General features: G+C 65.8%; 115 protein-coding genes, 3 tRNA genes and 1 pseudogene (2 of these 119 running past the window's edge). 51 read left to right on the top strand and 68 right to left on the bottom strand.

Annotated features, from left to right (window positions below; translation table 11 throughout):
• On the top strand, window positions 1-1,471 hold the 3' portion of the coding sequence (locus tag HTY51_RS02050) for a bifunctional (p)ppGpp synthetase/guanosine-3',5'-bis(diphosphate) 3'-pyrophosphohydrolase (protein WP_174251170.1). It extends 794 nt beyond the left edge of the window; 1,471 of the gene's 2,265 nt are visible here — the last part of the coding sequence; its start codon lies beyond the left edge, outside the window; the stop codon is at window positions 1,469-1,471.
• Here the strand turns inward: HTY51_RS02050 and greB are convergent, their stop codons facing one another.
• Both greB and HTY51_RS02040 read right to left on the bottom strand, forming a co-directional pair.
• A complete protein-coding gene (gene greB, locus HTY51_RS02045; protein WP_174251169.1) occupies window positions 1,472-2,035 on the bottom strand; it encodes a transcription elongation factor GreB in 564 nt (187 codons plus the stop codon).
• Window positions 2,036-2,113: 78 nt separating this feature from the next.
• Window positions 2,114-2,190 (bottom strand) — tRNA-Arg (locus HTY51_RS02040).
• A 154-nt stretch (window positions 2,191-2,344) separates the two neighbouring features.
• Here HTY51_RS02040 and HTY51_RS02035 point away from each other — a divergent pair.
• The 3 genes from HTY51_RS02035 (at window position 2,345) to HTY51_RS02025 (ending at window position 5,718) form a co-directional block, all read left to right on the top strand.
• Window positions 2,345-3,553, top strand: coding sequence for an ABC transporter substrate-binding protein (locus HTY51_RS02035; RefSeq protein WP_254606955.1), 1,209 nt, complete (start codon window positions 2,345-2,347; stop codon window positions 3,551-3,553).
• Window positions 3,554-3,599: 46 nt separating this feature from the next.
• Complete coding sequence (locus HTY51_RS02030) at window positions 3,600-4,637, top strand: alpha/beta hydrolase (protein ID WP_174251168.1); 1,038 nt, start codon at window positions 3,600-3,602, stop codon at window positions 4,635-4,637.
• 76 nt (window positions 4,638-4,713) lie between these two features.
• Window positions 4,714-5,718, top strand: a complete 1,005-nt coding sequence (locus HTY51_RS02025) for a hypothetical protein (protein ID WP_174251167.1) — start codon at window positions 4,714-4,716, stop codon at window positions 5,716-5,718.
• 56 nt (window positions 5,719-5,774) lie between these two features.
• On the opposite strand, the gene HTY51_RS02020 is transcribed toward HTY51_RS02025, so the two are convergent.
• Window positions 5,775-5,851: transfer RNA gene (locus HTY51_RS02020), tRNA-Ile, on the bottom strand.
• 24 nt (window positions 5,852-5,875) lie between these two features.
• Window positions 5,876-6,880, bottom strand: coding sequence for a heat-inducible transcriptional repressor HrcA (gene hrcA, locus HTY51_RS02015; protein WP_174251166.1), 1,005 nt, complete (start codon window positions 6,878-6,880; stop codon window positions 5,876-5,878).
• Window positions 6,881-6,908: 28 nt separating this feature from the next.
• Here hrcA and HTY51_RS02010 point away from each other — a divergent pair, with 28 nt between their 5' ends.
• From HTY51_RS02010 to rapZ, 3 genes are read left to right on the top strand one after another with little or no spacing between them, the layout of a single operon-like run.
• Complete coding sequence (locus tag HTY51_RS02010; RefSeq protein WP_174251165.1) at window positions 6,909-7,811, top strand: NAD kinase; 903 nt, start codon at window positions 6,909-6,911, stop codon at window positions 7,809-7,811.
• Window positions 7,808-9,469, top strand: coding sequence for a DNA repair protein RecN (recN, locus tag HTY51_RS02005; protein ID WP_174251164.1), 1,662 nt, complete (start codon window positions 7,808-7,810; stop codon window positions 9,467-9,469). The genes HTY51_RS02010 and recN overlap by 4 nt, the downstream gene beginning before the upstream one ends.
• Before the next feature lie 19 nt (window positions 9,470-9,488).
• Window positions 9,489-10,355 carry an RNase adapter RapZ gene (rapZ, locus tag HTY51_RS02000; protein WP_174251163.1) on the top strand — a complete coding sequence of 289 codons (867 nt, stop codon included), beginning with the start codon at window positions 9,489-9,491 and terminating at the stop codon, window positions 10,353-10,355.
• 12 nt (window positions 10,356-10,367) lie between these two features.
• On the opposite strand, the gene mutY is transcribed toward rapZ, so the two are convergent.
• The 3 genes from mutY to mutM all read right to left on the bottom strand — a co-directional run bounded on the left by mutY (window position 10,368) and on the right by mutM (window position 14,299).
• The gene (gene mutY, locus HTY51_RS01995) at window positions 10,368-11,447 is read right to left on the bottom strand and encodes an A/G-specific adenine glycosylase (RefSeq protein WP_254606954.1); all 1,080 of its coding nucleotides are present in this window, start codon (window positions 11,445-11,447) and stop codon (window positions 10,368-10,370) included.
• The gene (locus tag HTY51_RS01990; protein ID WP_254606953.1) at window positions 11,444-13,414 is read right to left on the bottom strand and encodes a dynamin family protein; all 1,971 of its coding nucleotides are present in this window, start codon (window positions 13,412-13,414) and stop codon (window positions 11,444-11,446) included. Before HTY51_RS01990 ends, mutY begins: the two co-directional genes overlap by 4 nt.
• Window positions 13,415-13,483: 69 nt before the next feature.
• The gene (mutM, locus tag HTY51_RS01985) at window positions 13,484-14,299 is read right to left on the bottom strand and encodes a bifunctional DNA-formamidopyrimidine glycosylase/DNA-(apurinic or apyrimidinic site) lyase (protein WP_174251162.1); all 816 of its coding nucleotides are present in this window, start codon (window positions 14,297-14,299) and stop codon (window positions 13,484-13,486) included.
• A 47-nt stretch (window positions 14,300-14,346) separates the two neighbouring features.
• On the opposite strand from mutM, the gene HTY51_RS01980 reads away from it, so the two are divergent.
• The 8 genes from HTY51_RS01980 to HTY51_RS01945 all read left to right on the top strand — a co-directional run bounded on the left by HTY51_RS01980 (window position 14,347) and on the right by HTY51_RS01945 (window position 20,476).
• Window positions 14,347-16,086, top strand: a complete 1,740-nt coding sequence (locus tag HTY51_RS01980) for a tetratricopeptide repeat protein (RefSeq protein WP_174251161.1) — start codon at window positions 14,347-14,349, stop codon at window positions 16,084-16,086.
• On the top strand, window positions 16,083-16,583 hold the full coding sequence (locus HTY51_RS01975) for an outer membrane lipoprotein LolB (protein ID WP_174251160.1): 501 nt from the start codon (window positions 16,083-16,085) through the stop codon (window positions 16,581-16,583). The genes HTY51_RS01980 and HTY51_RS01975 overlap by 4 nt, the downstream gene beginning before the upstream one ends.
• Before the next feature lie 16 nt (window positions 16,584-16,599).
• A complete protein-coding gene (ispE, locus tag HTY51_RS01970; RefSeq protein ID WP_174251159.1) occupies window positions 16,600-17,454 on the top strand; it encodes a 4-(cytidine 5'-diphospho)-2-C-methyl-D-erythritol kinase in 855 nt (284 codons plus the stop codon).
• A 35-nt stretch (window positions 17,455-17,489) separates the two neighbouring features.
• Window positions 17,490-17,566: transfer RNA gene (locus HTY51_RS01965), tRNA-Gln, on the top strand.
• Window positions 17,567-17,607: 41 nt separating this feature from the next.
• Window positions 17,608-18,585 (top strand): ribose-phosphate pyrophosphokinase, encoded by a 978-nt coding sequence (locus tag HTY51_RS01960; protein ID WP_174251158.1) that lies wholly within the window; start codon window positions 17,608-17,610, stop codon window positions 18,583-18,585.
• 97 nt (window positions 18,586-18,682) lie between these two features.
• Entirely contained in the window at window positions 18,683-19,366 is a 684-nt protein-coding gene (locus HTY51_RS01955; RefSeq protein ID WP_174251157.1) for a 50S ribosomal protein L25/general stress protein Ctc, read from the top strand.
• Window positions 19,367-19,463: 97 nt separating this feature from the next.
• Window positions 19,464-20,093: an aminoacyl-tRNA hydrolase gene (pth, locus tag HTY51_RS01950; RefSeq protein WP_174251156.1), complete on the top strand. Its 630-nt coding sequence runs from the start codon at window positions 19,464-19,466 to the stop codon at window positions 20,091-20,093.
• Window positions 20,090-20,476: a hypothetical protein gene (locus HTY51_RS01945; RefSeq protein WP_174251155.1), complete on the top strand. Its 387-nt coding sequence runs from the start codon at window positions 20,090-20,092 to the stop codon at window positions 20,474-20,476. Before pth ends, HTY51_RS01945 begins: the two co-directional genes overlap by 4 nt.
• A gap of 10 nt (window positions 20,477-20,486) precedes the next feature.
• Here the strand turns inward: HTY51_RS01945 and HTY51_RS01940 are convergent, their stop codons facing one another.
• The 8 genes from HTY51_RS01940 to HTY51_RS01905 form a co-directional block, all read right to left on the bottom strand.
• Complete coding sequence (locus tag HTY51_RS01940; protein WP_174251154.1) at window positions 20,487-20,777, bottom strand: YfhL family 4Fe-4S dicluster ferredoxin; 291 nt, start codon at window positions 20,775-20,777, stop codon at window positions 20,487-20,489.
• Window positions 20,778-20,818: 41 nt separating this feature from the next.
• Window positions 20,819-21,523, bottom strand: coding sequence for a histidine phosphatase family protein (locus HTY51_RS01935; protein WP_174251153.1), 705 nt, complete (start codon window positions 21,521-21,523; stop codon window positions 20,819-20,821).
• 87 nt (window positions 21,524-21,610) lie between these two features.
• Complete coding sequence (locus HTY51_RS01930) at window positions 21,611-22,222, bottom strand: hypothetical protein (protein ID WP_174251152.1); 612 nt, start codon at window positions 22,220-22,222, stop codon at window positions 21,611-21,613.
• A gap of 63 nt (window positions 22,223-22,285) precedes the next feature.
• Window positions 22,286-22,786 (bottom strand): pantetheine-phosphate adenylyltransferase, encoded by a 501-nt coding sequence (coaD, locus tag HTY51_RS01925; protein ID WP_174251151.1) that lies wholly within the window; start codon window positions 22,784-22,786, stop codon window positions 22,286-22,288.
• 35 nt (window positions 22,787-22,821) lie between these two features.
• Window positions 22,822-23,952: a quinolinate synthase NadA gene (gene nadA / locus HTY51_RS01920; RefSeq protein WP_174251150.1), complete on the bottom strand. Its 1,131-nt coding sequence runs from the start codon at window positions 23,950-23,952 to the stop codon at window positions 22,822-22,824.
• Window positions 23,952-24,824 (bottom strand): carboxylating nicotinate-nucleotide diphosphorylase, encoded by an 873-nt coding sequence (gene nadC / locus HTY51_RS01915; RefSeq protein WP_174251149.1) that lies wholly within the window; start codon window positions 24,822-24,824, stop codon window positions 23,952-23,954. Before nadC ends, nadA begins: the two co-directional genes overlap by 1 nt.
• Before the next feature lie 24 nt (window positions 24,825-24,848).
• Window positions 24,849-25,343 carry a DUF1854 domain-containing protein gene (locus HTY51_RS01910; protein ID WP_174251148.1) on the bottom strand — a complete coding sequence of 165 codons (495 nt, stop codon included), beginning with the start codon at window positions 25,341-25,343 and terminating at the stop codon, window positions 24,849-24,851.
• Window positions 25,340-27,643 (bottom strand): ABC transporter ATP-binding protein, encoded by a 2,304-nt coding sequence (locus tag HTY51_RS01905; RefSeq protein WP_174251147.1) that lies wholly within the window; start codon window positions 27,641-27,643, stop codon window positions 25,340-25,342. The genes HTY51_RS01910 and HTY51_RS01905 overlap by 4 nt, the downstream gene beginning before the upstream one ends.
• A gap of 148 nt (window positions 27,644-27,791) precedes the next feature.
• On the opposite strand from HTY51_RS01905, the gene cphA (HTY51_RS01900) reads away from it, so the two are divergent.
• Window positions 27,792-29,957 carry a cyanophycin synthetase gene (gene cphA, locus HTY51_RS01900; protein ID WP_174251146.1) on the top strand — a complete coding sequence of 722 codons (2,166 nt, stop codon included), beginning with the start codon at window positions 27,792-27,794 and terminating at the stop codon, window positions 29,955-29,957.
• Between the two features lies 1 nt (window position 29,958).
• Window positions 29,959-32,538 (top strand): cyanophycin synthetase, encoded by a 2,580-nt coding sequence (gene cphA / locus HTY51_RS01895; RefSeq protein WP_174251145.1) that lies wholly within the window; start codon window positions 29,959-29,961, stop codon window positions 32,536-32,538.
• Window positions 32,539-32,566: 28 nt separating this feature from the next.
• On the opposite strand, the gene HTY51_RS01890 is transcribed toward cphA (HTY51_RS01895), so the two are convergent.
• The 4 genes from HTY51_RS01890 to HTY51_RS01875 form a co-directional block, all read right to left on the bottom strand.
• Window positions 32,567-33,574, bottom strand: a complete 1,008-nt coding sequence (locus tag HTY51_RS01890; protein ID WP_174251144.1) for an NAD(P)H-dependent glycerol-3-phosphate dehydrogenase — start codon at window positions 33,572-33,574, stop codon at window positions 32,567-32,569.
• Window positions 33,575-33,613: 39 nt separating this feature from the next.
• Entirely contained in the window at window positions 33,614-34,063 is a 450-nt protein-coding gene (gene secB / locus HTY51_RS01885) for a protein-export chaperone SecB (protein WP_174251143.1), read from the bottom strand.
• A gap of 107 nt (window positions 34,064-34,170) precedes the next feature.
• Window positions 34,171-34,431, bottom strand: a complete 261-nt coding sequence (grxC, locus tag HTY51_RS01880) for a glutaredoxin 3 (protein ID WP_174251142.1) — start codon at window positions 34,429-34,431, stop codon at window positions 34,171-34,173.
• Between the two features lie 4 nt (window positions 34,432-34,435).
• On the bottom strand, window positions 34,436-34,843 hold the full coding sequence (locus HTY51_RS01875) for a rhodanese-like domain-containing protein (protein WP_174251141.1): 408 nt from the start codon (window positions 34,841-34,843) through the stop codon (window positions 34,436-34,438).
• A gap of 124 nt (window positions 34,844-34,967) precedes the next feature.
• Here HTY51_RS01875 and gpmA point away from each other — a divergent pair, with 124 nt between their 5' ends.
• From gpmA to HTY51_RS01860, 3 genes are all read left to right on the top strand, one after another.
• Window positions 34,968-35,711 (top strand): 2,3-diphosphoglycerate-dependent phosphoglycerate mutase, encoded by a 744-nt coding sequence (gene gpmA / locus HTY51_RS01870; RefSeq protein ID WP_174251140.1) that lies wholly within the window; start codon window positions 34,968-34,970, stop codon window positions 35,709-35,711.
• A 141-nt stretch (window positions 35,712-35,852) separates the two neighbouring features.
• The gene (locus tag HTY51_RS01865; protein WP_174251139.1) at window positions 35,853-37,289 is read left to right on the top strand and encodes a S41 family peptidase; all 1,437 of its coding nucleotides are present in this window, start codon (window positions 35,853-35,855) and stop codon (window positions 37,287-37,289) included.
• A 106-nt stretch (window positions 37,290-37,395) separates the two neighbouring features.
• Complete coding sequence (locus HTY51_RS01860; RefSeq protein WP_174251138.1) at window positions 37,396-38,151, top strand: HesA/MoeB/ThiF family protein; 756 nt, start codon at window positions 37,396-37,398, stop codon at window positions 38,149-38,151.
• A 15-nt stretch (window positions 38,152-38,166) separates the two neighbouring features.
• On the opposite strand, the gene HTY51_RS01855 is transcribed toward HTY51_RS01860, so the two are convergent.
• The gene (locus tag HTY51_RS01855) at window positions 38,167-38,679 is read right to left on the bottom strand and encodes a thermonuclease family protein (RefSeq protein ID WP_254606952.1); all 513 of its coding nucleotides are present in this window, start codon (window positions 38,677-38,679) and stop codon (window positions 38,167-38,169) included.
• Between the two features lie 126 nt (window positions 38,680-38,805).
• Between HTY51_RS01855 and HTY51_RS01850 the strand changes: the two genes are divergently transcribed.
• Window positions 38,806-39,567, top strand: coding sequence for a GGDEF domain-containing protein (locus HTY51_RS01850; RefSeq protein WP_254606951.1), 762 nt, complete (start codon window positions 38,806-38,808; stop codon window positions 39,565-39,567).
• Complete coding sequence (locus HTY51_RS01845; RefSeq protein ID WP_174251137.1) at window positions 39,567-40,400, top strand: MinD/ParA family protein; 834 nt, start codon at window positions 39,567-39,569, stop codon at window positions 40,398-40,400. Before HTY51_RS01850 ends, HTY51_RS01845 begins: the two co-directional genes overlap by 1 nt.
• A 42-nt stretch (window positions 40,401-40,442) precedes the next feature.
• Here HTY51_RS01845 and HTY51_RS01840 read toward each other — a convergent pair whose 3' ends face one another.
• From HTY51_RS01840 to HTY51_RS01770, 15 genes and pseudogenes are all read right to left on the bottom strand, one after another.
• Window positions 40,443-40,865 carry a BLUF domain-containing protein gene (locus HTY51_RS01840; RefSeq protein WP_174251136.1) on the bottom strand — a complete coding sequence of 141 codons (423 nt, stop codon included), beginning with the start codon at window positions 40,863-40,865 and terminating at the stop codon, window positions 40,443-40,445.
• Window positions 40,866-40,867: 2 nt separating this feature from the next.
• Complete coding sequence (gene folE / locus HTY51_RS01835) at window positions 40,868-41,572, bottom strand: GTP cyclohydrolase I (RefSeq protein WP_371733846.1); 705 nt, start codon at window positions 41,570-41,572, stop codon at window positions 40,868-40,870.
• Window positions 41,573-41,674: 102 nt separating this feature from the next.
• A complete protein-coding gene (gene clsB / locus HTY51_RS01830; protein WP_174251134.1) occupies window positions 41,675-42,907 on the bottom strand; it encodes a cardiolipin synthase ClsB in 1,233 nt (410 codons plus the stop codon).
• On the bottom strand, window positions 42,904-43,638 hold the full coding sequence (locus tag HTY51_RS01825) for an endonuclease/exonuclease/phosphatase family protein (protein WP_174251133.1): 735 nt from the start codon (window positions 43,636-43,638) through the stop codon (window positions 42,904-42,906). Before HTY51_RS01825 ends, clsB begins: the two co-directional genes overlap by 4 nt.
• A gap of 4 nt (window positions 43,639-43,642) precedes the next feature.
• Window positions 43,643-44,119, bottom strand: coding sequence for a dihydroneopterin triphosphate diphosphatase (nudB, locus tag HTY51_RS01820; RefSeq protein ID WP_174251132.1), 477 nt, complete (start codon window positions 44,117-44,119; stop codon window positions 43,643-43,645).
• A 62-nt stretch (window positions 44,120-44,181) separates the two neighbouring features.
• A complete protein-coding gene (gene aspS, locus HTY51_RS01815) occupies window positions 44,182-45,996 on the bottom strand; it encodes an aspartate--tRNA ligase (protein ID WP_174251131.1) in 1,815 nt (604 codons plus the stop codon).
• Between the two features lie 21 nt (window positions 45,997-46,017).
• The gene (locus HTY51_RS01810) at window positions 46,018-46,665 is read right to left on the bottom strand and encodes a DUF502 domain-containing protein (RefSeq protein WP_174254125.1); all 648 of its coding nucleotides are present in this window, start codon (window positions 46,663-46,665) and stop codon (window positions 46,018-46,020) included.
• A 5-nt stretch (window positions 46,666-46,670) separates the two neighbouring features.
• A complete protein-coding gene (locus tag HTY51_RS01805; protein WP_174251130.1) occupies window positions 46,671-46,961 on the bottom strand; it encodes an FmdB family zinc ribbon protein in 291 nt (96 codons plus the stop codon).
• A gap of 150 nt (window positions 46,962-47,111) precedes the next feature.
• A pseudogene (locus HTY51_RS01800) lies at window positions 47,112-48,558 on the bottom strand (sodium:solute symporter family protein).
• 50 nt (window positions 48,559-48,608) lie between these two features.
• Window positions 48,609-50,174, bottom strand: coding sequence for a ubiquinone biosynthesis regulatory protein kinase UbiB (gene ubiB / locus HTY51_RS01795; RefSeq protein ID WP_174251129.1), 1,566 nt, complete (start codon window positions 50,172-50,174; stop codon window positions 48,609-48,611).
• Entirely contained in the window at window positions 50,171-50,704 is a 534-nt protein-coding gene (locus tag HTY51_RS01790) for a hypothetical protein (RefSeq protein ID WP_174251128.1), read from the bottom strand. Before HTY51_RS01790 ends, ubiB begins: the two co-directional genes overlap by 4 nt.
• A 34-nt stretch (window positions 50,705-50,738) precedes the next feature.
• Complete coding sequence (locus HTY51_RS01785) at window positions 50,739-51,695, bottom strand: Tim44 domain-containing protein (protein WP_174251127.1); 957 nt, start codon at window positions 51,693-51,695, stop codon at window positions 50,739-50,741.
• Between the two features lie 61 nt (window positions 51,696-51,756).
• The gene (gene ubiE / locus HTY51_RS01780; RefSeq protein WP_174251126.1) at window positions 51,757-52,488 is read right to left on the bottom strand and encodes a bifunctional demethylmenaquinone methyltransferase/2-methoxy-6-polyprenyl-1,4-benzoquinol methylase UbiE; all 732 of its coding nucleotides are present in this window, start codon (window positions 52,486-52,488) and stop codon (window positions 51,757-51,759) included.
• A 2-nt stretch (window positions 52,489-52,490) separates the two neighbouring features.
• Window positions 52,491-52,904 (bottom strand): gamma-butyrobetaine hydroxylase-like domain-containing protein, encoded by a 414-nt coding sequence (locus HTY51_RS01775; protein WP_174251125.1) that lies wholly within the window; start codon window positions 52,902-52,904, stop codon window positions 52,491-52,493.
• A gap of 63 nt (window positions 52,905-52,967) precedes the next feature.
• Complete coding sequence (locus HTY51_RS01770; protein ID WP_174251124.1) at window positions 52,968-56,876, bottom strand: DUF3683 domain-containing protein; 3,909 nt, start codon at window positions 56,874-56,876, stop codon at window positions 52,968-52,970.
• A gap of 201 nt (window positions 56,877-57,077) precedes the next feature.
• On the opposite strand from HTY51_RS01770, the gene ugpB reads away from it, so the two are divergent.
• From ugpB to HTY51_RS01735, 7 genes are all read left to right on the top strand, one after another.
• Window positions 57,078-58,388 (top strand): sn-glycerol-3-phosphate ABC transporter substrate-binding protein UgpB, encoded by a 1,311-nt coding sequence (ugpB, locus tag HTY51_RS01765; protein WP_174251123.1) that lies wholly within the window; start codon window positions 57,078-57,080, stop codon window positions 58,386-58,388.
• Window positions 58,389-58,489: 101 nt separating this feature from the next.
• The gene (gene ugpA, locus HTY51_RS01760; protein ID WP_174251122.1) at window positions 58,490-59,371 is read left to right on the top strand and encodes a sn-glycerol-3-phosphate ABC transporter permease UgpA; all 882 of its coding nucleotides are present in this window, start codon (window positions 58,490-58,492) and stop codon (window positions 59,369-59,371) included.
• A gap of 9 nt (window positions 59,372-59,380) precedes the next feature.
• A complete protein-coding gene (gene ugpE / locus HTY51_RS01755) occupies window positions 59,381-60,232 on the top strand; it encodes a sn-glycerol-3-phosphate ABC transporter permease UgpE (protein ID WP_174251121.1) in 852 nt (283 codons plus the stop codon).
• Window positions 60,233-60,243: 11 nt separating this feature from the next.
• The gene (locus HTY51_RS01750) at window positions 60,244-61,263 is read left to right on the top strand and encodes a sn-glycerol-3-phosphate import ATP-binding protein UgpC (RefSeq protein WP_174251120.1); all 1,020 of its coding nucleotides are present in this window, start codon (window positions 60,244-60,246) and stop codon (window positions 61,261-61,263) included.
• On the top strand, window positions 61,260-62,012 hold the full coding sequence (gene ugpQ / locus HTY51_RS01745) for a glycerophosphodiester phosphodiesterase (protein ID WP_254606950.1): 753 nt from the start codon (window positions 61,260-61,262) through the stop codon (window positions 62,010-62,012). The genes HTY51_RS01750 and ugpQ overlap by 4 nt, the downstream gene beginning before the upstream one ends.
• Before the next feature lie 110 nt (window positions 62,013-62,122).
• The gene (locus tag HTY51_RS01740; RefSeq protein ID WP_174251119.1) at window positions 62,123-62,665 is read left to right on the top strand and encodes a porin family protein; all 543 of its coding nucleotides are present in this window, start codon (window positions 62,123-62,125) and stop codon (window positions 62,663-62,665) included.
• A gap of 178 nt (window positions 62,666-62,843) precedes the next feature.
• Window positions 62,844-63,362 carry a porin family protein gene (locus tag HTY51_RS01735; RefSeq protein WP_174251118.1) on the top strand — a complete coding sequence of 173 codons (519 nt, stop codon included), beginning with the start codon at window positions 62,844-62,846 and terminating at the stop codon, window positions 63,360-63,362.
• Between the two features lie 23 nt (window positions 63,363-63,385).
• On the opposite strand, the gene HTY51_RS01730 is transcribed toward HTY51_RS01735, so the two are convergent.
• Window positions 63,386-63,664 (bottom strand): hypothetical protein, encoded by a 279-nt coding sequence (locus HTY51_RS01730; RefSeq protein WP_174251117.1) that lies wholly within the window; start codon window positions 63,662-63,664, stop codon window positions 63,386-63,388.
• A 67-nt stretch (window positions 63,665-63,731) separates the two neighbouring features.
• Between HTY51_RS01730 and hemA the strand changes: the two genes are divergently transcribed.
• The 3 genes from hemA to prmC all read left to right on the top strand — a co-directional run bounded on the left by hemA (window position 63,732) and on the right by prmC (window position 67,106).
• Window positions 63,732-64,991: a glutamyl-tRNA reductase gene (hemA, locus tag HTY51_RS01725; protein WP_174251116.1), complete on the top strand. Its 1,260-nt coding sequence runs from the start codon at window positions 63,732-63,734 to the stop codon at window positions 64,989-64,991.
• A 99-nt stretch (window positions 64,992-65,090) separates the two neighbouring features.
• Window positions 65,091-66,176 carry a peptide chain release factor 1 gene (gene prfA / locus HTY51_RS01720; protein WP_174251115.1) on the top strand — a complete coding sequence of 362 codons (1,086 nt, stop codon included), beginning with the start codon at window positions 65,091-65,093 and terminating at the stop codon, window positions 66,174-66,176.
• Between the two features lie 102 nt (window positions 66,177-66,278).
• Window positions 66,279-67,106: a peptide chain release factor N(5)-glutamine methyltransferase gene (gene prmC / locus HTY51_RS01715; protein WP_174251114.1), complete on the top strand. Its 828-nt coding sequence runs from the start codon at window positions 66,279-66,281 to the stop codon at window positions 67,104-67,106.
• Between the two features lie 23 nt (window positions 67,107-67,129).
• On the opposite strand, the gene HTY51_RS01710 is transcribed toward prmC, so the two are convergent.
• Window positions 67,130-68,425 (bottom strand): Y-family DNA polymerase, encoded by a 1,296-nt coding sequence (locus HTY51_RS01710; protein WP_174251113.1) that lies wholly within the window; start codon window positions 68,423-68,425, stop codon window positions 67,130-67,132.
• Between the two features lie 17 nt (window positions 68,426-68,442).
• Window positions 68,443-68,862: a LexA family transcriptional regulator gene (locus tag HTY51_RS01705; protein WP_174251112.1), complete on the bottom strand. Its 420-nt coding sequence runs from the start codon at window positions 68,860-68,862 to the stop codon at window positions 68,443-68,445.
• A gap of 152 nt (window positions 68,863-69,014) precedes the next feature.
• Between HTY51_RS01705 and bfr the strand changes: the two genes are divergently transcribed.
• Window positions 69,015-69,491, top strand: coding sequence for a bacterioferritin (gene bfr, locus HTY51_RS01700; RefSeq protein WP_174251111.1), 477 nt, complete (start codon window positions 69,015-69,017; stop codon window positions 69,489-69,491).
• Between the two features lie 74 nt (window positions 69,492-69,565).
• Here the strand turns inward: bfr and HTY51_RS01695 are convergent, their stop codons facing one another.
• Window positions 69,566-69,793: a bacterioferritin-associated ferredoxin gene (locus HTY51_RS01695; protein ID WP_174251110.1), complete on the bottom strand. Its 228-nt coding sequence runs from the start codon at window positions 69,791-69,793 to the stop codon at window positions 69,566-69,568.
• Between the two features lie 163 nt (window positions 69,794-69,956).
• Here HTY51_RS01695 and HTY51_RS01690 point away from each other — a divergent pair, with 163 nt between their 5' ends.
• The 3 genes from HTY51_RS01690 (at window position 69,957) to HTY51_RS01680 (ending at window position 72,761) form a co-directional block, all read left to right on the top strand.
• The gene (locus tag HTY51_RS01690; RefSeq protein ID WP_174251109.1) at window positions 69,957-70,664 is read left to right on the top strand and encodes a phosphatase PAP2 family protein; all 708 of its coding nucleotides are present in this window, start codon (window positions 69,957-69,959) and stop codon (window positions 70,662-70,664) included.
• Between the two features lie 101 nt (window positions 70,665-70,765).
• A complete protein-coding gene (gene rpoH, locus HTY51_RS01685; RefSeq protein WP_174251108.1) occupies window positions 70,766-71,707 on the top strand; it encodes an RNA polymerase sigma factor RpoH in 942 nt (313 codons plus the stop codon).
• A 73-nt stretch (window positions 71,708-71,780) separates the two neighbouring features.
• Window positions 71,781-72,761, top strand: a complete 981-nt coding sequence (locus HTY51_RS01680; protein WP_254607039.1) for a tripartite tricarboxylate transporter substrate binding protein — start codon at window positions 71,781-71,783, stop codon at window positions 72,759-72,761.
• Between the two features lie 75 nt (window positions 72,762-72,836).
• On the opposite strand, the gene HTY51_RS01675 is transcribed toward HTY51_RS01680, so the two are convergent.
• From HTY51_RS01675 to HTY51_RS01655, 5 genes are read right to left on the bottom strand one after another with little or no spacing between them, the layout of a single operon-like run.
• Window positions 72,837-73,448 (bottom strand): SCO family protein, encoded by a 612-nt coding sequence (locus tag HTY51_RS01675; RefSeq protein ID WP_174251106.1) that lies wholly within the window; start codon window positions 73,446-73,448, stop codon window positions 72,837-72,839.
• A gap of 7 nt (window positions 73,449-73,455) precedes the next feature.
• Window positions 73,456-74,352 (bottom strand): heme o synthase, encoded by an 897-nt coding sequence (cyoE, locus tag HTY51_RS01670; RefSeq protein WP_174251105.1) that lies wholly within the window; start codon window positions 74,350-74,352, stop codon window positions 73,456-73,458.
• The gene (locus HTY51_RS01665; RefSeq protein ID WP_174251104.1) at window positions 74,349-75,518 is read right to left on the bottom strand and encodes a heme A synthase; all 1,170 of its coding nucleotides are present in this window, start codon (window positions 75,516-75,518) and stop codon (window positions 74,349-74,351) included. Before HTY51_RS01665 ends, cyoE begins: the two co-directional genes overlap by 4 nt.
• A 4-nt stretch (window positions 75,519-75,522) precedes the next feature.
• Window positions 75,523-76,242, bottom strand: a complete 720-nt coding sequence (locus tag HTY51_RS01660; RefSeq protein WP_174251103.1) for a hypothetical protein — start codon at window positions 76,240-76,242, stop codon at window positions 75,523-75,525.
• Window positions 76,196-76,915 (bottom strand): SURF1 family protein, encoded by a 720-nt coding sequence (locus HTY51_RS01655; RefSeq protein ID WP_254606949.1) that lies wholly within the window; start codon window positions 76,913-76,915, stop codon window positions 76,196-76,198. The genes HTY51_RS01660 and HTY51_RS01655 overlap by 47 nt, the downstream gene beginning before the upstream one ends.
• A 15-nt stretch (window positions 76,916-76,930) precedes the next feature.
• Between HTY51_RS01655 and HTY51_RS01650 the strand changes: the two genes are divergently transcribed.
• Window positions 76,931-77,152, top strand: a complete 222-nt coding sequence (locus HTY51_RS01650) for a twin transmembrane helix small protein (protein ID WP_174251102.1) — start codon at window positions 76,931-76,933, stop codon at window positions 77,150-77,152.
• Window positions 77,153-77,339: 187 nt separating this feature from the next.
• Here HTY51_RS01650 and HTY51_RS01645 read toward each other — a convergent pair whose 3' ends face one another.
• The 7 genes from HTY51_RS01645 to HTY51_RS01620 form a co-directional block, all read right to left on the bottom strand.
• Window positions 77,340-78,221, bottom strand: coding sequence for a cytochrome c oxidase subunit 3 (locus tag HTY51_RS01645; RefSeq protein WP_174251101.1), 882 nt, complete (start codon window positions 78,219-78,221; stop codon window positions 77,340-77,342).
• 63 nt (window positions 78,222-78,284) lie between these two features.
• Window positions 78,285-78,491 carry a DUF2970 domain-containing protein gene (locus HTY51_RS01640; protein ID WP_174251100.1) on the bottom strand — a complete coding sequence of 69 codons (207 nt, stop codon included), beginning with the start codon at window positions 78,489-78,491 and terminating at the stop codon, window positions 78,285-78,287.
• Window positions 78,488-79,078, bottom strand: a complete 591-nt coding sequence (locus tag HTY51_RS01635; RefSeq protein ID WP_174251099.1) for a cytochrome c oxidase assembly protein — start codon at window positions 79,076-79,078, stop codon at window positions 78,488-78,490. Before HTY51_RS01635 ends, HTY51_RS01640 begins: the two co-directional genes overlap by 4 nt.
• Before the next feature lie 10 nt (window positions 79,079-79,088).
• Window positions 79,089-79,202, bottom strand: a complete 114-nt coding sequence (locus HTY51_RS18495; RefSeq protein WP_217448229.1) for a cytochrome oxidase small assembly protein — start codon at window positions 79,200-79,202, stop codon at window positions 79,089-79,091.
• Between the two features lie 24 nt (window positions 79,203-79,226).
• Window positions 79,227-80,843, bottom strand: coding sequence for a cytochrome c oxidase subunit I (ctaD, locus tag HTY51_RS01630; protein ID WP_174251098.1), 1,617 nt, complete (start codon window positions 80,841-80,843; stop codon window positions 79,227-79,229).
• 40 nt (window positions 80,844-80,883) lie between these two features.
• Window positions 80,884-82,053, bottom strand: a complete 1,170-nt coding sequence (gene coxB, locus HTY51_RS01625; protein WP_174254122.1) for a cytochrome c oxidase subunit II — start codon at window positions 82,051-82,053, stop codon at window positions 80,884-80,886.
• A gap of 208 nt (window positions 82,054-82,261) precedes the next feature.
• Window positions 82,262-83,149 (bottom strand): biotin synthase, encoded by an 888-nt coding sequence (locus HTY51_RS01620; protein ID WP_174251097.1) that lies wholly within the window; start codon window positions 83,147-83,149, stop codon window positions 82,262-82,264.
• A gap of 71 nt (window positions 83,150-83,220) precedes the next feature.
• Here HTY51_RS01620 and HTY51_RS01615 point away from each other — a divergent pair, with 71 nt between their 5' ends.
• Window positions 83,221-83,922 carry a ComF family protein gene (locus HTY51_RS01615; protein WP_174251096.1) on the top strand — a complete coding sequence of 234 codons (702 nt, stop codon included), beginning with the start codon at window positions 83,221-83,223 and terminating at the stop codon, window positions 83,920-83,922.
• Between the two features lie 11 nt (window positions 83,923-83,933).
• On the top strand, window positions 83,934-84,401 hold the full coding sequence (gene trmL, locus HTY51_RS01610; RefSeq protein WP_174251095.1) for a tRNA (uridine(34)/cytosine(34)/5-carboxymethylaminomethyluridine(34)-2'-O)-methyltransferase TrmL: 468 nt from the start codon (window positions 83,934-83,936) through the stop codon (window positions 84,399-84,401).
• A gap of 6 nt (window positions 84,402-84,407) precedes the next feature.
• Here trmL and HTY51_RS01605 read toward each other — a convergent pair whose 3' ends face one another.
• Together HTY51_RS01605 and HTY51_RS01600 are read right to left on the bottom strand one after the other, a co-directional pair.
• Window positions 84,408-84,863 (bottom strand): MaoC family dehydratase, encoded by a 456-nt coding sequence (locus tag HTY51_RS01605; RefSeq protein WP_174251094.1) that lies wholly within the window; start codon window positions 84,861-84,863, stop codon window positions 84,408-84,410.
• Window positions 84,864-84,920: 57 nt separating this feature from the next.
• Entirely contained in the window at window positions 84,921-85,535 is a 615-nt protein-coding gene (locus HTY51_RS01600; protein ID WP_174251093.1) for a ParA family protein, read from the bottom strand.
• A 189-nt stretch (window positions 85,536-85,724) separates the two neighbouring features.
• Between HTY51_RS01600 and HTY51_RS01595 the strand changes: the two genes are divergently transcribed.
• Both HTY51_RS01595 and HTY51_RS01590 read left to right on the top strand, forming a co-directional pair.
• Complete coding sequence (locus HTY51_RS01595; protein ID WP_174251092.1) at window positions 85,725-86,702, top strand: tripartite tricarboxylate transporter substrate binding protein; 978 nt, start codon at window positions 85,725-85,727, stop codon at window positions 86,700-86,702.
• Between the two features lie 49 nt (window positions 86,703-86,751).
• Window positions 86,752-87,624, top strand: coding sequence for a fumarylacetoacetate hydrolase family protein (locus HTY51_RS01590; protein WP_174251091.1), 873 nt, complete (start codon window positions 86,752-86,754; stop codon window positions 87,622-87,624).
• A 13-nt stretch (window positions 87,625-87,637) separates the two neighbouring features.
• On the opposite strand, the gene HTY51_RS01585 is transcribed toward HTY51_RS01590, so the two are convergent.
• Window positions 87,638-88,492: a dioxygenase gene (locus HTY51_RS01585; RefSeq protein ID WP_174251090.1), complete on the bottom strand. Its 855-nt coding sequence runs from the start codon at window positions 88,490-88,492 to the stop codon at window positions 87,638-87,640.
• Window positions 88,493-88,593: 101 nt separating this feature from the next.
• Between HTY51_RS01585 and kefC the strand changes: the two genes are divergently transcribed.
• The gene (kefC, locus tag HTY51_RS01580) at window positions 88,594-90,432 is read left to right on the top strand and encodes a glutathione-regulated potassium-efflux system protein KefC (protein WP_174251089.1); all 1,839 of its coding nucleotides are present in this window, start codon (window positions 88,594-88,596) and stop codon (window positions 90,430-90,432) included.
• A 3-nt stretch (window positions 90,433-90,435) separates the two neighbouring features.
• On the opposite strand, the gene HTY51_RS01575 is transcribed toward kefC, so the two are convergent.
• From HTY51_RS01575 to HTY51_RS01530, 10 genes are all read right to left on the bottom strand, one after another.
• Window positions 90,436-91,191 carry a sulfite exporter TauE/SafE family protein gene (locus HTY51_RS01575; protein ID WP_174251088.1) on the bottom strand — a complete coding sequence of 252 codons (756 nt, stop codon included), beginning with the start codon at window positions 91,189-91,191 and terminating at the stop codon, window positions 90,436-90,438.
• 94 nt (window positions 91,192-91,285) lie between these two features.
• Entirely contained in the window at window positions 91,286-91,870 is a 585-nt protein-coding gene (locus tag HTY51_RS01570) for a malonic semialdehyde reductase (RefSeq protein WP_174251087.1), read from the bottom strand.
• Between the two features lie 73 nt (window positions 91,871-91,943).
• A complete protein-coding gene (locus HTY51_RS01565; protein WP_174251086.1) occupies window positions 91,944-92,948 on the bottom strand; it encodes a tripartite tricarboxylate transporter substrate binding protein in 1,005 nt (334 codons plus the stop codon).
• 41 nt (window positions 92,949-92,989) lie between these two features.
• On the bottom strand, window positions 92,990-93,607 hold the full coding sequence (locus HTY51_RS01560) for a nuclear transport factor 2 family protein (RefSeq protein WP_174251085.1): 618 nt from the start codon (window positions 93,605-93,607) through the stop codon (window positions 92,990-92,992).
• 30 nt (window positions 93,608-93,637) lie between these two features.
• A complete protein-coding gene (locus tag HTY51_RS01555; RefSeq protein WP_254606948.1) occupies window positions 93,638-93,940 on the bottom strand; it encodes a Dabb family protein in 303 nt (100 codons plus the stop codon).
• A 13-nt stretch (window positions 93,941-93,953) separates the two neighbouring features.
• A complete protein-coding gene (locus HTY51_RS01550; RefSeq protein ID WP_174251084.1) occupies window positions 93,954-94,259 on the bottom strand; it encodes a YciI family protein in 306 nt (101 codons plus the stop codon).
• Window positions 94,260-94,272: 13 nt separating this feature from the next.
• Complete coding sequence (locus HTY51_RS01545; RefSeq protein WP_174251083.1) at window positions 94,273-95,592, bottom strand: TRAP transporter large permease; 1,320 nt, start codon at window positions 95,590-95,592, stop codon at window positions 94,273-94,275.
• Entirely contained in the window at window positions 95,585-96,133 is a 549-nt protein-coding gene (locus tag HTY51_RS01540; RefSeq protein ID WP_174251082.1) for a TRAP transporter small permease subunit, read from the bottom strand. Before HTY51_RS01540 ends, HTY51_RS01545 begins: the two co-directional genes overlap by 8 nt.
• A gap of 145 nt (window positions 96,134-96,278) precedes the next feature.
• Entirely contained in the window at window positions 96,279-97,370 is a 1,092-nt protein-coding gene (locus HTY51_RS01535) for a C4-dicarboxylate TRAP transporter substrate-binding protein (protein WP_174251081.1), read from the bottom strand.
• A 50-nt stretch (window positions 97,371-97,420) separates the two neighbouring features.
• Complete coding sequence (locus HTY51_RS01530) at window positions 97,421-98,251, bottom strand: intradiol ring-cleavage dioxygenase (RefSeq protein WP_174251080.1); 831 nt, start codon at window positions 98,249-98,251, stop codon at window positions 97,421-97,423.
• A gap of 115 nt (window positions 98,252-98,366) precedes the next feature.
• Between HTY51_RS01530 and HTY51_RS01525 the strand changes: the two genes are divergently transcribed.
• The 6 genes from HTY51_RS01525 to HTY51_RS01500 all read left to right on the top strand — a co-directional run bounded on the left by HTY51_RS01525 (window position 98,367) and on the right by HTY51_RS01500 (window position 104,488).
• Window positions 98,367-99,296 carry a LysR family transcriptional regulator gene (locus tag HTY51_RS01525; protein WP_174251079.1) on the top strand — a complete coding sequence of 310 codons (930 nt, stop codon included), beginning with the start codon at window positions 98,367-98,369 and terminating at the stop codon, window positions 99,294-99,296.
• 4 nt (window positions 99,297-99,300) lie between these two features.
• Window positions 99,301-100,956 (top strand): FAD-dependent oxidoreductase, encoded by a 1,656-nt coding sequence (locus HTY51_RS01520; RefSeq protein ID WP_174251078.1) that lies wholly within the window; start codon window positions 99,301-99,303, stop codon window positions 100,954-100,956.
• 439 nt (window positions 100,957-101,395) lie between these two features.
• Complete coding sequence (locus HTY51_RS01515; RefSeq protein WP_174251077.1) at window positions 101,396-101,956, top strand: hypothetical protein; 561 nt, start codon at window positions 101,396-101,398, stop codon at window positions 101,954-101,956.
• A gap of 113 nt (window positions 101,957-102,069) precedes the next feature.
• Window positions 102,070-102,720, top strand: a complete 651-nt coding sequence (locus tag HTY51_RS01510; RefSeq protein ID WP_174251076.1) for a hypothetical protein — start codon at window positions 102,070-102,072, stop codon at window positions 102,718-102,720.
• Window positions 102,721-102,798: 78 nt separating this feature from the next.
• Complete coding sequence (locus HTY51_RS01505; RefSeq protein ID WP_174251075.1) at window positions 102,799-103,530, top strand: nuclease-related domain-containing protein; 732 nt, start codon at window positions 102,799-102,801, stop codon at window positions 103,528-103,530.
• 148 nt (window positions 103,531-103,678) lie between these two features.
• A complete protein-coding gene (locus HTY51_RS01500) occupies window positions 103,679-104,488 on the top strand; it encodes an alpha/beta fold hydrolase (RefSeq protein ID WP_174251074.1) in 810 nt (269 codons plus the stop codon).
• A 1-nt stretch (window position 104,489) separates the two neighbouring features.
• Here the strand turns inward: HTY51_RS01500 and HTY51_RS01495 are convergent, their stop codons facing one another.
• On the bottom strand, window positions 104,490-104,966 hold the full coding sequence (locus HTY51_RS01495; protein ID WP_174251073.1) for a c-type cytochrome: 477 nt from the start codon (window positions 104,964-104,966) through the stop codon (window positions 104,490-104,492).
• 219 nt (window positions 104,967-105,185) lie between these two features.
• Here HTY51_RS01495 and HTY51_RS01490 point away from each other — a divergent pair, with 219 nt between their 5' ends.
• A complete protein-coding gene (locus tag HTY51_RS01490; protein WP_174251072.1) occupies window positions 105,186-106,181 on the top strand; it encodes a tripartite tricarboxylate transporter substrate binding protein in 996 nt (331 codons plus the stop codon).
• Window positions 106,182-106,245: 64 nt separating this feature from the next.
• Here the strand turns inward: HTY51_RS01490 and HTY51_RS01485 are convergent, their stop codons facing one another.
• Window positions 106,246-106,674 carry an organic hydroperoxide resistance protein gene (locus HTY51_RS01485; protein ID WP_174251071.1) on the bottom strand — a complete coding sequence of 143 codons (429 nt, stop codon included), beginning with the start codon at window positions 106,672-106,674 and terminating at the stop codon, window positions 106,246-106,248.
• Between the two features lie 28 nt (window positions 106,675-106,702).
• On the bottom strand, window positions 106,703-107,152 hold the full coding sequence (locus HTY51_RS01480; RefSeq protein ID WP_174251070.1) for a MarR family winged helix-turn-helix transcriptional regulator: 450 nt from the start codon (window positions 107,150-107,152) through the stop codon (window positions 106,703-106,705).
• Between the two features lie 86 nt (window positions 107,153-107,238).
• On the opposite strand from HTY51_RS01480, the gene HTY51_RS01475 reads away from it, so the two are divergent.
• A complete protein-coding gene (locus HTY51_RS01475; RefSeq protein ID WP_254606947.1) occupies window positions 107,239-108,168 on the top strand; it encodes a prenyltransferase in 930 nt (309 codons plus the stop codon).
• Between the two features lie 92 nt (window positions 108,169-108,260).
• A complete protein-coding gene (locus HTY51_RS01470) occupies window positions 108,261-108,386 on the top strand; it encodes a DUF3149 domain-containing protein (protein ID WP_174251068.1) in 126 nt (41 codons plus the stop codon).
• A gap of 28 nt (window positions 108,387-108,414) precedes the next feature.
• Here HTY51_RS01470 and HTY51_RS01465 read toward each other — a convergent pair whose 3' ends face one another.
• Window positions 108,415-108,874, bottom strand: the final stretch of a protein-coding gene (locus HTY51_RS01465; RefSeq protein WP_174251067.1) for a maleylacetate reductase. Its footprint extends 602 nt past the window's final position; 460 of the gene's 1,062 nt are visible here — the last part of the coding sequence; its start codon lies off the right edge, out of view; the stop codon is at window positions 108,415-108,417.

Here is a 108,874-nt window from a genome sequence, read left to right as displayed (position 1 = left end):
GAAGACGCTTTATTCCATCTACCGCAAGATGGACGAGAAGCACCTGAGCTTCGCGCAGATCACCGACATGTACGGCTTTCGCCTGCTCGTGCCCGGCCAGATCGACTGCTACACGGCCCTGGGCACCCTGCACCAGCTCTACAAGCCGGTGCCCGGCAAGTTCAAGGACCACATCGCCATCCCCAAGCTCAACGGCTACCAGTCGCTGCACACCACCCTGGTCGGCCCCTCGGGCGTGAACATCGAGTTCCAGATCCGCACCGAGGCCATGCACGTGGTGGCCGAATCGGGCGTGGCCGCGCACTGGCTCTACAAGGCCAACGATCCCGACAGCCCCATGACCGCCCGCCTGGGGGCTCAGTGGCTGCAGTCCCTGCTGGACATCCAGAACGAGACCCGCGACGCCGCCGAGTTCTGGGACCATGTCAAGGTGGACCTGTTCCCCGACGCGGTCTACGTCTTCACGCCCAAGAGCAAGATCATGGCGCTGCCGCGCGGCGCCACCGTGGTGGACTTCGCCTACGCCATCCACAGCGACATCGGCGACCGCACCATGGCCGCACGCATCAACGGCGAGCAGGTGCCGCTGCGCACCGAACTCAAGAACGGCGACGTGGTCGAGGTCGTGACGGCGCCGGTGTCGGCTCCCAACCCGGCCTGGCTGAGTTTCGTGCGCACGGGACGGGCGCGCTCCAAGATCCGCCATCACCTCAAGACCCTGGCCCAGACGGAGTCCGAGGGACTGGGCGAAAAACTGCTGCTGCAGGCGCTGCGTGCCGAGGGCATCGAGCGCTTCCCGACCGACGACGACGGTGCCAGCGCCGGCATCTGGGACAAGCTGCTGCGCTTCACCGGCAACCGCAACCGCTCCGAACTGCTGATGGACATCGGCCTGGGCAAGCGTATCGCCAGCATCGTCGCCAAGCGCATGGCCACCCTGCTGGCCGAAAGCGGTGAGAAGCCCAATGCCGTGCTCATGACCCGTGAGCGCTTCAATGCCGAGTCGTCCGGCCACAGCACCGTGGTCGTCGATGGCAGCGAGAATGCCTCGGTGCAGTACGCTGCCTGCTGCCACCCCATTCCGGGCGACGCCATCGTCGGCTACCTCGGTCGCGGTGAAGGCCTGGTGGTGCATACCGAAGACTGTGCCGTGGCACGCAAGCTGCACAACAAGGACAGCGAACGTTTCATCGGCGTGGAGTGGTCGGACGAACCGGCCCGCGCCTTCGAAACCGGCATCGTGGTCACGGTCAACAACGGCAAGGGTGTGCTGGCACGCGTGGCGTCGGCACTGGCGGCCTCGGAGGCCGACATCATCCACATCGACATGGGGAAGGAAGCGGCCCAGGAAACCACCGACCTGCGCTTCATCATCGCAGTGCGTGACCGAATCCACCTGGCCACCGTGCTGCGCAACCTCAAACGCACGTCCTCGGTGCTGCGCGCCCGGCGCGGCACCGGCAACGCCTGATCAGAGCGGCGCACCCGGTGCCGGGTACTGCACCGCCAGCACCTCGATCTCCTCCACCCCGACCGGCGTCACCAGCTTCAGGACATCGCCCACGCGCGACTTGAGCAGGGTGCGCGCCACCGGCGCCACCCAGCTGACCTGCCCCTGCAGGCTGTCGGCTTCGTCGATGCCCAGGATGGTGATGGTGCGCTCCAGGCCCGCCTCGTCCGCATAGGTGACGGTGGCGCCAAAGAACACCTGGTCGCTACCGTGGTGCACGCTGGGATCGGTGACCTCGGCAATCTCCAGGCGCTTGGTCAGGAAGCGAATCCGGCGGTCGATCTCGCGCAGGCGTTTCTTGCCGTAAAGATAGTCGCCGTTCTCCGAACGATCGCCGTTGCTGGCCGCCCAATGCACGATCTCCACCACCTTGGGCCGCTCGTTGTCGATCAGCTCCATCCACTCGGCGCGCAGGCGCGCATAACCGGCGGGCGTGATGTAGTTCTTGCCGCCGGCCGGCAAGGCGGGCAGTTGCACATCGTCATCCTCGTCGCTGTCGGTTTCGCGGGTAAAGGCCTTGCTCATGCAGTCTTCCTGGGAAGCAGGAAATTGTGTCGGGAAAGAAAAAAGCCTGCAACTTTGCAGTTGCAGGCTTTTTCGTTTTGGTGCGGCTGGCAGGAATTGAACCCACGACCCCTTGGTTCGTAGCCAAGTACTCTATCCAACTGAGCTACAGCCGCGAAGAGCGAAATTGTAGCATGACTTGCGGCCCTGCTGCCCAAAGAGGAAAAAATCACATTCAGCCGGCCCTCGTGATCGGGATGAGGGGAATCCTGTCCCCGGCGGCGGCAAGATCGACTAACCTCGTAGCAAAGCAACAATCACGGAGACACCATGCAAGCGATCCGCCTGGCGGGCCTGCTGGCAGCCATCAGCCTGGGGCTGGTAACTGCCCCGCTGCAAGCCCAGCCCAACACGACCGGCCCCATCCGCCTCGGCCTCATCTTTCCGCTCACCGGCGGCTCTTCCGACATGGGCAACAGCGCCCTGGTCGGCGCACAGGTGGCGGTCAACGAGATCAACCAGGTGGGCGGCTACCTGGGCCGGCCGCTCGAACTGGTGGTGCGCGACGACATGGCCGACAACGACACCGGGCTCAAGCACGCCCAGGACCTGGTGCTCAAGGAAAAGGTGGTGGCCACCATCGGCTTCTGCAACAGCGGCGTGGCCATGAAGGCGCTGGACGTGTTCCAGAACAACCAGCACACGCTGATCGTTCCCTGCGCCACCGGCACGGCCATCACGGCCAAGTACCCGGCCGCGCAGAGTTTCATCTTTCGCACCGCGGCCCCGGACCAGCACCAGACCCAGTTCCTGGTGGACGAAATCGTCAAACGCGGCCTCACCAAGGTAGCCCTGCTGGTGGACAGCACCGGCTACGGCGACGCCGGCCTCAAGGACCTGGAAGCAGCCCTGGGCCGCGCCGGGCTCAAGCCCCAGGCCGTTGTGCGTTTCAAGGTCGGCGTGAAAACGCTGGAAGACGAGATCAAGGAGTTGAGGAACTCCGGCGCCGACGCGCTGATCGGCTGGACCGTCGGCCCCGAGCAGGGCGTGATTTCCGCCAGCCGCGTTGCCGTGGGCTGGAAGGTGCCCCAGTTCGGCCCCTGGGGCCTGTCACACGCCTCGGCCTTCAACACCTCGGGCGGCAAGGTCGAAGGTGCCCTGGTGGTGCAGACCGTGCTGCCCAACATCTTCCTGGAACGCAACAGCACTTTCCTGCGCAACTACAACAAGGTCCGCAAGGAACAGCCCATCGGCTCCATGATGTCGGCGGCCCAGACCTACGACGCCGTCAACCTGCTGGTGCGCGCCATGTTCGATTCGCGCGGCGACTTCTCCGGCCCGGCCATGAAAAAAGCCCTGGAGAACCCGAGCGGCATCTACCGCGGGGTGGTGACCACCTACGACCGCCCCTTCTCCGACAAGGACCACGACGCCATCTCGCTCAATATGCTGTGGCTGGGCACCTGGCGCAACCAGGAGCGCGCTTATCACTACAAGGAAGACGAGAAGCGCGCCACGGTGATCCGGCGCAAGCAATGACGCGCGGGACAAGCATCATCAACCGGCATCACACGGACCGTTCGCCATGACCCTCCGATGGCGGCGCCCCGCCTGCGCCCTACGCTGGGCCATTGGCCTGCTCTCGGCCTGTCTGCTCAGCGCCTGCGCCCCCCAGTTCGGGGTGCAGCGCACCGAGGTTCGGACCCCGGCACTGAACTCCAGCTATTTCGAGGCATCGGACGGCACCCGCCTGCCGCTGCGCACCTATGCCAGCGGCCCGCATCCGAAAGCAATCGTGATCGCCCTGCACGGCTTCAACGATCACAGCGGCTTCATCGATGAAGCCGCACGCCACTATGCAAGCCAGGGCATCCACACCGTGGCCTACGACCAGCGCGGTTTTGGCGCGGCTCCCGGGCGCGGCGAGTGGGCCGGCGAGGCGGCCCTGGTCGATGACCTGCTGACCATGGCGGCCCTGACCCGGCAGCAGTACCCCGATGTGCCGCTGTATGTGCTCGGCGAGAGCATGGGCGCCGCCGTGGCTGCGGTGGCCCTGGCGGACGCGCCAGCGGCCCGGGTCGATGGCGTCATCCTCAGCGCACCGGCCGTCTGGTCACGCGACTTCATGCCCTGGTACCAGCGCCTGGCACTGGCCGTGGCCGCCCGCATCGCCCCGACAATGACACTGAGCGGCAAGGGGGTGCGGATCACCCCTTCGGACAACCTCGAGATGCGGATCGCCCTGGCCCGGGATCCCCTGGTCATCAAGGAAACGCGTATCGACGGGCTGTACGGTTTGACCGATCTCATGGACCGGGCCCGCAGTGCCGTCACCCGGCTGCGGCATCGGACCTTGATTCTCTACGGCATCCGGGATGAGGTCATCCCCAAGAAACCGCTGATCGGCCTGCTCGAAGCCATGCCCGCGCAGGACATGCATCATTTTCGTTTTGCCCTCTACCCCAACGGCTATCACATGCTGCAGCGTGACCTGCAGCGGGCTGTCGTCTGGGACGATGTCGTGACATGGGCCCTCTATACTGACCGGCCCTTGCCCTCACGGGTGGAGCGCAGCAGGGACGACGCACTCACCGAGCTGCGACAGCTTGCCACCAAACTTTAACCAACCACGGGAGACTGTCTTGAATTCTGGAAAAACCTGGATTGAATTGCTGGGCTTGGGACGGGTTTTAAGCGCCGTGCTGCTGCTGGCCGCGCTGGCCGGCTGCGCGACGACACCGCAGACGACCACCTACATGATCCAGTCGAACGTGCCCGACATCGATGTCTACAAGGGACCGTCACCCGACAAAATGGCCTTCTACATCAAGGCGCCGTTTTATGAAGTGGCCTACGCCTCGAAATACTGGTCCAACCAGTATTTCATGGCCAGGAAGCCGGGTTATCACGACTCTGAAATCATCCAGCAACCCACTTCGGCCTGGGGCACCCCGGTGAACCTCCACTTCTTCATGCGCCCGAAGCCGGTCGGCACCGCCGCGGAGTTCGCGCCCTATGCAGCGCGCGGCACCGTCGAAGCCGGCGATGAGTTCCTGAAAGCCTACCCGGAGACACCGATCCGTAGCGAGGTGTATGCCCACATGGCCTCGCAGCTTCCCAAGGACAACCAGGCGCGCGATGCAGCGCTGGAGCGACTGCTGGGGATGTATCCCGGCTTCTCCGACAACCTGACCGTATCGGAGCGTCTGTCATGGACCGGTCCGCAAGGTCTGCGCGTCAGGGACATCCAGCAACAGGCCAAAAGCCCCGCCAGCATCACGACGGTCGAGAAACGGATACTGGCCAGCAGCGCCATGTACAAGGACTTCAGCTCGGAAGAACTCAAGATCCTGAAGCAGATGCGGGTTCATGATCGCCTGGTCGCCGCGATGCAACGCAGCACCCAGGCCTCCCGGGAAGCGACCGCCAAGGCCGAGGCGAGCGCCAGGGCTGCGCAAGCAGCCGCACAAGCCGAGGCCGAGGCGAGCAGGCAGCGTGCCGCTGCTGCCGCAGCCGCTGCGGCAGCAGCGCAACCGGTGGCCGCCACGGCACCCAGCGCAGACAACATGCCGACCGAATGCGTCCAGCTGGTGGCCGCCTACAAGGCCTGCGACCGGACCGGGGGCTTCTTCGCCATGGCTTGCCGCATGACTGCCGACAGCCAATTCAAGTGCCCCATTCCTGCAACGCAACTGCTACGCTAGGGCCGGATACAGTGGACGTGGACCGGACGTTTGACCGCCGTTCTCCTCTGTACAAATGGTAGGGCGTGCTGGGCTCGAACCAGCGACCAAGGGATTATGAGTCCCCTGCTCTAACCAACTGAGCTAACGCCCCGACCGAAGGCGTGATTGTAAGGGCCTACTTGTGGTGGCTCAGGGCATTGCCCAGCAGCTTGGACGTGATGTCCACGATCTGGATCATGCGCTCGTAGGGCATGCGCGTGGGGCCGATCACGCCCAGCGTGCCCACCACCTGGCCATCCACCTCGTAGGGGGCGCTGACCACGGAGAGTTCCTCGAAGGGCACCACCTGGCTTTCGCCGCCGATGAAGATGCGCACCCCCTCGGCCTGGCCGGCGATGTCCAGCAGGCGCATCAACTGCGCCTTCTGCTCGAACAGGTCGAACGCCCGGCGCAGGTGGCCCATGTCGCTGGAAAAATCGGAGACGGCCAGCAGGTTGCGCTCACCGGAGATCACCACCTCGTCCTGCGGCTGCGTCATGGCCTCGGTGCCCACGGTCACGGCGGCCTGCATCAACTTGGCGATCTCCCCGCGCAGTGTGTCCACCTCGCCCTGCAGGCGCTCGCGCACCTGCTCCAGCGTCAGGCCCATGTAGTGGGCGTTGAGGTAGTTGGAGGCCTCGACCAGCTGCGAAGGCGAATAATCGGTCTCGGTGAAGATGACGCGGTTCTGCACGTCGCCCTCGGGCGAAACCAGGATGACCAGGATACGGCGTTCGCCCAGGCGCAGGAACTCGATGTGGCGAAACACCGAGGAGCGACGCGGCGACATGACCACACCGACGAACTGCGAGAGCGAGGACAGCAGGTTGGCGGCGCTGGAGATGACCTTCTGCGGCTGGTCCGGCACCAGGCTGGGTGCGGTGATCTGCTCGCGCTGGGCGGTGAGCATGGTGTCGACGAAAAGGCGATAACCACGCGCCGTGGGCACGCGCCCGGCCGAGGTGTGCGGGCTGGCAATCAGGCCCAGCTCCTCCAGGTCGGACATCACGTTGCGGATGGTCGCCGGGGACAGCTCCAGACCGGAGGCACGCGAGAGCGTACGCGAGCCGACGGGTTGCCCTTCGGCAATGTAGCGTTCCACCAGCGTTTTGAGCAACAACTTGGCGCGGTCATCGAGCATGGGATCATTTTAATGATGTAATTTGCGAATGAACTCCAGATTCCGCCAGGTGGCCCTGATTGGCAAGTACCAGACCGTCGCCGGCGGTAGCCAGGGCAGCCGCGCGCGCCCGGCGCTGGCCGACATTGCCGCCTTCCTGCAAACGCAGGGTTGCGCCGTGGTGGTGGAAGAGCAGACCGCGACCAATGCCGGCCTGGAGGGCTACCCGGTGCTGGATCTGGCCGCCATAGCCCAGCAGTGCGACCTGGGCCTGGTGGTGGGCGGCGACGGCACCATGCTGGGCATCAGCCGCAAGCTGGCCAGTTCCGGCGTGCCGCTGATCGGCATCAACCACGGCCGCCTGGGTTTCATGACCGACATCCCCTTCGGCAGCTTCGAGACCGTGCTGCCGCCCATGCTGCAGGGCGAATACGAAGAGGAGCAGCGCCAGCTCATGCACGCCCGCGTGCTGCGCCAGGGCAACTGCGTGTTCGATACCCTGGCCATGAACGACGTGGTGGTGCACCGGGGCAACTCCTCGGGCATGGTGGAGCTGCGCGTCGAGGTGGACGGCCACTTCGTGGCCAACCAGCGCGCCGATGGCCTCATCATCGCCACCCCGACCGGCTCCACGGCCTACTCGCTGTCAGCCGGCGGCCCCATCCTGCATCCGGCGATCGCCGGCTGGGTGCTGGCGCCGATCGCGCCGCATACCCTGTCCAACCGCCCCATCGTGCTGTCCAGCCAGTCCGAGGTGGCCATCGAGATCGCTTCGGATCGCGAAGCCATTGCCAACTTCGACATGCAGTCCCTGTCTGCGCTGCACCACGGCGACCGTATCATCGTGCGCCGCTCGGAGCACAGCGTGCGTTTCCTGCACCCGCGCGGCTGGAGTTATTTCGACACCCTGCGGCAAAAGCTGCACTGGAATGAGGGAGTGGCCGGCTTGTGAGCCTCAAACGCATCGTCCTGCGGGACTTCGTCATCATCAGCGAGCTCGAGCTCGAACTCGAGAGCGGTTTCAGCGTGCTGACCGGCGAGACCGGCGCCGGCAAGTCCATCCTGATCGATGCCTTGCAGCTCGTCACCGGGGCCCGCTCCGACACCGGACTGATCCGCGAAGGCGCAGGCCGCACGGACGTGAGTGCCGAGTTCGGCGAATGCACCGCCCTGCTGGGCTGGCTGCAGGAGGCCGGCTTCGACCCGGGATTCGACCCCGGTTTCACCCTGCTGCTGCGCCGCACCGTGGACACGCAGGGCAAGAGCCGCGCCTGGATCAACGGCAGCCCGGCTACCGCGACCCAGTTGCGCGAACTGGGCGAGCGCCTCTTCGACATCCATGGCCAGCATGCCTGGCAGAGCCTGACGCGTGCCGAGGCCGTGCGCGGCCTGCTCGACGCCTATGCCCAGCTCGACACCAGCGCCCTCACCCGGAGCTGGCTGCACTGGCGGGAAACCCAGACCACACTGGATGAAGCCCGCAAGGCCCAAGACAGCCTGCAGCGCGAGCGCGAGCGCCTGGGCTGGCAGATCGGTGAAATCGAAAAACTCGCGCCCCAGGCCGGCGAATGGGAAACCCTCAACACCGACCACAGCCGTCTGGCCCATGCCCAGGCCCTGCTCGATGCCGCCCAGGGCGCGCTGGACGCGCTGGAGGGCGAGGACGGCGGCGCCTCTCACGCCCTGGGCAGTGCCCGCCAGTTGCTACAAAATCAGGAGCATCTGGAGCCTGAATTCAAATCGCTGGCGGAGGTCTTGAACTCCAGCCTGGCGCAGGTGGAGGACAGCGTGCACAGCCTGCGCGCCTACCTGCGCCGCACCGACCTGGACCCGGAGCGTCTGGCCGAGCTGGACACCCGGATGACCTCCTGGATGTCGCTGGCGCGTCGTTACAAGCGTCCGCCGGAAGAACTGGCCGCCACGCTGGCCGGCTGGCGGGAAGAACTGGCCAAACTCGATGCCGCCGCCGATCTGGCCGCGCTGGAAGGCGCCGAACAGCAGGCCCAGGCCGCCTATATGAAGCAGGCGCAGGCCGTCTCCAAGGCCCGCGCCGTGGCCGCGCCCAAGCTGGCCCAGGCCATCACCCAGGCCATGCAGGGCCTGGGCATGCAGGGCGGGCGTTTCGAAGTGACGCTGCAGAAAGCCGAACACCCCATGCAAAGCGGCCTGGAAGAGGTCAACTTCCTGGTGGCCGGGCACGCCGGCAGCACACCACGCCCGGTGGGCAAGGTGGCTTCGGGAGGTGAACTCTCGCGCATCGCCCTGGCCATCGCCGTCACCACCAGCCAGCTGGGCACGGCCCAGACCCTGATCTTCGACGAGGTGGATGCCGGCGTGGGCGGTGCCGTGGCCGAGACCGTAGGCCGCCTCATGAAACAGCTGGGCCGCGACCGCCAGGTCATGGCCGTGACCCACCTGCCTCAGGTCGCCGCCTGTGCCGACCACCACCTGGTGGTGGCCAAGCAGCGTCAGGGCCAGGTCACGCTGAGCACGGTGACGCCGGTACAGGGCGAGGCCCGTGTGGCCGAGATCGCGCGCATGCTGGGGGGTGAACGGCTGTCGAGCACCACGCTGGCCCACGCCAAGGAAATGCTGCAGTCCGGCAGCTGAACGAAACGGACGCAAGGCCATGGCCATGGAAATCGTCCTCATCACCGGCATGTCCGGCTCCGGCAAGTCGGTGGCGCTCAACGCGCTGGAAGACGCCGGTTATTACTGCGTGGACAACCTGCCACCCGAACTGCTGCTGCCTTTCGTGACACTGGAGCAGCAACATCAGGCCAGCCGCGTCGCGATTGCCATGGACGTGCGCAGCGCCACCTCGCTGCCCCAGGTGCCGGCGCTGCTGACCACGCTGCGCCAGCAGGGCATCGCGATCAAGCCGCTCTTCCTCGACGCCTCCACCGACACCCTGGTACGCCGTTACTCCGAGACCCGGCGCAAGCACCCGCTGTCGCAGGCCATGCGCGAGGATGTCGATCTCAACCGTGTGCTGGTGGAAGCCATCGAGCTCGAACGCGAACTGCTGGGGGCCCTGCGCGAACAGGCCCACGTGATCGACACCAGCCTGATCCGTCCTTCGCAGTTGCAGGCTTACATCAAGGAAGTGATCCAGTTGCCCGGCAGCCAGCTCACGCTGGTGTTCGAGTCCTTTGCCTACAAGCGTGGCATCCCGGTCGATGCCGACTACGTGTTCGACGTGCGCATGCTGCCCAACCCGCACTATGAACCCGAGTTGCGCCCGCTGACCGGCCGCGACGAGCCGGTGGCAACCTTCCTGCGCGCCCAGCCCGAGGCGGGGCGCATGCTGGAACACATCGAGGCTTTTCTCATGCACTGGCTCGACGCCATGTCGCAGAACCACCGCAGCTACGTGACGGTAGCCATCGGCTGCACCGGTGGCCAGCACCGCTCGGTCTATCTGGTGGAAGAACTGGCGCGACGTTTTGCCACGCGCTGGGCCACGCTGCGCCGCCACCGCGAAATCGGCGACTGAACCCCGCCGGGTTCAGCCCTGTTGCAGCAGCTTGCGCACCGGCGCGGGCAGCCCCAGACCCGGCCAGGCATCGGCCGCTTGCCAGCCCCCCTCTTGCGATGGCTTCGTGCGCGCCGACAACAACACGCGCACCGGGTGCAGGTGCAGATCCTTGTGCGTCAGCACATGGGTAAAAGCCGGCAGCTCCTGCAGTCGGTCGTGATAGGTCTCAGGCACGGCTGCAGACAAGGCTTCGTAGCTGTCGAACAACTCCAAGCAGTACAGGCCGGCCCAGACACCGGGCGTGGGCCGCTGCCGCAGCCAGACCGCCCCGTCGCGCGTCTGCGCCCACAGAAGCCAGAGCGACTGCGCACTGCGCTTGAGCTTGCGTGTCTTGACCGGGTAGCTCTCGGGCCGGCCTTCGCGCAAGGCGACGCAACTCTGCGCCAGCGGGCAGGTGGTGCACAGGGGTTTGCGGGCCAGGCAGACGGTGGCGCCCAGGTCCATCACGGCCTGGGTGTAGCGCGGCATGGTCCGCGCCAGGTCACGCTGCGGCAGCAAATCGGTGGCCTGGCTCCAGAGGGAACGCTCGTTGGCACCCACGGACAGATCGGCGCCAAAGCCCAGGGCGCGCGTCAACACACGCTTCACGTTGCCGTCCAGGATGGCCACACGCTCGCCGAAGCAGATCGAGGCGATGGCCGCGGCAGTGGACGGGCCGATGCCGGGCAGGGTCTGCAGCGCCAGGGCCGTGTGCGGGAATTCACCCCCATGGACCTGCATCACCTGGATGGCACACCCATGCAGGTTGCGCGCACGGCTGTAGTAACCCAGGCCGCTCCACAAGGCCAGCACGTCGTCGAGGCTTGCGGCCGCCAGGGCTCGCACATCGGGGAAACGCTGCAGGAAACGCGCGTAGTAGTCGCGCACCGTGACCACCTGGGTCTGCTGCAGCATGATTTCGGAGAGCCAGACGCGATAGGGATCCTGCGTACCCTGCCAGGGCAGATCCTTGCGGCCGTGCCGGGCCTGCCAGCGCAGCACACGACGGGACCAGTCGGCCACCGGCAGGGCAGGAGGCGAGGAAGCGGGCTGGCGCAGTGGCCGGCTCACGAAGCCAGCAGTTCGGCCGCTACCGTGTCCTTGGGCTTGGTGACGTCCTGCGCCCGGATCAGGTAGGCCGTGAGTTCAAGCAGCTTGGAATCGAGCTGGGCCAGCGCACGGAACTGCTCATTGATTTCAGCGATGCGCTCGTCCAGACCGCCTGCGGCCTGCTGAATGCGGTCGATGGCCTCGAGCCGGCGGCTGAAATTGCGACGCCGCTCGCGCAACTGGGCATCGAGCTGGGCCGCGGCGGACTTGCTCCACAACTCCACGTCACCCAGGGCGGCCTGGTAGACACCGCGCAGGCGCGTGGCCAGGGCACGCACCAGGCGATCGGCGAACTCGGGCTGGGCGAGGCGGAAGGCATTGCCCAGGCCCAGGTACTGCAGATGGCCGCGCTCGACCTGGTCGAGGTTGTCGATATAGGCTTGCAGCGAAGGCTCGGCCGGCGGCTGCAGCGAGAACCCCTGTTCGGCATTGAGCTGCTTGAAGGAGGTGGCCAACATAATCTGGATCTCGCCCATCAGCGACTGGACCCGGCGCAGGTTCTCGCGCAGGCGATCGAAGGTTTCACCGTAGGATTTCTTGACGCCCAGCTTGAGGCCGGTCTGCAGCAGCGACTGCATCAGCTGGTTCATCTCGGCGCGCAGGCTCTTGGTGCTCAGCAGGGCAAACACGTCGCGCAGCAGCTTGAGATGCACCGAACGCACGGCATGGATCTTTGCGCCGGCACGGTCGAACTCGGCCTGCTCCTGCGAAATGCGCAGGCGCATGTGCTTGATAACGGCGGCGTTCTTGCCCTGCAGGCCCTTGAGCTCCAGCATCTGCTCGTTGAGGTCGCGGCGGCGGATGTTGAGCACCCGGCCCACTTCGAGCTGCAGGTCGGAGATGCCGACGGCCACGGCCGCGCCCAGGATGCGCTGGCGCTGGCCCATGATGCGCTGGGCCAGCGCTTCTTCCAGGGCGGGCAGGCAGCTCGCCTGCAGCAGCTTGGCGTCTTCGGTGACCTTGGCGACCAGGCCCTTCTGGGCCGAAACCGGCAACACCTGCTCGCGCGACAGACCGAGGATTTCGGCCGTGGTGGCACGCTGGCGGTCGATCTGCATCTGGATCTGGGCCGGCGAGCTCAGCGCGTCCCACAGCGAGTCGATCTTGTTGAGCACCACCAGGCGGGTGTCGGTCCCGGCGGCGGATTCTGTGATCAGGTGTTCGCGCCAGATCTCGAGGTCGGACTTGGTGACACCGGTGTCGGCCCCCAGGATGAAGACCACGGCGTGCGCCTGCGGCACCAGGCTGACCGTCAGCTCGGGTTCGGCACCGATGGCGTTGAGGCCCGGGGTGTCCAGGATGACCAGGCCCTGCTTGAGCAGGGGGTGGGCGATGTTGATGAGGGCGTGACGCCACTTGGGCACCTCGACCTTGCCCTGGGCATCCATGAGCGGGCTGTCATTCGGTGACTGGCTGTTCCAGAAACCCAGGGCGCGCGCTTCTTCCAGCGTCACGCGACGTGTCTCGGAGACCTTCTCCAGCGCCATGGCCAGCTGCTGCGGGTCGTTGACGTCGAGGTCGACGCGGGTCCACTTTTCGGGGACCATGCGCCATTCCATCAGGGACTGGGGCTGCAGGCGGGTCTCGATGGGCAGCAGGCGCAGGCAGGGCGGGACCTCGGCGTCGTAGCCCATCTCGGTCGGGCACATGGTGGTGCGCCCGGCGCTGGCCGGCATGATGCGCCGGCCGTAGCCGGCGAAGAAGATGGCGTTGATCAGCTCGGACTTGCCGCGCGAGAACTCGGCAACGAAGGCCACCATGACCTTGTCGGCGCGGACCTGCATTTCCAGACGGTGCAGGCGCTCCTCGACAGCAGCGTCGAGCAGGTCATGGTCTTTCATCCATTCGCCCAGCAGCTTCAGGCGCAGGGCGAACTCACGCCGCCACGTGCCGTGCTGATCGAATTGTTCGTTGAAAGACGTCGCCAAGGTATCCCCCTCGCCTTGTAAGTGTTCAGGCCAGATTTTCCAATATAACACCGAGTTAGCGACGTTTTTTCATGTTTTCTGGCAACTCGGGCAGAAAAATGTCGCGCGTTGTCCCTGTCGTATGCCCTTGACGGGCGTGCCACAGACCCGGCAGGGCTGGCCCTCGCGGCCATAGACCATGGCCTCGAACTGGAAATTGCCGCGTTCGCCCACGGCATTGGAGTAGTTCCGCAAGGTGGTGCCGCCCGCGGCCAGGGCCCGCCCCAGAACCTGGCGGATGGCCGCGTGCAGCTTTTCTGCTCGGGGCCGGCTCAGGCGGGCGGCGCTCAGCGTCGGGCGGATGCCGGCCAGGAACAGCGCCTCGGACGCATAGATATTGCCCACGCCCACAACCACGTCACCGGCCAGCAGCACCTGCTTGATCGCCGCCTTGCGTGTCTTGAGGGCGGCATGGAAAGACGCGGCATCGAAATCATCCGACAAGGGCTCCACGCCCAGCCCCCCCAGCAGCTTGCGCGCCTGGGGCGCATCCTGGTCCGGCGCCCAGACCACGGCACCGAAGCGGCGCGGGTCGTTCAGGCGCAGGGTTCCGCGGCTGGTGGCCAGCTCGAAATGGTCGTGCACACCTCGCGGCGGCAGGCTGGTGCCAAAACTCAGGCTGCCCGACATGCCCAGGTGCAGCAGCAGCAGACCGGCGTCCAGATCGAGCAGCAGGTACTTGCCACGCCGGCGCACCCCCAACACGCGGTGCCCGGCAAGCCGGGCCACGGGCAGCCCCAGCGGCCAGCGCAGGGGCTTGCCACACCAGGCCGAGAGGATGCCGGCCCCGCTGATGCGATCGGCAAAACTCAGGCGCGTGGCTTCGACTTCGGGCAATTCAGGCATGGCAGCGGTCAGGCAGGGGAATAGCTGGCTTGGATTATTATGGTTTGATGTTCCCACGCTTACGTCTACTCCCCCTGCTGTTGACGGCCGCCCTGACGGTCCATGCGCAACAGCCGGACCCGGCCCCCACCACCCCGCCGCCCAGTTCGGCACTGGATGGCGAACTCTTTTATCAGCTGCTGGTGGGCGAGTTCAGCACGCAACGGGGTGAAGCCGGCGTCGGTTATTCCCTGATCCTCGATGCTGCACGCAAGACCAACGATGTGCGGCTGTACCAGCGCGCCATCGACATCGCCTTGCAGGCCCGTGCCGGGGACTCGGCGCTGGAGGCCGCACGCGCCTGGAAGCAGGCCCAGCCCAACTCGCGCGACGCCAACCGTTATGTGCTGCAGATCCTGATCGGTCTGAACCGGCTGGACGAAACGGTGGAGCCGCTCAAGCGCGAGATCACGCTGGCCGAGCCCAGGGACCGTGCCCTCACCATCACCCTGCTGCCGCGTTACTTTGCCCGCAGCAGCGACAAGAAGCTCGCCGCCGAGAAGCTGGAACAGGCCCTGGCCGAGCACCTTGGCAGCAGCAACGGCACAGGTGCCGCGGCCTGGAGCGCCGTGGGGCGCATGCGCCTGGAAAGCGGCGACAGCGCAGGCGCGCTGGAGGCTGCACGGCGTGGCCAGGCCCAGGATGCACGTGCCGAAGGCCCGGTGCTGCTGGCCCTGGCCCTGATGTCGCCCCAGCAGCCCGGGGCCGAAGCCATTGTGCGCAAATACCTGGAAGGCCGGCCCCTGGTGGAAGTGCGCCTGGCCTATGCACGCGCGCTGCTCGACGCCCAGCGTTACGCCGAAGCCGGCAGCCAGGTACAGGCCGTCACCAGCGAGAAGCCCGACTACGCCGAAGCCTGGCTGATCCGCGGCACGCTGGAACTGCAGGACAACCGGCTCGACCACGCCGAGCGTTCGCTCAGGCAGTTCCTGGAACTGATGCCAGCGCGCCGCAACGGCAACGGGGTGGAGGAAACCAACCGTGCCCTGGCCCAGGCCTATCTGGCCCTGGCCCAGATCGCCGAAAAGCGCCAGGACTACAAAGAGGCGGAGAGCTGGCTGGGCAAGATCAGCAGCCCCGAAGACCTGGTGCGCACGCAAAGCCGTCGCGCCGGCATCCTGGCACGCCAGGGCCGGATCGACGAAGCACGCGAGCTGATCCGCAATCTGCCCGAACGCTCGCCCGCGGACGCGCGCGTCAAGCTCTCCAGCGAAGTCCAGCTGCTGCGCGACAACAGGCTCTATGCGCAGGCCTATGAGCTGCTGGCGCAGGCCACCCAAAACGACCCGAAAGACTACGACCTGGTCTACGACCAGGCCACGCTGGCCGAGAAACTGGGGCGCCCCGAGGAAATGGAGCGCCTGCTGCGGCGGATCATTGCCGAGAAACCGCAGTACCACCACGCCTACAACGCGCTGGGCTATTCCTTCGCCGATCGCAGTGTGCGTCTGGGCGAGGCACGCCAGCTCATCCTCAAGGCCCTCGAATTCGCCCCCGATGACCCCTTCATCACGGACAGCCTGGGCTGGGTCGAGTTTCGCGCCGGCAACAAGGCCGAAGCCCTGCGCGTGCTGCAAAAGGCCTACCGCGCCCGCCCCGACGCCGAGATCGCCGCGCACCTGGGCGAAGTGTTCTGGAGCATGGGTCAGCGTGAGCAGGCCCTGAGCGTCTGGCGCGAGGGGCTGCAGCTCAATGCAGAGAACGAGACCCTGGTCGAAACGCTCAAGCGTCTGCGCGTCAAACCGTGACAGCCCGGCTGCGCTTCCTCCTGGCCTGTACCCTGGCCACCTTGCTGGCCGGCTGTGCCCAGCCCCTCGTGCGGCCAGTGGCTGTCGACGACCAGCCCCAGACCTTCTGGCGTGGCCGCCTGGCCCTGCGGGTCGAGAACACCCCGGAGCCGACGTCTTTTTTTGCCAGCTTCGAACTCAGCGGCCAGCCCGGTGCGGGCGAACTGATGCTGTCCACGCCCTTGGGCACCACGCTGGCGCAACTGCGCTGGAGCCCGCAACAGGCCCTGCTGCGCAACAACGGGCAGACCCGCGCCTTCGACTCGCTCGACGCCCTGGCCACCGAAGCCACCGGCACGGCCATCCCCATCGCGGCCCTGTTCGAATGGCTGCAGGGGCGCCCGGCCGCCGCCGACGGCTGGTTGGCCGACCTGTCGCAACTGGAGGCCGGCCGCCTGGTCGCCCGCCGCAGCCAGCCCGCACCGGCGGCCGAACTGCGGCTCATCATCGAACCCTGAGCCGATCATCCCAAGCATGCAGTCGCTCCACGACATCCCGGCCCCGGCCAAGCTCAACCTCTTCCTGCACATCACGGGCCGGCGCGCCGACGGCTACCACCTGCTGCAGTCGGTCTTCATGCTGATCGACTGGGCCGATACCTTGCATTTCGAGAAACGCCCCAATGGCCAGCTCAGCCGCGAGGACCTGCTGGCACCGCTGCCGGCGGACGACCTGATCCTGCGCGCCGCGCGCGCCCTCCAGGCGGCCAGCGGCAACACCCAGGGCGCACACATCGCCATCGAGAAACGCCTGCCGGCCCAGGCCGGTTTGGGCGGCGGTTCCTCGGACGCCGCCTCCACCCTGCTGGCGCTCAACCGGCTGTGGCAGCTCAAGCTCACGCTGGAGCAACTTTGTGCCATCGGCCTGCAGCTGGGCGCTGACGTGCCCTTTTTCCTGCGCGGGCACAACGCCTGGGTCGAGGGCATCGGCGAATCCATCACCCCGCTGGCGCTGGTGCGCCGCCACGTGCTGGTGGTCAAGCCCCAGGCGGGATTGGAAACCGGTGCGATTTTTTCGGACCCGGCGTTGAAGCGCGACAGTATTCCTGCTACAATTTCAGGCTTTGCTGCAGACCCGCAGGCTTTTCTGAAGGAAGCCCGCAACGACCTGCAACCTGTCGCCCAGCGGCTCTGCCCGGGTGTCACGTCGGCCCTTGATTGGCTCACCAGCCTCGGGCTCGACGGACGGATGACAGGCTCAGGAAGTGCCGTGTTTGCGTGGGCACCGCCCGACATGTGTGTTCCGAAGGCGCCGGACACCTTGCAGGCCCGGTTGTGCTGCAGCCTGGAGACCCACCCGCTTGTCGGTTGGGCGACCAGCGAGAGTTAGTCGGTGGGCAGCTGTTCTCAGCTGTTGACCTGTGTAGGGGAGTCGCCAAGTTGGTTAAGGCACTGGATTTTGATTCCAGCATGCAAAGGTTCGAATCCTTTCTCCCCTGCCAAATTTTTTCTGCGTCATTAATCGCTCATCGCCGGATCGTTCATGCAGGTCGCTCCATCCCCGGATTTCATGATCTTCACGGGCAATGCCAATCCGGCATTGGCCGGTGACATTGCCAAGCACCTCGGTATTTCGCTGGGTGCCGCCACTGTCGGCCGTTTCTCCGACGGCGAGGTCACGGTCGAGATCAACCAGAACGTGCGTGCCCGCGACGTCTTCGTCGTGCAGTCCACCTGTGCGCCGACCAACGACTCGCTGATGGAGCTGCTGATCATGGTCGATGCGCTCAAGCGCGCCTCGGCCGAGCGCATCAGCGCCGTCATCCCCTATTTCGGCTACGCCCGCCAGGACCGCCGCCCGCGTTCCACCCGCGTGCCGATCACCGCCAAGGTGGTGGCCAACATGCTGCAGGCTGTGGGTGTGGCACGCGTGCTGACCATGGACCTGCACGCCGACCAGATCCAGGGCTTCTTCGACATCCCGGTCGACAACATCTATGCCTCGCCCATCCTGCTGTCGGACCTGCGCCAGAAGAAATACGAGGACCTGATCGTGGTCTCGCCCGACGTGGGCGGCGTGGTGCGCGCCCGCGCCCTGGCCAAGCAGCTCAATTGCGACCTGGCCATCATCGACAAGCGGCGCCCCAAGGCCAATGTCAGCGAAGTGATGCACGTGATCGGCGAGATCGACGGGCGCAACTGCGTGATCATGGACGACATGATCGACACCGCCGGCACGCTGGTGAAGGCGGCCGAGGTGCTGAAGGAGCGCGGCGCCAAGAAGGTCTATGCCTACTGCACGCACCCCATCTTCTCGGGCCCGGCCATCGAGCGCCTGTCCCAGGGCACGGCGCTGGACGAAGTGGTGGTGACCAACACCATCCCGCTGAGCCCCGCTGCCGCCAGCTGCCCCAAGATACGCCAGATGAACGTGGCACCGCTGATTGCGGAAACCATCCACCGCATCGCCAAGGGCGAGTCGGTCATGAGTTTGTTCTCGGACCAGGAAGACCTTTTCTGATCCGGACAAAAAGCGGGCCCGCACGCGTCCTGGATGCGACGGGCCTTTGTTGAACCGGAGTCCCACTGGTCGCGGTGGACTCCAAATGGAGTGAACTATGAAATTCGTCGCTTTTGAGCGCGCCAAGCAGGGTACGGGTGCGAGCCGCCGTCTCCGCACCACGGGCCGTACGCCCGGTATCGTCTACGGCGGTGCCGCCGAGCCGCAACTGGTCGAGCTCGACCACAACGCCCTGTGGCATGCCCTGAAGAAGGAAGCCTTCCACTCGTCCATCCTCGAGATGGAACTGAACGGCAAGAGCAACCAGGTTCTGCTGCGTGACGTGCAGATGCACCCCTTCAAGCCCCTGGTGCTGCACATCGACTTCCAGCGCGTGGACGCCAACACCAAGCTGCACATGAAGGTGCCCTTCCACTTCAGCGGCGACGAGAACTCGCCGGCCGTTAAGAACGATGGTTGCATTGCCAACCACGTGCTGACCGAAATCGAAGTGCTGTGCCTGCCATCCGATCTGCCCGAGTTCATCGCCGTGGACCTGAGCGGCCTGAAAAAGGGTGGCTCGCTGCACCTGTCCGACATCAAGCTGCCCAAGGGCGTGACCGCCGTGACCCATGGCAAGGCCAACCCGGTGGTGGTTTCGGTGGTGATGGTGGCTGGCGCAGACGCTGCCGAAGCCGCCCCGGCTGCGGCCGACGCTGCAGCGGCCCCGGCCGCTGGCGGCAAGGCTGCACCCGCCAAGGCTGCCGCACCGGCTGCCAAGGCGCCCGCCGCCAAGAAATAAGCCCCTGTGGCTTGAAGTCAACGGCCCACTTCGGTGGGCCGTTTTTTTTGACCTGCCGAAGTGGGCCGCGTCACCGCGATGCACGGATAATCCGCGCATGATCAAACTGTTTGTCGGCCTGGGCAACCCCGGCCCCGAATACGAGGCCACCCGGCACAACGCCGGCTTCTGGTGGATCGAGGCCGTGGCACGCGAGCTCAAGGTCAGCCCGGTCATGGACAGGAGCTACCACGGCCTGGTGGCACGCACCACCGTCCGGGGCCAGACCGTCTGGCTGCTCGCGCCGCAGACCTGGATGAACGAATCGGGCAAATCGGTGGCGGCGCTGGCGCGCTTCTTCAAGATCCAGCCCGAGGAAATCCTCGTCGCGCACGACGAACTCGACATCGTGCCGGGCCAGGTCAAGCTCAAGTTCGGCGGCAGCCACGCCGGCCACAACGGCCTGCGCGACATCCATGCCAGGCTGGGCACCGACGACTACTGGCGCCTGCGCATCGGCGTCGGCCACCCGGGCGTGAAAGCCGAAGTGGTGAACTGGGTGCTCAAAAAACCCTCGCCCGAACACCGCACCGCCATCGAGGACTGCATCACACGCTCGGTCAAAGCGCTGCCGGACCTGTTGGCCGGCGAGATGGAAAAAGCCACCATGCTGATCCACACCAGCAAGCCCCCCCGCCCCAAGCCCCCCCGGCCGGCGCCCCAGCCTACCCAAGGAGACCCCGCATGAAGTTGCCGTCACACCGCATCGCCCTCCTGCTGCTCCCCCTGGTCCTGGCCGCAACGGCCCAGGCGCAGACGGTCTACCGCTGCGGCAACAGCTACAGCCAGCAGCCCTGCCCCGGCGGCAACGCCATTGACGCCACCGACAGCCGCAGCCCCGAGCAGCGCAAGGCCCGTGAGGCCAGCGTCAAGCGCGAACAACGCAGTGCCGATACGATGGAAAAGACCCGGCAAAAGGAAGAGGCGGCCGCCCTTCGCGCGGCCGAGCAGACCGCCAAGGCCGAGCGCACTACGGAAAAAGACGCCAAGAAATCCGCCACGAACAAGAGCAAGACAGCGCCAGCCAAGGACAAACTGCCGGCCTATCGCGCGCCAGCGACGGCCAAGTGAGCCAAGCGGCTCAGCTTGCGGGAGGTTTGGCGGACGCTGCCGCTGCGCCCTGTGCCTCGGCCTGCAGGCGCCGGTATTTCTGCCACAGGGTTTCGCGGTCTTCCACGTAATCCGGGTTCACCGGGATGCAGGCCACAGGGCAGACCTGAACACACTGGGGCTGGTCGAAATGGCCCACACACTCGGTACAGCGTGCCGGATCGATTTCATAGATCTCCGGCCCGAGATAGATCGCCTGGTTCGGGCACTCGGGCTCGCAGACATCGCAATTGATGCATTCGTCGGTGATCAGCAGGGCCATGGTGATCCGATTATCCCCGCAGCCCCATGACCCCGATGCGATCAGGCCGGATCTGCCTCCGGGGCAGCGACCCGCTCGGCCGCGGTGCGCTCGCGTGCCAGGCGCTGCTGGTCATAAACCGGCTGCGGGGGCAGATCCGCCAGGTGGCGCGTATCGGCCCAGTCGATGATCTCGATCGCCTCGCCCAGCAGACGCACGCGGTTGATGCCGGCATTGGGAATGTCGCTGACCCGTGGGCCGGACAGCGCCAGCCCCAAGGCACTGCGGTAGACCATGTCCAGCACCCCACCATGCGTCACCACCGCCAGCGTCTGCTCCGGATGGCGTCGTGCCAGGGCACGCAGGGCCGCCAGCACGCGGGCATGGAAGGCACGCGTGCTCTCACCGCCCTCGAAGGCAAAGTCGGCCTCGAAACGCACCCACTGATCCCAGGCCTGCGGGTGCTGCCGCTGGATGTCCGGCACACGCAAACCCTCCACCACGCCGAAATGCTGCTCGCGCAGCGCAGCGTCCAGGACCGGATCCAGCGGCTGCGCGCAACGCCCGGCGACAGCCTGGGCCGTTTGCAGGGCACGCTGCAGATCGCTGCTGACCAGCAGATGCATGGATTCCGGGGCCAGGCGGGCAGCCACCCGCTGGGCCTGCTCCAGGCCGGTGGCATTGAGCGGCACATCCAGCTGCCCCTGGAAACGCAATTCGCGGTTCCAGTCGGTCTCGCCGTGGCGGATCAGGATGAGTTCGGTCATGCGTCAATTATGCGACGCGTGTGTGGCAGCGATGTGGCGCTTGCACCTTGAAACACCCGGGAGAGCCAGGCCGTCGGCAAGCGACGCTCATTCGGGCTGGGTCGGCGGCCTGGCTGCCTGTCCATCCAGGGACTGACGGAAGGCCTCCAGCCGCGCCGGGTAGTCCGCGGCGTCCCCATACGTCAGGAAACGCGTATGACGCGCATGCAGCCCAGCAACCTTGCGCGCGTGTTTGATCGGGCAGAAGTACTGCTCGGTGCGCGCCACGATCTCGGTGGCATAGGCCAGCAGGCCGTTGGCGTAGGAGCAGTAGGTGCAGTGCCAGCGCTCGATGAGGTTCAGGTAGGCCAGTTGCTGGCGGTCATAGACGAAGTACTCGGCCCGACGGACCTTCTCGACCCGATACACCGGAAAGCAGATCGCCTGATACAGCGTGACACACGCATCCAGCAGCAAAAGCGGCAGGATCATGCCGTAGATGATGGGCCCCGTGAGCAGGTTGAGCGGCCGGTTCCTGAAGATCCAGAACAGCAGACTCGTGCGCAGGCGCTGGTGCGCCTGCCGGACGGACTGCTCGAATTCGACACGTTTGCCATGGATCCTGTAGGCCACCTGCTGCTCGCGCGCCTGCACGGCGCTGCGCAGCTCGTCCTCCAGGGCCGAGATCTGGGCCAGCAGTTCGTTGATGCGCTCGTTCATGCCATCCCCTTCGACCCGCAGGCCATTACGTGCCGCCGCCACCGGCCGGGGACCAGGCCCGGCTTATTCGCGCCCGAAGCTGCGCACCTTTTCCGCCAGGCGCTGCGCCACCACAGGATCGACGAATTTCTCGGCCTCACCGCCCAGGGTGGCGATCTCGCGCACCAGGGTGCTGGAGATGAACTGGTAGCTCGTGCTGGGCGTGAGGAAAACCGTCTCGACCTCGGGCATGAGGCTGCGGTTCATGCCAGCGAGCTGGAACTCGTAGTCGAAATCGGTCACCGCGCGCAGGCCGCGGATGACGACCTTGGCACCGCGCCCCACGACAAAGTCACGCAGCAGGCCCGAGAAACTCTCGACCACCACATTGGGCTGGTCGTGCATGACCTCGCGCACCATGGCCATGCGCTCCTCCAGCGTGAACATGGTCTTCTTGTGATGGGCCACGGCAACCCCCACGATGACACGGTCAAACAGCTGGGCGGCCCGGCGCACCACATCGCTGTGGCCCAGGGTCATGGGATCGAAGGTGCCGGGGTAGACGGCAAGTACGTTGCGAGACATGGATCGACTCCTTGGCGCCGATTATGCCGTCGCGCTCAGGCCGCGCCGATATGGGGCACCAGGCCCGCCACCGGCCGGCCGGCCTTGAGCGCCGCCGTGAAGGCCAGCATGCGGTCGATCGGCACACGGGCGCGAGGGATCAGCGCCGGGTCCACCTGGATCTCGTTGGCGCCGCTCTCCAGCACCTGGGCCACGCCGGCCAGGCTGTTCATGGCCATCCAGGGGCAGTGCGCGCAACTCTTGCAGGTGGCGCTGTTGCCGGCAGTCGGCGCCTCGATGAAGATCTTGCCGGGGTTGAGCGTGCGCAGCTTGTGCATCATGCCCTTGTCGGTGGCGACGATGAACTCCGGCGCGTCCATCTCCTGCGCGGCCTTGAGGATGCCCGAAGTGGAGCCCACCGCGTCAGCCAGCGCCACCACGGCGGCGGGCGACTCCGGATGCACCAGCACCTTGGCCCTGGGGTGTTCCTTCTTGAGTTCTTCCAGTTCGAAGCTCTTGAACTCGTCGTGCACGATGCAGGAGCCGTTCCACATCAGCATGTCGGCACCGGTTTCACGCTCGATGTAGCCACCCAGGTGGCGGTCCGGCGCCCAGAGGATCTTCTGGCCCTGCTCTTTCAATGCACGCACGATGTCCAGCGCGCAGCTGGACGTCACCAGCCAGTCGGCGCGCGCCTTCACGGCCGCGCTGGTATTGGCGTAGACCACCACGGTGCGGTCCGGGTGCGCGTCGCAAAACGCGCTGAATTCGTCGATCGGGCAGCCCAGGTCCAGCGAACAGGTCGCGTCCAGGTCGGGCATGAGCACGCGCTTGTGCGGCGAGAGGATCTTGGAGGTTTCGCCCATGAAGCGCACCCCCGAGACCACCAGCGTCTGCGCCGCATGGTCGCGGCCGAAGCGCGCCATCTCCAACGAGTCGCTGACAATTCCGCCGGTCTCCTCGGCCAGGTCCTGCAGGTCAGGGTGCACGTAGTAGTGCGAGACCATCACTGCGTTTTTCTCCTTGAGCAGGCGACGGATCCTGTCCTTCAGCGCCGCACGTTCGGCCGGGCCGGGTTCGGTGGGCACGCGCGCCCAGGCGTGATGCGTGGAGCAGACCGCGCCGTCGCCCTGCGCGGACTCGGGCTGCTCGTATTCGACGTCGATGACCTTGCTGGTCGTATTCATCACAACTCCGTAAAGCGCATGGAAAAGTCGACCGCCTTGACGTCCTTGGTCAGGGCTCCAATGGAAATGCGGTCCACGCCGGTGGCGGCGATGTCACGCACCGTGCCCATGTTCACGCCCCCCGAGACCTCCAGGATGGCGCGCCCGGCATTCAGGCGCACGGCCTCGTGCAGCATGTCCAGGCCCATATTGTCGAGCAGCACCATGGTGGCACCGGCCTGCAGGGCTTCTTGCAACTGGGCCAGGGTCTCGACCTCGATCTCGACAAACTTGGCCGAGGGTGCCACGGCAGCTGCGCGTTGCAGCACGGCCGTCACACCGCCGGCGGCAGCGATGTGGTTTTCCTTGACCAGCACCGCGTCGTACAGGCCGATGCGGTGGTTGGCGCCGCCCCCGCAAACGACCGCGTACTTCTGCGCCAGGCGCAGGCCGGGCAGGGTCTTGCGCGTGTCCACGATCTGCGCGCGGTTACCTGGCACGCTGTTCACGGCAGCCACATACTCTGCCGTCTTGGTGGCCACGGCACTGAGCAATTGCAGGAAATTAAGCACCGTGCGCTCGGCCGTGAGCAGGCCACGCGCCGGGCCGCTGATGTCCAGCACCACCTGATCGGCCGCGCAGCGCTGGCCGTCGCGCACATGCCAGGTCAAGCGGGCTTCGGGCACCACCTGCTGCAGCGCGGCCTCGGCCCAGGCGCTGCCGCAAATCACGGCGCTCTCGCGCGCGAGGATGCGCGCATGCGCCTGGCGTGCCGGGGCGATCAGGCCGGCGGTCAGGTCACCACTGCCCACGTCCTCCTGCAGGGCGCGGGCCACGTCGGCCTGGGCCAGGGTGCGCAGGGCGACATCGGAATAGTCAAAAACAGGGGTCATGTGCAAAGGCCGGGCGGCGCCGGCTTACTTGAAACGATCGAGCAGGCGCCGGCTCTCGCGGTCCAGCGCAGTCATGTCACGGATCAGGAACTGGATGCCGTGCGTATCTGTCACCAGCAGGGTGTTGCCGGCCAGACGGCGGATGTCCTCGTCGCCCTTGAGCACAAAGGACGTATCACCGCGGTCGGTGCGCACCTGCCAGGTGCTGGGCGTGGAAAAACTGCTCACGCCCAGGATGGCGCGGATCTCGGGCATGAACTCGCGCTCGGCCAGGGCGGCGCGGATCAGGCCCTGGGCCGGCTCGGGCACACGAGCCAGTTCATCGATCCAGGCCACCTCATGGCCGTCCGCATCCAGCAGGGAGATGTCGCGTTCCGGGGCCTGGATGGGAAAGGCGCGCACTGGTACCACGCCGACGCGGATCTGGCCATCAGCCCCGGTCAGCGCCAGCTTGCCATAGGCATTGCGTGTCAGGGTCGCTGCCGTCTGCGTCAGGTTCAGGATGGGGCGCGAGTTCATTTGGCGTCGTCCTTGCGTTCCGGGTTCACTTCCGCCTCGGCGTCATCCATGTCGGTGTCCACGTTGCGCGCCTGCGCCTGGTAGAGGTTGTAGTAGGCGCCCTGGCGCGCCATGAGCTCGTCGTGCGTGCCCTCCTCCACCACCTGTCCGCGGTCCAGCACCACCAGGCGGTCGGCGCGCTGCAGGGTAGAGAGGCGGTGGGCGATGGCAATCGTCGTGCGGCCCTGCACCAGGTTATCCAGCGCCTTCTGGATTTCCTTCTCGGTCTCGGAGTCCACCGAGGCCGTGGCCTCGTCGAGGATCAGGATGCGCGGGTCGATCAGCAGGGCGCGCGCAATCGAGATGCGCTGGCGCTCGCCACCCGACAGGCCCTGGCCGCGTTCACCGACGATGGAGTCGTAACCCTGCGGCAGGCGCAGGATGAATTCGTGCGCATGCGCGGCGCGCGCCGCCGCCATGATCTGCTCGCGCGTGGCGTCGGGTTTGCCGTAGGCGATGTTCTCGGCGATGGTGCCGAAAAAGAGGAAGGGCTCCTGCAGCACCAGGCCGATGTTGCCGCGATACTCGGCCACGGGCAGGGAACGGATGTCGACGCCGTCGATGCGGATCGAGCCCTCGGTCACGTCATAGAAGCGGCAGATCAGGTTGACCAGGGTGCTCTTGCCCGAACCGCTGTGACCCACCAGCCCCACCATCTGGCCGGGCTCGATGGTGATGTTGATGCCGCGGTTGACCTCGCGGTTGCCGTAGCGGAAGCCCACGTCGCGCACCTCGATGCGGCCCTGCACCTGCTGCAGGTGCACCGGTTGCGCCGGCTCGGGCACGCTGGAGACATGGTCCAGGATGTCGAAGATGCGCTTGGTGGCCGAGGCCGAGCTCTCCGTCCAGGAGACGATACGGCTCATGGCGTCGAGCCGGCCGTAGAAGCGGCTGATGTAGGCGATGAAGGCCGTGAGCACGCCCACCGTGGTCTGCTCGTGCGCCACCAGCCAGACCCCGAAGCCCCAGACCACCAGCAGGCCGACCTCGGTCAGGAAGGAGATGCTGGGGGCGAACAGCGCCCATATCTTGTTGATGCGGTCATTGACCTGCAGGTTGAGGCGGTTGGCCTCGTGGAAACGGGCCGATTCGCGTTTTTCCTGGGCAAAGGCCTTGACCACGCGGATGCCGGGAATGGTGTCGGCCAGCACGCTGGTGACCTCGGACCAGGTGCGGTCGATCTTCTCGAAACCGGTCTTGAGGCGGTGCCGCACCGCGTGGATCATCCACATGATGACGGGTAGCGGCACCAGGGTGGCCAGGGCCAGCCAGGGGTTGATGGAGAACAGGATGGCCGCCGTCATCAGCAGCATGATGAGGTCGGTGAAGAAGTCCAGCAGGTGCAGGGAGAGGAAGACGCAGATGCGGTCGGTCTCGCTGCCGATGCGCGCCATCAGGTCGCCGGTGCGCTTGCCGCCGAAGTACTCGAGCGAGAGGCGCAGCAGGTGGTCGTAGGTGGTGGTGCGCAGGTCGGCGCCGATGCGCTCGGACACCAGGGCCAGGATGTAGGTCTTGGCCCAAGTCAGGCCCCAGGCCACGAAGGCCGCCACGAACAGGCCCCCAAGGTACCAGCCCACCAGCTTCGGATCGATCTGTTGCCCGTTCTGGAAAGGGATCAGCACCTCGTCCATCAGTGGCATGGTCAGGTAGGGTGGCACCAGGCTGGCCGCCGTGCCCAGCAGGGTCAGGATGAAACCCAGCAGCAGCTGGCCTTTGTAGGGCCGGGCAAAGCGCCACAGGCGCAGCAGGGTCCAGGTCGAGGGCGGGGTATGGATGACCTTGGCGCAGATCGGGCATTCGTCCTGCCCGGGGTCCAGCGGCGCCTTGCAGGTCGGGCATTCGTGGTCCACCGGCGCCGGCACGGGCTGGCCCGTGCTCAGGCTGCGCAACTGGCGGCCCACCTGCTCGGCCAGGCGCACGGCCTGCAGATTTTGTCCCAGGGTGTAACACCAGTGCGCCAGCCGCCCCTGGCCGTCCAGCAACTCCAGGTGCCCGACGCCGGCGTGGTCGTGCTGGCCGAGCCGGAGCCCGGGCTGGTAGTCCCAGCTGACCCAGGCCGTCTGGCCCGGATCGCGTGCCAGCAGTCGCTGTCCGGTCGCGATCAGCAGGCCACGGCCGAACTGCAGCCGGGTGTCCAGGTCAACCTCCAGCAGCGCCAGAACGTTCTCTTCAGGACGCAGTTGCGGGCGTATTTCAGCCAGCCATTCCGCCGGAACGTCGCTGAAAGATAATAGGGTTGCTGACGGGGTCACACGAGTCATGGAGTCCGGAACCTGGGGTGGGATTTACTGATGCCGATTGTCCCCGTTTTATGCACAGCAATTTGGAGACCTACCGCAGCCTCAGCACGATCTGGCCAAACCAGCGTGCAACCATCGCAGGGACCGAGAGTTCGCCCTGCCTAGCTTCATGACTCAAAAAAACCTTCAAATTCTGCGGGTCAGCCATCTGCGCGGCCCCAATATCTGGACCTACCGTCCGGTCATCGAAGCCTGGCTGGACCTGGGAGAGCTGGAAGACCGGCCGTCCAATGCCATCCCCGGATTTTACGAGCGTTTGACCGCCCTGCTCCCCGGTCTGGCCCAGCACCGCTGCGGCGTGGGCGAGGTCGGCGGTTTCCTGGAACGGCTGCGTGACGGCACCTGGGCCGGCCACATCCTGGAGCACATCTGCCTGGAGTTGCAGAACCTGGCCGGCATGCCCACGGGTTTCGGCAAGACGCGCATGACCTCGGTCCACGGCATCTACAAGATGGCCTTCCGTACCCGCCAGGAGGAGGTCGGCCGTGCCGCGCTGCAGGCCGGGCACGATCTGCTGCTGGCCGCCATCGAAGACCGGCCGTATGACGTCGCGGCCACCGTGACCCGCCTGCGCGAGCTCTGCGACCGCCTCTGCCTGGGCCCGAGCACCGCCCATATCGTCGAGGCCGCGACCGACCGGCGCATCCCCCACATCCGCCTGAATGACGGCAATCTGGTGCAACTGGGTTATGGCGCGCAGCAGCACCGCATCTGGACCGCCGAAACCGACCAGACCAGCGCGATCGCCGAAAGCATTGCCAGCGACAAGCAACTGACCAAGGAGTTGCTGCAGTCCTGCGGCGTGCCCGTGCCCGAGGGCGAGGAAGTCGACAGCCCCGAAAAGGCCTGGGACGTCGCACAGGACATCGGCGTGCCGGTCACGGTCAAGCCCACCGACGCCAACCACGGTCGCGGCGTCTTCACCGATCTGCACACGCGCGAAGACGTCGAAAAAGCCTGGCATGCCGCCGACACCGAAGGCAGCGGCGTGCTGGTGGAAAAGTTCATCGAAGGCGAAGCCCATCGCCTGCTGGTGGTGGGCAAGCAGGTTGTGGCGGCCACCCGTGGCAAGAAGCAGACCGTCACCGGCGACGGCCGCTCCACCGTCCTGCAGCTGATCGACAGCCAGATCAACAGCGACCCGCGTTGCGGCGAGGCCGAGGAATTCCCGCTGGAGCCGCTGATCCTGGACAAGGAGCCGATCGCCCAGCTCGAACTGGCACGCCAGGGCTACAGCGGCAGCTCCGTGCCGGCTGCCGGCCAGCTCGTGCTGATCCGCCGCCACGGCGACCTGGCCTACGACGTGACCGACCAGGTGCACCCCAAGGTGGCAGCCGCGGCCGCACTGGCCGCGCGTGTGGTCGGCCTGGACATCGCCGGCATCGATCTGGTCACCCCCGACATCTCCAGGCCGCTGGCCGAGCAGGGCGGCGCCATCATCGAGGTCAACGCCGGCCCCGGCCTGCTGATGCACCTGAAACCGGCCGAAGGCCAGCCGCGCAATGTCGGCCAGGCCATCGTGGCCCACCTCTTCCCTGGCGAGGGGCAGGGCCGCATTCCCATCGTCGGCATCACCGGCAGCCGCAACACCACCCGTGTCGCCCGCCTGGTGAACTGGCTGCTGCACATCAACGGCACCCAGGTCGGCCTGGCCTGCCGTGACGGCTTCTTCCTCGGTCCCCGCCAGGTCGAGACCCGCGACGGCTCGGACTGGGCCAGCGGCCAGCGCCTGCTGATCAACCGCTCGCTGGAAGCCGCGGTGTTCGAGCACAGCCACCGCGCCATCCTCAGCGAAGGCCTGGCCTACGACCGCTGCACCGTGGGCGTGGTGACCGACCTGGACGGCCAGGAGGAGCTGGCCGAGTTCTACATCGACGACGCCGAGAAGCTCTACAACGTGGTGCGCACCCAGGTCGACGTGATCCTGCCCACCGGCACGGCCGTGCTCAATGCGGCCGATCCGCGTGTGGTCGGGATGGCTGCGCTGTGCGATGGCCAGGTCATCTTCTACGGGCCGGATGCCCAGCTGCCGGCGATTGCCCAGCACCGCCAGCAGGGCGAGCGCACCGTGTTCCTGCGCGAACGGCACATCGTGCTGGCCCAGGGCCTGGATGAAATCAGCGAAATCCCGCTGGACACACTCAGCCCCAACAAGGCCGCCAAGCCCGACATGGTGATGGCCGCCGTGGCCGCCGCCTGGGCACTGGACGTCAAACCCGAACTGATTGGCGCCGGCCTGCGCACCTTCAAGGCCAACCTCACCAGCGATCACTGACATGGAAGTCAAACGTATCCGCGCCCTGCGCGGCCCCAATCTCTGGAGCCACCACACCGCCATCGAGGCCGTCGTCCACTGCACGCCGGCCGAGTGCGAACTGAGTCCGCGCCAGAACTTTGGCATGCGCCTGCGTTCGCGCTTTCCGCAGATTCTGCCGCTGGCCCCGACCGGCCACGATGACACCGTGCCCCTGGCCCATGTGCTGGAAGTCGCTGCCTTGTGCCTGCAGGCCCAGGCCGGCTGCCCAGTCACCTTCAGCCGCACCACGCCCACGGTGGAGCCCGGCGTCTACCAGGTGGTGGTCGAATACTCCGAGGAGGCCGTCGGCCGCCTGGCGCTGGAACTGGCGCAGCAGCTGTGCCGGGCTGCCCTGGAGGACACGCCCTTTGACCTGGCCGCTGCGCTGGGCCAGTTGCGCGAGCTCGATGAGGACGTGCGCCTGGGCCCCAGCACCGGCTCCATTGCCGACGCCGCGACCGCACGCAGCATTCCCTACCGCCGCATGACCTCGGGCAGCATGATCCAGTTCGGCTGGGGCAGCAAACAGCGCCGCATCCAGGCGGCGGAGATGGACGTGACCAGTGCGATCTCCGAATCGATCGCGCAGGACAAGGAGCTCACCAAGAAACTGCTGGCCAGCGCGGGCGTACCGGTGCCGCTGGGGCGCGAGATCACCTCGGCCGAGGCAGCCTGGGCCGCTGCGGGCGAAATCGGCCTGCCCGTGGTGATCAAGCCCAAGAGCGGCAACCAGGGCAAGGGCGTCACGGTCAATATCACCACCCACGAACAGCTGCTCAAGGCCTATGCCGCCGCGGCTGAATATGACAGCGAGATCCTGGTCGAGCGCTTCCTGCCCGGCAACGATTTCCGCCTGCTGGTGGTGGGCAACAAGCTGGTCGCCGCAGCCCGCCGCGATCCGCCCACGGTGGTGGGAGATGGCGAGCACACCGTGCGCCAACTGGTGGACCAGGTCAACCAGGACCCTCGCCGCGGCACGGGCCACTCGACCTCGCTGACCAGGATCCGCTTCGACGACATCGCCCAGGCCTGCCTGGCCGGCCAGGGACTGAGCGCCGATTCGGTGCCTGCACGCGGCCGGCGCGTCGCGCTGCGCCACAACGCCAACCTGTCCACCGGCGGCACCGCCACCGACGTGACCGACGACGTGCACCCGGAAGTGGCGCACCGCGCCATCATCGCCGCCAAGATGGTGGGGCTGGACATCTGCGGTGTCGACATGGTCTGCGACAGCATCCTGCAGCCGCTGGAAGAAACCGGCGGCGGTGTGGTGGAAGTCAACGCCGCACCGGGCCTGCGCATGCACCTCTCCCCGTCCTACGGCAAGGGCCGACCGGTCGGCGAGGCCATCATCTCCACCATGTTCCCCGAAGGGGAAAACGGCCGCATCCCGCTGGTGGCCGTGACCGGCACCAACGGCAAGACCACCACCGTGCGACTCATTGCCCACCTGCTGACGCAGAACAATCTGCGCGTGGGCATGACCAGCACCGATGGCGTCTACATCGATGGCGAACGCATCGACACGGGCGACTGCAGCGGCCCCAAGAGCGCACGCAGCGTGCTGCAACACCCCGATGTGGACGCGGCTGTGCTGGAGACCGCCCGCGGCGGCATGCTGCGCGAGGGTCTGGCCTTCGACCGCTGCGACGTGGCCGTGGTCACCAATGTCGGCAGTGGCGACCACCTGGGACTGAACTTCATCACCACGGTGGAAGACCTGGCGGTCCTCAAGCGCGTCATCGTGCAGAACATCTCCGACCAGGGCACCGCCGTGCTGAACGCCACCGACCCCATCGTCGCGGCCATGGCCAGCCAATGCCGCAGCGGCCTGGTGACCTACTTCGCCCTCGATCGGCACAACCCGGTCATGGCCACCCACCTGGCCCAGGGTAAACGCGCGGTTTACGTGGAGGACGGCCATCTGGTCGCTGCCGAAGGCAAGGTCCAGCACCGGCTGCCGCTGGCCGCCGTGCCGCTGACCCTGGGCGGGACCATCGGCTTTCAGGTAGAGAACGTCATGGCCTCGGTCGGTGCCGCCTGGGCCCTGGGCCTGGACTGGGCACTGATACGCCAGGGCCTGGCCAACTTCGACAACGACGCCAACAACGCCCAGGGCCGCTTCAACCTGTTCCGCTACCGGGGTGCCACGGTGATCGCCGACTACGGCCACAACCCGGACGCCATGCTGGCCCTGGTACAGGCCGTGGGCGCCATGCCGGCCCAGCGCCGCTCGGTGGTCATCAGCGGTGCCGGCGACCGCCGCGACGAGGACATCCGCGAGCAGACCCGCATCCTGGGCGATGCCTTTGACCAGATCGTCCTGTTCGAGGACGCCTGCCAGCGCGGCCGGGCCGACGGCGAGGTACTCGCCCTGCTGCGTGCGGGACTGACTGAAGCCAAACGCACGCGCGACGTGCATGAGATCCGCGGCGAGTTCCTGGCCATCGACACCGCCATGGACCGCCTGGGCGAAGGCGACCTGTGCCTGATTCTGGTGGACCAGGTGGAAGAAGCGATCGCCCACATCACAGCGCGTATCGCGCGCGACGGCGCCTGAAGCCTGCCCGCCACGGCGGGTCGGGCGTTTATTTGACTTCGGAGCCGGGTGTGCGCCCCATCAGGGCGGCCACGGCCTGGTCGGGCCGCATGCGACCGTCCAGCAGGGCCACCACGCCCTGGGCGATGGGCATGTCCACGCCCAGGCTTAGCGCCCGCTGCACCACGGTACGGGCACAGTACACGCCTTCGGCCACATGGCCCAGCGAGGCCACGGCCTGCGCCAGCGTCTGGCCCTGGGCCAGCAGCAGGCCCACCTTGCGGTTGCGGCTGAGATCGCCGGTGGCGGTCAGCACCAGATCACCCAGGCCCGACAGGCCCATGAAGGTCTCGGCCCGCGCGCCCAGGGCCAGGCCCAGGCGCGTCATCTCGGCCAGGCCGCGCGTGATCAGCGCGGCACGGGCGTTCAGGCCCAGGTTCAGGCCGTCACACAGGCCGGTGGCAATGGCCAGCACGTTCTTGACGGCCCCGCCCACCTCGACACCCACGATGTCCTCGTTGTCATAAACGCGCAAGGTCGGGCTGTGGAAAGCCTGCACCAGGCGTTCGCGCACGGCGGCATGGCGGCTGGCCGCCACCAGGGCAGTGGGCTGGCCGCGCGCCACCTCCAGCGCAAAACTCGGGCCGCTCAGCACGCCGGCCTGCAGCCGGGGCGCCACCTCGGCCTGGATTTCATGCGCCAGCAGGCCCTGGACGCCCGGCTCGAAGCCCTTGCACAACCAGGCCACGGGCTGTTCGCAAGCCTGGATCTGCTGCAGCACGCCGCGCAAACCGGCCATCGGGGTGCCGATCACCACCAGATCCTGGCCCTGCACCAGAGCGGCCAGGCCATCGGCCGGGCCATCGATCACGCGCAGGGAGGGGGGCAAGGGCAAACCCGGCAGATAACGCGCGTTGACCCGCGCGGACTGCATGGCGGCCGCCTGTGCCGCGTCACGCGCCCACAGGATGACCTCATGGGACGACTGCGGGTTCTGGCTGGCACTCATGGCCAAGGCCGTTCCCCAGGCACCGGCACCGAGCACGAGGATCTTCATGGTCCGGGACAGCTTGGGTGAGACAGAAGGGGTACGCCCTTACTGGATCTTGATCTCGGCGCCCGGCTGCTGTTGCTGCTGCTCGTACATGCCCTGGAAATTGATCTCCGCCAGGTGCACGGGCGGGAAGCCGGCACGCTGGACGATGTCGGCCACGTTGCCACGCAGGTAGGGGAAGACGATCTGCGGGCAGACCACGCCGACGATGGGCCCCATCTGCTCTTCGGCCAGGTTGCGGATCTCGAAGATGCCGGCCTGCTTGGCCTCGACCAGGAACACGGTCTTCTCGGCGATCCGGGTATGCACGGTGGCCGTCACGCACACCTCGAAGACCCCCTCGGCCACCGGCTGGGCCTCGACGCCGATCTGGATGTCGACCGAGGGCTGCTCACCCTGCAGCAGGATGGCCGGTGAATTGGGCTGCTCCAGCGAAGCCTCCTTGAGGTAAACGCGCTGGATCTGGAATACGGGTTCTTGCTGGTCGGCCATGGCTAACTTTCTGGTCAAAAGAATAGAGCCCGCCCGGAAAACACCGAGCGGGCTCGCGATCGGATGGGCCCGATTATCTCAGGCCGTGGAAGGGGTTCAGCGCGACTTCAGGCCGCTTGCAGCAGCGGGGCCAGACCGCCCTGGGCATCCAGCGCCATCAGGTCGTCGCAACCGCCCACGTGGGTGGCACCGATGAAAATCTGCGGCACGGTACGCCGGCCGGTGATTTCCATCATGTGATCGCGCGCCTGGGGATCGGCGTCGATGCGGATTTCCTCGATCTGCTCCACGCCCCTGGACTTCAGGAGCTGCTTGGCGCGCACGCAATAAGGGCAGACCGCCGTGGTGTACATCTTCACAACTTGCATGGTGTCACCCCTTCTCGACCGGCAGGCTGGCGGCACGCCAGCTGGACAAGCCCCCGCCCAGCGACAGCGGCTTGCTGTAACCCAGGCCCTTGGCAATGCGGGCAGCGCTGCCGGAACGCATGCCGCTCTGGCACACGAAGATCACGGGCACGTCCTTGTTCTTCACCACCCCGGGAAGCTGGTTGGCCAGCTGGGACAGGGGGATGTGCCTGGCGCCGCTGACGTGGCCGGCCGCATATTCGCCAGCCTCGCAGACGTCGATCACCACGGCTTTCTCACGGTTGATCAGCTGCACGGCAGCGCCCGGGGTCAGGGAACCGCCGGCAGCACCCCGGATGGCGGGCCAGGCCAGCAACAGGCCGGAGGTCAGGCACACCAGGATCAGCGACCAGTTGTCGAGTATGAATTTCACAATATTCCTTGTTGGAGTCTGTAAGTGCAAAGTCCTGATTTTAAAATGACGGACTGATCGCTGCCAGGCACGGTCCATTTGCCCCTGCCCTGCCCCCGTAACCGTCCCGTAACCGCCCTCCACCATGTACAAACTCGTGCTCATCCGCCACGGCGAATCGACCTGGAACCTGGAAAACCGCTTCACCGGCTGGACCGACGTCGACCTCACCCCCACCGGCGTCTCCCAGGCCATGTCGGCCGGCAAGCTGCTCAAGGCCGAGGGTTACGACTTCGATGTGGCCTACACCAGCGTGCTCAAGCGCGCCATCCACACCCTGTGGTACTGCCTGGACGAGATGGACCGCAGCTGGCTGCCGGTGGTCAAGGACTGGCGCCTGAATGAGCGCCACTATGGTGCCCTGCAGGGCCTGAACAAGGCCGACATGGCCAAACAGTACGGCGAGCAGCAGGTCCTGGTCTGGCGCCGCAGCTACGACACCCCGCCGCCGGCCCTGGAGCCGACCGACCCGCGCAGCGAGCGCGGCGACCGTCGTTACGCCGGCCTGCAGCCGGCCCAGGTGCCGTTGACCGAGTGCCTCAAGGACACCGTGGCCCGCGTGCTGCCCTTCTGGAACGAGGCCCTGGCCCCGGCCATCCGCTCCGGCCAGCGCGTGGTCGTGTCGGCCCACGGCAATTCGATGCGCGCCCTGGTCAAGTACCTGGACGGCATTTCCGACCAGGCCATCGTGGGCCTGAACATCCCCAACGGCATCCCCCTGGTCTACGAACTCGACGCCCAGCTCAAACCCATCCGTCACTACTACCTGGGTGACGCGGAAGCCGCCGCCCGGGCTGCGGCCGCCGTGGCCACGCAAGGCAAGGCCTGAGACCTTGCACCAGGCTGGTTCATCCCCATTTGGTGGGGACAGCCTGGGCCGGAAACCGCCAAACAAATTGTCACCAGCCGCCGGAACCCCGGCGGCGATTTCGCTTCCAACCGTGTATATTGAAGCGACGAGGGTCTATCCATGGGTCAGAAACTGAAAATCACCGGCTGGGTTTCGCTGGGCGTGCTTGCCGGCGCGCTCACCACCGTTTCCCTGCAAACCGTGGCACGCAATGCCGTGGCGCCATTGCCACTGGAAGAGTTGCAGCAGCTTGCGGCCGTCTTCGGCATGATCAAGACCGACTACGTCGAGCCGGTGGACGAGAAAAAGCTCATCACCGACGCCATCTCCGGCATGGTCTCCAGCCTGGACCCGCATTCCCAGTACTTCGACAAGAAGTCCTACAAGGAATTCCGCGAAGGCACGGCCGGGCGTTTCGTCGGTGTGGGCATCGAGATCACGCAGGAAGACGGTCTGGTCAAGATCGTCTCGCCCATCGAGGGCTCGCCCGCCTACCGTGCCGGCCTCAAGACCAATGACCTGATCACCCGCATCGACGACACCGCCGTCAAGGGCCTGACGCTCAACGAAGCCGTCAAGCGCATGCGCGGCGAACCCAATACCAAGGTCGTGCTGACCATCTTCCGCAAGGACGAGAACCGCTCCTTCCCCGTCACCATCGTGCGCGAGGAAATCAAGACCCAGTCGGTCAAGGCCAGGGTGATCGAACCCGGTTATGCCTGGATCCGCCTGAGCCAGTTCCAGGAACGCACGGTGGAGGACTTCGTGCGCAAGCTCGACGAAATCTACAAGCAGGAGCCCTCCCTCAAGGGCTTGGTGCTGGACCTGCGCAATGACCCGGGTGGCCTGCTCGACGCCGCCGTGGCCATCTCGGCCGCCTTCCTGCCCGAGAACGTGACCGTGGTCTCGACCAATGGCCAGCTCGCCGAGAGCAAGTACACCTTCAAGGCCGCGCCCGAGTTCTATCAGCGCCGCGGCAACAGCGACCCGCTCAAGCGCCTGCCGGCCTCCCTCAAGAAGGTCCCTCTCGTTGTCCTGGTCAACGAAGGCTCGGCTTCGGCCAGCGAAATCGTGGCCGGTGCCCTGCAGGACCACAAGCGTGCCACCATCATGGGCAGCCAGACCTTCGGCAAGGGCTCGGTGCAGACGGTGCGTCCGCTCGGCCCCGACACCGGCCTGAAGATCACCACCGCACGCTATTACACGCCCGCGGGCCGCTCCATCCAGGCCAAGGGCATCCTGCCCGACGTGATGGTCGATGAAACCGCCGAAGGCAATGTCTTCTCCGTGCTGCGCACGCGCGAAGCGGACCTCGACAAGCACCTGAGCAACGGCCAGGGCGCCGAGAAGAAGGACGAGGCGCGTGAAAAGGCGCGTGACGCCGCCCTCAAGAAGCTGGAAGACGAAGCCAAGAAGCCGGCTGCCGAGCGCAAGCTGCCTGAATTCGGCACTGACAAGGACTTCCAGCTGATGCAGGCACTCAACCAGCTCAAGGGCCTGCCCGTCCTGGTCAGCAAGACCCAGACCGAGCGCAAGGAAGAGCTGAAAGAAAACTAAGGAGCGCCAAGGGGCCCAGCGCAGGCTCCCGTGGAACCGGCTTCGCCGGGCCACCGGGAGCGTCCCCTTGAGGGGAAGGCGCGCAGCGCCTCAGGGATGCATCTCTATGACCGACGATCAGCTGCTGCGCTATTCGCGCCACATCCTGCTTGAGGAAATCGGCATCGAGGGCCAGCAGCGCATCCTCGACAGCCACGCCCTGATCATCGGCGCCGGTGGTCTGGGCTCACCGGTCGCCCTTTACCTCGGCTCGGCCGGTGTCGGCCAGCTCACCGTGGTCGACCACGACACGGTCGACGTCACCAACCTGCAGCGTCAGATCGCCCACAGCATGGAGCGCGTGGGCAGCCCCAAGGTCGACTCCATCCGCCAGGCCGTGGCCAGCCTGAACCCCGAGGTGCGGGTCCACGCCCTGGCGCAGCGTGCCGATGCGACTCTGCTGGAGGAACTGGTGGCCCGTGCCGACGTGGTGCTGGACTGCAGCGACAACTTCAGCACCCGCCAGGCCGTCAATGCGGCCTGCGTCCGCTTGCGCAAACCCCTGGTCTCGGGCGCGGCCATCCGCTTTGACGGCCAACTCGCGGTCTACGACCCGCGCACCGCCGACTCGCCCTGCTACGCCTGCGTCTTTCCGCCGCAGGATGATTTCGAGGAAACGCGCTGCGCTACCCTGGGCGTGTTCGCGCCGCTGGTGGGCATCATCGGCAGCCTGCAGGCTGCCGAGGCACTCAAGCTGCTCAGTGGTGCCGGCACACCGCTGGCCGGCCGCCTGCTCATGCTGGACGGTCGGCACATGGCCTTCAACGAGATCCGGATACCGCGCAACCCGGCCTGCCCGGTGTGCGGCCAAGCGGCCCATTGACCGCCGCCAGCGGCTTCAGTGGCAGGGCCCGTGGCGGCGCCGGAAGTCACGCGGCAGTTCGGCACGCCCCTGCTGGAACAGCCCCAGCCGGCGGGCCCGTGCCTGGCCTTCCTGTTGCGCATAAGGCCCGCTTTTCCCCCGGTAACGGTAGGACCAGGCATGCCCCTGGCCGACCAGCCAGGCCCCGATGTCCTGCCCGCGCAGGCTGACCCGCGCCAGGACCCGGCCGTAATCGTCATGCCGGCGCACCCGGACCTGCACCGCCTGTCCCAGCACCTGGCCCACCAGCGCAGCCCGCGCCGTCTCGCCATGGACCTGGCACAGCTCGGGCGCATCGATCCCGTCGATGCGCACCGCTCGCGGTGGACCACCGCGCTGCGGCCGCACCCACAGCGTGTCGCCATCGCTGACATGGGTCACGGTCCCGGTCCATTTCGATGTCGCGCCCTGCGCCGCCAGCGGGGCGGCCAGGCCCAGCAGCAGCGCCAGCATGCAGCAGGCCAGGCGGCCCGGTTTCACATCCCTCACGTGTCGTTCCCTGTTTCTGTGTCTGATCGATCGAAGTCCCGATTTAAAGGACGAAGCCCGTCAAATTTGACCTCTTCTCTCGCGAGGCTCCTGTTAGACTTTGATGGTAAATGATGGACATCCCCTGTGAGTTCCGCTGCCACCTCCCTGCTTGACGTGCACGCACTGCGCCTGGACGACGCACGCGCACTGCTCCAGCACGACGGCACCGAGCTGCCCGCGCCGGCTGACGGACCGGCCGCCTACTTGCAACGCATCATCGACGGCCTGTGCGAGCTCTCCCTGCGCGACCCGCTGACAGGCCTGGCCAACCGGCGCCATTTCCGCGCCGTGCTGTCCCGCGAGATCGAGATCGTGGCGCGCTCGGGCAACTCGGCCCTGCTGCTGATGCTGGACATCGACCATTTCAAGAAGGTGAATGACACGCACGGCCACCTGGCCGGCGACAAGGTCCTGCAGGCCGTGGCGCGTTGCATCGCCGGCTGTGTGCGCCCGCAGGACACCGTGGCGCGCTACGGCGGCGAGGAATTTGCCATCGTCATGCCCGACTGCCAGGCCGCTTATGGCGAGACCGTGGCCGAACGCGTCCGCCAGTCGATCGCTGCCCTGTCCATCCCGGTGAGTCCGCTGCTGAATCTGCAGATCACCACCAGCGTGGGCGGCGCCTTCGCACCGGTCTGGGTGCGCTCCACCGCCGACCTGTGGATCGAGCGCGCCGACACCCAGCTCTACCTGGCCAAGGCCCAGGGGCGCAACCGGGTGTGCATCGACCACCAGCAAGTGATATCCGTCAGTCCGGAAGAGAAAAGCCTGCTGTTCGGCAACCTGGCCCTGGCCGATTCGGCCTGGGGTGACCTGACCGACAGCAGCACGCAGAGGTTCAGCTGATGAGTGACGAACTGAAAATCGACAAGGACAAGCCGGCACCGCCCGTGCCGCTCAAGCCCCTGGGCAAGGTGCTGGCCATCACCAGTGGCAAGGGCGGCGTGGGCAAGACTTTCGTCTCAGCCAACCTGGCTGCCGCACTGGCACGCCGTGGCCTGCGTGTCCTGGTGCTGGACGCGGATCTCGGCTTGGCCAACCTGGACGTGGTGCTCAACCTCTATCCCAAGACCACGCTGCACGACGTCTTCACCGGCAAGGCCAAACTGGATGAAGCCATCATCAAGGCGCCGGGGGGTTTCTCGGTTCTGCTGGCCGGCTCCGGCATGGTCGAGTACTCGCGCCTCACGCCAGAGGTGCGCGACGAATTCCTGCGCGTGATGGAAAGCCTGGTGCCGCGCTTCGACGTGGTGCTGCTCGACACCGGCGCCGGCATCTCCGACGTGGTGCTGTTCGCCGTCTCACTGGCCTCCGAGGTGCTGCTGGTGGTCACGCCCGAGCCGACCTCGCTGACCGATGCCTACGCCACCATCAAGGTGCTGGTGGGCCAGCAGAAGCGCCAGAACATCCGCATGATCGTCAACCAGACCGCCCGCCCTGGCGACGGCCGTGCCATCACGGTCCAGCTGCAGCAGGTGGTGGACCGCTTCGTGCCCGGTGAGCCGGGCAAGCCGGTCAAGCTGATCCATGTGGGCGACATCCCGGTCGATCCCTCGGTCCGCCAGGCCATCATGCGCCGGCAACTGCTCATGCAGGTCACGCCGGGCTGCCCGGCCGGACTCGCCCTGGTCCAGTTGGCCGGCAAGATCGAAGACACGGTCATTCCCAAAAACGGCTGAGGCGGCCTGCGCCGCCTCCCGAGCCCCGTGCAAGACCGGCGCTTAGCTGCGTCCGATGATGGACGCTGTCGCCATCAGTTCCTCAAGCAAAGCCAGCGAGACCCTGCCGGAGACGGCATAGGGATCGAGTTCAGGCCTCTCGGAATACTTCAGCAGGATCGAGGTGTTGATGCGCGAGAGGTTGACCTGCCCCATGGTCCAGCCGCCAAAGCGGCGCTCGCTGATCTCCTCGTAGTGCAGCAGGACCACGTCCTTGTGGCGCACATCGCGCTGGATGTGCCCGTACAGGTCGCTGACGGCAGTGCGGCCGCCCTCGATGGCCTGCAGGAAGATGCCACCGCCGTAACACAGGATGCCGGTGATGCCGCAGGTCGGGTTGTACTGGCGTGAATGCGCCAGGATGTTCTCGATGGCCTCGGGGCCGGTATCGACGGCGCGGCTGGCGTAAAGCAGGCGGACCAACATCTTCAGCTCCTCTGGGGAATCAGCGACAGGAATTCACGGCGCAGGTTGGGATCTTTCAGGAACACACCGCGCATGACCGAGTTGATCATCTTGCTGTCCATGTCCTTCACGCCGCGCCAGGCCATGCAATAGTGGCTGGCCTCCATGACGATGGCCAGGCCATCGGGTTGGGTCTTCAGCTGGATCAGGTCGGCCAGCTGCACCACGGCCTCTTCCTGGATCTGCGGGCGGCCCATGATCCATTCGGCCAGGCGCGCGTACTTGGACAGGCCGATCACATTGGTGTGCTCATTGGGCATGACACCGATCCAGATCTTGCCGATGACCGGACAGAAGTGGTGCGAGCAGGCGCTGCGCACCGTGATCGGACCGACGATCATCAACTCGTTGAGGTGCTCGGCATTGGGGAACTCGGTGATGGTCGGCGCATGCACATAACGTCCCTTGAACACCTCGTTCAGGTACATCTTGGCCACCCGGCGGGCCGTGTTGTCGGTGTTGTGGTCGTTGTCGGTGTCGATGATCAGGCTGTCGAGCACATGCTGCATCTTGAGCTCGACTTCGTCGAGCAGCTGCTCCAGCTCACCCGGCTCGATGTAGTCGGCAATGTTGTCGTTCGCATAGAAACGCTTGCGCGCCGCCAGCAGGCGCTCGCGGATCTTCACGGACACCGGCGTGCCCTCGTCGGCAAGGTCGGTCGGGCTCATGGGACTCGGGCTTTTCTTCAGCATGGCCTTATGGTACCAGCGATTCGCCATCAGGGTTATCGGCCCCGGGGCCTTTGCTTGCGGCCACCAAAAGCTATCAATTCAATAGCGGTTGCCGCTCAGGAAGACCCCCAGCCGCATCAGGGCAAAGGCCGCCCGGTCCAGCAGGCGCTGGTGCCATGGCCGGTCGGCATACTGGCTCGGGTCCACGCGATGCCCTTCATGCTCCATGGCCCGGATCAGGCGCCCGCGCAGGTCCTGGGCAAAACGGACATCCTCCACCACCACATTGGCCTCACGCGCCAGCAGCAGGCTCAGGGGGTCCAGGTTGGAGGAACCGATGGTGGTCCAGTGGCCGTCGATCACCGCCACCTTGGCATGCAGGAAGCTGGGGGAGTACTCGTGGATCTCCATGCCGGCCCCGAGCAGTACCCCGTAGACCATGCGCACGGCATGGAACTGCATGAAATACTCATAACGTCCCTGCAGCAGCAGGCGCACCCGGACCCCGCGCTGGGCCGCATGGATCAAGGCCAGCCTCAGCTTGCGACCAGGAACGAAGTAGGCATTGGCAATGATGATCTCTTCACGCGCCTCGGCGATGGCCTTGCGGTAAGCCCGCTCGATGCGGCTGCGATGGCGCAGGTTGTCGCGCAGCAGCAGGGCGGCACGCGTCCCGGCCCCGCGGGTGGCGGCCACGCCGGTGGCCGCTTCATCCCCGGCCTGCACGGCCAGCTTGACGGCTTCTTCCAGATGGTGCCAGGCGGCCGGCAAATCGATCTCCCGCGCCTTGCTGCCGGCCTGCAGGCGCCACCAGAACTGCACCGTCACCTCATGTACGGCACGCACCAGCGGGCCGGTCACGCGCACCGCAAAATCGAGGCGGGGGGCAGACAGGGGGCCGTGGTTGGGGTCATGCCAGTCATCCAGCACATTGATGCCGCCACAAAAGGCCACGCGGCCATCCACGACGCATAACTTGCGGTGCAGACGCCGCCACCGGCTGGGGATCAGCAGGCCCAGCCGGCCCAGGGGCAGGAAAATCCGCCACTGGACACCGGCAGCGTCGAAGCGGCTGCGCCATTCGGCAGGCAGCCCGGGCGTGCCTACCCCATCCATCACCAGGTAAACGGCCACCCCGCGCTGCGCGGCCCGTACCAGAGCAGCCGCCACCTGCTCACCCGCTGGGTCCGGGTAGAAGATATAGGTTTCCATGCGGACTTCCCGCACGCTGCGGTCGATCGCCTGCACCAGCGCAGGGAACAGCTCCTGTCCACCCTGCAGCAATTGCACGCGATGCCCGCTGCGCAAGGACGGCAGGTGACGGTCTTTCATGCCGGCAACTCGAACTCGGCAATCAGCGGCAAATGGTCGGACATGCGCCACCAGACACGCCCGCGCGGCACCTCCACGCTCAGGGGCCGCAGGCCACGCACATAGACATAGTCCAGCTGGACCAGCGGCAGGCGCGCCGGAAAGGTGGGGTTCGTCGACGGCTTGAAGGTCTGCAGTCCCATGGCCGCGAAGTGGCGGTGGACACGCTCACCCCAGTCATTGAAGTCACCCGCCACGATCAGCGGTGCATCGGCGGGAATCTCGCGTGCGATATAGCTGTCCAGCTGTGCGGCCTGGCGCATGCGGCTGGCGCGGATCAGGCCCAGATGCACCACCACCACATGCAAGGCCATGCCATTGACCACCACCTCGCTGTGCAACAGGCCCCGCTGCTCGAACCGATGGTCGGACATGTCCTCGTGCTGGTGCGCCAGCACCGGCCAGCGTGACAGCATGGCGTTGCCGTGCTCACCGTGGCGCGTGTAGGCATTGGTCCGGTAGACGGCCTCGTAACCTTCGGGCGCCAGGAAGTCGGCCTGCGGCATCTCGGGCCAGCGGCTGAAGTACTGCTCCTCGCGCCGATGCACCTTGCGCACTTCCTGCAGGCAGACGATGTCGGCATCGAGTTGCTCCACCGCCAGCCCCAGGTTGTGGATCTCCAGGCGCCGGCGCGGGCCCAGGCCCTGCACGCCCTTGTGGATGTTGTAGGTGGCGACGCGCAGGGTTTTCATGGGATCATTTTGGCAGGGTGGCCGCAGCACGGGCAAAACGCGGCAGCAGCAGGCAGGCCTCGGCGTTGCTGGGCGAGGCGCAGGCTTGCGCGGCCTCGCGCCAGGACAGCCACTGGTAGTCGGTGTGCTCGCGCGGGCTCAGCGTGATGCGGGTGCCGGCCGGCACCCGCAGGCCGAACAGGTGTTCGGTGTTGCGGATCACGCCCGGTGCATAACGATGGCGCCAGCGGGGGTAGATCTCGTAGACGTTTTCCAGCCCCCAGTCCTGCAACTCGCATCCGCTGGCGCGGGCGTCGATACCGGTCTCCTCGGCCACTTCGCGCACGGCGGTCGTCTCGAAAGACTCCTGCGCATGGTCCTTGGCGCCGGTGACCGACTGCCAGTAGTCCTCGGCGTCGGCGCGCTTGATGAGCAGGACATGGAGGTCCGCCGTGTGGATCACCACCAGCACCGATAGTGGAATTTTGTAGATCGGGTCCATGAATGGAAAAAGGGCGCTACCAGAGCGCCCTTTGATTCTGCACCAAGGCCAAGGCCTGGGGCTCAGGCGGTCTTGACGCCGTCCGGATTGCGCAGGCGGATGTGCAGCTCGCGCAGCTGCTTCTCGTCCACCGGGCTCGGGGCCTGGGTCAGCAGGCACTGGGCGCGCTGGGTCTTGGGGAAGGCGATCACGTCGCGGATCGACTCGGCGCCAGTCATCAGCGTCACGATGCGGTCGAGACCGAAGGCCAGGCCGCCGTGCGGCGGGGCGCCGTACTGCAGGGCGTCGAGCAGGAAACCGAACTTGAGCTGGGCTTCCTCGGGCGTGATCTTGAGCGCGTCGAACACCTTCTGCTGCACGTCGGCGCGGTGGATACGGACGGAGCCGCCGCCCATTTCCCAACCGTTCAACACCATGTCGTAACCCTGGGAGATGCACTTCTCGGGCGCAGTGACCATCCAGTCTTCGTGGCCGGCCTTGGGCGCGGTGAAGGGGTGGTGCACGGCGGTGTAACGCTGGTTGTCCTCGTCGAACTCGAACATGGGGAAGTCCACCACCCACATCGGGCGCCAGCCGGCGGTGAACAGGCCGTTCTTCTTGCCAAACTCGCTGTGGCCGACCTTGAGGCGCAGCGCGCCGATGGCGTCGTTGACAATCTTTTCCTTGTCGGCACCGAAGAAGATCAGGTCGCCGTCCTGGGCACCCGTGCGCTTGAGCACTTCCGTGAGTGCGGCATCGTGGATGTTCTTGACGATGGGCGACTGCAGGCCATCGCGGCCCTTCGCCACCTCATTGACGCGGATGTAGGCCAGGCCCTTGGCGCCGTAGATCTTGACGAACTCGGTGTAGGCATCGATCTCGCCACGGCTGATGCCGCCGCCTTCGATCGAACCACCGGGGACGCGCAGGGCCACCACACGACCACCCGCCATATTGGCAGCACCCGAGAAGACCTTGAAGTCCACGTCCTTCATCACATCGGTGAGTTCGGTGAACTGCAGGGCCACGCGCAGGTCGGGCTTGTCAGAGCCATACAGGCGCATGGCGTCCTGGTAGGTCATGACCGGGAACTCGCCCAGGTCCACCCCGATGGTGTTCTTGAACACCGTGGTGATCATGCCCTGGAACATGTCGCGGATGTCCTGCTCGGTCAGGAAGGACGTCTCGATATCGATCTGCGTGAACTCGGGCTGGCGGTCGGCGCGCAGGTCCTCGTCACGGAAGCACTTGGTGATCTGGTAATAACGGTCGAAGCCGGCCACCATCAGCAGCTGCTTGAACAGCTGGGGCGACTGCGGCAACGCAAAGAACTGGCCGTCGTGCACGCGGCTGGGCACCAGGTAGTCGCGCGCGCCTTCGGGCGTGCTCTTGGTGAGCATGGGTGTCTCGATGTCCACGAAACCGTTGGCGTCGAGGAACTTGCGCACTTCCATCGCCACCTTGTAACGCAGCATCAGGTTGTTCTGCATGTAAGGGCGGCGCAGGTCCAGCACGCGGTGCGTCAGGCGCGTGGTCTCGGACAGGTTGTCCTCGTCGAGCTGGAAAGGGGGCGTGACCGAGGGGTTGAGCACGGTCAGCTCATGGCACAGCACTTCGATCTTGCCGCTCTTGAGGCTCTCGTTGGTGGTGCCGGCCGGGCGGGCGCGCACCAGGCCCTTGACCTGGATGCAGAACTCGTTGCGCAGATCTTCGGCCGTCTTGAACATCTCGGCGCGATCCGGATCACAGACGATCTGCACATAACCCTCGCGGTCACGCAGGTCGACGAAGATCACGCCGCCGTGGTCGCGCCGGCGGTTGACCCAGCCGCACAGGGTGACGGTTTGCCCCAGCAGGGCCTCGGTCACGAGACCGCAATAGTGGGAACGCATGGCCATTTGGCTTACTCTTTCAGGATTTCAGGAAAGGGGTTGGTCGGCTTCGACCGTCTTGAGCTGCGGATTCTTGGGGCCGCCGGGGACGATCACGCCCATGGAAATCACATAGGTCAGCGCCTCGTCGACACTCATGGCCAGCACGATGCAGTCGCTTTTCTTGATCATCACGAAATAACCGCCCGTCGGGTTGGGCGTGGTCGGGACATAGACGCTCAGGTACTCGCCCGGCAGGTGGTTGACCAGGTCGCCACCGGGTGTGCCGGTGACAAAGCCGATGGTCCACATGCCCTCGCGCGGCCATTGCACCAGCACGGCCTGGCGAAAGGCATTGCCCTTCTCGGAAAACAGCGTATCGGACACCTGCTTGACGCCTGAATAGATCGAGCGCACCACGGGGATGCGGTGCAACAGGGCATGCCACCAGCCGACCAGCTGGTTGCCGATGATGTTGGACGCCAGGGCGCCGATCAGCAACACCACGATCAGGGCGAAGATCACGCCCAGGCCGGGAATGTGCAGACCCAGCAGCCGGTCGGGCTGCCAGACCTCGGGCAGGATGCGCAGGGTCTGGTCCAGCGTGCTGATCACCCACTCCAGGACCCAGAGCGTGATGATCAGCGGCACGAGGACCAGCAGGCCCGCGAACAGCCACTTGCGGAATTTGGCCATGGACATCAGGCGCAACCGCAATCCGTGCCGCAGCTGGCCGGCGTCGCCGGGGCGGCCGGCTCGCTGGCCGCCGCCGTGCTGGCCGCGCCTGCCGTGGCCGCCGCCGCGGAGCTGCCACCGCGGAAATCGGTCGCGTACCAGCCGCTGCCCTTGAGCTGGAAGCCGGCGGCCGTGACCTGCTTGCGGAAGGTCGGCTGGCCGCAGGCCGGGCAATCACTCAGGGCGGGATCGGAAATTTTCTGCAGCACATCCTTGGCGGCACCGCAGGATTCACATTTGTAGGCGTAAATTGGCATGGCTGAAGGAGGTGGAAGAGGTCAAACCGGATGAAAGCCCTGCAGGCAAGCCCGTCCTGTGACGGGGCAAGCTGCAGAAAACCCTCAATTATAGGCGGCCACCCCGGAATCAAGACCGGAACTCGGCCCCGGGGCCGGGGCCCCGGCCCTTCACTCCACGCCCGCGAGCTTGTGATGGCCGGCGTGGCGGTTGACGATGGTCTGGGGACCGAGCGAACCCAGCAGCATGCCCACCAGCGCGGCCAGCACCCCGGCCAGCTGGGCCGGGAACTCCTCCCCGGCCGGGGTGGCCAGGAACAGCCCCCAGGTCAACAGGCCCAGCACGATGGAGAAGAGTGCCCCCTGGGTGGTGGCGCGCTGCCAGTACAGGCCAAAAACAAGGGGGATGAAAGCCCCCACCAGGGTCACCTGGTAGGCGCCCGACACCATTTCATAGATCGAGGTGCCCTGCATCTGGATGGCATACAGCAGCACCAGGGCGCTGAAGACCAGCACGGTGATGCGCATGGTCTTCAATTCCTGCTTGTCGCTCATGTGCGGCTTGAACTGGCGCCAGATGTTCTCCACAAAGGTGACGCTGGGCGCCAGCAGGGTGGCCGAGGCACAGGACTTGATGGCCGAGAGCAGGGCACCGAAGAACAGCACCTGCATGATGAAGGGCATCTTTTCCATCACCAGCGTCGGCAGCACCTTCTGCGGATCCTCCTGCAACAGGGCATCGGCGCGCTCGGGCATGATGACCAGGGCGCTGACGACCAGGAACATGGGCACGAAGGCGAACAGGATGTAGAGCGCCCCGCCGATGATGGCCCCCCCGGGAAGCCGATTTGGCGCTGTCGGCCGACATGACGCGCTGGAACACGTCCTGCTGGGGAATGGATCCCAGCATCATGGTGATGGCCGCGGCGATGAAAAACACCACATCCTTGAAGCTGGGCTCGGGAAAGAAGTTGAACATGTCGCGGCTCACCGCCAGCGCCACCACCTTGTCGGCCCCACCGGCCATGTGGCCGGCAAACACGGCCAGGATGCTCAGACCGGCGACCAGGATGATCATCTGGATGAAATCGGTCAATGCCACCGACCACATGCCTCCGAACAGGGTGTAGGCCAGGACCGACACCACGCCGATCACCATGCCCACCGGGATGCTGATGGCCCCACCCGACAGCAGGTTGAACACCAGGCCCAGGGCCGTGACCTGGGCCGAAACCCAGCCCAGGTAACTCAGCATGATGATGAGCGAGCAGACGATCTCCACACTGCGTCCATAACGCTCGCGGAAAAAGTCGCTGATGGTCAGCAGGGTCATGCGGTAGAGCTTGGCCGCGAAGAACAGCCCCACCAGGATCAGGCAGGATCCGGCGCCAAAGGGGTCTTCGACTACGCTGCCCAGTCCGCCGTCGACGAATTTGGCCGGGATACCCAGCACCACCTCCGAGCCAAACCAGGTGGCGAAGGTGGTGGTGACGATCATGACCAGCGGCAACCTGCGCCCGGCGATGGCGAAGTCCGCAGAGTTCTTGACGCGCTTGGCAGCGTACAGGCCGATGGCAATGGTCACCAGCAGGTAAACAATGACGAGGGTCAGCAGCACCTTGTATCTCCTTGATTCATTGGGCCCGGATTATCCCCAGAACCCATGCCCTAAAACAACTGGAAGCGAATCACCATCTGGATCACGATCAACCCCAGAGCAAAACCTATGCCCGCGTAGATCAGGGCCTGCAGCAGGCGGTTGGTACGTCGCTGCTCGATCAGCAGTTCTTCCAGCTCGCGTTTCTGGCTGCCCGCATTGTGTTTCAGGTAATCGTGCAGCAGGCGCGGCAGGTCCGGCAGCATCTTGGCGTAGCGTGGAGCCTGATTTTTCAGCTCTTCCAGCAGCCTGCGCGGGCCGATCTGGTCGGCCATCCACTTCTCCAGGAAGGGCTTGGCCGTGCTCCAGAGGTCCAGCTCGGGGTCAAGTTCGCGGCCCAGGCCTTCGATGTTGAGCAGGGTCTTCTGCAACAGCACCAGCTGCGGCTGGATCTCCACATGGAAACGGCGCGAGGTCTGGAACAGGCGCATCAGCACCATGCCCAGGGAGATCTCCTTCAGTGGCCGGTCGAAATAGGGCTCGCAGACCGAGCGGATCGCCGATTCCAGTTCGTCCACCCGCGTGCGCGGTGGCACCCAGCCGGACTCGATGTGCAGTTCGGCCACACGCTTGTAGTCGCGCCGGAAGAAGGCCGTGAAGTTCTGCGCCAGGTACTCCTTGTCGTACTCGGTCAGCGTGCCCACGATACCGAAATCGAGCGAAATGTAGCGTCCGAAGGTAGCCGGGTCGGTGCTGACAAAGATATTGCCCGGGTGCATGTCGGCATGGAAGAAACCGTCGCGGAACACCTGGGTGAAGAAGATGGTGACACCGTCGCGGGCCAGCTTCTTCATGTCCACCCCCGCCTCGCGCAGACGCGCGGTCTGGCTGATGGGGATGCCCTTCATGCGCTCCATCACGATCACCTCGCTCTGGCAGTAGTCCCAGAACATCTCGGGGATCAGCACCAGGTCCAGGCCTTCCATGTTGCGGCGCAGCTGGGCGGCGCTGGCGGCCTCGCGCACCAGATCGAGTTCGTCGTGCAGGTATTTGTCAAACTCGGCCACCACCTCGCGCGGCTTGAGGCGCTTGCCGTCGGACGACAGTCCCTCCACCCAGCCGGCCATCATGCGCATCAGGCTCAGGTCTTTTTCGATGGCCGGCAGCATGCCGGGGCGCAGCACCTTGACGGCCACCTCGCGCTCCTGGCCATCGCGGCCCCTGAGCCTGGCGAAGTGCACCTGCGCGATCGAGGCGCTGGCCACGGGCACACGCTCGAATTCACTGAAGATCTGGGCCACCGGCTTGCGAAAGGCGCGCTCGATGGTGGCCACGGCCACATCGGAGGGGAAAGGCGGCACGCGGTCCTGGAGCTTGGCCAGTTCATCGGCAATATCCGGCGGCAGCAGGTCACGCCGGGTCGACAGCACCTGGCCGAACTTGACGAAGATCGGGCCCAGGCGCTCGAGCGCCTCGCGCAGGCGCTGGCCACGCGGGGCGTCCAGGTTGCGGCCGATCGAGACAATGCGCGCGATCACACGCAGCCAGGGCTTCTGGAAACTGGTCAGGACCAGCCCGTCCAGACCGTAGCGCAGCACGATCCAGACGATGTAGGCACCGCGCAGCAGGCGGGTCATTGAGCGGCTCCGCGGGCGGGCTTGAGCCAGCCGCGCAGGCTGTCCAGGGCGCGGCGTGCAGCCTGGGCCAGGCCATGGGCCGGCGCATCGCCGATGAGGCGCGCCAGATCCTCCTCGATGTCCCAGCGCACATGGTCCACCAGCCAGTTGATCTCGGCCGCCAGCTGCACATCACCCTCGATGCGCACGGCGGGTTTGTCGCCCGCCAGGGCCGCCTGCACCAGCGCCACCGGGGAAGCCTCGGTCACGGCGAGTGTCAGGTCGGACGGGGTATCGGCCGCGGCCAGGTCCAGCAGACCGGCCGGCGTGAGCTGCAGCTTGAACGCGAACTCGAGCCATTGGAACAGCACGACCCGACCCTTTTGCCGGGCCAGCCGGCTCATGGCCTCGGGCTCCTGCATCAGCACATGGTTGAGCAGCAGCACGATGCGACGCTGGACCTCCTGCACGGCCCAGGCGGGCGGCTGCAGGGTCGTGCCGAGCTTCTGGAAAGCATCTTCCAGCAATGAAAAAGGGGACTGTGTTGCCATAGTCCCCGATTATTGATTGAAAAAAGCGCGGGCTTTACTGGAGCGCCTGCACCCCGGCCACCATCCAGCCGCGGCTGCCATCCCTGGGCTTGACCATGTTCCAGACCTCTCGGAAGGGGCTGGGGCTGGCCTGCGGCGCCTCGCGGATCATGCCGGAGAACTCGACGCTGGCCATGTAACCGTCGCCCAGCTCCTCGATACCCAGCAGCTGGGCCTGCAGCATCTGCACCTCGGTCAGGTTGACCGCACCGCCCGTATGGGCCTCGCGTTCGGCCAGCTGGGCGCTGATCTCGGACAGCATGTCGTCGGTCATCATGGAACGCAGGGTCGTCATGTCAGCCTGGTCCCAGGCCGCCTGCAGCAGGATGAAGTTGCTTTTGGCCGCCTTGAGGAAACCATCAGCATCGAAACCGGCGGGCACACTCCAGTTGCTGGCCAGGCCCGAGCCGATCACGATGCCGGACGCTCCCGATGCACCGGCAGAGCTGTCAAACGCCGTCTGGCTGCGCTCCCAGGGACGGGCCGACGCATCGTTGCCCACGTTTTCCGGGCGGTAGGCCGGGCTGGCCGTTGCCATCCCGCCGGCGCCCTGGAAGGCGTAGCGACCCGTGGCAGGCGCCGCCGCGCGACGGCTGCGCATGAACCAGCCGAAAGCCATCATGGCGACCAGCACCACCAGGGCGATCAGGATGAACTGGCCGAAGGCCTCACCCAGCCCCAGGGAGCTGGCCAGCCAGGCCAGGCCCAGACCGGCAGCCAGGCCGCCCAGCATGGCACCCCAGGGTTTCTTCGGTGCGGCAGCAGGCGCGGCAGCCGGCGTGGCGGGTTTGGCGGCCGCCACATTCTGTGCCGGGGCGGCAGGCGCAGCTTCGCGCTGCGTCACATTGCTCGACTGCTTGCCTATCGATTTGCCGCCGCCGAGGCGCTTGGCCTCGACGTCCATGGCGCCGAGTGCCAGAACCAGGGAGAGTGCCAAAGACCAGAATTTCATGCTTGCTCCAAAGGAATACCGTACGTACCAACGCTTCCGAAATTAACGCAAATCCGTCACGTCAGCACTTGATTCCAACATGAAGTGCCACCACACCGCCACTCATGTTGTGAAAATCCACATGCCCGAATCCGGCTTTTTTCATCATGGCCTTGAGTTCCTCCTGGCCCGGATGCATGCGGATGGACTCGGCCAGGTAGCGGTAGCTGTCGGCGTCGCCGGTCACCAGCTTGCCGAGTTGGGGCAGGATCTTGAAGGAATACCAGTCGTAGGCCTTGGCCAGGGGCGGCGCCACTTTCGAGAATTCCAGCACCAGCAGCTTGCCGCCGGGCTTGAGCACCCGGCACATCTCGGCCAGGGCCACGTCCTTGTGGGTCATGTTGCGCAGGCCGAAGGCCACGCTGACCAGGTCGAAATGGCGGTCCGGGAAGGGCAGCTTCTCGGCATCGCAGACCACGGTGGGCAGGACCACACCGGCGTCGAGCAGGCGGTCGCGGCCCACGCGCAGCATGGCTTCGTTGATGTCGGTGTGCACGACCTGCCCGGTCTTGCCGACCTTTTTGGCAAAGGCCAGGGCCAGGTCGCCGGTGCCGCCGGCGATGTCCAGCGCCCGATCACCCTCCTTCAGGTTCGCGACCGTGACGGTGTAGGCCTTCCAGACCCGGTGCAGTCCGGCAGACATGAGGTCGTTCATGACGTCGTATTTGGACGCCACCGAATCGAACACAGCCCGCACGCGGCGGGCTTTCTCGGTCTCGGCGACCGTTTCGAATCCGAAATGGGTCTGGCTCATGGTCAGTGGCTGCCGCAGGCGTGACCGGCTTTCTCGGGCATGGGCGCGTCGCGGTCCACGCCGGCGGCCTTCAGGCGGGCCTCGTAGTCGGCCCAGAGCTGGTCCTGCTGGGAACCCAGGAAATACAGGTAGTCCCAGGAAAAGATGCCGCTTTCGTGGCCGTCGGAGAAGGTCGGCTGGACAGCGTAATTGCCCACCGGTTCCAGCCCCGCCAATTCGACATTGCGCTTGCCGGTCTGCAAGGTTTCCTGGCCGGGGCCGTGGCCCTGCACCTCGGCCGAGGGCGAATACACGCGCATCAGCTCGAAGGGAATGCGAAAGGTCTTGCCGTCGGAGAAGGCAATTTCCAGCACACGCGACTTGCTGTGCACCGTGAGATCCTGCGGCGTCGGGGCGCCGGACTGCAAACCTGCCATGGGAGTCACCTCGTTGGTTATCTGCGGATTATCCCCAGACCGGCGGCACCGCCGCCAGCAGGGTCATACCAGCACACGCTCGATGCCGCCGGCATTGGCCGAGGCCACGTACTGGGGCATCCAGTCCTCGCCCAGGATCTGGCGCGCCATCTCGACCACGATGTAGTCAGCCTCCAGCAGGCCGTTCTGCAGATCGTTGCCATAGCGGTTCAAGCCCTGCAGGCAGCTGGGGCAGCTGGTCAGGATCTTGACGTTGTCCTTCGCCCCCACCAGGCCGGCTTCGCGCAAATCGGTCTCGCCCTTGCGGATTTCCTCTTCCTTGCGAAAGCGCACCTGGGTGGAGACATCGGGCCGGGTCACGCCCAGGGTGCCGGATTCGCCGCAGCAGCGGTCGCTCTTGAGCACGTTGTCCTGCGAGTCCCCGGCCAGCAGCGTGCGCACCGTCTTCATCGAATCGCCCTGCTTCATCGGGTTGTGGCAGGGCTCGTGGTAGAGGTAGCCGCCCTGGGCGCCGCTGAGCTTGATGCCCTTTTCCAGCAGGAACTCGTGGATGTCGATGATGCGGCAGCCCGGGAAGATCTCCTCGAACTTGTAGCCCTGCAGCTGGTCGTAGCAGGTGCCGCAGCTCACCACCACGGTCTTGATGTCCAGGTAGTTCAGCGTGTTGGCCACGCGGTGGAAGAGCACCCGGTTGTCGGTGATCATCTTCTCGGCCTTGTCGAACTGGCCGCTGCCGCGCTGGGGGTAACCGCAGCACAGATAACCCGGCGGCAGCACGGTCTGCACGCCCGCGTGCCAGAGCATGGCCTGGGTGGCCAGGCCCACCTGGCTGAACAGGCGCTCCGAACCGCAGCCCGGGAAATAAAACACCGCCTCGGTCTCGGAGGTGGTGGCCTGCGGGTCGCGGATGATGGGGACGTAATCGGCGTCCTCGATGTCCAGCAGGGCGCGCGCCGTCTTCTTGGGCAGGCCGCCGGGCATCTTCTTGTTGATGAAGTGGATGACCTGTTCCTTGATCGGCGCCGTGCCCACCGTGGCCGGCGGTCGGGCGGTCTGCTTCCTGGCCACCACACGCAGCAGCTGGTTGGCCAGGCGCTGGGCCTTGAAACCCACGTCCACCATGGCCGAGCGCATGAACTTGATGGTCTCGGGGTTGGTGGCGTTGAGGAAGAACATGGCCGCCGCATTGCCGGGGCGGAAAGACTTCTGGCCCATCTTGCGCAAGAGGTTGCGCATGTTCATCGACACGTCGCCGAAATCGATCTTCACCGGGCAGGGCGAAAGGCATTTGTGGCAGACCGTGCAATGGTCGGCCACGTCCTCGAACTCCTGCCAGTGACGGATCGAGATGCCGCGCCGGGTCTGTTCCTCGTACAGGAAGGCCTCGACCAGCAGCGAGGTCGCCAGGATCTTGTTGCGCGGGCTGTACAGCAGGTTGGCACGCGGCACGTGGGTGGAACAGACCGGCTTGCACTTGCCGCAGCGCAGGCAGTCCTTGACGCTGTCGGCGATGGCGCCGATATCGCTCTGCTGCATGATCAGCGACTCGTGGCCCATCAGGCCGAAGCTGGGCGTGTAGGCCTGGCTCAGATCGGAGGACTTCAGGTCAGCCGGCAGGGCACTTTCGCGCAGCAGCTTGCCGCGGTTGAAGCGGCCCTCGGGGTCGATACGCTGCTTGTAATCGGCAAAGGGCTGCAACTCGGCGTCGCTGAGGAATTCCAGCTTGGTGATGCCGATGCCGTGCTCGCCCGAGATCACGCCGTCCAGCGAACGCGCCAGCGCCATGATGCGCTTGACTGCGCCGTGCGCGGCCTGCAGCATTTCGTAGTCGTCGCTGTTGACGGGGATGTTGGTGTGCACATTGCCGTCGCCGGCATGCATGTGCAGCGCCACCCAGACCCGGCCCTTGAGCACGCGCTGCTGGATGGCGTTGCATTCGGCCAGCATCGGCTCGAAGGCACGGCCGGTGAAGATGTCCTGCAGCGGCGTGCGGATCTGGGCCTTCCAGCTGGCACGCAGACTGTGGTCCTGCAACTGGGGAAACAACTCGTCCACCCGGTCCAGCCAGTCCTGCCACTGGGTCCGCACCGTGCGCACCAGCTCGCGGGCCTGGGTCACGCGCTCTTCCATCAGTTCGGCGGACGGCGCCTCGTTGGCATCGTCCGGCTTGCCGATGGCCAGCAGATGAGTGAGGCTGCCCTCGCCGAAGAAAAACTCCAGCTCGTCGGCCAACTTGATCTTGTTGCGCAGCGAGAGCTCGATGTTGATGCGCTCGATGCCGTCGGTGTACTCGGCCATGCGCGGCAGCGGGATCACCACGTCCTCGTTGATCTTGAAGGCGTTGGTGTGCTTGCTGATGGCGGCCGTGCGCTTGCGGTCCAGCCAGAATTTCTTGCGCGCCTCGGGGCTGATGGCGACGAACCCCTCGCCGCTGCGCGAATTGGCGATGCGCACCACCTCGCTGGTGGCACGCGCCACGGCGTCGGTGTCGTCGCCCACGATGTCGCCGATCAGCACCATCTTGGGCAGGCCACCGCGCTTGCTCTTGGTGGCGTAACCCACGGCCTTGAGGTAACGGTCGTCCAGGTGTTCCAGGCCGGCGAGCAGCACACCACTGCGCTTCTGCTCGGCAAACATGAAGTCCTTGATCTCGACGATGCTGGGCACCGCTTCGCGCGCGTGGCCGAAGAACTCCAGGCAGACCGTGCGGGTGTGCGCCGGCATGCGGTGCACCACCCAGCGCGCGCTGGTGATCAGGCCGTCACAGCCCTCCTTCTGCACGCCGGGCAGGCCGGAGAGGAACTTGTCCGTCACGTCCTTGCCCAGGCCTTCCTTGCGGAAGCTCGGGCCCGGGATGTCCAGGCGCTCGGTACGCACCAGCTTCTTGCCGTCGGCCTCGAAGTACTTGAGTTCGAAACTGGCCACGTCGGCGTCGTGGATCTTGCCCAGGTTGTGGCCCACCCTCGTGACTTCCAGCCAGCCCGCATCGGGCGTGACCATGCGCCAGCTGGCCAGGTTGTCCAGCGCCGTGCCCCAGAGCACGGCCTTCTTGCCGCCCGCGTTCATGGCGATGTTGCCGCCCACGCAGGAAGCTTCCGCCGAAGTCGGGTCGACGGCAAACACAAAACCGGCACGCTCGGCCGCATCGGCCACGCGCTGGGTCACCACGCCAGCCTCGGTCCAGATGGTGGGCACGGCCCGGTCCAGGCCGGGCAGCTGCAGCATCTCGACCTCGGTCATGGCCTCGAGCTTCTCGGTGTTGATCACCGCGCTCTTCCAGCTCAGCGGAATGGCGCCACCGGTGTAGCCGGTACCGCCCCCGCGCGGGATGATGGTCAGGCCCAGCTCGATGCAGCCCCTGACCAGGCGCGCCATCTCGGCCTCGCTGTCGGGAGTCAGCACCACAAAGGGGTATTCGACGCGCCAGTCGGTGGCGTCGGTCACATGCGAGACGCGCGACAGGCCGTCGAACTTGACGTTGTCCTTGGCGGTCAGGCGGCTGAGCGTGCGCTGGGCCTTGCGGCGCAGGGCAGCGATTTCCTGAAAGGAAGCGTCGAAAACCTCCACCGCGCGGCGGGCGGCCTCCAGCAGTTCGCCCACCAGCGCATCGCGCTGCGGGTCAGCCTGCGGGGTGCGGCGCTTCTGCACCTCGCCCAGGCGGTGGTGCAGGGCTTCCACCAGCAACTGGCGGCGCTTGGGGTTGTCCAGCAGGTCGTCCTGCAGGTAGGGATTGCGCTGCACCACCCAGATGTCACCCAGCACCTCGTAGAGCATGCGGGCAGAACGGCCGGTGCGGCGCTCCTCGCGCAGCTGGTTCAGCACCTCCCAGGCACGGGGCCCCAGCAGGCGGATGACGATCTCGCGGTCGGAAAACGAGGTGTAGTTGTAGGGAATTTCGCGGATGCGCTCATGGCCATGCGGCGCGGAGCCGGCTGCATCCACAAAATGATCTAGCGGAGTCGGTGCGTTCATGGAAATCCGAAATTTCAGCCAGAACGGGGAAACCGGCTGAGGCGAGATGTTACCGCAGTGCAACAAAGCCCCGCGGGCAAGCGCATCGGGCCCCTGTCCGCATCATGGAAACCCCGAATCCGAAGATGACCGTAACCGGGGCTTAATGTGTTTGTCACATTCCCCGCCTACGCTGGCGAGCTTGTTCACAAGGAGCCCCACATGAAACTTTCCATGAAACTGAGCGTCGCCGCCCTGTCGGCCCTGCTGCTCGCCCCCGCCCAGGCCCAGACCGAGATCCAGTGGTGGCACTCCATGACCGGTGGCCTGAACGACTGGGTCATCGACCTGGCCAACGGCTTCAACGCCAGCCAGAAGGAATTCAAGGTGGTCCCCACCTACAAGGGCACGTATGACGAATCGATGACCGCGTCCATCGCCGCCTTCCGCGCCGGCAATGCCCCGCACATCCTGCAGGTGTTCGAAGTGGGCACGGCCACCATGATGGCGGCCAAGGGCGCCATCGTGCCCGTCGGCAAGGTACTGAGCGATGCCGGCTACAAATTCGACCCCAAGGCCTACATCCCCGCCGTGGTGGGTTTCTACACGGCCCCCAGCGGACAGATGCTGAGCTTCCCGCTCAACAGCTCGACCACCGTGCTGAACTACAACAAGGACATGTTCCGCAAAGCCGGCCTGGACCCCAACAAGCCGCCGCAGACCTGGCCGGAGCTGGTGCTGGCCGCCGCCAAACTCAAGGCCTCGGGCGTGAGCTGCCCCTTCACCACCAGCTGGCAGACCTGGACGCAGCTGGAGAGCTTCTCCACCTGGCACAACACCCTGTTCGCCACGCAAAACAATGGCTTCGGTGGCACCTCGGCCCGCCTGGCCTTCAACAGCCCATTGCACGTGCGCCACATCGAGAACCTGGCCAACATGTCCAAGCAGGGCCTGTTCCACTACCGCGGCCGCGGCAACAAGGGCGATGCGCCTTTCTATTCGGGTGAATGCGCCATGGCCACGGCCAGCTCGTCCACCTACGCCAGCATCAAGAAAAACGCCAAGTTCGATTTCGGCATCGCCCCGCTGCCCTACTACCCTGATGTGGCAGGCACGCCGCAGAACACCGTGATTGGTGGTGCGTCGCTGTGGGTGATGTCGGGCAAGAAAGCCGCCGAGTACAAGGGTGTGGCCGACTTCTTCAACTACCTGACCAGCGTGGAAATCCAGGCCAAGAGCCACCAGAACACCGGCTACCTGCCGATCACGCTGGCATCCTTCGAACTCACCGAAAAGTCCGGTTTCTACAAGCAGAACCCGGGCACGGACACTGCCGTCAACCAGATGATCCGCAAGACCACCGACAAGTCGCGCGGCATCCGCCTGGGCAACTTCGTGCAGATCCGCGCCATCATGGAAGAGGAACTGGAGCAGGTCTGGGCCGGCAAGAAATCCGCCAAAGAGGCGCTGGACACCGCCGTCAAGCGCGGCAACGAACAGCTGGAGCGTTTCGAAAAAGCTAACAAGGGTTGACCCCTTGTCAGCCTTGCAGCTGCACTGACGACACCCCCACCCAACCCTCCCCCGCCCAGCGGGGGAGGGCTTTTTTGATCCTGGTAAAGCACAATCACGGCATGGAAAAACGGGTCCGTTTCAAGAGCTGGTGGCTGCCCTGGGCGCTCCTCGCACCCCAGGTGCTGGTCATCGCCGTGTTCTTTTTCTGGCCGGCGGCCCAGGCACTGGTGCAATCCCTGCAGCAGCAGGACGCCTTCGGTACCTCGATCGAATGGGTCGGACTGGAGAACTTCCAGCGGCTGTGGCATGACGAGAGTTACCTGGCCTCCTTCAAGACCACGGCCGTCTTCTCGCTGCTGGTCGCCGTCCTGGGCCTGACGCTGTCGCTGGCCCTGGCCGTGTTCGCCGATCGCGTGCTGCGTGGTGCGTCCCTGTACAAGACCCTGTTGATCTGGCCTTATGCAGTCGCGCCGGCCGTGGCCGGCGTGCTCTGGCTCTTCATGTTCGCGCCCTCCATCGGCGTGGTGAGCTACACGCTGCGCGCCATGGGCATCGAGTGGAACCACCTGCTCAACAGCAACCAGGCCATGACGCTGATCGTCCTGGCCGCCGTGTGGAAGCAGATCTCCTACAACTTCCTCTTCTTCCTGGCCGGCCTGCAGTCCATCCCGAAGAGCCTGATCGAGGCCGCCGCCATCGATGGCGCCGGTCCCTGGCGGCGCTTCTGGTCCATCATCTTTCCCCTGCTCTCGCCCACCACCTTCTTCCTGCTCGTCATCAACGTGGTCTACGCCTTCTTCGACACCTTCGCCATCATCGACGCGGCGACCGAAGGCGGCCCCGGCAAGGACACCGCCATCCTGGTCTACAAGGTGTATTACGACGGCTTCAAGGCGCTGGACCTGGGCGGCTCCGCGGCGCAGTCGGTGGTGCTAATGGTCATCGTCATCGCCCTGACGGTAGTGCAGTTCCGTTTCGTGGAAAAGAAAGTCAACTACTGATTGCGCACCATGGTTGAACGCCGCCCGCTTGCCACCGCCATCTCCCACCTGGTGCTGATCCTGGGGGTGATCATCGTCGCCTTCCCGCTGTACATCACCTTTGTCGCCTCCACCCACACGGCGCAGGACATCGTGCAGGTCCCCATGCCCCTGCTGCCCGGGCCCCACCTGGTGGAGAACTACACGGCCGCCATCTTCGGCACCAGCGGCAGCGCGGCCTCCACCGCGCCCGTGGGCCGCATGATGACGGTCAGCCTGGTGATGGCGCTGGTCATCGCGCTGGGCAAGATCGTGATCTCGCTGCTCTCGGCCTTTGCCATCGTCTACTTCCGCTTCCCCGGCCGGCAGTTCTTCTTCTGGGCCATCTTCGTCACGCTGATGCTGCCGGTGGAGGTGCGCATCGGCCCCACCTACCAGGTTGTCAGCGATCTGGGCATGCTCAACAGCTACGCCGGCCTCACCGTGCCGCTGATCGCCTCGGCCACCGCCACCTTCCTGTTCCGCCAGTTCTTCCTGACCGTCCCGGATGAACTGGTGGAGGCGGCCCGGGTGGACGGGGCCGGGCCGCTGCGCTTCTTCAAGGACGTGCTGCTGCCCCTGTCCACCACCAGCATCGCCGCCCTCTTCGTGATCCAGTTCATCTACGGCTGGAACCAGTACCTGTGGCCCCTGCTGGTGACCAGCAGCGAAGACATGTACCCGGTGGTGATGGGCATCAAGCGCATGATCTCGGGCGGCGACGCTGCCAACGACTGGAACATCGTCATGGCCACGGCCATCCTGGCCATGATCCCCCCGGCACTGGTGGTCATGCTCATGCAGAAGTGGTTCGTCAAGGGCCTGGTGGACACGGAAAAATAAGCAACCAAGTTATGGCATCCCTGACCCTCTCCAACGTCATCAAGCGCTACGGTCACGGCCCCAAGGCCAACCCCGTCATCCATGGCGTCAACGCCGAAATCGCCGACGGCGAGTTCATCGTCATCGTCGGCCCCTCGGGCTGCGGCAAGTCCACCCTGCTGCGCATGGTGGCCGGGCTGGAGGAGATCAGCGGCGGCGAGATCCGCATTGGCGAGCGTGTGGTCAACGACCTGGAGCCGGCCGAGCGCGACATCGCCATGGTGTTCCAGAACTACGCGCTCTACCCGCACATGAGCGTGTACGAGAACATGGCCTACGGCCTGAAGATCGCCAAGGTGCCCAAGGACGAGATCCGCGCGCGTGTGGACAAGGCCGCACGCATCCTGGAACTGGCGCCCTTCCTGGAGCGCAAGCCGCGTGAGCTCTCGGGCGGCCAGCGCCAGCGCGTGGCCATGGGCCGTGCCATCGTGCGCCAGCCCCAGGTCTTCCTCTTCGACGAACCGCTGTCCAACCTGGACGCCAAGCTGCGCGCCCAGACCCGGATCGAGATCCAGAAACTGCATCGCGAGCTGGGCATCACATCGCTCTTCGTCACACACGACCAGGTCGAGGCCATGACGCTGGCGCAGCGCATGATCGTGATGAACGCCGGCGTGATGGAACAGTTCGGCACGCCCGAAGAGGTCTACCACCGCCCCGCCTCCACCTTCGTGGCCAGCTTCATCGGTGCGCCGCCCATGAACCTCTTGTCCAGCGCCCCCCATGTGGCGCCGGGCACCATCCTGGGCATCCGGCCCGAGCACCTGGACATCGTGCCGCAAGCCCAGCCACAGGGCTGGAGCGCGCAGGTCGAGGCCGTCGAGATGCTGGGTGCCGAGCGCCTGGTCTATGCGCGCATCGACAGCGAGCAGCTGATCATCCGCATCAATGCCGCCACCGGCGTCGTGCCGGCCATCGGCAGCACCCTGCACGTGGCGCCGCAAGCCGATCAGCTGCACCGTTTCGACGAGGCCACGGGAAAACGCCTGTGAGCCCGCCCATCGGCACGACGCACTGGCCCTACCCGCGCTGGATCGCCCACCGCGGCGCCGGCAAGCTCGCACCCGAGAACACCCTGGCCGCCTTCCGCCTGGGTGCCGCACATGGCTACCGTATGTTCGAATGCGACGTGAAGCTCAGCGCCGACGGCCTGCCCTTCCTGCTGCACGACGCCACGCTGGAGCGCACCAGCAACGGCCGGGGCAGCGCCGGCGGCTTGCCCTGGTCGGCCCTCTCGCAACTCGATGCCGGCAGCTGGCACAGCCGCAGCCACGCAGGTGAACCCCTGCCCACGCTGCAGGCCATCGCACAGTACTGCCTGCGCAACGGCCACCAGCTCAACATCGAGATCAAACCCACGCCTGGCACTGAAGGAAAAACCGGTGAGGTCGTGGCGCGCAGCGCGGCCCAGCTCTGGCAAGCGGCCACCGTCCCGCCCTTGCTCAGTTCCTTCCAGCCGGCGTCGCTGGAGGCGGCACGCACCGCGGCCCCGCAGCTCCCGCGGGCCCTGCTGCTCGACACCCTGCCCCCTGATTGGCTGCAGCAGGCGCAGGCCCTGGACTGCGTGGCCGTGGTCTGCAACCACGCCCTCTGGGATGCGGCCACCCTGGCGCAGGCGCGTGGCGCCGGCCTGCGCTGCCTGGCTTACACCGTCAACGACGAGTGGGCGGCGCAGCGCCTGCTGGACCTCGGCATCGACGGCATCATCACCGACCGGGTCGATCTCTTCGCCCCCGGCTGATTCAGCCACCCCCGTCAACCTGGCGCATCAGCGCCGCGTTGCACAATCAGGCCCTCCGGTCCGCACCCTGCTGACGCGGACCGGCCTTCTCATCACCCACAGGAGCTTCCATGAAAAAAGTCCTCGTCCCGGCCCTGCTGTGCGCGACCCTCGCCAGCCCCGCGCTGGCCCAGCATTGGTACGGCGCGGTCGACATCGGCACGCTGACCATGAAAAACACCAGCTACGCCGATCCGGGCTCCATCACGGTATCGGGCGGTTACCGCTTCAGCCCCCATCTGGCCGCCGAAGGCGGCATCACCGCCATCGGCGATTCGACCCTGGTCGATGGCAGCGGCACCCGCACCGCCCGCCAGGGTGACCTGCGCTTTCTCGCCGTCGGTTTCCTGCCGGTGAACCAGAATTTCGAGTTCTTCGGCAAGGCCGGCCTGGGCCTGCACGCGACCCGCATCCTGGGCACGGGCAGCTACACCAGCAACCCCACCGCACACACCACGGCCAACCTCATCGTGGGTGCCGGGATGCAACTGAATTTCAACCAGCGCTTCGGCATGCGCCTGCAATACGAGCACCTCGGCAAATCCAAGGCCAGCGAGACCGATCCCGGCGCCGACATCAGCCGCGTTTCCATTGGTGGCGTACTGAACTTCTGAAGCACAGCACGCCTCGCCACAAGCCGGGTTCCGCCCGGCTTTTTTTGTTGTGTGAGGTGTATGCACACAGCGGCAGGGGGCATAACACCTCGTTACATCGCCGTGCTGGTGCGGCCGCACAATCCCGACCGCGTAGCCAGGTGGCTGCGCTCTACTTTGAAACTTCCTCACAAACGCCATGAAAAAACTGCTTCCCGCCCTCCTGCTCTGCGGCGCGGCGCTGAACCCGGCGCTGGCCCAGAGTTCACGTTATTACGGCGTGGTCGACTACGGCAACGTCAGCTACAGCGGCCCCGGCAACTATTCGAGCCCGGGCGCCCTGAGCCTGTCCGGGGGTTACAACTTCCTCACCAACCTGGACCTCGAAGCCGGCATCACCCTGATCGGCAATGCCGACGCCACCGTACCGGGCCCGGGTCGTGTGGACCTCAGCGAGCACATCATCCATGCCGTGGCTGTCGGCAAGGTGCCGCTCAATCCGCAGATCACGCTCTTCGGCAAGGCCGGCGTGGGCCTGCACGACGGCAGCATCAACGGCCTGCCCGACGACCTGATCTACGGCTTCGGCATGCAGGTCCGCTTCGACCGCGAACTGAGCATGCGGGTGCAGTACGAAAGCCTGGGAAGCACCCAGCTACCGGGCGGTGGCACGGCCGACATGACCCGGCTCTCGCTGGGCCTGGCCTACCACTTCTGAGCTTCGGCGCCGGGCCTGCGCGCTCAGCGCCGCCAGCCGCGTACCAGCAGCCACTGGCTGCTGGCCACGGCCAGCACCAGCAGGCTGTAGCCCAGCATCTTGCCGTCGCGCCCCAGCCACCACAGACTGGCCAGCAGGGCCGTGACACCCACCACGAAATTCACCAGCACCTGCCCCCACCAGGGCAGCCGCTGGGCCTGCTTCCTGAACAAGAGGCGCGCCAACAGGGGGACCAGCAGGGCCAGCACCAGGGCCGGGGCGGCGAAATTCAAGAGATGGAAGACGATATCGTGCAGGTTCATGGGGGGCCATCGTGCACCGGAAAATGGCATAAACCATTGATGCGTCTGACAATTTTATAATCCCGGCATGGCAGTCTGGGCTTTGGGCATCAATCACACGACCGCGCCGCTCGATCTGCGCGGCCGGTTTGCCTTTGCGCTCGACCAATTGCCCCCCACGCTGCACGGCCTGCGCGGTGCGCTCCCCCGCCCCCCGGAAGCGGCCATCCTCTCCACCTGCAACCGTACCGAGATCTATTGCGCCAGCGAGCAGCTGGAGCTGGCCCCTACCCTGGACTGGCTGGCCAAAAGTGGCGGCGTCTCGGCCGACGAACTGCGCACCCACACCTACACACTCGAAGGCGGACAGGCGGCACGCCACGCCTTCCGCGTGGCCAGCGGCCTGGACTCCATGGTGCTGGGCGAACCGCAGATCCTGGGCCAGATGAAAGACGCCGTGCGCGTGGCCGAAGAAGCCGGCGCCCTGGGCACCACGCTGAACCAGCTGTTCCAGCGCAGCTTTGCCGTGGCCAAGGAAGTGCGCAGTTCCACCGAAATCGGCGCGCACTCCATCAGCATGGCCGCAGCCGCCGTGCGCCTGGCAGCCAACCTGTTCGAAGACCTGCACCAGGTTCGCATCCTCTTCGTCGGTGCCGGCGAGATGATCGAACTGGCGGCCACACACTTTGCGGCCAAGAACCCCAAAGCCATGGTCATCGCCAACCGCACGCTGGACCGCGGCGAAAAGCTGGCCAGCCGCTTCGGCGCCGAAACCATGCGGCTGGCGGAACTGCCCGAGCGCCTGCACGAGTTCGACGCCGTCATCAGCTGCACCGCCAGCACCCTGCCGCTGATCGGCCTGGGCGCGGTGGAGCGCGCCCTGAAATCACGCAAGCACCGCCCCATGTTCATGGTGGACCTGGCCGTGCCGCGCGACATCGAACCCGAAGTCAAGGGCCTGTCCGACGTCTACCTCTATACCGTGGACGACCTGGCCGCCGTGGTGCAGACCGGCCAGGCCAACCGCCAGGCCGCCGTGGCCCAGGCCGAAGTCATCATCGACGCCGGCGTGCAGAGCTTCATGCACTGGATGGACCAGCGCAGCGCCGTGCCGCTGATCCAGCAGCTCAATGCCCAGGCCGACGAATGGCGCGGCGCCGAAATCGCACGTGCGCGCAAGGCCCTGGCCCGGGGCGAGGACGTGGACGCGGTGCTGCAGGCCCTCTCCAGGGGCCTCACGCAAAAGATGCTGCACGGCGCCCTGGCCGAGCTGCATGCCGGCGACGCCGCGGCGCGTGAACGCGCCAGTGCGGCCATCCAGCACTTCTTCCTGCGCAAAGAGCGTTAGCGGCCTTGAACCCGCCCTTCGCCGCGTCGTGGCGAAGACTCGCGCTCCCCGGTCACGCTCACGAAGCCCTGGCCGCCCCACCGAATCCGAAGAGTCTGTATGAAACCGTTTCTGCGCCAGCAACTCGAACGCTACGCCCAGCGCCTGGAAGAACTCAACTTCCTGCTCTCGCGCGAGGACATCATGGCCGACATGGGCCAGTTCCTCGCGCTCTCGCGCGAGCACAACGAGGTCACGCAGATGGCCGGCCGTTACGCGCGCTACCAGCAGCGCGAGGCGGACCTGGCCAGCGCGCAGGACATGCTGGCCGACCCGGACATGGCCGACATGGCGCAGGAAGAGATCGCAGCGGCCACGGCCGAGCTGACCCAGCTGGAAGAAGAGCTGCAGCGCCTGCTGCTGCCCAAGGACCCGGACGACGCGCGCCCCGCCTTCATGGAGATTCGCGCCGGCACCGGCGGTGACGAGTCGGCCCTGTTCGCCGGTGACCTGCTGCGCATGTACACGCGCTACTGCGAGCGCCGCGGCTGGAAGACCGAGCTGATCAGCGAGAGCCCGAGCGAGCTGGGTGGCTACAAGGAGGTGGTGCTGCGCATCGCCGGTGACCACGTCTACGGCGACCTGCGCTTCGAATCCGGCGGCCACCGCGTGCAGCGCGTACCGGCCACCGAGACCCAGGGCCGCATCCACACCAGCGCCTGCACCGTTGCCGTGCTGCCCGAGCCCGACGAGGCCCAGGCCGTGCAGATCAGCCCGGCCGACCTGCGCATCGACACCTACCGCGCCAGCGGCGCCGGCGGCCAGCACATCAACAAGACCGACTCGGCCGTGCGCATCACGCACATCCCCACCGGCATCGTGGCCGAATGCCAGGACGATCGCAGCCAGCACCGCAACAAGGCCAAGGCCCTGCAGGTGCTCTCGGCCCGCATCCAGGAGAAGGAGCGCAGCGAACGCGCCGCCAAGGACGCCGCCATGCGCAAAGGGCTGATCGGCAGCGGCGACCGCAGCGACCGCATCCGCACCTACAACTTCCCACAGGGCCGCCTGACCGACCACCGCATCAACCTCACGCTCTACAAGCTCGACCGCATCATGGAAGGTGAGCTGGACGAAGTGGTAAGCGCCCTGCGCCATGCGCGCGAGGCCGAACAGCTGGCCGAGTTGGAAGTAGGCAACAACTAAGGGCCCGAAAACGCCCCGGGACCGCACAAATCCCCCGCCATCCGGCTTGCAGCCCTAGAATGCAGCTACATTTTCCGTAGCACACAACGTCGTCGGGACACCATGCAGATCCAGCAAGCCCTCAGCGCAGCCTGCTCCGCCCTCGGGCTGGAGCGGCTGGATGCGCAGTTGCTGCTGCTGCACGTGCTGGGCCGCCCGCAGAACGACCGGGCCTGGCTGCTGGCCCACGACAGCGACGCGCTCGCCCCGGATGCGGAGATGCGCTACATCCACCTCACGCGCCGCCGCGCCGCCGGCACGCCGCTGGCCTACCTGACCGGCCAGCGCGAGTTCTACGGCATGAGCCTGCAGGTGGACAGCCGTGTGCTGGACCCTCGGCCCGACACCGAGACCCTGGTCGACTGGGCACTGGCGTGCATCCAGGGCCACCCTGCGCCACGCGTGATCGATCTGGGCACCGGCAGCGGCGCCATCGCCCTGGCGCTCAAGCATGCGCGACCCGATGCGCTAGTCAGCGCCATCGACGCCAGCGCCGATGCGCTGGCCGTGGCCAGCGCCAATGCGCTCGCCCTGAAACTGGATATCGACTGCAGACTGGGCAACTGGCTGGACGGCGTCGACCGCCGCTACGAGCTCATCGTCTCCAACCCGCCCTATATCGCCGAAGGGGATCCACACCTCGAAGCACTCGGCCACGAACCCCTGCAAGCACTCACCTCCGGACCCGACGGCCTGGACGCCATCCGTACCATCGTCACGCAGGCGCCGCAGCACCTGGCGCCAGGCGGCTGGCTGCTGCTGGAACATGGCTGGGATCAGGCGGCGGCGGTGCGCGCCTTGCTGGCGCAGGCTGGCTTTTCGGATGTGCAATCACATCCAGACCTGGCAGGCATCGAACGCTGCAGCGGCGGACGCTGGATGCCCACGTGAACACCGGCCTCCCCTGAACCGCTTCAAGCCCGCACTTCCAGCAGTTCCCCCACACTGGTTGTGTAGCGCGGCGTGCGACGCTCCTGCTTCATGCTCCAGCGGCGTGCGCGGCCGCCCAGGCCGGCGCTGGCCAGAAAGACCGTGTCCTGCCCGTAACGCCGGTTGAGCTGGTCCAGCACCTCCACCAGCCGCGGACGTGGCGCCGGGGCATCGCCCAGATCGAGCGCCCCCTGGCGCAGGCCTTCGCGCTGCAGGTGCATGAGCACAACACCGGCCTTGGCATAGGGGTGGCCTTCCCTGTAAATGCCATCCAGTACCGCGAGGGCCGCATGCACGATACGCGCGGTGTCGTTCGTGGGCTGCGGCAACTCGATGGAATGCCCCCTGGAATAAGGATGTGCCTGTTCGTAGTGCCCGGTACGGATGTAGACATAGACCTGCGCTGCCACGCCGTGCTGGCGACGCAGCTTCTCGGCCGCACGCGTGGCGAAGACGGTGACGGCCTCGCGCAGATCGGCCAGCGCGCCGGTCTTGTGGCCGAAGGAGCGTGTGACGGCGATGTGGCGCCTGTCCTGCGGGCCATCCTCCAGATCCACGCAGGGCCTGCCCTGCAGCTCACGCACGGTGCGCTCGAGCACCACGGACCAGCGACGCTGCACCTGCACCGGGTCCAGACGCGCCAGGTCCAGCGCCGTGTGCACGCCGGCTTCGCGCAGTTGGTCGCGCAGACGCCAGCCCACCCCCCAGACCCCGCCGACATCGGTGGCGGCCAGCAGGGCGTCGAGTTCCGCGCGCTCCAGCGCGGCGAGGTTGCACACGCGCGCGTGCCGCGCCGCATAGGGCTCGGGCTTGCGCTCGGCGGTCTTGGCGATGTGGTTGGCGAACTTGGCCAGGGTCTTGGTCGGTCCGATGCCGATGCTGCAGGGCAGGCCCAGCCACTGCAGCACACGCTGGCGCATGGCCCGGCCGCTTTCCGCCAGGCCGCCCGGCACGCCCGAGAGGTCCACGAAACACTCGTCGATGGAATAAATCTCCTGGCGCGTGCCGAAGTCCGCGAGCACCGCCATCATGCGGTCGGACAGGTCGCCGTAAAGCGCAAAGTTGGCCGAGAGCGCCACCAGGCCATGGCTTTTCTCCATGGAGCGGATCTCGTGCCAGGGCGCGCCCATGCGGATGCCCAGGTCCTTGGCCTCGTTGCTGCGCGAGATGGCGCAGCCGTCGTTGTTGGAAAGCACGATCACGGGCCGCCCTTCGAGCCGCGGCTGGAACACGCGCTCGCAGCTCACGTAGAAGTTGTTGCCGTCGATCAGGGCGTACATGCGACCGGCCTGCGCGACTAGTGCGCGAACTGATGGATGGCGGCCGTGACCACACCCCAGATCTCCAGGGTCTGGCCCTCGGCGGGAACGATCTCGGGATAGGCCGGGTTGGCAGGCTGCAGCTTGACGCGGCCCGCGCGCTGCCACAGCGTCTTGACGGTGAACTCGCCGTCGACCACGGCCACCACCACACTCTGGTGCCGCGGCACGAGCGCACGATTCACTACAAGAATGTCGTCATCCAGGATGCCCGCGCCCACCATGGAGTGGCCCCGCGCGCGCAGCAGGAAGGTGGCCTGCGGATGGGTGACGAGTTCGCGCGTGAGGTCCACGCGCTGACCGCCCAGGTCTTCGGCCGGCGATGGGAAACCTGCGGCCACGCGGTTATCGAGCCGTAGCAGCGTGTGCACCGAGGCCTCAGCCACAGGTACCGGCATCCCGGATGTAATACTGTTCACATTAACAGTATACAGCCGCAAGCCCTACTGGGCATGGTTCTCAGACCCATTCCTCAAGACCATGGGCTTGCAAGCAGCGTGCTTTGGATGACAATGCAAGCTGTCTCCCACCACCGAGAAAAGGAAGGCCCATGAAAGGCGATCCCCAAGCCATCTCCCATCTGCAGGCCCAGCTCAAGAACGAGCTGACCGCCATCAACCAGTACTTCGTGCACTACCGCATGCTCAAGCACTGGGGCCTGGACAAGCTGGCCAAGAAGGAATACGAGGAGTCGATCGGCGAGATGAAACACGCCGACAAGCTCATGGACCGCATCTTCACGCTGGATGGCCTGCCCAATCTGCAGGACCTGGGCAAGCTCAACATCGGCGAGAACGTGCCCGAGATCCTGCGCAGCGACCTGGCGCTGGAAACTGGCGCGCAAGCCACCATCAAGGACGGCATGGCCCACTGCGAGAAGGTGCGCGACTACGTCTCACGCGACCTGCTGCAGGAGATCCTGGACGACACCGAGGAGCACATCGATTTCCTGGAAACCCAGATCGAGCTGATCGACAAGGTAGGCCTGCAGAACTACCTGCAGAGCCAGATGGGCGAGATTTCCTGAGCCATTCACCGCAGCAAGAAAAAGGGCTACGCCGTGCGTAGCCCTTTTGTTTTGGAGGGTGTGACAGCGGTGATTCAGGTGGCGACCAGTTGAATGGAACGGCCCAGGCCCAGTTCCTGGCCCAGGTGCGCCATCTTGTGGCTGGTCCGGCATTCGGACCATAGCGCGCGGGCACAGCCTTCGCACTTGCCGCACTGGGTGGCCACGCCCAGTTCGAGCTGGATTTCGTCGAAGTCGGCCCCGGCACGGGCAGCACGCTCGATGGTCTTGTCGGAGACGCGGTGGCAGACACAAACAATCATGGCAGACAGTGGGTTGAAGCAGCTATTGACGCGAATGATAATGGTTTGCAATACGATTGGCTAGCCCAGCTATCCGCCCCTGACCGGCGCACGGTCTTTGGCCCGATCCGCTCCCGCCGGCCGATTTAAGTCCCGCTTAAGCCGCGGCGGCTGCAATAGGGGGATGAGCCCGCCACGCCCCGCCACCGCCTTCGGTTCCACGCCACGCGCCCCTTTCCTGGCGCTGACCCTCTCCCTGGCCGGCCTAGCCCTGGTCTGGGACGCCAGCGACCTGGACCGGGTCGCCATGCACTGGCTGGCCGGCGGCGGCGGCTTTGCCCTGCGCCACCACTGGCTGCTGGAGCGGGTGCTGCACGACGGGGTGCACAACCTGGCCCTGCTGGCCTACGCAGCCCTGCTGTTCCTGGCCTGGCGCCCGCTCGGGCCGCTGCGCCAGCTGGACGGCCTGCAGCGGCTGGAGGTGGTCAGCGGCGTCACCCTGAGCCTGCTGCTGGTGGGCCTGCTCAAGGGCCTAAGCCATACGAGCTGCCCCTGGGACCTGCAGGAGTTCGGCGGGGCGGCCGTCTACGTTTCGCACTGGGCCTGGGACCTGGTCGACGGCGGGCCGGGGCACTGCTTCCCGGGTGGGCATGTCTCCTCGGCCTATGCCTTCCTGGCGCTGGCGCTGCCCTGGCTGGAGGGCGACGCCCAGGCGCGGCGCCTGGGCCGGGCCGTGCTGCACGGCGTGTTGCTGGCCGGCCTGCTGCTGGGCCTGGCCCAGACCCTGCGCGGCGCGCACTACCCGAGTCACACCTGGTGGTCGGCGCTGCTGTGCTGGGTCAGCGCCCTGGCCAACCAGCAGGTCTTTGCCCGCCTGCGCAGCAGGCCATGAGACGGCCTGCAAAGACTGTTTAAAAACTCAGGAACTTCTCGCTTAGCACTCTCTCTTATAGAGTGCTAATATAGAAACATGACCTCGAAAGGAGTTCTGCCATGACCACTGTCACTGGAGTTTCCGCTTCCGCGCTGACCGTCGCGAATCCTTGGGCGCTGGTGCCCCCGCTGGGCAATCTCGACGCCTATATTTCGGCCGCCAACCGCCTGCCCATGCTCACCCTGGAGGAAGAGCAGGAGTTCGCACGAAAATTCCGCGAGTCCAACGATCTTGAGGCCGCCGGTAAGTTGGTGCTCTCTCACTTGCGCCTGGTGGTGTCCGTTTCCCGCCAGTACCTGGGCTACGGCCTGCCCCACGGCGACCTGATCCAGGAAGGCAATGTGGGCCTGATGAAGGCCGTCAAGCGCTTCGACCCGGACCAGGGCGTGCGCCTGGTGAGCTACGCGCTGCACTGGATCAAGGCCGAGATCCATGAATACATCCTGAAGAACTGGCGCATGGTCAAGGTCGCCACGACCAAGGCCCAGCGCAAGCTCTTCTTCAACCTGCGCTCCAAGAAGCAGGGTTACAAGGCCGACGCTGCAGCGGCGGATGCCGGCACCCACCGCGAGACGCTGAGCGAAAGCGAGATCGACCTGATGGCGCGCGAGCTCAATGTGAAGCGCGAAGAGGTCATCGAGATGGAAACCCGCCTGTCGGGCGGTGATGTCATGCTGGACCCGGGCCCTTCGGATGACGGCGAGGACAGCTTCGGCCCGATCGCCTACCTGGCCGACGCCAGCCACGAGCCCACGGCCATGATCGAAGCGCGCCAGCGCGACCTGCTGGCCAGCGACGGCATTGCCACGGCGCTGGACGCGCTGGACGCACGCAGCCGCCGCATCGTGGAGGAGCGCTGGCTCAAGGTCAACGACGACAGCTCGGGCGGCATGACGCTGCATGAGCTGGCCGCCGAATACGGCGTGAGTGCCGAGCGCATCCGCCAGATCGAAGTGGCCGCCATGAAAAAGATGAAGGCGGCGCTGGCAGAATACGCCTGATCCTGGCGCACGCCTCAACAGGCCCCTGACTTGCCATGAGTCCGGGGCTTTTTCTTTGGAGACAAGAATGCGATTGACACCCTCCCCCCTGCGCCGCGCCCTGCTGGCGCTCGGCCTCCTGACACTGGGCGTCGGCGCGCAGGCCCAGCAGGCTGCGGCCTGGCCGACCAAAGCGGTGAAGATCCTGGTCGGTTTTCCGGCCGGCACCTCGCCCGACCTGGTGGCGCGCACGCTGGCCGAGCCCCTGAGCAAGGCGCTGGGCCAGCCCGTGGTCGTGGAGAACAAACCCGGGGCCGGCGGCAATATCGCGGCCGACATGGTGGCCAAGGCCACCGACGGCCACACCATCGGCGTGATGATCAACGGCAACCTGACCATCGCCAAGCTGCTCAATCCCAAAACCCCTTACGACCCGGCCAAAGACCTGGCGCCCATCAGCCTGATCGGTACCGCGCCGCTGGTGCTGGCCGCCCCGGCCAATGCACCCGGCAACACCACCGCCGAATTCCTGGCCGCGGCGCGCAGCAGTGGCGACAAGTGGAGTTATGGTTCGCCAGGCATCGGCACGGTGGGCCACATCGGCATGGAACTGCTCAAGGCGCGCGCCGACATGGCGCCGGTGCATGTGCCCTACCCCGGCTACCCGCAGGTAGTGACGGCCATGCTGGGCGGGCAGATCCAGCTGTCCATGCTGCCGCCGGGCCTGGCCATGGCACAGGCACGTGCAGGCAAGGTCAAGGTGCTGGGGCTGACGTCGGCCGGCCGCAGCACCCTGGTCCCCGAAGTGCCCAGCCTGGCCGAGGCCGGCGTGAAAGACTTCCAGCTGGAGATCTGGAACGCCGTGGCCGGCCCGGCTTCCATGCCCAAGCCCGTCATCGCCAGACTCTCCGCGCTCTTCAGCGAGATCTCACGCAGCCCCGAGGTGCGCCAGCGCCTGTTCCAGCAGGGCTGGCAGGTGGCCGGCGGGACCTCCGAGGCACTGGCCCTGCGCATCAAGGCGGATACGGCCACCCTGGGCAAGATCATCCGCGACCAGGCGATCAAGGTGGAGTGATCCCCCGGTCTGGGGCCTGACTGCCACGCAAGAAAAAGCCCGCCAATGGCGGGCTTTTTCTCGGCGGCACGGAGATCACTTCTCCTGCAGGAGCTGCCTGATATCCGAAGCCAGCGCCCCCGCCCCGCTGCCGTAGCGCGAATACAGGCGCAAACGACCCTGGGTGTCGTAGATGTACATGCCGGCCGAGTGGTCCATGGTGTAACTGGTGGGTGTCTTGCCATCGACCTTCTTGTAATAGACCTTGTAGTCCTTGGCCACCGCGGCCAGTTGCTCGGGGCTGGGCGCATACAGCGCGAGGAAGGTCGGATCGAAGTTGCTCATGTAGCTCTTCATCACCTCGGGCGTGTCGCGCGCGGGATCAACGGTGACGAACAGGCCCTGCAGCTTCTCGCCGTCCGGACCCAGCAGCTTCTTCACTGCCACCAGTTCGGTCATGGAAGTGGGGCAGACGTCCGGGCACTGCGTGTAGCCGAAGAACATCACGACGATCTTGCCCTGGAAGTCCTTGAGCGTGCGCGCCTGGCCGTTGTGGTCGGTCAGCGCGAAATCGCGGGCGTAGTCGGCGCCCGTCAGGTCGATGGCGCTGAAGCCGGGTTTGCCGCTGTCGGAGCAGCCCGCCAGCAGCAGGCCCCCGGCGGCGAGCAGGCCCGCCGCGATGGAGTGAAGAGCAGTGCGCTTGTTCATGAAGGTCTCACAGCAGGTAATGGTCGAGCAGCAGGGCTGCAAAAAGCACGCTGAGATGGATCAGCGAGAAACGGAAGGTCTTGCGGGCGAGCTCGTCCGAGTAGTTGCGCCACAGCTTGAAGGCGTAGGCAAAAAACCCGACGCTGAGCAGCACAGCCGTGGCCAGGTAGAGCCAGGAGCTCATGCCGTAGGCAAAGGGCATGAGGCAGGCCGCGAACAGGACCAGGGTGTAGAGCAGGATCTGCAGGCGTGTGAACTCGTTGCCGTGGGTGACCGGCAGCATGGGCAGGCCGGACTTGCGGTAGTCCTCCACCCGGTACAGTGCCAGCGCCCAGAAGTGCGGCGGCGTCCACAGGAAGATGATGAGGAAGAGGATCAGCGCCTCGGGGCCGACGTCGTTGGTCAGCGCGGCCCAGCCCAGTACCGGCGGCATGGCCCCGGACGCGCCGCCGATCACGATGTTCTGCGGCGTCAGCGGCTTGAGGATGACGGTGTAGATCACGGCATAACCGACGAAGGTGGCGAAGGTCAGCCACATGGTCAGCGGGTTGATCCAGAAGTACAGCAGCACCGAGCCCGCGGCACACAGCACCGCCGAAAACAGCAGGGTCTGCACATCACTGAGTTCGCCCTTGGCGGTGGGACGCCAGGCGGTGCGCTTCATCTTGGCATCGATGCCCTTCTCGACGATGCAGTTGAAGGCCGCCGCCGCGCCGGCCACCAGCCAGATGCCGATGCAGGCAATGATCATCAGGCGCAGTTCCGGCCAGCGCGGCAGGCCGGGCACTGCCAGCACCATGCCGATCAGGGCGCAGAAGACAATGAGCTGGACCACCCGCGGTTTGGTCAGCGCATAGAACTGGCTGAACACGGAGGTCGTGGAGACGGTGATGGGGGCACTCATGCGGCAGGACTCGAAACAGGAACAGAGGGGACGCGGCTGGCCTGCCCGGCCGGCTGGCTGCTGGCCAGGCTCCAGGTCAGCAACACCACCAGGCCGGCAGCGCCGCCGGTGTGCAGCACGGCCGCCAGCAACGGCCAGTCCAGCACCACGTTGCTCAGGCCGCTGAGGAATTGCAGCAGCAACAGGGCTGCCAGCGCGCGCGCAACACGCCGCCACAAGGGCAGCGCGTGCAGGCGCCAGGCCAGCAGCAGCAGCACGGCGATGACGAGATAGGCTGCCAGGCGATGCACGTAGTGGATGGCGGTGAGCGCGGCAAAGCTGATGTGCTCACCCGTGCCGGTCAGGCCCAGCTCACGCCAGAGTTCGAAGCCCTGGACAAAATTCATCTCGGGCCACCAGCTGCCCTGACAGCTCGGAAACTCGGTACACGCCAGCACGGCGTAGTTGGTGCTGACCCAGCCCCCCAGGGCGATCTGCAGCGTCAGCAGGCCCAAGCCCCAGCCCAGCAGGCGGCGCAAGCCGGCCGGCGCCACACGCGTGGCGCCCGCATCATGCAATTGCGCATAGCGCACTGCCTGCAGACTCAACAAAGCCAGCAGGAGCAGGCCGCCCAGCAGGTGCAGGGTGACGATGGCGGGGAACAGCTTCATGGTGACGGTCAGCGCGCCAAAGGCACCCTGCACGCAGACCCAGACCAGGGTGAGCGTGGCCCACCAGGGACTCAGCGTGCCGGCAGCACTGCGCACCTTGCGCAGGTGCTCGCGCCAGCTGACCAGCGCCAACACCAGAATGAGGACACCGACGCCGGTAGCGAGGTAGCGGTGGATCATTTCAACCCAGGCCTTGCCATGCGTAACCGGTCCGGTGGGCATGGCCTGCTGCGCCGCCGAGATTTCAGCGTGGGCACCGACCGGGCTCGCATTGCCGTAACAACCCGGCCAGTCCGGGCAACCCAGGCCTGAATCCGTCAGGCGGGTGAAGGCGCCGAACAACACCAGGTCGAAGGTGAGGAAGAGGGTGAGCACGGTCAGGGCCTGCAAACGGCGCGCGGTGCTGGCCTGGCGCTGGCGTAGCCAGACCCAGGCCAGCGGGCCGCCCGCCAGCACCAGGCCCATGAGCATGAGGCGCAGGGCCGGACTGAAGTCGTAGAGTGCGGGGGCATCCATGGCTTCAGCGCCCGGCCTTGTCCCAGGAACTGGACGCACGCATCAGGCGCTCCAGATCACGCTTGGCCTTGGCGGCCGTCTCGATGTCCAGCCGGGCGGGAAAACGCATCATCCAGTTACCCATCGGGTCCACCACATACAGGTGCTCGCCGATGTCATGGCCGCTGGCCGGTGCCAGCCAGCGCGCCAGTTCCTCGGCAGGCACACGCAGCACCGTGGCATCCTTCAGCCCGGGCTGCAGTTCCGCCGGGATGGCCTGCATGTCGTTGACCAGCCAGACCCGGTCCAGGCGGTCTTTTTCCTTGCCCAGGCTCTCGCGCAACTGGCGCTGGAAGTAGAGCTGCTGTGTGCAGACCTCACTGCAACTGCCGCTGCCCACGCTCACCAGCAGCCACTGGCCCTTGAGTTCGCTCAGCTGGTGCGTGCGCCCTTCCAGGTCCAGGCCCAGCATCTCGGGCAGGGGGCGCTGCGGATCGATGAGTTCACCGAAATTGCGCCGGCCTTCGGGGCGGATCACGTAATAGGTGAAGTAGGAGGCGATCACCGGCGCCGCGCTGACCAGCAGCACCGCGATCATCTTCCAGCGACCGACACGGGTACGCCGGGTCTCGTCGGCCAGGGCCTGGCTCGGCTCGGGCAGGTCGTAGACGGTGAGACCGAGAACGTGGTCGCTGCCTTCAGGCTTGGCGCTGCTTGTATCTTCTGACAATTTGGAACCAGACATAAAGGAGTGTTATCAGGGCACACAGCCCGAACCATTGAAACGCGTAACCGTAGTGCTTGTCGACCCCGGTGTTGATCTGCGGCCAGTCACGCAGCAGGCCGTCGTCCTGCCGGGTCGCACCGGTCTGCTGGATCGATCCCTCGACCAGGGCCAGCCCGGTCTCGACCCGAAACTGTGCCAGATCGAGATTTTGCCGGATCGCTCCACTCCCGGCTTCACCCATCTCATAGAGCTTGGAGGGTGCGGGGGCTATGCGGCCCTGCACTTTCACCAGCCCGGCTGGCGTGTCGATCTGCGGCACGCGCAGCCGGTCCTCGAAGTTGCGCGGCACCCAGCCGCGCTGCACCAGCACGACCGCCCCGCCGTCCAGGCGCAAAGGCGTCAGCACGTAGAAACCGGGACGCCCGTTCATCTGCCGGTTGTCCAGGAAGACCGTATATTGCGGCAGCCACTGCCCCAGCGCCTCGATGCGACGGTGCAGCAGTTCCTCGTCCAGCACGCCGGCCAGGCTGCGACCGTCCAGCACCGGCAGTTGGGCCCGGGCGTCGATGCGGGCCTGCAGGGCTTGCTTCTCGTCGGCACGGCCGAGCTGCCAGCGCCCGAGCGCCAGCGTCAGCGCCACGCCCAGCAACGCGGCCACTGTCACCACCCAGAAACGCCCCTTTTCACTCACGCGATAATCCTGTCCATGAAATACCTCGTCGCCCTGGCCTTCCTGGCCATCATCGCCAGCCTGGGCTCGGCCCTGTTCTTCATGATGCGCGACGGCCGTGACGGCAAACCCAAGACCAGCAACATGGCACGCGCCCTCGCCTTTCGCGTGGGCTTTTCCATCCTGATCTTCCTCTGCATCCTGATCGCCTGGAAGCTGGGCTACATCCAGCCCACGGGCATCAAGCCGGGCCAGTAAGCCATCTCACGTCGAACAAAAACAAAAGCCGCTGCGAGCGGCTTTTGTTTTTATTGCCACACCACCGGGGCGTAGCGAGCGGGATGCAGTGCTAGGCGGACGGAGCGCAGGAACCGGAACGTACCTTGGGGTACGTGAGGATTCCGAGCACCGCCCAACGACGCAATGCGCCCGCGCAGTAGCCCGATTACATCCAGTAGACGAGGATGTAGAGACCCAGCCACACCACGTCCACGAAGTGCCAGTACCAGGCGGCGCCTTCGAAACCGAAGTGACGATCCGCCGTGAAATGGCCCTTCTGCAGGCGCAGGGTGATGAAGAACAGCATCAGCATGCCGACGAACACGTGGAAGCCGTGGAAGCCGGTCAGCATGAAAAAGGTGGAGCCGAAGATGCCGGACGAGAGCTTGAGGTTCAGGTCACGGTAGGCATGGTAGTACTCGTAGCCCTGCACGAACAGGAAGGTCAGGCCCAGCAGCACGGTGATCCACATGAAGCCGATGGTCTTGCTGCGGTTGCCGTCACGCAGGGCGTGGTGGGCGATGGTCAGCGTCACGCCCGAGGTCAGCAGCAGGGCGGTGTTGATCGTGGGCAGCCAGAAGGGGCCCATGGTCTGGAAGGGCTCGATGATGCCGGCCGGCGAGGCGGTGGCACCGGCCACGAGACTGGGCCACACGGCCTTGAAGTCGGGCCACAGCAGCGCGTTGTCCAGGCTGCCCAAGGCCGGCACCGAGTGGGCGCGGGCCCACCAGAGAGCGGTGAAGAAGGCACCGAAGAACATCACCTCGGAGAAGATGAACCAGGTCATGCTCCAGCGGAAGGAGATGTCGATCTTGTGGCCGTACTGGCCGCCTTCGCTCTCGGCGATGGCCTCGCGGAACCACTGGAACAGCACGACCAGCCACCAGACGAGGCCGAGGAACAGGGAGTACTTGCCCCAGTCGGCGCCGTTGATCCACTGGCCAGCGCCCAGAATGACGAAGAACAGGCCGATCGCCGCCATCACGGGATGACGGGACGGGCCAGGCACGAAGTAGTACGGGGTGCCGCCGTGGGTAGTCGAACTCATGTTTGCTCCATTCCTTCCGATTCTGCTTCTCTCAAATCATTTTCAAGTGTTCCAGCCCGGGTCTTACTTGACCACGATCCAGTTCACCACTGCAATCAAACTCAATACCAGCAGGATGCCACCAACCAAACCTACCGCAATGATGTGATAAGGCTTGAGCTGGGCGATGTCATCCTGGAAACCACTGTTCTTGCGCACGCCGAGGAAGGACCAGGCCACGGCCTTGACGGTCGCCCACAGCGAGCCCTTGGCAGCCTGTGTTTTGCTCATGCTCCGGACTCCATGCCCTTGCGTGCGGCCGTGGGGGCCGGCGGCGTCTTGCTGCCCACTTCGAAGAAGGTATAGGACAGGGTGATGGTGCTCACGTCTTTGGACAGCTTGGGATCGATGACAAAAACCACCGGCCAGCTTTTCTTCTCGCCCGGCGCCAGCGTGTACTCGTTGAAGCAGAAGCACTCCAGCTTGTTGAAGTGGGCTGCTGCCTGGCGCGGGGCATAACTCGGAATCGCCTGGGCCGCCATGCTGCGGTCCTGCACGTTCTCGAACTCGTACATGACGGTGGCCAGTTCGCCCGGGTGCACCTGCAGCGAGGTCTGTGCCGGCTTGAAACGCCAGGGGCCGCGCACATTGGCATCGAACTCGACCGTGATGGTACGGCTGGTATCGACCTGGGTGTTGCCCGGTGTCACCGCACTGCGGCCCGGCATTTCGCGCTCGCCGACCGCCAGGACATTGAGGCCCAGGGCTTCGCACAGGTGCTTGTAGATCGGCACCAGCGCATAACCGAAGCCAAACATGCCGGCCACCACAATGGCCAGCTTGCCCAGCATCCTGGCGTTCTCGCGTCGCAGGTTCATGGCTGTCTCGTCACTTGCCGCCCAGCAGGACCATCTTGGCCAGGAAGCCGAGGAAGAAGATCAGCGCGACCGACGCCAGGATCAGGCCCAGGCGGCGGTTGGCTTTCTTCTGTTCAGGCGTCATGGCGCAATCTTTCCGTGCAGGGTGTCAGCCGATGATCTTGGTCGCCGTGGCGTCCAGCTTCGGGGGGGTTTCGAAGGTATGGAAGGGGGCCGGCGAAGGCACTTCCCACTCCAGGCCTTCCGCGCCTTCCCAAGGCTTCTGCGGGGCCTTCTCGCCCTGGCCGCGCATGGCGGGCAGCACGACGGCCAGGAAGAAGTAGACCTGGGCCAAACCGAAGCCGAAGGCACCGACGGTGGCGATGGCGTTGAAGTCGGCGAACTGCATGGGGTAGTCGGCGTAGCGACGCGGCATGCCGGCCAGACCCAGGAAGTGCATCGGGAAGAAGGTGATGTTGAAGGAGATCATCGACCACCAGAAGTGCAGCTTGCCGCGGCCTTCGCTGTACATCACGCCGGTCCACTTGGGCAGCCAGTAATAGATGCCGGAGAACATGGCGAACAGCGAGCCGGCCACCAGCACGTAGTGGAAGTGGGCCACCACGTAATAGGTGTCCTGCACCTGGATGTCGATCGGCGCCACCGACAGGATCAGACCGGTGAAGCCGCCCATGGTGAACACGAAGATGAAACCCACGGCCCACAGCATGGGGGTCTCGAAGGTCATCGAGCCCTTCCACATGGTGGCCAGCCAGTTGAAGATCTTCACGCCGGTGGGCACGGAGATCAGCATGGTGGCGTACATGAAGAACAGCTGGCCGGTCACCGGCATGCCGGTGGTGTACATGTGGTGTGCCCACACGATGAAGGACAGGATGGCGATGGAAGCCGTGGCGTAGACCATGGAGGCGTAGCCGAACAGCTTCTTGCGGGCAAAGGCCGGCACCACGGCGCTGATGATGCCGAAGGCCGGCAGGATCATGATGTACACCTCGGGGTGGCCGAAGAACCAGAAGATGTGCTGATACATCACCGGGTCGCCGCCGCCGGCGGGGTTGAAGAAGGTGGTGCCGAAGTGGCGGTCGGTCAGCGTCATGGTGATGGCGCCGGCCAGCACGGGCATCACGGCGATCAGCAGGTAGGCGGTGATCAGCCAGGTCCAGCAGAACAGCGGCATCTTCATCAGCGTCATGCCGGGCGCGCGCATGTTCAGGATGGTCACGATGATGTTGATCGAGCCCATGATGGAGGAAGCACCCAGGATGTGCATGGCAAAGATGCCGGCGTCCATCGAGGGGCCCATCTGCAGCGTCAGCGGTGCGTACAGCGTCCAGCCGGCCGCGGGGGCGCCACCGGGCATGAAGAAGGACAGCACCAGCATGAGGGCCGCGGGAATCATCAGCCAGAAGCTGAAGTTGTTCATGCGGGCGAAGGCCATGTCGGCCGCGCCGATCTGCAGCGGGATCATCCAGTTGGCGAAGCCCACGAAGGCCGGCATGATGGCGCCGAACACCATGATCAGGCCGTGCATGGTGGTGAGCTGGTTGAACAGCTCGGGGTTCACGACCTGCAGGCCGGGCTGGAACAGCTCGGCGCGGATCAACAGGGCCAGGACACCGCCGATCATCAGCATGGTGAAGGCGAACAGCAGGTACAGGGTACCGATGTCCTTGTGGTTGGTCGCGTAGACCCAGCGCCGCCAGCCCGTGGGGGCGTGGTGGTCGTCATGGGCATGGTGATCGTGATGGTCTAGAACGGCACTCATCCTGATTTCCTTCTCAATACTCTAGGCGTCTGACGACTGTTTACTTGCGGGCGGTCTTGATGTCGGCCGGCTGCACCAGCTGGCCGGTCTTGTTGGACCAGGTGTTCTTGGTGTAGGTGACCACGGCGGCGATCTCGGTGTCGCTCAGCTGCTTCCAGGCGGGCATGGCACCCTTGCCGTTGAGCATGATGCCGATCTGCTTGGACTTGTCGGCATCGAGCACGATGGCCGAGGCGTCCAGCGGCTTGAACGGGCCGGCGCCCTTGCCGTTGGCCTGGTGGCAGACCGCGCAGTTGGCCGCATAGACCTTCTCGCCGCGCTGGACCAGTTCACCCAGGGCCCAGACCTTGGCTGGATCGTCGGCCTTGGCGGCCATGGCCTTCTTCTGGCCATCGACCCACTTGGCGTAGTCTTCGGCGGACAGCACCTTCACGTGGATGGGCATGTAGGCATGTTCCTTGCCGCACAGCTCGGCGCACTGGCCGTAGAAGTCACCGGTCTGCTCGGCACGGAACCAGGTGTCGCGCACGAAACCGGGGATGGCGTCCTGCTTGATGCCGAAAGCCGGCACCATGAAGGCGTGGATCACGTCGTTGGCGGTGGTGATGATGCGGATCTTCTTGTCCACCGGCACGACTAGCGGGTTGTCGACCTTGAGCAGGTAGTCGTCGGTGGGAGCCGGCTTGCCGGACTCGGACATCTCGCGATGCGTGCTGTCCAGGGTGGAGATGAAGCCGATGCCCTCACCCTCGCCCTTGAGGTAGTCGTAGCCCCACTTCCACTGGTACCCCGTGACCTTGATGGTCAGGTCGGCGTTGCTGGTGTCCTTCATGGCCACGACGGCCTTGGTCGCCGGCAGCGCCATCAGGATCACGATGATGAAGGGGATCACGGTCCAGGCGATTTCCACGGCCACGGACTCGTGGAAGTCGGCGGACTTGTGCCCGACCGACTTGCGGTGCTTCAGGATGGAATAGAACATCACGCCGAACACCGCCACGAAGATCACCGTGCAGATGATCAGCATGAACCAGTGCAGCCATTGCTGCTCGGCAGCAATCTTGGTGACTGCGGGAGGCAGGTTGAGCTGGTTGACCGCCGGACCACCGGGCAGGTCGTTGACAGCCTGGGCTGCGGTGAAGGCCGCCGTACCGGCCCAAGCGCCAGCCATGAGCAGCAGTGAAGCCAATTTATTAGAAATGCTCTTCATCATGTTCACTTCTTCAATGTCTTAAATAATCCAGGACTGCCCAGGCTTGCCCACATGCGGCTTGTGACCGATGTGCCCGCCACCGCTCAGTGGCAGGCAGAGAACTGCCTTTGAATTTCGAAATTCAGCAACCGCTTATTGTAGCCCAGCACTTTTTGCTCCCTGCCCGGCTGATATACGGGTTCACCCTAGGAAGGCCAGGCTTGCCTTATGAACGCTGTTTGCGCAGCGTGGCGCGCATGTCGTCCAGGCTGAGCCGGGTCTCGGCCGCCACGGCCAGGCGCGGCTGCGGCTTGAAGGCATGGCCATAGATGATCTCGAAGCTCAGCTTGAGCCGCCCCTCGTGGGACGGATCGGCCAGCTGGCGCAGAGCCGTGTGCAATTGCCCGCGCCAGCCCCGGCCACGCAGACCGGCAAAACGCGCCGGGTGCAGGTTGCGCCCAAGCTCGCGCAACTCCTGCAGCAGGCGCTCGGGGCTCTCGAAGGTCAGCTCGATGCGCTCCATGTCCATCACCGGTTCGGCAAAACCGGCCGCCACCAGCATGTCGCCCCAGTCGTGCATGTCGGTGAATTCGTGCGCGGGTGCGGGCCAGCCCAGGGCCTGGTACAGCGTGCGCAGCTCGCGCAGGGTGTCGGGGCCGAGGCAGGAAAACATCAGGAAGCCGTCAACCGCCAGCGCTTCGTGCCAGCGCCGGATCAGGGCCTGTGGATCGGCCGCCATGTGCAGGGTCATATTGGCCCAGAGCAGCTCGGCTGCGGCCTCTGCAGGCTGAGCCGCCAGGGCCGCCGACCAGCGGGCCGGGTGCCACCAGGGCCGTGCCGCGGCCTGCTGCGCCAGGGCCTGTTCCGACGGCACGGCGGCGCTGATGTGGCAGCGTGCGCCTGGGTAACGGCGCGCCAGCAAGTCCTGCGCCTGCAGGCCGCCGCGCACCGGCTCCCAATGCGACCAGCTTCGGGGCTGGCGCACGATCCAGTCCAGCCGCTGCTCCATGCGCCGCGCGACCTCCTCGTGCAGCCAGGCAGAAACCGTTTGCGGCCGCCGGGCCCAACGCGCGGCGGCGGCGGGGTCGATGGTGGGGGGGCGGTGATCGGACATGGGAAAGCTGGCGAGTATATTGATTCCCCCTGCAGCCCCTGACACGGCACGCCATTGCCCTTGTTGCGCCCATGTTCCGCAGCCTGCTCACCCGCTTGACCAGCACCCTGCCCAGCCAGTGCGCGGTCTGCCACGCCTGGCCGGCGCAAGCCGTGTGCGAAACCTGCGTGGCACGTTTTGCCCAACCCCGTCCGCGCTGCCGCAACTGCGCCCTGCCGCTTCCCGAGGGCGTGGAACGCTGTGGCGCATGCATCAAGCAAACACCTCCTCTAGACCTTTGTCTGACGGCTGTGGCTTATGAATACCCCTGGGCCGGCCTGGTCGCGCGCTACAAGTTCGGCGCCCGTCCCGGCTGGTCGCAGGCGCTGGCCTTGCTGATGCGCAGCACGCCCTGGGCCGAACCGGCGCTCGAAGCTGCCGATCTGCTGCTGCCCATGCCGCTGTCGCGCGAGCGGTTGCGTCAGCGCGGCTTCAACCAGGCCCTGGAACTGGCACGCCAGCTGGCCCCGGCCAAGGTCGATGCGGGACTGCTGCTGCGCCTGCGCCATACGCCGGCCCAGAGTGCCCTGCCGCGCGAAGCCCGGCTGCACAATGTGCGCGGCGCCTTCGGCGTGGCCAACGGACGGGAAGCGGAGCTTGCGGGCCGGCGTGTGGTGCTGGTCGACGACGTCATGACCAGCGGCGCCTCGCTGTTTGCCGCGGCCCAGGCCCTGCGCGCGGCCGGGGCGGCGCACATCACCGGCTTGGTCCTGGCGCGAACCGAAACACACTGAATAATGCGCGGATGTTCCACATCGTCCTGGTCCAGCCCGAGATCCCGCCCAACACGGGCAACGTCATCCGCCTGGCCGCCAACACGGGCTGCACCCTGCACCTGATCGAGCCGCTGGGCTTTTCCATGGAGGACCGGCTGATGCGCCGTGCCGGCCTGGACTACCACGAGTACGCCGAGGTGAAACGCCACGCCGGCTGGGACAGCTTCCTGTCCAGCGCGCAACCGCACCCCGAACGCATGTTCGCGCTCACGACCCGCGGCACGCGCTTCGTGCACGACGTAGCTTTTGAGCCGGGCGACTGGCTGGTGTTCGGTTCGGAAACCAGCGGCCTGCCCGATGCGGTACGCGCCGCTTTCGCCCCGACACAGCAGCTCAGGCTGCCCATGCGGGCCGGCCAGCGCAGCCTGAACCTCTCCAACGCGGTGGCGGTGACGGTGTTCGAAGCCTGGCGGCAGAACGGCTTCGCGGCGACGTAAGCCGTCTCAGGGATAACGCCGGGCGATCGACTCGGCCACACAGACCGGCTTGGCCTCGCCTTCGCGCTCGATCGTCACTTCCCAGCTCATCTGCATGCCGTCGTTGGCGATGGGCTCGCAGGCCAGCAGCTTCAAACGCGCACGCAGGCGGCTGCCCACCGGCACCGGCGCCATGAAACGCACGCGGTTCAGGCCGTAGTTAACGCCCATGCGCGACTCGACGATCTCCATGGTGCTTTCGAAGAAGCGGGGCAGCAGGGACAGGGTGAGGAAACCGTGCGCGATGGGGCCACCAAAGGGGCCGGCCCTGGCTTTTTCCACGTCGACGTGGATCCACTGGTGGTCCCCCGTGGCCTGGGCGAACTGGTTGACCTGCTCCTGCGTGATGGTGAGCCAGTCGCTGACCGCGACCTCCTGGCCCACCAGCGCGGGAAACTCCTTGAGGGACTGGAAGGTTTTCATGCCGCCCACTGTAGCGGCCAGGCCCGCGCGCCGGCTGTCATGCGCGCGACGCAGGGCCTAGTGTTCGAGCCAGCGGCACAGACCCTGCCACTGCTCCAGGTCCTTTTCCACGCGGCTGGGCGCCACGTCGAACAGGGTCAGGCCATGGGCAGCGAGGTGGATGTAGTTCTGCGTGTCGCGCAGGTAGGCCAGCACGGGCAGGCCCAGGCTCTCGACAAAGGCACGCAGCTTGTCGGCCGCAATGGTGCGCCCGTCCACGCGCATGCCCACGATGCCCACCTGCATGCCCTTGTGCGTGTGCTGCTTGATCTCGTCGAGGAAATCGCGGGTGGCGAAGATGTCGAAGACGCTGGGCTGCAGGGGCACGATGACCTTGTCGGCGTGCTGCAGCACGTCCTTCAAACGCGCGCCCTTGAGACCGGCCGGGGTGTCGAGCACCACATGGGTGGTTCCCTTGGGCAGCTTGGCCAGCTTGTCCTCGCCCACGTCCCAGCTCACGATGGACCGCGCCGTGGCCGGACGCAGGCCCAGCCACAGGCGCGCGGACTGCTGGCGATCGGCATCGCCCAGCATGACCTTGTGGCCCCGGCTGGCATAGTAGCCCGCAATGTTGGTGGACAGGGTGGACTTACCCACGCCCCCCTTGGGATTGGCAACCACGACAACCGGCATCTTCGGCTCCTTGTAGTCCTGACCGGCCCATATTAGCCCATGAAGGGCGTTCCGCCGCAGCCGCCCGCCGCAGCCGGCACACCCGGGACTAACCCTAGGACATGCCCATTTGGCGACATGCGCCGATAAGATGGCCCGCACCCACAACGTGCAGCGCACGGATGCTGCCATCCTGCAAGGAGACACACCATGAAAACCACGTTCGCACGCAAGGGCCTGGGCCTGTTGCTGGCCGCCATGGGCCTGCTCGGCGCCGGCACGGCGTCGGCCCAGGCCGACTGGCCCAGGGCCAGGCCCGTGACCATCACCGTCGGCTTCGGGCCTGGCGCCTTCACCGACGTCATCGCGCGCGTGGTGGCGCAAAAACTCGGCGAGACCACGGGCGGGACTTTCACCGTGGAGAACAAGCCCGGCGCCGGCGGCAACATCGCCACCGGCCAGGTCAAGCGCGCCGCACCCGATGGCTACACGATCCTGGTGCACAGCGTGGCCTTTGCGGTCAACCCCTCGCTCTACCCCAACGCCGGCTACGACGCCCTGAAGGATTTCGTGCCGCTGGCGCTGGGCCCGCGCACACCCAACATCATCACCGTCCACCCCGCCACGCCGGCGAAGGACCTGAAAGAATTGATCGAGCTGGCGCGCAGGGAAAAGCTCAGCTACGCCTCCTCCGGTATCGGCACCACCACCCATCTCTCGATCGAGCGCCTCAAGACGGCTGCCAAGGTAGACATCACCCACGTGCCCTACCAGCCGGCGCAGGCCATCGGCGCCGTGGTGGCCGGCCACGCCCCCATGTCGTCCACCTCCATGCCGCCGGCCGTGCCGCAGATCAAGGCCGGCAAGGTGCGCGCCATTGCCGTCACCAGCGCCAAACGCTCGGCCCTGCTGCCCGACGTGCCCTCGGTCACCGAATTCGGCTACGCCGACTTCGACGACTACACCTGGGTCGGCTTCTTCCTGCCAGCGGGCACGCCGCAGGCCCTGGTGGACCGCATCAACGCCGAGATCAACAAGGCGATGGAACTGCCGGAGTCGAAAGAAAAATTCGTCAGCCTGGGCATGGAGTCGACCCGCAACAGCTCGGCCGAATTCGGCACGTTCCTGCGCGCTGAAGTCGACAAATGGGCGGGTGTGGTCAAGAGCACCGGGGCCAAGGTGGAATAAAGTCTGCAACCGGATATCGCTCCGCCACCCGCCACCCAAGGAAGACCTCATGAGATTGTTCAGTTTCGACGCGCAAGGCCAGGCCCGCATCGGCGTGCTCCAAAGCGCCGGTGCCCAGGAATTCATCGACCTGTCCGTGGCTGCCCCCGGCTTGCCGAAAGACATGGGTGCGCTGATCGCACAAGCCGGCGGTCTGGAAGCCGCCCGCCAGGCCGCGGCCCAGGCAAGCGCCGCGGCCGTCAAGCCGCTGGCCGGCGTGCGCTTCCTGCCCGTGGTGCCGCGCCCCGGCAAGATCGTCTGCCTCGGGCTCAACTACGCCGACCACGCCAAAGAAGGCGGGCATGCCCGCCCCGAGTACCCGAGCTTCTTCATGCGCGGGGCCACCTCCATGACCGGCCACAACGAGCCCCTGATCCGGCCCAGGGCCTCCACCAAGCTGGACTACGAGGCCGAACTGGCCGTCGTCATCGGCCAACGCGCGCGCCACCTTACCAAGGCGAACGCGCTGGACTGCGTGGCCGGCTACTCCTGCTTCAATGACGGCAGCGTGCGCGACTACCAGCGCAAGACCGCGCAGTGGACCATAGGCAAGAACTTCGACGGCACCGGCCCCTTCGGCCCCTGGCTGGTGACGCCGGATGAACTGCCGCCCGGTGCCGCCGGCCTGCGCATCCAGTCGCGCCTGAACGGCAAGGTCATGCAGGACGCCAACACCAAAGATTTCCTCTGGGACGTGGTGGAGTCGCTGTGCATCATCACCGAGTGCATGACGCTGGAGCCGGGTGACGTGATCATCACCGGCACCCCGGCCGGCGTGGGTTATGCGCGCACGCCGCCGGTGTGGATGGCGCCGGGTGATATCTGCGAGATCGAGATCGAGGGCATCGGCATCCTGTCCAACCCGATCGCCGACGAGCAGTAGGCCCCAGTGGCACTCAGGCGGCGGCCAGCCTGACCGGGAAATCCACCACCTGGTAGCTGCCGGAGAGCCGGTACCTCGCCTGCACGGCGGGGTCGCTCTCCTCCTTGAAATCCATCACCAGCGACTCGCGCACACCGAACACGGCGTCCTGGTTCACATGGGGATCCGCCTGGTCGAACAGCTCGGTCACCAGGGTGCGGTAGCCGGGCGCCTCTACGATGACGTGGAAGTGAGCCGGGCGCCAGGCATCGCGGTGCGCCACGCGCAACAGGTCGCCCACCGGGCCGTCGGTCGGCACCATATAGGGCGTGGGGTGGATGGTGAGCAGCTCGAATCGGCCGTCGGGCAGCACCTTGATCTGGCAGCGCAGGTTGTCCTGGGGCTGCGTGGTGTCGATCTGCCAGTACAGGCCGTTGTCGGCGTTCTGCCAGAAGTCCACCGTGGCACTGGCAATCGGCTGGCCCTGGGTGTCGGTCACCCGTCCGCGCAGCAGCACCGGCTGGCCCGGATTGTCCTTGACCAGGCTGGCGCCGCTCTCCATCCAGGGCGAGCCGCGGGTGTGAAAGGGACCGAGCACGCTGCCCTCGGTCGCGCCGGGCCTGGACGCCAGCAGGTCGACCAGCGAGGACAGGCCCAGCACGTCCGACAGCAGCGTGAACTCGCTGCGCGAGGGGCTGCTGATCTCGCCCGAGCGCAGCAGAAAGGCCAGCGCCGCCTGCCACTCGGCATGGCTCAGCCCGGTCTCGCGGGCATAACCGTGCACATAAGTCACCAGCCGCTCGATCAGATAGCGCAGGCGCGCATCGTCGATTTTGTCGAAAGTCTGCGTCACCGATGCGGTGACGTTGTCCTTGTTGATGTTGCGCATGTCTGTCTCCTCCGGCTTATTTTGATGCCTGTTGATGCCATGTCGGCCCCTGTGCTAGCGTAAGGCCTGCCCACCCTGTTTCCCTCGGCCCAAGGCACACCATGGAACACGCCCCCAGCTGGCTCAGCCACACCTTCGTCTACCTGTGCGCGGCCGTGATCGCCGTGCCCCTGAGCAAATACCTGGGCCTGGGCGCCATCATCGGCTATCTCGGGGCCGGCCTCATCATCGGCCCCTGGGGCCTGGGCCTGGTCAGCGAGGTGCAGGATGTGCTGCATTTCGCCGAGTTCGGCGTGGTGCTCATGCTCTTCCTGATCGGGCTGGAACTGGAGCCGCGCCGGCTCTGGAGCCTGCGCCGGCCCATTTTCGGCTGGGGCAGCGCCCAGGTCCTGGCCTGCGCCGCCGCCCTCTTCCTCGGTGTCTATGCGCTGGGCCTGTTCTTCCCGGCCCAGCTGGGCGGCTGGAAAACACCGCTGGTGGCGGCCCTGGGCCTGGCCCTGTCGTCCACCGCCATCGCCCTGCAGGTCATGGGCGAGCGCAACCTGCTGCCCACGCCCGGCGGCCAGGCCGGTTTTTCCATCCTGCTGTTCCAGGACGTGGCGGCCATCCCCATCCTGGCGCTGCTGCCCCTGCTGGGCGCCGAGCCCGGCCAGTCCAACGGCGACTTCCGCTGGGGCGAGTTGCTGAAGATCGTGGGCGTCATCGGGGGCATCGTGCTGGGCGGCCGGCTGCTGCTGCGCCCCCTGCTGCGCTGGATCGCGCGCAGCCGCACGCCCGAGATCTTCACGGCCGCCGCCCTGCTGCTGGTGGTGGGCATTGCCGCGCTGATGCAGCAGGTGGGCCTGTCCATGGGCCTGGGCGCCTTCCTGGCCGGCGTGCTGCTGGCCGAGAGCGAATACCGGCGCGAGCTGGAAACCGACATCGAACCCTTCAAGGGCCTGCTGCTGGGCCTGTTCTTTATTGCGGTGGGCATGAGCATCGACCTCTCGGTGCTGCGCGCCTCGCCCGGGCTGATGCTGGCGCTGGTGGCCGGTTTCATGGCGATCAAGATCGTGCTGATCCTGGCCATGCTGCGCTTCATGCAGGTGCCGCTGCAGGAGCGGCCGGTCATCACGCTGCTGCTGGCGCAGGGCGGCGAGTTTGCCTTCGTGGTGTTCCAGACGGCCTTTGGCGCGGGCGTGATGTCGTCGCAGACGACCTCGCTGCTGATCGGCGCGGTGGCCCTGTCCATGCTGCTCAGCCCCCTCTTGCTGGTGGCGGTGGACAAGTTGCTGGCGCCGCGTCTGGCCGCGGCCGGTGGCGCCACCCCGGCCGAAATATCGGAACCGCAAGAGGCACCGGTGCTCATTGCCGGCTTCGGCCGCTACGGCCAGATCGTGGCGCGCGTCATGCTGGCCCAGGGCATCCCCAGCACGGTGCTGGACCACGACGCCGACATGATCGAGGCGGCGCGCAGCTTCGGCTACCGCGTGCACTACGGCGACGCCACGCGCCTGGACCTGCTGCGCATCGCCGGTGCCGCCAGCGCGAAAGTCCTGGTGGTGGCCGTGGACGACAAGGAGCAGTCGCTCAAGATCGTGGACCTGGTGCGCGAACACTTCCCCGGCCTGCAGATCGTGGCGCGTGCGCGCGATGTGACGCACTGGCACGAACTGCGCGAGCGCGGCGTGCAGCTGGTACAGCGCGAACTCTTCGAGTCCAGCCTGCGCAGCGCGCGCAGCGTGCTGGAGCTGCTGGGCCACACGCAGGAGCAGGCGCGCGCCTTTGCCTGGCGCTTCCGCCAGCACAACCTGGAACTGTTCGAGAAAATGCACCCGCACTACAAGGACCGCCAGCAGCTGATTGCCGTCGTCAAGCAGGGACGGCAACAGCTGGAAGAGCAGATGGCGCAGGAACGTGCCGAGCGCGAGCGCAGCCAGGCCGGGGCGAAAAATCCCTGACGCTCAGCGGAAGGCGTCCCAGACCAGCTTGGTGCCGGTCAGCAGCAGGCCCAGATAGATCAGCCGGTAGAACAGCTTGGGATCGATGCGCCGCGCCATGCGCACGCCGACCCACACCCCCACGGGCGCCAGCGGCAGCAGCACGATGGAGGTGGCCAGGTTGCGCCAGTCCAGCAGGCCCAGCCAGGCGTAGGGAATCCACTTGGACAGGTTGATGAAAAAGAAGAACCAGGACAGCGTGGCCGCGAAGACGATGGGGCGCAGCTTGAGCGGCAGCACATAAGCCGCGATGGGCGGGCCGCCCGCATGGGCGACAAAACTCGTGAAACCGGCGGCCGTGGTGAGCACACCGCCCAGCCAGCGCGGCGGCGGCGCGCTGTCGGTGCGCGGCGGAAACAGCAGGCGCTGCGCCAGGAACAGCAGGGTGAACACACCCACGATGCCGGCCACGATGTTGGCGGCCAGCAGCTTGAACAACAAGGCGCCGATCAGCGTGCCCAGCAGGCCGAAGGGCAGCAGGAACTTGAGCAAGGCCTTGTCAAAGTCCTTGCGCAGGGCCGTGATGCCCAGCAGGTCCATGAGCAGCAGCACCGGCATCAGGATGGCCGCGGCCTGCGGCACGGTGACCGCCAGCGCCATCAGCGGCACCGCCAGCGAACCGAAACCCGCCCCGAAACCACTCTTGCTGATGCCCAGCAGCAGCACCGCGGGCACCGACACGAGATAGAAATAGGGATCGGTGATGGGCAGGAAGTTCACGGTGCGGCCGGCAGAAATGAAAACCCTCCCGGGTGGGGAGGGTCATGAAACGTAGCATCAGTTTAGCCCCACCGAAGTCGGGCGTCTCAGGTGCTTACAGCACCTGGCATGCTTGTTCAAAAGACAGGCGCGGATTGCGCTTGAATTCCTTGCTGTGGTCGGCGTAACCCAGGTTGATCAGGAAGTTGGTGGCGTAACGGCCGTCGGGGAAGAACTCGGCGTTCACCTTGGGGATGTCGAAGCCGCTCATGGGGCCGCAGTCCAGGCCCACGGCGCGCGCGGCGATGATGAAATAGGCGCCGCCCAGGGTGCCGTTGCGGGTGGCCGTGTTGGTGGCCAGGGTGGCATTGCCCTCGAAGTTCTCCTTGGCACCGGCGCCGTGCCAGACCTGCGGCATGTGCTCGTAGAACCTGGTGTCGGTGGCCACGATGACGGTCACGGGCGCGAGCATGGTCTTGTCCAGATTGCCCGGGCTCAGCGCGGGCTTGAGGCGCTCCTTCGCTGCCGCCGTGGTCAGGAACACATAACGCGTGGGCTGGGTGTTCATGGAGGTCGGCGCCATCCTGGCGATGTCATAGGCTTCCTGCAGCAGCGCCAGCGGCACCGGCTTGTCGAGAAAGCCGTTGGCCGTGCGGGCATTGAAGAAGAGCTGGTCGAGGGCGGTTTGATCGATTTTCATGGTGATGGAAGAGGTAACTGGGTGAACAAAGGGGATTATCGGGGCCGCCGCCATGGGCAGCGACCCGGGAGGATCAACTCGCCTTGATGCCGATCTCGCGCACCAGCTTGGTCCAGCGATCGACATCGCGCTTCACCAGTGCACGGGTCTGCTCGGTGTTGAGTGTCAGCGGCTTGCCACCCGCCTTGCGGAAGGTCTCCTGCAGTTCGGGCTGGGCAATGACCTTGGCCAGCTCGCTGCGCAGGCGCTCCTGCACGTCGGCAGGTGTCTTGCTCGGCACGAAGTAGCCGAACCAGGACTCCAGGTCGAGCTGGGCCACACCGCTCTCGGTGATGGTCGGCACATCGGGGTGCATGGGGTTGCGCTCGGCGCCGGACAGCGCCAGCGGCTTGATCTTGCCGCCCTCGATCTGCGCGCGTGCCGTGGACGAGAGGTCGAAGAACAGGTCCACGCGACCGCCCAGCATGTCCATATAAGCGGCCTGGGCGCCGCGGTAGGGGACGTGCACCACGTTCACGCCGGCCAGGTGCCAGAGTGCGGCGGCCAGCACGTGCTGGCCCGAGCCGTTGCCGGCCGAGGCATAGGTGAGCTTGCCCGGGTTGGCCTTGGCATAGGCCACCACGTCCTTGAGCGTGTTCAGGGGCAGGTCCTGGCGTGCGGTGAGCGTGTAGCTGTAGCTCACGGCCAGGCCCACGGGTTCGAAGTCGCGCAGGCTGTCGTAGGACAGCTTCTCGTACAGGCCCATATTGAGCGCGATGTTGGAGACCGAGCCCATCAGCAGGGTGTAGCCGTCGGGCGCGGCCTGGGCCGCCGCTTCGGTGCCCACCAGCGTGCCCGAGCCGGTCTTGTTCTCGACCACCACACCCTGCCCGATCTGCCTGGACAGACGCTCGGCCAGCTGGCGCGCCACGAAGTCGAAACCACCCCCGGGCGGCTGCGGCACGATGACCCGCAAGGGGCGGTTCGGGTAGGCGCCCTGCGCCCAGGCCATGGGGGTCAGGCCCAGCAGGGCGGCGGCCGGCAGGGCGCGCACGATGTCGCGGCGCTTCAGATGAGTGGGGTGCTGGATCTCGTTCATGTCTGTCTCCTCGGTGGGGGTGATACGGATCGGAAAATCGTTCAGCGTTCCAGGCTGCCGCCAGCCAGCCAGCGCGCGCCGCGGCGGTAGAGCTCCTCGACCACCGGGCCCTTGAGCATGGGCATGTCCATCTTCACGGTGTAGCCGATGCGGGTCTGGATGTAGGCCAGGTGCCGGTAGCCTTCGGGGAAACCGGCCAGGGCCTGCTGGTCCAGCTTGAGCATGGCGGTGGAGTCGACCGGGTCGATGCGGTCCTTCTCGTAGATGGGCTGGCGATGGATCAGCTTCCATTCGCCCTGGTGCTTCGTCACGAAATCGTAGAAGCGGCCGGTGCAGACCACGTCGCACAGCACCGGGCCGTCAGCGCCCTCCACCATGCCGCGCTGCGAGATCGTCATCTTGGTCTGGGCGATGGCGCGGTCGCCCGCGACCTCGATGGCCGAGCCACCCAGGAAGTGCAGGATGCTCACGCCCTTGGCCCAGCCCTCTTTCGTCACACGGATGAATTCGGCAAACGGGCCCTGGAACCAGGTGGCCATCATGACGCCCTCGGGATGCCAGACGGTAGCGAAGCGCTCCCAGTCGCCAGCGTCGCGCCACACGGCCCAGCGCTCCACCATCTGGCGGATCAGCAGTTCGTCGTTGAAAGAGTTGCTCATGGTCGTTCCTCGGGAATCAAAAAAGAAAATTCAGGGTGCGGCGTAGTCCACCTGGTGGCGTGCAATGCGCAGATCGGCCACCTCGTTCTTCACGCGCAGATGCTCGGGGTGCGTGCCATAGGCGTCGAGTGCGGCCTGGCTTTCGAACTCCGAATAGAGCACCACGTCGCAGGCGTAGTCGATGCCGCTGCTGTCCACGCCGATCTCCAGATGCAGCAGGCCCGGGATGCGCCCGCGCAGGCTCTCGAAGCTGCGCTGCAGGCGGGCGATGCCCTGCGCCTTCTCGGCCGGCGTGTCGCCGCGCACGTTCCACATCACGATGTGCTTGATCACAAACCGGCTCCGATCATGCGGCGGGCGGGAACCCGGCCTTCTGCGGCCACAGGTTCACGAAGGCGTGGATGGTGGTGCTGGCGTAGAGCCCCGCTTTCGTGAAAGGCTCTTCGGCCAGCCAGGCGTGCGCGGCATCGCGGCTGGCAAAGTCGATCACCAGCAGGCTGCCCAGCATGGTCTTGCCATCGTCGTGCGTGAGCGGACCGGCAAAGGCCATGTGCGCAGCCACCGCGGCCAGGTAGTCCTTGTGCACGGGCCGCACCCGCTGCCGCATGTCGCCGTGGTCGGGCTTGTCGATCAGGATGAAGGCAAACAGCATGTCATCTACTCCATTACATATACGCCAGCCAGGTGGAGAGCCTGGGGAACACCACCAGCAGCACCAGCACGGCGACCATCATCAACACAAAAGGGAAAGCACCGGCGAAGATGTCGCGCACCGTGATGCGCGTATCGTTCAGCGCCGACTTCACGGTATAGACCGAGACGCCGAAAGGCGGCGTCAGCAGGCCGATCTCCACCGCCACCACGGTGATGACACCGAACCAGACGATGTCCATGCCGAAGGCGCGCGCAATCGGCAGCACGATGGGCAGCATGATGAGCATGATGGAGACCGAGTCGATGATGCAGCCCAGCACGATGACGATACCCACATACGCGGCCAGGAAGCCCCAGGACCCCAGCCCCAGGCCGGTGATGCCCTCGGTCACCGCCGCCGGCATGCCGGTCAGCGCCAGCATGCGGCTGTAGAGCATGGCCGAGATGATGAGGAAGAGCACCGAGACCGACACATAGCCCGTTTCGGTCAGCACCTTCCACAGCTTGCGCCAGTCCAGGCGGCGACGCACCAGCGCGATCACCAGCGCCCCGGCCGCCCCCACCGCACCGGCCTCGGTGGGCGTGAACAGGCCGCCATAGAGCCCCCCCAGCACCAGCGTGATGAGGATGAGGATGGGAATGAACTTGAGGGCCGCGCTGCCCCAGGTCTCGTGGTGCGGCTCGCGCACCGTGGCCGCGGCCCCCTGCTCCATGATCATGCCCGGGCGCAGATAGGCCATGCCCACGATCAGCAGGGCGAAGCCCAGGGCCAGTACGATGCCGGGGATGATGCCGGCGATGAACATGCGTCCCACCGATTCCTCGGCCAGCACGCCGTAGATGATCATCAGCAGCGAGGGCGGGATCAGCATGCCCAGCACCGAGGAACCGGCCACCACACCCACCGCGAAACGGCGTGTGTAGCCGTGGCGGATCATCTCGGGCACGGCCACCTTGGTGAAGACCGAAGCCGAGGCGATGGAGATGCCGGTGATGGCGGCAAACACCGCATTGGCCCCCACCGTGGCCAAGCCCAGGCCGCCGCGCACGCGCCGCATCAGCCACTGGAAGACGTCGAAGGTATCGCGCCCCACCCCGCTCACACTCACCAGCATGCCCATGAGCACAAACAGGGGGATCACGCCGAAGAGGTAATCGCGGATGGCGTCGTTGGCCGAAGCGGCCACGAAACGCGCCGCCACGTCGGGCGACTTGATGAGCGCGACGCTGACGAAGGACGTGACGATCAGCGCCACCCCGATGTGCATGCCGAAATAGATGCCGGCCAGCATCAGCACGATGGCCAGCAGGCCGACCTGGAGATCAGTCATGTACCGACTCCTTCAGGTCCTGGATCACCAGCAGCAGGTACTGGATGGCCGCCAGCCCCGCCCCGAGCAGCACCACGGCGCGCATGGGCCAGGTCGGGAAAGTGAAGAGGCCCTCGACGCCGAGGAACTCGTTGTCGGTCCAGGCACGTGCCAGCGGCCGCCAGGTCGCGTAGGCAATCACGCCGCAGGCGAACACCCCGGCCAGGGAAAAGAGCGCGCGCAAACCCTTGCCGGCGCGCGGACGGCGCACGATGAAGGGGTCGATGAAGAGGTCGGCGCGCGACATGCGGCCGTGGCGCAGCGTGGACGGCAGTTGCAGGAAGACGATGATCACGATGCTGGTGGCCACCAGTTCGGCCACGCCGTCGATCGGGCGGTTGGCCAGGTCGCGCAGCAGCACATCGGCACACATCAGCAGCATGATGGCGCCGATCAGCACCGAGCCGGCGGCATTCAGGCCGTCGACCAGGCGGCCGAACCAGCTGTCGGGCGCGGACGGCGGCGGCGCGGACTCCAGGTCCGTGTTTTTTTCGTAAGACAAGTCAACCTCAGCAAGCGTCAGACACGCCATGAGCGCGGAACCCCAGGCGGGGAACGCCGTGGAACCGGCTGAGCCGGGCCACTGGCGTTGCCCCCTGCAAGGGGGGTGGCGTAGCGACACGCAGTGCGCGAAGCCTGGGGGTGAGTCACAACTCCTTGTCCCAGTCGCGAGCGGGCGTGACGCCGCGCTTGCGCAGCTCGTTCATGTAGGTCGTGACGATCTCCTTGGTCGGGCCCTTGGAGGCGTTGTTCTTCACCCAGTCGGCCGCCAGGTTGGGCATGGTCTTGACCCACTTGGCGCGCTCGGCCGCACTGAACTCGGTCAGCGTCACCGGGGTGGACTGCTTGGCGCCGGCGTCGACCATGGCCTTGAGCGCACCCTCGTAACGCTGCATCAGCACCTTGCCCAATTCCTGGGAGTACAGCTTGCCGGCGTCGCGCACGATCTGCTGGACTTCCTTGGGCAGCTTCTCGTAGCTGTCCTTGTTCATGGCCATGCCGCCGATGTAGAGCGCGCCGATGTTCACCTTCGTGATGTGCGGCGCCACCTCGTAGATCTTGTTGGGCAGGATGCCGGTGGCGATCGACACCGTGCCGTCGGACACACCGGACTGGATGTCGGTGTAGTAGCTGGTCAGCGAGCCGTCCACCGGCACCGCGCCCGAGTTGCGCAGCCACAGGCCGATGGAACCCGGCGCCGAGATCTTGCGGCCCTTGAGTTCGTCGTAGCTCCTGATGGGCTGCTTGGTGAACAGGTGGTAGCTGTCCACGCCAGTGGCGCCCAGGAAGACGGCGTTGTTGCGCTCCCACTCGCGCTTGAGCGCGGGCACGGTCTCGTGCATGGCGTTGACCACGTCCAGGATGATGCGCACATCGTCGGTGGTGAAGGGCGTCACGGTACCGAACTGCGCCAGCGGCATCTTGGCGGCTTCCAGGTTGTGGAAGACCCAGCCGATGTCGGTCACGCCCTGCTCCACGCTGGTCAGCGTGGCATTGGCCTTGTAGAGCTGGCCGCCGTAGGCCTCGCGCCATTCGATCTTGTAGCCCTTGTTGAGCTCGGCCACGCGCTTGTTGACCTCGGGCACGAAGACCGTGCTCATCAGGCCCACCCAGGGGATGGCCGGCGGGTGGCTGGACGCAATGGTCAGCTTGAAGGTCTGCTGGGCCTGGGCGGCCATGACGCCGGTGGCCAGCAGCACCGCGCACAGCGCGGACTGGATGATCTGTCGCTTCTGCATGTCTGTCTCCTCGGGTTGGTGGTGGGTCTGTATGGCTCTGCGGCCATCTCTCATTTTTCGGGGTTGAGCACGAAGTCGTAGGTCAGGCTGTAGCTGCCGTCGGCCTGCTTGACCCAGTCCGCGATCAGCGTGGAGCGCACACCGAACACGACGTCGGAGTCCAGGTACTGGTCATGGTCGCGGAACACATGGGTGATCAGGCGCTCGTAACCCGGCGCCTCGATCATGAAATGCAGGTGCGCCGGCCGCCAGGGATGATTTTTGGTGGCCTTGAGCATGGCGCCCACCGGGCCGTCGCTCGGAATCGGGTAGGCCTCGGCCAGGATGGTCTTGAAGTGGAAACGCCCCTGCGCATCGGCATGCAGGATGCCGCGCGCCTGGGGATGGGCCAGGTGTTCGTACTGCACGTCGTAATTGCCGTCGGCGTCGGCCTGCCAGACGTTGATCAGCGCATTCGGAATCGGCTCGCCGCCCAGGCCCTTGACCGTGCCGCTCACCAGGCAGGGCTCGCCCTTGGCACCGTTGGCCACGTCATCGCCCAACTGGTACTCGGGGGCCTGTTCCAGGAAGAAAGGGCCGAAGACCGTGGGCTCGGTGCAGCCGGCCGGCTTGTCGTTGTTCATGGCCACCGTCAGCATGGACAGGCCCAGCGTGTCGGACAAGAGGATGAACTCCTGGCGCGTGTCGCTGCACATGTGACCGGTGTCCGTCAGGTACTGGATGCCCTTGAACCATTCCTCCTCGGTCAGCCGCACCTCACGCGCGAAGGCGTGCAGGTGCTGCACCAGGCTGGTCATGATCTCCTTGAGGCGCGGATCGGGCGTCCGGGAAAAACGTTCGATCACGGCCTGGGTGATGGTGTCCTCGTTGAGGTTGCGCATCTGGGGTCTCCTGCGGGTTCTCTCTTATCTGATGGACTGTAAAAGTCCGCGACAATTTGGGAAAGAGCGCTGCCGCAAATGACTTTTCCGCGCAGCGAAAAAACTGGAGACCGGTTTGGACCGTTTTGCCGAAATTGAGCTGTTCGTCCAGGTGGCCGAAACCGGCAGCCTGAGCCGTGCCGCCGAGGCGCTGGGCCTGTCGAACGCCGCCGCCAGCCGCCACCTGCAGGCGCTGGAAGACCGGCTGGGCGCGCGCCTGGTGGAGCGCAACACCCGCCGCCTCTTCCTGACCGACACCGGCCAGGAGTTCTTCAGCCGCGCCAAGACCCTCCTGGCCGACCTGAAGGACGCCGAGGACGTGGTCAACGCGCACACACTCAACCCCACGGGCATGCTGCGCATCAGCGCCTCGCTGTCCTTCTCCATGCAGCACATCGCGCCGCTGCTGCGCGCCTACACCGAGCGTTATCCCAACGTCACCGTGCACGTGGAGGCCGCCAACCGCTACCTGGACATCATCGACAACAACATCGACGTGGCCATCCGCACGCGCGAGTTCGAGCCCGACTCCAACATCACCGTGCGCCGCCTGGCGCAGACGCGCCGCATCCTGGTCGCCGCCCCGCGCTACCTGGCCCGCCACGGCCGGCCCAGGACGCTGGAAGAACTGGCGCAGCACAAGCTGCTGATCTACACCTACGCCAACAACCCCGGCGAACTGCGCTTCACGCGCGATGGCCAGACCACGGCCCTGCACGTCAAGGGCCTGCTCGAATCGAACGACGGCCAGATCCTGCGTGCCGCCGCTCTCGACGGCATGGGCATCCTGGTGCAGCCTACCTACATCGTCTACGACGACATGGTGGCCGGCCGCCTGGTGCCCGTGCTGGACGACTGGGACCTGCCGCGCCTCACCGTCAACCTGGCCTACCCCAGCCGCAAGCACCTCTCGGCCAAGGTCCGCACCTTCATCGACTTCATGGCCGAGCATTTCGTCAAGATGAGCTACGAGCAGAAATGGACCGGACGCTTCGGCGTGAATTGAGACCATGACCAGCCTGCAAACCGACGTGCTGATCGCCGGCGGCGGCCCCTGCGGCCTGATGCTGGCCAACGAACTGGGGCGGCGCAACATCCGCTGCCTGCTGGTCGACCCCAAACCCGGCACCGCCTTCAACCCGCAGGCCAATGCCACGCAGGCCCGCACCATGGAGCATTTCCGGCGCCTGGGTTTCGCGCAGGAAATCCGCAGCATGGGCCTGCCGCCGGACCACCCCACCGACATCGCCTACCTGACGCGCTTTGCCGGCACCGAGCTGGCCCGCCTGCGGCTGCCCACCGCCGCCGCTGCGCCGCAGGCCATCAAGGCCATGTCCGGTTCATGGAGCGCCGCCGAGCTGCCGCACCGCGTCTCGCAGAAATTCGTGGAGGTGAAACTGCGCGAGCATGCGCAGCGCCTGCCCTCGGTGGACGTGCGCTACGGCTGGTTACTCAAATCGTTTGCCGACACTGGCTCCGGCATCGAGGCCGTGGTGCAGCCCGTCGATGGCGGCGATCCGCTCGCCGTGCAGGCCGCCTATCTGGTGGGCGCCGACGGCGCGCGCAGTTTCGTGCGCGGCCAGCTGGGCATTGCCTGGGGCGGTGCCACCGGCTTCAAGCGCAAGTTCATGGGCGGCAAGATGCTGGCGGTGTACCTGAAGGCCCCCGACTTCTACGCCCGCAATCCCAACGACCGGGCCTGGATGTACGTGGTGGTCAGCCCGCAGCTGCGCGCCTTCATCATGTCGGTGGATGGCGTCAGCGAATTCGCCTTCCACATCCAGATGGCCGACGACGCCGCCACCGAGGCGCTGACCGAAGCCGACGCGCGGCGCCTCTTCTCCTTGGCCTACGGGCAGGACATCGCCATCGAGATTTTGTCCATGGCAACCTGGCTGGCCGGCCATGCCCTGGTGGCCGAGTCCTTCCAGCGCGGCCGCGTTTTCCTCGGCGGCGATGCGGTGCACCTGTTCACGCCCACCGGCGGCCTGGGCTACAACACCGCCGTGGAGGACGCCGTCAACCTGGGCTGGAAGCTGGCCGCCGTCCTCAAGGGCCAGGCCCCCGCAGCCTTGCTGGACAGCTACGAACTGGAGCGCCGGCCCCTGGCCGTGCGCAACACCGGCTACGCGCGCCAGTTCGCCGACTCGATCGGCCTGTTCGACGCGGCCCCCGAGCTGGAAGACGCCAGTCCCGAAGGCGCGTTGGCCCGGTCGGTCGCCTCGGACTATCTGAACGGCCACGTGCGCCGCGAGTTCAACATCCCCGGCGTCACCTTCGGCGGCCGTTACGACGGCAGCCCCATCATCGTGGCGGACGGCACTGCCCCACCCCCGGACGCGCCGAACACCTACCTGCCCAGCGCCTGCCCCGGCGGCAGGCCGCCGCATGCCTGGCTGGCCGATGGCCGCTCGCTCTACGACACCTTCCACTTCGAATGGACGCTGCTCGCGCTCGGCCCCGACGCACCGGACACCCGCGCCTTCGAGCAGGCCGCGTTGACCCTGGGCCTGGACCTGCGGGTGGTGCCACATGCCGCCGCAGAACTGGCCGCGCTGTACGAAGCACCACTGGCGCTGATCCGGCCGGACCAGATCGTGGCCTGGCGCGGTCACGAAACCAGCCAGGCCGCGACCGTGCTGGCGCAGGCCACCGCGCAGCGCTGACGGCTCAAGCGCCGCCCGGTGCAGCCGCATGACAAGTTCATCGCCTCGAAACTTGAGCGCCTGGGCATGGTGGTCAAGAGCGCGGGCATCCAGCTCGAATAGGCCACTTCGTGCGCTGCCCTTGTCGCCATCTTCAGGGGGGTGGAACAACCAACGGCTCCTTGCGGCCAGAAGCGGGCATCAAGGATTGGCGTCTAAAGCTGTCGCTCTATGACCCTTTTGGGGGATATCTCCCTGCAGATCGGCCTCCTAGAATCTGTCAGGATCGCTGCGTGGTTTGTCGGATTCATTTACACCTGTGCAAACGGCCAACCTGATTACGATTTCTTCAATAATGACAAAATCTTAGAGGGGATCAAATGGACGGTTTATCACGTAGCGGTCGTTATATTTCGCAGGTTTCGCGATCTTCATCGCGCTAGGCCTGCCAGCCACCGCCATGCTTCAATTCCTCATCGAAAGTCCGGAGGTTGCCAATGCCATGGCAACAGTCGCCAGCGCAGTACTAGCTGCGGTAGCGTGCGTCGTTGCAGTGATCTCTCTGCGGGTTTCGAGCAAGACATTGGAGCACCAGCAGGCGCACAATGTCCTGTCGGTTCGTCCAATTGGAAGCATTGTTGTTGGCGACTACGAGAACCAGCTATTCGTCAAGGTTGTCAACAATGGTGTCGGCCCCTTGCTCGTCACGAGCATTCGCGTTAGCGACGGACCGGAGCCAGGCAAGGCGCTCATCGATCAGATGCCCGAGTTGCCTCCCGAGGTCTACTGGACCAACTTCGTGGAAGACACTTCAGGACGAACCATTCTCCCCGGAGGTGAACTGATGCTACTTGACTTAGAAGTCGGCAGCAGTAAGTCAATAGGGCAATTCAGTATCGCCCGTGATCAAGTGCGCGAAGCACTTGGCAAGCTGTCGGTGGAGGTAACCTACTCCGATGTCTACAACAGCAAAATCGACCCAGTGGCTCGTGACCTCAAGTGGTTTCATCGACATCAATAGGCTCTGCAATCGCAGTGGGCAGGCCAACTCCTTCCATCGGAAAACCCGCTGCTCCAGAGGGACGCTTCGCCGAACAGCCGGCTTGTCGCCCCTGATGTAGTACGTTAGGGCGCATGGAAGCTCTCACCCAGCTGCTACTCATCCCTGGACGGTTGCGATTCAGGTGGAAGAACCGTCGACGGCTGAAGGTCACAGAGGGCTTGAAGGTGACGCTCAAGCAGAGGTGCGAGGAGGCTGCCAGAGTTGGGAGCGAGCCCTATCGTGGGCTCTACAACGTGGGTCTGTTTCTTGCTCTACTCGAGCAGGACATTAGCGCCTTTAATGAATCAATCTACTTTGCTCGATCCGACTGGCATCGTCAATTTCATGCGCGCTCATTGGCCGTTCTTCTACATGAAGGTGCTGAGGATCTTTCCGAGCTCCTTGGTAAAGAGTACCGCAATTGGCTCAACGAGGTTGACGTTCATGAGTCACTCCTGAGCCGCCTGAACTTGGCCCATTCGAAGCTCTCCGCCTTTCGCAAGAACCACGGCAGGTTCCTGTCAGATGTTCGCAACTACATCGGAGCGCATCGGGAGCACGACGCACTCGCCCAAGTCGACATGATGTCGCGGTTTACCGCACTTGACGTTTACTGTCTTGCCGCGGAGTTCACGATACCATTGCGTGACTTGGTTGACCTCTACATGGAACTCCTTGCGCATATGCATCAACCAATGAACATGTTGAAGGCTGTGATGAAGGCGCAGCAAAATACACCTTAACATGGCAATCGACATGGATGTTCTATTGGTGGACTGTCGCCAGCCTACTGTCCGCCGGAAATTTCCACGTTAGGTGACATGGTGGATATCCATACCATCGGGCAAAGTATCGCCAGTCTGACGGATCGTGCGGCGGTTCAGCGCCTATCGCAGCTTCTCCCTGACTGGAGGCAGCACGCGCTTCTCTACCTCCTCCTTGCCCTTGCCGTTGGTTTTGTCATTGGTCGGTACCGCGCGTACCGTGCCATCAAGTTCCAAAATCGTGGAGAGGCCCTGCTGTCCCGCACCACACTGAAGAACTTCCACCCTCCCGACTATCACCTGATGAACCACGTCACCATTCGGATGAAGGACGGCACAACGCAAATTGACCACATCCTAGTTTCGCGTTTCGGCGTGTTCGTTATTGAGACCAAGGACTACAAAGGCTGGATCTTCGCTAACGCAAATCAGGCTAACTGGACTCAAGTCCTTTTCAATGCGAAGTTCAAATTTCAGAACCCGATCCTGCAGAACTTTAGGCACGTTAGCGCGGTGCAAGATCTCCTTGATTTCTTGCCATCTGGCGCAATCAAATCCGCAGTCGTTTTTACTGGCGAAGCGGAGTTCAAAACTGACATTCCTCAGGGTGTATTCTCCGGTCTCCCTGGGCTCATCAATTACCTTCGCGAACAGACTGTCGAAGTAATGTCAATCAATCGAGTTCAGTTCTGCGTGGGGCGGCTCGAAACTGCACGTCTTGCCATCAGCGGCAAGACCGATGTCGAACACGTTCAGAGTCTCGCGCGGAGGCATGGCGGTACCACGTAACGCGGTCTGTGAGCGTCTGCTTTCAAGGACCTCAATTGGCCGCTTTGGGTCGCAAGCAGACCTCCCTTGAATCCGCAAGTCCCCACAGGACTTGGCACCCAAGCCCCGCCCCCGCACAATGGCTGCGTCACCTTCTGGAAGCGCGCTCATGACCTCAAGCAGCACACCGGCCCCGGGCATCGACTACAGCGAATCCGGCAGCGGCCCCACCGTGCTCTTCGTGCCCGGCTCCTACAGCACGCCGGCCGCGTGGAAACCCATGCAGCGCCTGCTGCCGCCGCAGTGGCGTTTCGTGGCCACCAGCCTGTGCGGTTATGGCCAGACGGCGGAGACGCGCCGCGCGGGTGATGCCGGCATAGCGCACGAACTGCGCGTGCTGGAGGCGGTGGCTCAGCGTGCGCCGGGGCCGGTCCACCTGGTCGGGCATTCCTTCGGCGGCACGGTAGCGCTGGCCGCAGCGCTGGGCGGCCGGGTGCAGGTGGCCAGCCTGGCGCTGTTCGAGGCCAATCCCCTGGCCCTGCTGCACCACCACGGCCATCGCGACCTGCACCAGGCCACGCGCCACATGAGCGCTGCCTTCGAACAGGCGGTGAGCAGCGGCGAGCGCGATGCGCCCGCGCGCATCATCGACTTCTGGGGCGGCGCCGGCTCTTTTGCGACCATGCCCGCACCGGTGCAGGACTACTGCCGCCAGACGGCGCCGGCCAATGTGCTGGACTGGCACACCGACTTCGGCTTCGACTTCAGCGGGGCCGACCTGGCGCGGCTGGATCTGCCCGTGCTGCTGGTGCGTGGCGAGCATGCCAACCCGGCCATGGTGGCCATGACAGAGGTGCTGGCCACGCATCTGCCACGAGTACATGCAGCGGTGGTGGCCGGTGCCAGCCACTTTCTCATCAGCACGCACCCGCAGGATTGCGCCGCACTGCTGGGCGCACACCTGGCGGCACAGGCCTGACTCAGGGCGTGGGGCGCTCCGCCCCCTGACGGCCCTGGGCACGTGCCGACAGGTAGGCGTGCAGGTCCAGGATGTGCGCGTTCACGCGCGGCTCGCTCTGCCAGGCCGGCATGCTGAGGGGTGCCTCCTTGCGCTGCATGATGACTTCGACCTGCGCCTCGCCCGCTGCCGTCCCGCTGCGGGCCTGCGTGGCCGGCTGGCTCAGGTCGTAGCGCTGCAGCACCAGGCTCACGAACTGGCGTTCGCCCATGGTGCGCACGCGGGGCAGCAGATCGGGGGCGTTGGCCGTGCCGGTGGCGGCCGCCCCATGGCAGGCGGCGCATTTGTCCTGGAACACGCGCCAGCCCAGGTAGACCGAGCCGGGCGCAGCGGATAGCTGGGCGACCTCCTGCGCGGCATGCCGGTTCTGCCAGTCCACCGTACAACCGGTCAGCAACAGCAGCGAGATCGCGCCCGCACACCACGAAATTTTGGCCATGATCATCCCCTTTCAGCTTCATTTCCGGCCCGGCAGGCATGCCGGGCGCAGCTCTCATTGTCCGTGATACCGGCATCAGTCAAAACAGCAGGTGCCGAGGGAAATGGCTCTGGCGGCCCGTTGCCAGCCCCCGGCGTCTCGCGTATTAGTACTATTACAGATTGCACCGGGACCGGATTTGCGACATAAAACAAGCTTCAAAACGAAAGTGAGTGAGACATGAACCAACATGATGCAGAACTGAACCGGCGCGACTACCTGAAGCTGATGGGCGCAGCCGGCCTGGCGGCCTCCGGCGTGACGGCCCAGGCCCAAAGCGCCTGGCCCAGCAAGCCCGTGCGCTGGATCGTTCCTTTCGCGCCCGGTGGTACCTCCAGCATCGTGGCCCGCAGCATCGGCGCCGAACTCACCAAACAGACGGGTGCATCCTTTGTCGTCGACAACAAGGGCGGCGGCGGCGGTGTGCCCGCCATGCTGGAGCTGCTGCGTGCGCCGGCCGATGGTTACACCTTCGTCATGAGCCATATCGGCCTGATGGCGGTCAACCCCATCATCTACCCCGATGCCGGCTACGACCTGAAGAAGGACTTTGTGCCGGTGACCCTGGTCAACCGCCTGCCCAGCCTGTACTGCGTGCACAAGGATGTGCCGGTCACCGACATGAAGTCGCTGGTGGCCTACGTCAAGGCCCGCCCGGGCCGCCTCAACTATGCCTCCGCCGGCAACGCCAGCGCGGGCCACCTGGCCTGGGAAGCGCTGAAACTGGCGACGGGCATGTTCATCACCCACATCCCCTACCGCGGCACCGGCCCGGCCCTGAACGACGTGCTGGCCGGCCGCATCGAGTTCTTCTCTGCCGGCACCCCGGCGCTGCTGCCGCACATCAAGAGCGGCGCGCTGCGCTGCATTGCCGTGGGCTCGCCCACGCGCATCTCCGCGCTGCCCGATGTCCAGTCCGTGGCCGAAACCTACCCCGGCTTCCAGACCGAGCAGTGGTATGGCATCCACGCCCGCGCCGGCACGCCCCGCGACATCATCCTGCGCATGCAGCAGGAAGTTGCCAAGGCGCTGAAGGCCCCTGACGTCGTGGCCAAGCACGAAGCCGAAAGCGCCATCCCCGGCGGCGGCTCTCCCGAGGAATACGGCGCCTTCATCGCGAAGGAACAGGCACGCTGGAAAGACGTGGTCATCAAGGGTGGCATCAAGGCCGGCTGATCTACCCTCATCGCCCGTCAAAAAAGCCGCTTGCGCCCACGCGCAAGCGGCTTTTTACATGGCCTCAGACCAGACGCAGGTCGACGGCGATGTTGCCGCGGGTCGCGTTGGAATAGGGGCAGACCTGGTGGGCGGTGTCCACCAGCTCCTGCGCCACGGCACGGTCCAGGCCGGGCAGGCTGACAGCCAGGCGCACGGACAGGCCGAAACCCTGGGCGATGGGGCCGATGTCCACTTCGGCGTCCACCGCCGCGTCGGCCGGGATGCTCACCTTCTTCATGCCGGCCACATGCTTGAGCGCGCTCAGGTAGCAGGCCGAGTAACCGGCAGCAAACAGCTGCTCGGGGTTGGTGGCGCCACCGGCGCCGCCCAGGGCCTTCGGAGGTGCCAGCCTGACGTCGAGCAGACCGTCGTCGGTGACGGAGCGGCCGTCACGGCCACCCGTGGTGTGGGCCTTGGCGGTGTAGAGAACCTTGTTGAGGACGGTGGTCATGGTGTTTTCCTTGTGGTTTGTAAAAAAATCAGGCCTGCAGGCGATCGCGCAGCTGCTGGACCTGGCGGGTCAGGGTCGTGAGTTCGTTCAGCGAGCACTGCGCGGCTTCGAGCATGCAGCCGGGAATGGGAGCGGCCTTGGCCTTGAGCTTGCGGCCGGCAGCGGTGAGCTGGATCAGCACGCGCCGCTCGTCGGCCGCATCGCGCAGGCGGCTGATGTAACCCGCACCCTCGAGCCGCTTGAGCAGGGGCGTGAGCGTGCCGGAGTCGAGAAAGAGGCGCTCGCCGATCTCGGACACCGTCAGGCCGTCACGCTCCCACAGCACCAGCATGGCCACGTACTGCGGGTAGGTCAGGCCCAGCGCGTCCAGGTGCGGCTTGTAGGCCTTGGACATGGCGTGCGAGGCGGAATACAGGGCAAAGCAGAGCTGTTTGTCCAGCTGCAGGGCCTGGTCGGGGGTCAGCGTTTTGTTCGGCATGGGCTAAATTATTGATCACAATTAAATTGCGTGCAATTTAATTGCCGGATGACCCTGTCAGAATGCAGGTTGTTCCTGCGCGCCACATGTCCACACCATCCCCCACCCCACCCCTGCGCACCCTGCTGCGCATGACCCGCCCCGGTTTCCTGGGCATCACCGTCGTCGCCGTGCTGCTGGGCATCGCCATTGCCGCGGCCTGCGGCCATGGCCCCCATGTGGGGACCGGCATGGCCACGCTGCTGCTGGCCTGCCTGGCCCATGCCGCCGGCAATGTGCTGAATGACTACCACGACGCCCTGAATGGGGCGGACGCGGCCAATACGGCGGGCATCCATCCCTTTACCGGCGGCTCACGCCTGATCCAGGAGCGGGTCGTCACCCCGCAGCAGACCCGCGAACTTTTTTACCTGCTGGCTTTCCTGCTGTGCGCCTTCGGCCTGCTGCTGGCCGTCAAGAGCACGGGCTGGGTGATCGTGCTGGGGCTGGCCGGTGTGCTGCTGACCTGGGCCTATTCGGCGCCGCCGCTGGCCTTGATGAAACACGGCATGGGCGAATTCGCGGTGGCCCTGGTCTGGGGCCTGGTCGTGATCGGTGCGGATGCCGTGCAGCGCGGCAGCCTTTTCATCATCCCCGTGGTCACGGCGCTCAGTTACGCGCTGCTGGTGAGCAACATCCTGCTGATCAACGGCGTCCCCGATGCGCCGTCGGACGCCCAGGTCGGCAAGCGCACGCTGGCGGTGCTGCTGGGTCCGCGCGGCGCCGCGCTGGCCTACCTGCTGATCAGCACGCTGGCCCATGGCTGGCTGGCTGGCGGTGTCTGGCTGCTCTACCAGCCTGAGCCGGCCCTCTGGGGGCTGCTGTCCTGGCCCCTGTCGCTGCTGGCTTTCGTGCTGTTCTGGCGGGCGGCCCGGACGCCACAGCAACTGCGCCCGGCCATCGTGCTGACCATCGCCGCCGCCCTGCTGCACGGCCTGGCCATGGCGGCCGGTTTCTGGTCCATGCACCTGGGATGAAAAACCCTTCTGAGCCGGCTCGCTTGATCTGCATCAGGCCCTGATGCTGCCGGTCTGGCACCATAAAACCGTGTCACAGCAAAGGAGTTGAGATGAAATTGTTTCAGGACCTGTTTTTTACCGACTACGGCTTGATGAGTTTCCTGGGCATCGTGTTCATGCTGGGCATGGCGGTGTTTTTCATCCGCCTGTTCATGCAGGACAGCCGCAAGAAATAAGCGCCCCGGGCGTGCCCGGTACCCGGGCTCAGGCCGCGGGCCGCACGCCATCGAAGGCGTCCTGGAAGAGCTGGCGCAGGGCCTTGCGCTCCAGCGGGCGGGGGTTGGGGTACTGGTTCTGCAGGGCGATGTCGCAGGCCCGGTCCAGGTCGGTCGCTTTCATGCCGATGTCTTTCAATGCCACCGGCGCACCATTGTTCTTTGCCAGGTCGAACACGGCCTGCGCGGCCGAGTTGCCACCGAGCGCGCGCCGGATGCGCGCCATGGCCTGCGGCGCGTGCTGGCTGTTGTAGGCCAGCGCGTGCGGCAGCACGATGGTGTGGGTCTCGGCATGGGAGAGGTTGAAGCTGCCGCCCAGGGTGTGGCAGAGCTTGTGGTGCAGGGCCATGCCCACGTGCCCGAGCACGGTGCCGCAGAGCCAGGCACCGTACAGCGCGTCGGCGCGCGCATCCATGTCGCGCGCATTCTTCACGATGGCCGGCAAGGCA

Source organism: Rhodoferax sp. BAB1, assembly GCF_013334205.1.
GTDB lineage: Bacteria > Pseudomonadota > Gammaproteobacteria > Burkholderiales > Burkholderiaceae_C > Hylemonella.
This window is presented reverse-complemented; position numbering and strand designations above follow the sequence as displayed.

Excerpts from the sequence above, each read along its gene's own strand:
- greB (WP_174251169.1), bottom strand. The coding sequence starts at position 2,035 with ATGAGCAAGGCCTTTACCCGCGAAACCGACAGCGACGAGGATGACGAT.
- HTY51_RS02035 (WP_254606955.1), top strand. The coding sequence starts at position 2,345 with ATGCAAGCGATCCGCCTGGCGGGCCTGCTGGCAGCCATCAGCCTGGGG.
- HTY51_RS02030 (WP_174251168.1), top strand. The coding sequence starts at position 3,600 with ATGACCCTCCGATGGCGGCGCCCCGCCTGCGCCCTACGCTGGGCCATT.
- hrcA (WP_174251166.1), bottom strand. The coding sequence starts at position 6,880 with ATGCTCGATGACCGCGCCAAGTTGTTGCTCAAAACGCTGGTGGAACGC.
- HTY51_RS02010 (WP_174251165.1), top strand. The coding sequence starts at position 6,909 with ATGAACTCCAGATTCCGCCAGGTGGCCCTGATTGGCAAGTACCAGACC.
- rapZ (WP_174251163.1), top strand. The coding sequence starts at position 9,489 with ATGGCCATGGAAATCGTCCTCATCACCGGCATGTCCGGCTCCGGCAAG.
- mutM (WP_174251162.1), bottom strand. The coding sequence starts at position 14,299 with ATGCCTGAATTGCCCGAAGTCGAAGCCACGCGCCTGAGTTTTGCCGAT.
- HTY51_RS01980 (WP_174251161.1), top strand. The coding sequence starts at position 14,347 with ATGTTCCCACGCTTACGTCTACTCCCCCTGCTGTTGACGGCCGCCCTG.
- ispE (WP_174251159.1), top strand. The coding sequence starts at position 16,600 with ATGCAGTCGCTCCACGACATCCCGGCCCCGGCCAAGCTCAACCTCTTC.
- HTY51_RS01960 (WP_174251158.1), top strand. The coding sequence starts at position 17,608 with ATGCAGGTCGCTCCATCCCCGGATTTCATGATCTTCACGGGCAATGCC.
- HTY51_RS01955 (WP_174251157.1), top strand. The coding sequence starts at position 18,683 with ATGAAATTCGTCGCTTTTGAGCGCGCCAAGCAGGGTACGGGTGCGAGC.
- pth (WP_174251156.1), top strand. The coding sequence starts at position 19,464 with ATGATCAAACTGTTTGTCGGCCTGGGCAACCCCGGCCCCGAATACGAG.
- HTY51_RS01945 (WP_174251155.1), top strand. The coding sequence starts at position 20,090 with ATGAAGTTGCCGTCACACCGCATCGCCCTCCTGCTGCTCCCCCTGGTC.
- HTY51_RS01940 (WP_174251154.1), bottom strand. The coding sequence starts at position 20,777 with ATGGCCCTGCTGATCACCGACGAATGCATCAATTGCGATGTCTGCGAG.
- HTY51_RS01935 (WP_174251153.1), bottom strand. The coding sequence starts at position 21,523 with ATGACCGAACTCATCCTGATCCGCCACGGCGAGACCGACTGGAACCGC.
- HTY51_RS01930 (WP_174251152.1), bottom strand. The coding sequence starts at position 22,222 with ATGAACGAGCGCATCAACGAACTGCTGGCCCAGATCTCGGCCCTGGAG.
- coaD (WP_174251151.1), bottom strand. The coding sequence starts at position 22,786 with ATGTCTCGCAACGTACTTGCCGTCTACCCCGGCACCTTCGATCCCATG.
- nadA (WP_174251150.1), bottom strand. The coding sequence starts at position 23,952 with ATGAATACGACCAGCAAGGTCATCGACGTCGAATACGAGCAGCCCGAG.
- nadC (WP_174251149.1), bottom strand. The coding sequence starts at position 24,824 with ATGACCCCTGTTTTTGACTATTCCGATGTCGCCCTGCGCACCCTGGCC.
- HTY51_RS01910 (WP_174251148.1), bottom strand. The coding sequence starts at position 25,343 with ATGAACTCGCGCCCCATCCTGAACCTGACGCAGACGGCAGCGACCCTG.
- HTY51_RS01905 (WP_174251147.1), bottom strand. The coding sequence starts at position 27,643 with ATGACTCGTGTGACCCCGTCAGCAACCCTATTATCTTTCAGCGACGTT.
- cphA (WP_174251146.1), top strand. The coding sequence starts at position 27,792 with ATGACTCAAAAAAACCTTCAAATTCTGCGGGTCAGCCATCTGCGCGGC.
- cphA (WP_174251145.1), top strand. The coding sequence starts at position 29,959 with ATGGAAGTCAAACGTATCCGCGCCCTGCGCGGCCCCAATCTCTGGAGC.
- HTY51_RS01890 (WP_174251144.1), bottom strand. The coding sequence starts at position 33,574 with ATGAAGATCCTCGTGCTCGGTGCCGGTGCCTGGGGAACGGCCTTGGCC.
- secB (WP_174251143.1), bottom strand. The coding sequence starts at position 34,063 with ATGGCCGACCAGCAAGAACCCGTATTCCAGATCCAGCGCGTTTACCTC.
- grxC (WP_174251142.1), bottom strand. The coding sequence starts at position 34,431 with ATGCAAGTTGTGAAGATGTACACCACGGCGGTCTGCCCTTATTGCGTG.
- gpmA (WP_174251140.1), top strand. The coding sequence starts at position 34,968 with ATGTACAAACTCGTGCTCATCCGCCACGGCGAATCGACCTGGAACCTG.
- HTY51_RS01865 (WP_174251139.1), top strand. The coding sequence starts at position 35,853 with ATGGGTCAGAAACTGAAAATCACCGGCTGGGTTTCGCTGGGCGTGCTT.
- HTY51_RS01860 (WP_174251138.1), top strand. The coding sequence starts at position 37,396 with ATGACCGACGATCAGCTGCTGCGCTATTCGCGCCACATCCTGCTTGAG.
- HTY51_RS01845 (WP_174251137.1), top strand. The coding sequence starts at position 39,567 with ATGAGTGACGAACTGAAAATCGACAAGGACAAGCCGGCACCGCCCGTG.
- HTY51_RS01840 (WP_174251136.1), bottom strand. The coding sequence starts at position 40,865 with ATGTTGGTCCGCCTGCTTTACGCCAGCCGCGCCGTCGATACCGGCCCC.
- folE (WP_371733846.1), bottom strand. The coding sequence starts at position 41,572 with ATGAGCCCGACCGACCTTGCCGACGAGGGCACGCCGGTGTCCGTGAAG.
- clsB (WP_174251134.1), bottom strand. The coding sequence starts at position 42,907 with ATGAAAGACCGTCACCTGCCGTCCTTGCGCAGCGGGCATCGCGTGCAA.
- HTY51_RS01825 (WP_174251133.1), bottom strand. The coding sequence starts at position 43,638 with ATGAAAACCCTGCGCGTCGCCACCTACAACATCCACAAGGGCGTGCAG.
- nudB (WP_174251132.1), bottom strand. The coding sequence starts at position 44,119 with ATGGACCCGATCTACAAAATTCCACTATCGGTGCTGGTGGTGATCCAC.
- aspS (WP_174251131.1), bottom strand. The coding sequence starts at position 45,996 with ATGGCCATGCGTTCCCACTATTGCGGTCTCGTGACCGAGGCCCTGCTG.
- HTY51_RS01810 (WP_174254125.1), bottom strand. The coding sequence starts at position 46,665 with ATGGCCAAATTCCGCAAGTGGCTGTTCGCGGGCCTGCTGGTCCTCGTG.
- HTY51_RS01805 (WP_174251130.1), bottom strand. The coding sequence starts at position 46,961 with ATGCCAATTTACGCCTACAAATGTGAATCCTGCGGTGCCGCCAAGGAT.
- ubiB (WP_174251129.1), bottom strand. The coding sequence starts at position 50,174 with ATGACCCGCCTGCTGCGCGGTGCCTACATCGTCTGGATCGTGCTGCGC.
- HTY51_RS01790 (WP_174251128.1), bottom strand. The coding sequence starts at position 50,704 with ATGGCAACACAGTCCCCTTTTTCATTGCTGGAAGATGCTTTCCAGAAG.
- HTY51_RS01785 (WP_174251127.1), bottom strand. The coding sequence starts at position 51,695 with ATGAAATTCTGGTCTTTGGCACTCTCCCTGGTTCTGGCACTCGGCGCC.
- ubiE (WP_174251126.1), bottom strand. The coding sequence starts at position 52,488 with ATGAGCCAGACCCATTTCGGATTCGAAACGGTCGCCGAGACCGAGAAA.
- HTY51_RS01775 (WP_174251125.1), bottom strand. The coding sequence starts at position 52,904 with ATGGCAGGTTTGCAGTCCGGCGCCCCGACGCCGCAGGATCTCACGGTG.
- HTY51_RS01770 (WP_174251124.1), bottom strand. The coding sequence starts at position 56,876 with ATGAACGCACCGACTCCGCTAGATCATTTTGTGGATGCAGCCGGCTCC.
- ugpB (WP_174251123.1), top strand. The coding sequence starts at position 57,078 with ATGAAACTTTCCATGAAACTGAGCGTCGCCGCCCTGTCGGCCCTGCTG.
- ugpA (WP_174251122.1), top strand. The coding sequence starts at position 58,490 with ATGGAAAAACGGGTCCGTTTCAAGAGCTGGTGGCTGCCCTGGGCGCTC.
- ugpE (WP_174251121.1), top strand. The coding sequence starts at position 59,381 with ATGGTTGAACGCCGCCCGCTTGCCACCGCCATCTCCCACCTGGTGCTG.
- HTY51_RS01750 (WP_174251120.1), top strand. The coding sequence starts at position 60,244 with ATGGCATCCCTGACCCTCTCCAACGTCATCAAGCGCTACGGTCACGGC.
- HTY51_RS01740 (WP_174251119.1), top strand. The coding sequence starts at position 62,123 with ATGAAAAAAGTCCTCGTCCCGGCCCTGCTGTGCGCGACCCTCGCCAGC.
- HTY51_RS01735 (WP_174251118.1), top strand. The coding sequence starts at position 62,844 with ATGAAAAAACTGCTTCCCGCCCTCCTGCTCTGCGGCGCGGCGCTGAAC.
- HTY51_RS01730 (WP_174251117.1), bottom strand. The coding sequence starts at position 63,664 with ATGAACCTGCACGATATCGTCTTCCATCTCTTGAATTTCGCCGCCCCG.
- hemA (WP_174251116.1), top strand. The coding sequence starts at position 63,732 with ATGGCAGTCTGGGCTTTGGGCATCAATCACACGACCGCGCCGCTCGAT.
- prfA (WP_174251115.1), top strand. The coding sequence starts at position 65,091 with ATGAAACCGTTTCTGCGCCAGCAACTCGAACGCTACGCCCAGCGCCTG.
- prmC (WP_174251114.1), top strand. The coding sequence starts at position 66,279 with ATGCAGATCCAGCAAGCCCTCAGCGCAGCCTGCTCCGCCCTCGGGCTG.
- HTY51_RS01710 (WP_174251113.1), bottom strand. The coding sequence starts at position 68,425 with ATGTACGCCCTGATCGACGGCAACAACTTCTACGTGAGCTGCGAGCGC.
- HTY51_RS01705 (WP_174251112.1), bottom strand. The coding sequence starts at position 68,862 with ATGCCGGTACCTGTGGCTGAGGCCTCGGTGCACACGCTGCTACGGCTC.
- bfr (WP_174251111.1), top strand. The coding sequence starts at position 69,015 with ATGAAAGGCGATCCCCAAGCCATCTCCCATCTGCAGGCCCAGCTCAAG.
- HTY51_RS01695 (WP_174251110.1), bottom strand. The coding sequence starts at position 69,793 with ATGATTGTTTGTGTCTGCCACCGCGTCTCCGACAAGACCATCGAGCGT.
- HTY51_RS01690 (WP_174251109.1), top strand. The coding sequence starts at position 69,957 with ATGAGCCCGCCACGCCCCGCCACCGCCTTCGGTTCCACGCCACGCGCC.
- rpoH (WP_174251108.1), top strand. The coding sequence starts at position 70,766 with ATGACCACTGTCACTGGAGTTTCCGCTTCCGCGCTGACCGTCGCGAAT.
- HTY51_RS01675 (WP_174251106.1), bottom strand. The coding sequence starts at position 73,448 with ATGAACAAGCGCACTGCTCTTCACTCCATCGCGGCGGGCCTGCTCGCC.
- cyoE (WP_174251105.1), bottom strand. The coding sequence starts at position 74,352 with ATGAGTGCCCCCATCACCGTCTCCACGACCTCCGTGTTCAGCCAGTTC.
- HTY51_RS01665 (WP_174251104.1), bottom strand. The coding sequence starts at position 75,518 with ATGGATGCCCCCGCACTCTACGACTTCAGTCCGGCCCTGCGCCTCATG.
- HTY51_RS01660 (WP_174251103.1), bottom strand. The coding sequence starts at position 76,242 with ATGTCTGGTTCCAAATTGTCAGAAGATACAAGCAGCGCCAAGCCTGAA.
- HTY51_RS01650 (WP_174251102.1), top strand. The coding sequence starts at position 76,931 with ATGAAATACCTCGTCGCCCTGGCCTTCCTGGCCATCATCGCCAGCCTG.
- HTY51_RS01645 (WP_174251101.1), bottom strand. The coding sequence starts at position 78,221 with ATGAGTTCGACTACCCACGGCGGCACCCCGTACTACTTCGTGCCTGGC.
- HTY51_RS01640 (WP_174251100.1), bottom strand. The coding sequence starts at position 78,491 with ATGAGCAAAACACAGGCTGCCAAGGGCTCGCTGTGGGCGACCGTCAAG.
- HTY51_RS01635 (WP_174251099.1), bottom strand. The coding sequence starts at position 79,078 with ATGAACCTGCGACGCGAGAACGCCAGGATGCTGGGCAAGCTGGCCATT.
- HTY51_RS18495 (WP_217448229.1), bottom strand. The coding sequence starts at position 79,202 with ATGACGCCTGAACAGAAGAAAGCCAACCGCCGCCTGGGCCTGATCCTG.
- ctaD (WP_174251098.1), bottom strand. The coding sequence starts at position 80,843 with ATGAGTGCCGTTCTAGACCATCACGATCACCATGCCCATGACGACCAC.
- coxB (WP_174254122.1), bottom strand. The coding sequence starts at position 82,053 with ATGAAGAGCATTTCTAATAAATTGGCTTCACTGCTGCTCATGGCTGGC.
- HTY51_RS01620 (WP_174251097.1), bottom strand. The coding sequence starts at position 83,149 with ATGTCCGATCACCGCCCCCCCACCATCGACCCCGCCGCCGCCGCGCGT.
- HTY51_RS01615 (WP_174251096.1), top strand. The coding sequence starts at position 83,221 with ATGTTCCGCAGCCTGCTCACCCGCTTGACCAGCACCCTGCCCAGCCAG.
- trmL (WP_174251095.1), top strand. The coding sequence starts at position 83,934 with ATGTTCCACATCGTCCTGGTCCAGCCCGAGATCCCGCCCAACACGGGC.
- HTY51_RS01605 (WP_174251094.1), bottom strand. The coding sequence starts at position 84,863 with ATGAAAACCTTCCAGTCCCTCAAGGAGTTTCCCGCGCTGGTGGGCCAG.
- HTY51_RS01600 (WP_174251093.1), bottom strand. The coding sequence starts at position 85,535 with ATGCCGGTTGTCGTGGTTGCCAATCCCAAGGGGGGCGTGGGTAAGTCC.
- HTY51_RS01595 (WP_174251092.1), top strand. The coding sequence starts at position 85,725 with ATGAAAACCACGTTCGCACGCAAGGGCCTGGGCCTGTTGCTGGCCGCC.
- HTY51_RS01590 (WP_174251091.1), top strand. The coding sequence starts at position 86,752 with ATGAGATTGTTCAGTTTCGACGCGCAAGGCCAGGCCCGCATCGGCGTG.
- HTY51_RS01585 (WP_174251090.1), bottom strand. The coding sequence starts at position 88,492 with ATGCGCAACATCAACAAGGACAACGTCACCGCATCGGTGACGCAGACT.
- kefC (WP_174251089.1), top strand. The coding sequence starts at position 88,594 with ATGGAACACGCCCCCAGCTGGCTCAGCCACACCTTCGTCTACCTGTGC.
- HTY51_RS01570 (WP_174251087.1), bottom strand. The coding sequence starts at position 91,870 with ATGAAAATCGATCAAACCGCCCTCGACCAGCTCTTCTTCAATGCCCGC.
- HTY51_RS01565 (WP_174251086.1), bottom strand. The coding sequence starts at position 92,948 with ATGAACGAGATCCAGCACCCCACTCATCTGAAGCGCCGCGACATCGTG.
- HTY51_RS01560 (WP_174251085.1), bottom strand. The coding sequence starts at position 93,607 with ATGAGCAACTCTTTCAACGACGAACTGCTGATCCGCCAGATGGTGGAG.
- HTY51_RS01550 (WP_174251084.1), bottom strand. The coding sequence starts at position 94,259 with ATGCTGTTTGCCTTCATCCTGATCGACAAGCCCGACCACGGCGACATG.
- HTY51_RS01545 (WP_174251083.1), bottom strand. The coding sequence starts at position 95,592 with ATGACTGATCTCCAGGTCGGCCTGCTGGCCATCGTGCTGATGCTGGCC.
- HTY51_RS01535 (WP_174251081.1), bottom strand. The coding sequence starts at position 97,370 with ATGCAGAAGCGACAGATCATCCAGTCCGCGCTGTGCGCGGTGCTGCTG.
- HTY51_RS01530 (WP_174251080.1), bottom strand. The coding sequence starts at position 98,251 with ATGCGCAACCTCAACGAGGACACCATCACCCAGGCCGTGATCGAACGT.
- HTY51_RS01520 (WP_174251078.1), top strand. The coding sequence starts at position 99,301 with ATGACCAGCCTGCAAACCGACGTGCTGATCGCCGGCGGCGGCCCCTGC.
- HTY51_RS01515 (WP_174251077.1), top strand. The coding sequence starts at position 101,396 with ATGCTTCAATTCCTCATCGAAAGTCCGGAGGTTGCCAATGCCATGGCA.
- HTY51_RS01510 (WP_174251076.1), top strand. The coding sequence starts at position 102,070 with ATGGAAGCTCTCACCCAGCTGCTACTCATCCCTGGACGGTTGCGATTC.
- HTY51_RS01505 (WP_174251075.1), top strand. The coding sequence starts at position 102,799 with ATGGTGGATATCCATACCATCGGGCAAAGTATCGCCAGTCTGACGGAT.
- HTY51_RS01500 (WP_174251074.1), top strand. The coding sequence starts at position 103,679 with ATGACCTCAAGCAGCACACCGGCCCCGGGCATCGACTACAGCGAATCC.
- HTY51_RS01495 (WP_174251073.1), bottom strand. The coding sequence starts at position 104,966 with ATGGCCAAAATTTCGTGGTGTGCGGGCGCGATCTCGCTGCTGTTGCTG.
- HTY51_RS01490 (WP_174251072.1), top strand. The coding sequence starts at position 105,186 with ATGAACCAACATGATGCAGAACTGAACCGGCGCGACTACCTGAAGCTG.
- HTY51_RS01485 (WP_174251071.1), bottom strand. The coding sequence starts at position 106,674 with ATGACCACCGTCCTCAACAAGGTTCTCTACACCGCCAAGGCCCACACC.
- HTY51_RS01480 (WP_174251070.1), bottom strand. The coding sequence starts at position 107,152 with ATGCCGAACAAAACGCTGACCCCCGACCAGGCCCTGCAGCTGGACAAA.
- HTY51_RS01475 (WP_254606947.1), top strand. The coding sequence starts at position 107,239 with ATGTCCACACCATCCCCCACCCCACCCCTGCGCACCCTGCTGCGCATG.
- HTY51_RS01470 (WP_174251068.1), top strand. The coding sequence starts at position 108,261 with ATGAAATTGTTTCAGGACCTGTTTTTTACCGACTACGGCTTGATGAGT.